Source organism: Salinimicrobium gaetbulicola, from assembly GCF_042676025.1.
Classification (GTDB): Bacteria; Bacteroidota; Bacteroidia; order Flavobacteriales; family Flavobacteriaceae; genus Salinimicrobium; species Salinimicrobium gaetbulicola.
Map to the genome: position 1 here is coordinate 57,943 of NZ_JBHTJP010000034.1, position 115,343 is coordinate 173,285.

Annotated in this window: 106 protein-coding genes (2 of these 106 only partly in view); 56 read left to right on the forward strand and 50 right to left on the reverse strand. The window is 39.5% G+C overall.

The window, feature by feature from the left end:
• Window positions 1-884: the 3' portion of a serine hydrolase gene (locus tag ACFQ1G_RS08545; RefSeq protein WP_380738597.1), read on the forward strand. It extends 793 nt beyond the left edge of the window; the window shows 884 of its 1,677 coding nt (coding positions 794-1,677); its start codon lies beyond the left edge, outside the window; the stop codon is at window positions 882-884.
• Window positions 885-1,135: 251 nt separating this feature from the next.
• On the opposite strand, the gene ACFQ1G_RS08550 is transcribed toward ACFQ1G_RS08545, so the two are convergent.
• Entirely contained in the window at window positions 1,136-2,095 is a 960-nt protein-coding gene (locus ACFQ1G_RS08550; RefSeq protein ID WP_380738599.1) for an NADP-dependent oxidoreductase, read from the reverse strand.
• Window positions 2,096-2,417: 322 nt separating this feature from the next.
• Between ACFQ1G_RS08550 and ACFQ1G_RS08555 the strand changes: the two genes are divergently transcribed.
• The 4 genes from ACFQ1G_RS08555 (at window position 2,418) to ACFQ1G_RS08570 (ending at window position 7,200) form a co-directional block, all read left to right on the forward strand.
• The gene (locus tag ACFQ1G_RS08555; RefSeq protein WP_380738601.1) at window positions 2,418-4,295 is read left to right on the forward strand and encodes a sensor histidine kinase; all 1,878 of its coding nucleotides are present in this window, start codon (window positions 2,418-2,420) and stop codon (window positions 4,293-4,295) included.
• On the forward strand, window positions 4,295-5,038 hold the full coding sequence (locus ACFQ1G_RS08560) for a LytR/AlgR family response regulator transcription factor (RefSeq protein ID WP_380738602.1): 744 nt from the start codon (window positions 4,295-4,297) through the stop codon (window positions 5,036-5,038). The genes ACFQ1G_RS08555 and ACFQ1G_RS08560 overlap by 1 nt, the downstream gene beginning before the upstream one ends.
• Window positions 5,039-5,154: 116 nt before the next feature.
• Entirely contained in the window at window positions 5,155-5,901 is a 747-nt protein-coding gene (locus tag ACFQ1G_RS08565) for a hypothetical protein (protein WP_380738604.1), read from the forward strand.
• 618 nt (window positions 5,902-6,519) lie between these two features.
• Window positions 6,520-7,200, forward strand: a complete 681-nt coding sequence (locus ACFQ1G_RS08570; RefSeq protein WP_380738606.1) for a hypothetical protein — start codon at window positions 6,520-6,522, stop codon at window positions 7,198-7,200.
• Window positions 7,201-7,250: 50 nt separating this feature from the next.
• Here ACFQ1G_RS08570 and ACFQ1G_RS08575 read toward each other — a convergent pair whose 3' ends face one another.
• Together ACFQ1G_RS08575 and ACFQ1G_RS08580 are read right to left on the reverse strand one after the other, a co-directional pair.
• The gene (locus tag ACFQ1G_RS08575; RefSeq protein ID WP_380738608.1) at window positions 7,251-7,448 is read right to left on the reverse strand and encodes a LytTR family transcriptional regulator DNA-binding domain-containing protein; all 198 of its coding nucleotides are present in this window, start codon (window positions 7,446-7,448) and stop codon (window positions 7,251-7,253) included.
• 74 nt (window positions 7,449-7,522) lie between these two features.
• Window positions 7,523-9,355, reverse strand: coding sequence for a DNA/RNA non-specific endonuclease (locus ACFQ1G_RS08580; protein ID WP_380738610.1), 1,833 nt, complete (start codon window positions 9,353-9,355; stop codon window positions 7,523-7,525).
• Window positions 9,356-9,533: 178 nt separating this feature from the next.
• Between ACFQ1G_RS08580 and ACFQ1G_RS08585 the strand changes: the two genes are divergently transcribed.
• Window positions 9,534-10,676: a sensor histidine kinase gene (locus ACFQ1G_RS08585; RefSeq protein ID WP_380738611.1), complete on the forward strand. Its 1,143-nt coding sequence runs from the start codon at window positions 9,534-9,536 to the stop codon at window positions 10,674-10,676.
• A gap of 79 nt (window positions 10,677-10,755) precedes the next feature.
• On the opposite strand, the gene ACFQ1G_RS08590 is transcribed toward ACFQ1G_RS08585, so the two are convergent.
• On the reverse strand, window positions 10,756-11,268 hold the full coding sequence (locus ACFQ1G_RS08590; protein WP_380738613.1) for a DUF4494 domain-containing protein: 513 nt from the start codon (window positions 11,266-11,268) through the stop codon (window positions 10,756-10,758).
• A gap of 207 nt (window positions 11,269-11,475) precedes the next feature.
• On the opposite strand from ACFQ1G_RS08590, the gene ACFQ1G_RS08595 reads away from it, so the two are divergent.
• On the forward strand, window positions 11,476-12,279 hold the full coding sequence (locus tag ACFQ1G_RS08595) for a formate/nitrite transporter family protein (RefSeq protein ID WP_380738615.1): 804 nt from the start codon (window positions 11,476-11,478) through the stop codon (window positions 12,277-12,279).
• Window positions 12,280-12,319: 40 nt separating this feature from the next.
• Here the strand turns inward: ACFQ1G_RS08595 and ACFQ1G_RS08600 are convergent, their stop codons facing one another.
• Window positions 12,320-12,541 (reverse strand): CDGSH iron-sulfur domain-containing protein, encoded by a 222-nt coding sequence (locus tag ACFQ1G_RS08600; RefSeq protein WP_380738617.1) that lies wholly within the window; start codon window positions 12,539-12,541, stop codon window positions 12,320-12,322.
• A gap of 161 nt (window positions 12,542-12,702) precedes the next feature.
• Between ACFQ1G_RS08600 and ACFQ1G_RS08605 the strand changes: the two genes are divergently transcribed.
• Window positions 12,703-13,386: a site-2 protease family protein gene (locus ACFQ1G_RS08605; protein WP_380738618.1), complete on the forward strand. Its 684-nt coding sequence runs from the start codon at window positions 12,703-12,705 to the stop codon at window positions 13,384-13,386.
• A 3-nt stretch (window positions 13,387-13,389) separates the two neighbouring features.
• Here ACFQ1G_RS08605 and ACFQ1G_RS08610 read toward each other — a convergent pair whose 3' ends face one another.
• The 5 genes from ACFQ1G_RS08610 to ACFQ1G_RS08630 form a co-directional block, all read right to left on the reverse strand.
• Complete coding sequence (locus ACFQ1G_RS08610) at window positions 13,390-13,971, reverse strand: hypothetical protein (RefSeq protein WP_380738620.1); 582 nt, start codon at window positions 13,969-13,971, stop codon at window positions 13,390-13,392.
• 83 nt (window positions 13,972-14,054) lie between these two features.
• Window positions 14,055-16,061: a tetratricopeptide repeat-containing sensor histidine kinase gene (locus ACFQ1G_RS08615; protein ID WP_380738622.1), complete on the reverse strand. Its 2,007-nt coding sequence runs from the start codon at window positions 16,059-16,061 to the stop codon at window positions 14,055-14,057.
• 123 nt (window positions 16,062-16,184) lie between these two features.
• A complete protein-coding gene (locus tag ACFQ1G_RS08620) occupies window positions 16,185-17,042 on the reverse strand; it encodes a universal stress protein (RefSeq protein WP_380738624.1) in 858 nt (285 codons plus the stop codon).
• On the reverse strand, window positions 17,039-18,679 hold the full coding sequence (locus ACFQ1G_RS08625; RefSeq protein ID WP_380738626.1) for a BCCT family transporter: 1,641 nt from the start codon (window positions 18,677-18,679) through the stop codon (window positions 17,039-17,041). Before ACFQ1G_RS08625 ends, ACFQ1G_RS08620 begins: the two co-directional genes overlap by 4 nt.
• A 24-nt stretch (window positions 18,680-18,703) precedes the next feature.
• On the reverse strand, window positions 18,704-19,849 hold the full coding sequence (locus ACFQ1G_RS08630; RefSeq protein WP_380738628.1) for a hypothetical protein: 1,146 nt from the start codon (window positions 19,847-19,849) through the stop codon (window positions 18,704-18,706).
• Between the two features lie 258 nt (window positions 19,850-20,107).
• Between ACFQ1G_RS08630 and ACFQ1G_RS08635 the strand changes: the two genes are divergently transcribed.
• The 4 genes from ACFQ1G_RS08635 to ACFQ1G_RS08650 all read left to right on the forward strand — a co-directional run bounded on the left by ACFQ1G_RS08635 (window position 20,108) and on the right by ACFQ1G_RS08650 (window position 25,065).
• Window positions 20,108-20,746 (forward strand): fasciclin domain-containing protein, encoded by a 639-nt coding sequence (locus tag ACFQ1G_RS08635; RefSeq protein ID WP_380738630.1) that lies wholly within the window; start codon window positions 20,108-20,110, stop codon window positions 20,744-20,746.
• 111 nt (window positions 20,747-20,857) lie between these two features.
• Window positions 20,858-21,973 (forward strand): endonuclease/exonuclease/phosphatase family protein, encoded by a 1,116-nt coding sequence (locus ACFQ1G_RS08640; protein ID WP_380738632.1) that lies wholly within the window; start codon window positions 20,858-20,860, stop codon window positions 21,971-21,973.
• A gap of 124 nt (window positions 21,974-22,097) precedes the next feature.
• Window positions 22,098-22,550, forward strand: a complete 453-nt coding sequence (locus ACFQ1G_RS08645) for a hypothetical protein (protein ID WP_380738634.1) — start codon at window positions 22,098-22,100, stop codon at window positions 22,548-22,550.
• A gap of 232 nt (window positions 22,551-22,782) precedes the next feature.
• Complete coding sequence (locus tag ACFQ1G_RS08650; RefSeq protein ID WP_380738636.1) at window positions 22,783-25,065, forward strand: ATP-binding protein; 2,283 nt, start codon at window positions 22,783-22,785, stop codon at window positions 25,063-25,065.
• 341 nt (window positions 25,066-25,406) lie between these two features.
• Here the strand turns inward: ACFQ1G_RS08650 and ACFQ1G_RS08655 are convergent, their stop codons facing one another.
• Window positions 25,407-26,891, reverse strand: coding sequence for a flavin monoamine oxidase family protein (locus ACFQ1G_RS08655; RefSeq protein WP_380738638.1), 1,485 nt, complete (start codon window positions 26,889-26,891; stop codon window positions 25,407-25,409).
• 268 nt (window positions 26,892-27,159) lie between these two features.
• Here ACFQ1G_RS08655 and ACFQ1G_RS08660 point away from each other — a divergent pair, with 268 nt between their 5' ends.
• A complete protein-coding gene (locus ACFQ1G_RS08660) occupies window positions 27,160-27,621 on the forward strand; it encodes a hypothetical protein (RefSeq protein WP_380738640.1) in 462 nt (153 codons plus the stop codon).
• Window positions 27,622-27,650: 29 nt separating this feature from the next.
• Here ACFQ1G_RS08660 and ACFQ1G_RS08665 read toward each other — a convergent pair whose 3' ends face one another.
• Window positions 27,651-28,001, reverse strand: a complete 351-nt coding sequence (locus ACFQ1G_RS08665; protein ID WP_380738642.1) for a hypothetical protein — start codon at window positions 27,999-28,001, stop codon at window positions 27,651-27,653.
• 157 nt (window positions 28,002-28,158) lie between these two features.
• Between ACFQ1G_RS08665 and ACFQ1G_RS08670 the strand changes: the two genes are divergently transcribed.
• Complete coding sequence (locus tag ACFQ1G_RS08670) at window positions 28,159-28,305, forward strand: hypothetical protein (RefSeq protein WP_380738644.1); 147 nt, start codon at window positions 28,159-28,161, stop codon at window positions 28,303-28,305.
• A 3-nt stretch (window positions 28,306-28,308) separates the two neighbouring features.
• On the opposite strand, the gene ACFQ1G_RS08675 is transcribed toward ACFQ1G_RS08670, so the two are convergent.
• From ACFQ1G_RS08675 to ACFQ1G_RS08685, 3 genes are all read right to left on the reverse strand, one after another.
• Window positions 28,309-30,105, reverse strand: a complete 1,797-nt coding sequence (locus ACFQ1G_RS08675) for an adenylate/guanylate cyclase domain-containing protein (protein WP_380738645.1) — start codon at window positions 30,103-30,105, stop codon at window positions 28,309-28,311.
• A 6-nt stretch (window positions 30,106-30,111) separates the two neighbouring features.
• Complete coding sequence (locus ACFQ1G_RS08680; RefSeq protein ID WP_380738647.1) at window positions 30,112-30,522, reverse strand: hypothetical protein; 411 nt, start codon at window positions 30,520-30,522, stop codon at window positions 30,112-30,114.
• Between the two features lie 232 nt (window positions 30,523-30,754).
• Window positions 30,755-30,889 (reverse strand): hypothetical protein, encoded by a 135-nt coding sequence (locus ACFQ1G_RS08685; RefSeq protein WP_380738649.1) that lies wholly within the window; start codon window positions 30,887-30,889, stop codon window positions 30,755-30,757.
• 24 nt (window positions 30,890-30,913) lie between these two features.
• On the opposite strand from ACFQ1G_RS08685, the gene ACFQ1G_RS08690 reads away from it, so the two are divergent.
• Both ACFQ1G_RS08690 and ACFQ1G_RS08695 read left to right on the forward strand, forming a co-directional pair.
• Window positions 30,914-31,855: a YitT family protein gene (locus ACFQ1G_RS08690; RefSeq protein WP_380738651.1), complete on the forward strand. Its 942-nt coding sequence runs from the start codon at window positions 30,914-30,916 to the stop codon at window positions 31,853-31,855.
• Complete coding sequence (locus ACFQ1G_RS08695; RefSeq protein WP_380738653.1) at window positions 31,791-32,390, forward strand: HD domain-containing protein; 600 nt, start codon at window positions 31,791-31,793, stop codon at window positions 32,388-32,390. Before ACFQ1G_RS08690 ends, ACFQ1G_RS08695 begins: the two co-directional genes overlap by 65 nt.
• A gap of 4 nt (window positions 32,391-32,394) precedes the next feature.
• On the opposite strand, the gene ACFQ1G_RS08700 is transcribed toward ACFQ1G_RS08695, so the two are convergent.
• Complete coding sequence (locus ACFQ1G_RS08700) at window positions 32,395-34,881, reverse strand: glycogen/starch/alpha-glucan phosphorylase (protein ID WP_380738655.1); 2,487 nt, start codon at window positions 34,879-34,881, stop codon at window positions 32,395-32,397.
• A 217-nt stretch (window positions 34,882-35,098) separates the two neighbouring features.
• On the opposite strand from ACFQ1G_RS08700, the gene ACFQ1G_RS08705 reads away from it, so the two are divergent.
• Together ACFQ1G_RS08705 and ACFQ1G_RS08710 are read left to right on the forward strand one after the other, a co-directional pair.
• Window positions 35,099-35,584 (forward strand): glutathione peroxidase, encoded by a 486-nt coding sequence (locus ACFQ1G_RS08705; RefSeq protein ID WP_380738658.1) that lies wholly within the window; start codon window positions 35,099-35,101, stop codon window positions 35,582-35,584.
• A 249-nt stretch (window positions 35,585-35,833) separates the two neighbouring features.
• On the forward strand, window positions 35,834-38,416 hold the full coding sequence (locus ACFQ1G_RS08710; protein WP_380738661.1) for a TonB-dependent receptor: 2,583 nt from the start codon (window positions 35,834-35,836) through the stop codon (window positions 38,414-38,416).
• Window positions 38,417-38,467: 51 nt separating this feature from the next.
• On the opposite strand, the gene ACFQ1G_RS08715 is transcribed toward ACFQ1G_RS08710, so the two are convergent.
• Complete coding sequence (locus tag ACFQ1G_RS08715; protein WP_380738663.1) at window positions 38,468-40,024, reverse strand: glycogen synthase; 1,557 nt, start codon at window positions 40,022-40,024, stop codon at window positions 38,468-38,470.
• A 217-nt stretch (window positions 40,025-40,241) separates the two neighbouring features.
• On the opposite strand from ACFQ1G_RS08715, the gene xseA reads away from it, so the two are divergent.
• A complete protein-coding gene (gene xseA, locus ACFQ1G_RS08720) occupies window positions 40,242-41,573 on the forward strand; it encodes an exodeoxyribonuclease VII large subunit (RefSeq protein WP_380738665.1) in 1,332 nt (443 codons plus the stop codon).
• Window positions 41,563-41,772: an exodeoxyribonuclease VII small subunit gene (gene xseB / locus ACFQ1G_RS08725; protein WP_380738667.1), complete on the forward strand. Its 210-nt coding sequence runs from the start codon at window positions 41,563-41,565 to the stop codon at window positions 41,770-41,772. The genes xseA and xseB overlap by 11 nt, the downstream gene beginning before the upstream one ends.
• A gap of 9 nt (window positions 41,773-41,781) precedes the next feature.
• Here the strand turns inward: xseB and ACFQ1G_RS08730 are convergent, their stop codons facing one another.
• The 9 genes from ACFQ1G_RS08730 to ACFQ1G_RS08770 all read right to left on the reverse strand — a co-directional run bounded on the left by ACFQ1G_RS08730 (window position 41,782) and on the right by ACFQ1G_RS08770 (window position 52,707).
• Complete coding sequence (locus ACFQ1G_RS08730) at window positions 41,782-43,185, reverse strand: TolC family protein (protein WP_380738669.1); 1,404 nt, start codon at window positions 43,183-43,185, stop codon at window positions 41,782-41,784.
• Window positions 43,182-44,540: an HlyD family secretion protein gene (locus tag ACFQ1G_RS08735; protein ID WP_380738671.1), complete on the reverse strand. Its 1,359-nt coding sequence runs from the start codon at window positions 44,538-44,540 to the stop codon at window positions 43,182-43,184. The genes ACFQ1G_RS08730 and ACFQ1G_RS08735 overlap by 4 nt, the downstream gene beginning before the upstream one ends.
• Window positions 44,533-46,215, reverse strand: a complete 1,683-nt coding sequence (locus tag ACFQ1G_RS08740) for a peptidase domain-containing ABC transporter (protein ID WP_380738673.1) — start codon at window positions 46,213-46,215, stop codon at window positions 44,533-44,535. Before ACFQ1G_RS08740 ends, ACFQ1G_RS08735 begins: the two co-directional genes overlap by 8 nt.
• A complete protein-coding gene (locus tag ACFQ1G_RS08745) occupies window positions 46,208-46,894 on the reverse strand; it encodes a TetR/AcrR family transcriptional regulator (RefSeq protein ID WP_380738674.1) in 687 nt (228 codons plus the stop codon). Before ACFQ1G_RS08745 ends, ACFQ1G_RS08740 begins: the two co-directional genes overlap by 8 nt.
• 182 nt (window positions 46,895-47,076) lie before the next feature.
• Window positions 47,077-48,618: a SulP family inorganic anion transporter gene (locus ACFQ1G_RS08750; RefSeq protein ID WP_380738676.1), complete on the reverse strand. Its 1,542-nt coding sequence runs from the start codon at window positions 48,616-48,618 to the stop codon at window positions 47,077-47,079.
• Between the two features lie 137 nt (window positions 48,619-48,755).
• On the reverse strand, window positions 48,756-49,187 hold the full coding sequence (locus ACFQ1G_RS08755) for a response regulator (RefSeq protein ID WP_380738678.1): 432 nt from the start codon (window positions 49,185-49,187) through the stop codon (window positions 48,756-48,758).
• Window positions 49,174-51,051, reverse strand: a complete 1,878-nt coding sequence (locus tag ACFQ1G_RS08760; RefSeq protein ID WP_380738680.1) for a PAS domain-containing protein — start codon at window positions 51,049-51,051, stop codon at window positions 49,174-49,176. The genes ACFQ1G_RS08755 and ACFQ1G_RS08760 overlap by 14 nt, the downstream gene beginning before the upstream one ends.
• A gap of 181 nt (window positions 51,052-51,232) precedes the next feature.
• Window positions 51,233-51,463 carry a ferredoxin gene (locus ACFQ1G_RS08765; RefSeq protein WP_380738682.1) on the reverse strand — a complete coding sequence of 77 codons (231 nt, stop codon included), beginning with the start codon at window positions 51,461-51,463 and terminating at the stop codon, window positions 51,233-51,235.
• Window positions 51,463-52,707: a peptidase U32 family protein gene (locus tag ACFQ1G_RS08770; protein WP_380738684.1), complete on the reverse strand. Its 1,245-nt coding sequence runs from the start codon at window positions 52,705-52,707 to the stop codon at window positions 51,463-51,465. The genes ACFQ1G_RS08765 and ACFQ1G_RS08770 overlap by 1 nt, the downstream gene beginning before the upstream one ends.
• Before the next feature lie 222 nt (window positions 52,708-52,929).
• Here ACFQ1G_RS08770 and ACFQ1G_RS08775 point away from each other — a divergent pair, with 222 nt between their 5' ends.
• From ACFQ1G_RS08775 to ACFQ1G_RS08800, 6 genes are all read left to right on the forward strand, one after another.
• Window positions 52,930-53,895, forward strand: a complete 966-nt coding sequence (locus tag ACFQ1G_RS08775) for a DUF438 domain-containing protein (RefSeq protein ID WP_380738686.1) — start codon at window positions 52,930-52,932, stop codon at window positions 53,893-53,895.
• 101 nt (window positions 53,896-53,996) lie between these two features.
• Window positions 53,997-54,134, forward strand: coding sequence for a hypothetical protein (locus ACFQ1G_RS08780; protein ID WP_380738688.1), 138 nt, complete (start codon window positions 53,997-53,999; stop codon window positions 54,132-54,134).
• Between the two features lie 322 nt (window positions 54,135-54,456).
• Window positions 54,457-55,047: a hypothetical protein gene (locus ACFQ1G_RS08785; protein WP_380738690.1), complete on the forward strand. Its 591-nt coding sequence runs from the start codon at window positions 54,457-54,459 to the stop codon at window positions 55,045-55,047.
• A gap of 56 nt (window positions 55,048-55,103) precedes the next feature.
• Window positions 55,104-55,235 (forward strand): hypothetical protein, encoded by a 132-nt coding sequence (locus tag ACFQ1G_RS08790; RefSeq protein WP_380738692.1) that lies wholly within the window; start codon window positions 55,104-55,106, stop codon window positions 55,233-55,235.
• Window positions 55,236-55,420: 185 nt separating this feature from the next.
• The gene (locus ACFQ1G_RS08795) at window positions 55,421-55,786 is read left to right on the forward strand and encodes a SpoIIAA family protein (RefSeq protein WP_380738694.1); all 366 of its coding nucleotides are present in this window, start codon (window positions 55,421-55,423) and stop codon (window positions 55,784-55,786) included.
• Window positions 55,776-56,405, forward strand: a complete 630-nt coding sequence (locus ACFQ1G_RS08800) for a class I SAM-dependent methyltransferase (RefSeq protein WP_380738696.1) — start codon at window positions 55,776-55,778, stop codon at window positions 56,403-56,405. The genes ACFQ1G_RS08795 and ACFQ1G_RS08800 overlap by 11 nt, the downstream gene beginning before the upstream one ends.
• Here the strand turns inward: ACFQ1G_RS08800 and ACFQ1G_RS08805 are convergent.
• The 4 genes from ACFQ1G_RS08805 to ACFQ1G_RS08820 are packed head-to-tail and all read right to left on the reverse strand — an operon-like array spanning window position 56,402 to window position 63,402.
• On the reverse strand, window positions 56,402-56,956 hold the full coding sequence (locus ACFQ1G_RS08805; protein WP_380738698.1) for a biliverdin-producing heme oxygenase: 555 nt from the start codon (window positions 56,954-56,956) through the stop codon (window positions 56,402-56,404). The two genes, ACFQ1G_RS08800 and ACFQ1G_RS08805, sit on opposite strands and share 4 nt — an antisense overlap.
• Window positions 56,934-57,500, reverse strand: coding sequence for a response regulator (locus tag ACFQ1G_RS08810; protein ID WP_380738699.1), 567 nt, complete (start codon window positions 57,498-57,500; stop codon window positions 56,934-56,936). The genes ACFQ1G_RS08805 and ACFQ1G_RS08810 overlap by 23 nt, the downstream gene beginning before the upstream one ends.
• 12 nt (window positions 57,501-57,512) lie before the next feature.
• Window positions 57,513-59,744 (reverse strand): ATP-binding protein, encoded by a 2,232-nt coding sequence (locus ACFQ1G_RS08815; protein ID WP_380738701.1) that lies wholly within the window; start codon window positions 59,742-59,744, stop codon window positions 57,513-57,515.
• Window positions 59,745-59,751: 7 nt separating this feature from the next.
• The gene (locus ACFQ1G_RS08820; protein ID WP_380738703.1) at window positions 59,752-63,402 is read right to left on the reverse strand and encodes a chemotaxis protein CheB; all 3,651 of its coding nucleotides are present in this window, start codon (window positions 63,400-63,402) and stop codon (window positions 59,752-59,754) included.
• Window positions 63,403-63,829: 427 nt separating this feature from the next.
• Between ACFQ1G_RS08820 and ACFQ1G_RS08825 the strand changes: the two genes are divergently transcribed.
• The 9 genes from ACFQ1G_RS08825 to ACFQ1G_RS08865 all read left to right on the forward strand — a co-directional run bounded on the left by ACFQ1G_RS08825 (window position 63,830) and on the right by ACFQ1G_RS08865 (window position 74,749).
• Window positions 63,830-65,092: a carboxypeptidase-like regulatory domain-containing protein gene (locus ACFQ1G_RS08825; RefSeq protein ID WP_380738705.1), complete on the forward strand. Its 1,263-nt coding sequence runs from the start codon at window positions 63,830-63,832 to the stop codon at window positions 65,090-65,092.
• A gap of 159 nt (window positions 65,093-65,251) precedes the next feature.
• Window positions 65,252-66,469 (forward strand): exonuclease subunit SbcD, encoded by a 1,218-nt coding sequence (gene sbcD, locus ACFQ1G_RS08830; protein ID WP_380738707.1) that lies wholly within the window; start codon window positions 65,252-65,254, stop codon window positions 66,467-66,469.
• Between the two features lie 12 nt (window positions 66,470-66,481).
• Window positions 66,482-69,505: an AAA family ATPase gene (locus tag ACFQ1G_RS08835; RefSeq protein ID WP_380738709.1), complete on the forward strand. Its 3,024-nt coding sequence runs from the start codon at window positions 66,482-66,484 to the stop codon at window positions 69,503-69,505.
• Window positions 69,506-69,591: 86 nt separating this feature from the next.
• The gene (locus ACFQ1G_RS08840) at window positions 69,592-70,275 is read left to right on the forward strand and encodes a type 1 glutamine amidotransferase domain-containing protein (RefSeq protein WP_380738711.1); all 684 of its coding nucleotides are present in this window, start codon (window positions 69,592-69,594) and stop codon (window positions 70,273-70,275) included.
• A 101-nt stretch (window positions 70,276-70,376) separates the two neighbouring features.
• Window positions 70,377-71,033: a response regulator transcription factor gene (locus tag ACFQ1G_RS08845; protein WP_380738713.1), complete on the forward strand. Its 657-nt coding sequence runs from the start codon at window positions 70,377-70,379 to the stop codon at window positions 71,031-71,033.
• A 109-nt stretch (window positions 71,034-71,142) separates the two neighbouring features.
• Window positions 71,143-71,814 carry a response regulator transcription factor gene (locus ACFQ1G_RS08850; protein ID WP_380738715.1) on the forward strand — a complete coding sequence of 224 codons (672 nt, stop codon included), beginning with the start codon at window positions 71,143-71,145 and terminating at the stop codon, window positions 71,812-71,814.
• Window positions 71,815-72,079: 265 nt separating this feature from the next.
• Entirely contained in the window at window positions 72,080-72,652 is a 573-nt protein-coding gene (locus tag ACFQ1G_RS08855; protein ID WP_380738716.1) for a pseudouridine synthase, read from the forward strand.
• Between the two features lie 79 nt (window positions 72,653-72,731).
• A complete protein-coding gene (locus tag ACFQ1G_RS08860) occupies window positions 72,732-73,604 on the forward strand; it encodes a universal stress protein (RefSeq protein ID WP_380738718.1) in 873 nt (290 codons plus the stop codon).
• Window positions 73,605-73,633: 29 nt separating this feature from the next.
• A complete protein-coding gene (locus ACFQ1G_RS08865; protein WP_380738720.1) occupies window positions 73,634-74,749 on the forward strand; it encodes a DUF6920 family protein in 1,116 nt (371 codons plus the stop codon).
• Here the strand turns inward: ACFQ1G_RS08865 and ACFQ1G_RS08870 are convergent.
• Genes ACFQ1G_RS08870 through ACFQ1G_RS08880 form a run of 3 tightly spaced genes read right to left on the reverse strand, consistent with a single transcriptional unit; the run spans window position 74,719 to window position 77,787 of the window.
• Window positions 74,719-75,390: an ABC transporter ATP-binding protein gene (locus ACFQ1G_RS08870; protein WP_380738722.1), complete on the reverse strand. Its 672-nt coding sequence runs from the start codon at window positions 75,388-75,390 to the stop codon at window positions 74,719-74,721. The two genes, ACFQ1G_RS08865 and ACFQ1G_RS08870, sit on opposite strands and share 31 nt — an antisense overlap.
• A 1-nt stretch (window position 75,391) precedes the next feature.
• On the reverse strand, window positions 75,392-76,651 hold the full coding sequence (locus tag ACFQ1G_RS08875; protein WP_380738724.1) for an ABC transporter permease: 1,260 nt from the start codon (window positions 76,649-76,651) through the stop codon (window positions 75,392-75,394).
• On the reverse strand, window positions 76,651-77,787 hold the full coding sequence (locus ACFQ1G_RS08880; protein WP_380738725.1) for an efflux RND transporter periplasmic adaptor subunit: 1,137 nt from the start codon (window positions 77,785-77,787) through the stop codon (window positions 76,651-76,653). The genes ACFQ1G_RS08875 and ACFQ1G_RS08880 overlap by 1 nt, the downstream gene beginning before the upstream one ends.
• A 61-nt stretch (window positions 77,788-77,848) precedes the next feature.
• On the opposite strand from ACFQ1G_RS08880, the gene ACFQ1G_RS08885 reads away from it, so the two are divergent.
• Together ACFQ1G_RS08885 and ppsA are read left to right on the forward strand one after the other, a co-directional pair.
• Complete coding sequence (locus ACFQ1G_RS08885) at window positions 77,849-78,235, forward strand: hypothetical protein (protein ID WP_380738727.1); 387 nt, start codon at window positions 77,849-77,851, stop codon at window positions 78,233-78,235.
• Between the two features lie 18 nt (window positions 78,236-78,253).
• Window positions 78,254-80,620: a phosphoenolpyruvate synthase gene (gene ppsA, locus ACFQ1G_RS08890; RefSeq protein ID WP_380738729.1), complete on the forward strand. Its 2,367-nt coding sequence runs from the start codon at window positions 78,254-78,256 to the stop codon at window positions 80,618-80,620.
• Here ppsA and ypfJ read toward each other — a convergent pair whose 3' ends face one another.
• The 5 genes from ypfJ to ACFQ1G_RS08915 form a co-directional block, all read right to left on the reverse strand.
• Entirely contained in the window at window positions 80,621-81,463 is an 843-nt protein-coding gene (gene ypfJ / locus ACFQ1G_RS08895; protein ID WP_380738731.1) for a KPN_02809 family neutral zinc metallopeptidase, read from the reverse strand.
• Between the two features lie 85 nt (window positions 81,464-81,548).
• A complete protein-coding gene (locus tag ACFQ1G_RS08900; RefSeq protein WP_380738733.1) occupies window positions 81,549-83,954 on the reverse strand; it encodes a glycoside hydrolase family 65 protein in 2,406 nt (801 codons plus the stop codon).
• 10 nt (window positions 83,955-83,964) lie between these two features.
• The gene (gene otsB / locus ACFQ1G_RS08905) at window positions 83,965-85,485 is read right to left on the reverse strand and encodes a trehalose-phosphatase (protein ID WP_380738735.1); all 1,521 of its coding nucleotides are present in this window, start codon (window positions 85,483-85,485) and stop codon (window positions 83,965-83,967) included.
• Window positions 85,486-85,507: 22 nt separating this feature from the next.
• Window positions 85,508-88,243, reverse strand: a complete 2,736-nt coding sequence (locus ACFQ1G_RS08910; RefSeq protein WP_380738737.1) for a cation-translocating P-type ATPase — start codon at window positions 88,241-88,243, stop codon at window positions 85,508-85,510.
• A 12-nt stretch (window positions 88,244-88,255) separates the two neighbouring features.
• A complete protein-coding gene (locus ACFQ1G_RS08915) occupies window positions 88,256-89,200 on the reverse strand; it encodes a 1-phosphofructokinase family hexose kinase (protein WP_380738739.1) in 945 nt (314 codons plus the stop codon).
• Between the two features lie 159 nt (window positions 89,201-89,359).
• Here ACFQ1G_RS08915 and ACFQ1G_RS08920 point away from each other — a divergent pair, with 159 nt between their 5' ends.
• A complete protein-coding gene (locus ACFQ1G_RS08920) occupies window positions 89,360-92,008 on the forward strand; it encodes a cation-translocating P-type ATPase (RefSeq protein ID WP_380738741.1) in 2,649 nt (882 codons plus the stop codon).
• Here the strand turns inward: ACFQ1G_RS08920 and ACFQ1G_RS08925 are convergent.
• Window positions 92,005-92,766: an SDR family NAD(P)-dependent oxidoreductase gene (locus ACFQ1G_RS08925; protein WP_380738743.1), complete on the reverse strand. Its 762-nt coding sequence runs from the start codon at window positions 92,764-92,766 to the stop codon at window positions 92,005-92,007. The genes ACFQ1G_RS08920 and ACFQ1G_RS08925 overlap by 4 nt on opposite strands.
• A gap of 188 nt (window positions 92,767-92,954) precedes the next feature.
• Between ACFQ1G_RS08925 and ACFQ1G_RS08930 the strand changes: the two genes are divergently transcribed.
• Entirely contained in the window at window positions 92,955-93,461 is a 507-nt protein-coding gene (locus ACFQ1G_RS08930; protein WP_380738745.1) for a nicotinate-nucleotide adenylyltransferase, read from the forward strand.
• Between the two features lie 52 nt (window positions 93,462-93,513).
• On the opposite strand, the gene ACFQ1G_RS08935 is transcribed toward ACFQ1G_RS08930, so the two are convergent.
• Both ACFQ1G_RS08935 and ACFQ1G_RS08940 read right to left on the reverse strand, forming a co-directional pair.
• Window positions 93,514-94,146, reverse strand: coding sequence for a phosphoribosyltransferase (locus ACFQ1G_RS08935; protein WP_380738747.1), 633 nt, complete (start codon window positions 94,144-94,146; stop codon window positions 93,514-93,516).
• A 3-nt stretch (window positions 94,147-94,149) separates the two neighbouring features.
• Window positions 94,150-94,782, reverse strand: coding sequence for a dienelactone hydrolase family protein (locus tag ACFQ1G_RS08940; RefSeq protein WP_380738749.1), 633 nt, complete (start codon window positions 94,780-94,782; stop codon window positions 94,150-94,152).
• Between the two features lie 173 nt (window positions 94,783-94,955).
• Between ACFQ1G_RS08940 and ACFQ1G_RS08945 the strand changes: the two genes are divergently transcribed.
• From ACFQ1G_RS08945 to ACFQ1G_RS08965, 5 genes are all read left to right on the forward strand, one after another.
• Window positions 94,956-95,390 carry a hypothetical protein gene (locus ACFQ1G_RS08945; RefSeq protein WP_380738751.1) on the forward strand — a complete coding sequence of 145 codons (435 nt, stop codon included), beginning with the start codon at window positions 94,956-94,958 and terminating at the stop codon, window positions 95,388-95,390.
• Between the two features lie 86 nt (window positions 95,391-95,476).
• Window positions 95,477-96,256, forward strand: coding sequence for an MlaE family ABC transporter permease (locus ACFQ1G_RS08950; RefSeq protein WP_380738753.1), 780 nt, complete (start codon window positions 95,477-95,479; stop codon window positions 96,254-96,256).
• Window position 96,257: 1 nt separating this feature from the next.
• A complete protein-coding gene (locus ACFQ1G_RS08955) occupies window positions 96,258-97,031 on the forward strand; it encodes an ABC transporter ATP-binding protein (protein ID WP_380738755.1) in 774 nt (257 codons plus the stop codon).
• Window positions 97,032-97,037: 6 nt separating this feature from the next.
• Window positions 97,038-98,027: an MlaD family protein gene (locus ACFQ1G_RS08960; RefSeq protein WP_380738757.1), complete on the forward strand. Its 990-nt coding sequence runs from the start codon at window positions 97,038-97,040 to the stop codon at window positions 98,025-98,027.
• A gap of 64 nt (window positions 98,028-98,091) precedes the next feature.
• Entirely contained in the window at window positions 98,092-98,910 is an 819-nt protein-coding gene (locus tag ACFQ1G_RS08965) for a universal stress protein (protein ID WP_380738759.1), read from the forward strand.
• Window positions 98,911-98,998: 88 nt separating this feature from the next.
• Here ACFQ1G_RS08965 and azu read toward each other — a convergent pair whose 3' ends face one another.
• From azu to ACFQ1G_RS08980, 3 genes are read right to left on the reverse strand one after another with little or no spacing between them, the layout of a single operon-like run.
• The gene (azu, locus tag ACFQ1G_RS08970; RefSeq protein ID WP_380738761.1) at window positions 98,999-99,562 is read right to left on the reverse strand and encodes an azurin; all 564 of its coding nucleotides are present in this window, start codon (window positions 99,560-99,562) and stop codon (window positions 98,999-99,001) included.
• A gap of 39 nt (window positions 99,563-99,601) precedes the next feature.
• Window positions 99,602-99,868, reverse strand: a complete 267-nt coding sequence (locus ACFQ1G_RS08975; protein ID WP_380738763.1) for a zinc ribbon domain-containing protein — start codon at window positions 99,866-99,868, stop codon at window positions 99,602-99,604.
• Between the two features lies 1 nt (window position 99,869).
• On the reverse strand, window positions 99,870-100,337 hold the full coding sequence (locus ACFQ1G_RS08980; RefSeq protein WP_380738765.1) for a hypothetical protein: 468 nt from the start codon (window positions 100,335-100,337) through the stop codon (window positions 99,870-99,872).
• 151 nt (window positions 100,338-100,488) lie between these two features.
• Here ACFQ1G_RS08980 and ACFQ1G_RS08985 point away from each other — a divergent pair, with 151 nt between their 5' ends.
• The 7 genes from ACFQ1G_RS08985 (at window position 100,489) to ACFQ1G_RS09015 (ending at window position 107,490) form a co-directional block, all read left to right on the forward strand.
• Window positions 100,489-101,535: a response regulator gene (locus ACFQ1G_RS08985; protein WP_380738767.1), complete on the forward strand. Its 1,047-nt coding sequence runs from the start codon at window positions 100,489-100,491 to the stop codon at window positions 101,533-101,535.
• A gap of 520 nt (window positions 101,536-102,055) precedes the next feature.
• A complete protein-coding gene (locus ACFQ1G_RS08990) occupies window positions 102,056-102,532 on the forward strand; it encodes an Hsp20/alpha crystallin family protein (protein WP_380738769.1) in 477 nt (158 codons plus the stop codon).
• A gap of 151 nt (window positions 102,533-102,683) precedes the next feature.
• Entirely contained in the window at window positions 102,684-103,532 is an 849-nt protein-coding gene (locus tag ACFQ1G_RS08995; protein ID WP_380738771.1) for a universal stress protein, read from the forward strand.
• A gap of 10 nt (window positions 103,533-103,542) precedes the next feature.
• Entirely contained in the window at window positions 103,543-104,394 is an 852-nt protein-coding gene (locus ACFQ1G_RS09000; RefSeq protein ID WP_380738773.1) for a universal stress protein, read from the forward strand.
• Window positions 104,391-105,239: a universal stress protein gene (locus tag ACFQ1G_RS09005; RefSeq protein WP_380738775.1), complete on the forward strand. Its 849-nt coding sequence runs from the start codon at window positions 104,391-104,393 to the stop codon at window positions 105,237-105,239. Before ACFQ1G_RS09000 ends, ACFQ1G_RS09005 begins: the two co-directional genes overlap by 4 nt.
• A gap of 20 nt (window positions 105,240-105,259) precedes the next feature.
• Window positions 105,260-106,105, forward strand: a complete 846-nt coding sequence (locus tag ACFQ1G_RS09010) for a restriction endonuclease (protein ID WP_380738777.1) — start codon at window positions 105,260-105,262, stop codon at window positions 106,103-106,105.
• 2 nt (window positions 106,106-106,107) lie between these two features.
• Window positions 106,108-107,490 carry an MBL fold metallo-hydrolase RNA specificity domain-containing protein gene (locus ACFQ1G_RS09015; protein ID WP_380738779.1) on the forward strand — a complete coding sequence of 461 codons (1,383 nt, stop codon included), beginning with the start codon at window positions 106,108-106,110 and terminating at the stop codon, window positions 107,488-107,490.
• A gap of 73 nt (window positions 107,491-107,563) precedes the next feature.
• Here ACFQ1G_RS09015 and ACFQ1G_RS09020 read toward each other — a convergent pair whose 3' ends face one another.
• Window positions 107,564-107,776 (reverse strand): hypothetical protein, encoded by a 213-nt coding sequence (locus tag ACFQ1G_RS09020; RefSeq protein ID WP_380738781.1) that lies wholly within the window; start codon window positions 107,774-107,776, stop codon window positions 107,564-107,566.
• 217 nt (window positions 107,777-107,993) lie between these two features.
• Here ACFQ1G_RS09020 and ACFQ1G_RS09025 point away from each other — a divergent pair, with 217 nt between their 5' ends.
• From ACFQ1G_RS09025 to ACFQ1G_RS09045, 5 genes are all read left to right on the forward strand, one after another.
• Window positions 107,994-108,425, forward strand: coding sequence for a hypothetical protein (locus tag ACFQ1G_RS09025; RefSeq protein ID WP_380738783.1), 432 nt, complete (start codon window positions 107,994-107,996; stop codon window positions 108,423-108,425).
• Window positions 108,426-108,438: 13 nt separating this feature from the next.
• Window positions 108,439-108,882, forward strand: a complete 444-nt coding sequence (locus ACFQ1G_RS09030) for a hypothetical protein (RefSeq protein WP_380738785.1) — start codon at window positions 108,439-108,441, stop codon at window positions 108,880-108,882.
• A 160-nt stretch (window positions 108,883-109,042) separates the two neighbouring features.
• Window positions 109,043-109,375 (forward strand): ArsR/SmtB family transcription factor, encoded by a 333-nt coding sequence (locus ACFQ1G_RS09035; protein ID WP_380738787.1) that lies wholly within the window; start codon window positions 109,043-109,045, stop codon window positions 109,373-109,375.
• 18 nt (window positions 109,376-109,393) lie between these two features.
• Window positions 109,394-110,278, forward strand: coding sequence for an arsenite methyltransferase (locus ACFQ1G_RS09040; RefSeq protein WP_380738789.1), 885 nt, complete (start codon window positions 109,394-109,396; stop codon window positions 110,276-110,278).
• A 51-nt stretch (window positions 110,279-110,329) separates the two neighbouring features.
• Window positions 110,330-110,947, forward strand: a complete 618-nt coding sequence (locus tag ACFQ1G_RS09045) for an SOS response-associated peptidase (RefSeq protein ID WP_380738790.1) — start codon at window positions 110,330-110,332, stop codon at window positions 110,945-110,947.
• A 54-nt stretch (window positions 110,948-111,001) separates the two neighbouring features.
• Here the strand turns inward: ACFQ1G_RS09045 and ACFQ1G_RS09050 are convergent, their stop codons facing one another.
• The 5 genes from ACFQ1G_RS09050 to ACFQ1G_RS09070 all read right to left on the reverse strand — a co-directional run.
• Window positions 111,002-111,571 carry a YceI family protein gene (locus ACFQ1G_RS09050; protein WP_380738792.1) on the reverse strand — a complete coding sequence of 190 codons (570 nt, stop codon included), beginning with the start codon at window positions 111,569-111,571 and terminating at the stop codon, window positions 111,002-111,004.
• Window positions 111,572-111,660: 89 nt separating this feature from the next.
• Entirely contained in the window at window positions 111,661-112,107 is a 447-nt protein-coding gene (locus ACFQ1G_RS09055; RefSeq protein WP_380738794.1) for a MarR family winged helix-turn-helix transcriptional regulator, read from the reverse strand.
• 148 nt (window positions 112,108-112,255) lie between these two features.
• Complete coding sequence (locus ACFQ1G_RS09060; protein ID WP_380738796.1) at window positions 112,256-113,515, reverse strand: aminotransferase class I/II-fold pyridoxal phosphate-dependent enzyme; 1,260 nt, start codon at window positions 113,513-113,515, stop codon at window positions 112,256-112,258.
• A 217-nt stretch (window positions 113,516-113,732) separates the two neighbouring features.
• Window positions 113,733-114,773 (reverse strand): PLP-dependent cysteine synthase family protein, encoded by a 1,041-nt coding sequence (locus ACFQ1G_RS09065; protein ID WP_380738798.1) that lies wholly within the window; start codon window positions 114,771-114,773, stop codon window positions 113,733-113,735.
• Between the two features lie 87 nt (window positions 114,774-114,860).
• Window positions 114,861-115,343: the 3' end of a S9 family peptidase gene (locus ACFQ1G_RS09070; protein ID WP_380738800.1), read on the reverse strand. The gene runs 1,587 nt beyond the window's last position; 483 of the gene's 2,070 nt are visible here — the last part of the coding sequence; the start codon falls outside the window, past its right edge; its stop codon occupies window positions 114,861-114,863.

The following is a 115,343-nucleotide window of genomic DNA, read 5'->3' on the forward strand; positions in this document are numbered from 1 at the left end:
TCCTGCAGAAAAATTCAAGGTATGAGCAACAGCTCACTAAAATGATGACCCCTTCCTTTGTGTTATCCACGGGAGATACGCTTTCCTATTCTTTCGGATTAAACGTTAAGGATTATAAAGGGGTTCAAAGAGTTTACCACAGCGGTGGCACCCAGGGATTCGCTTCGTATATGTTATTATTCCCTGAGCACGAACTGGGAATAACAGTATTGACCAACAATGAAAAAATAAATGTTGCGAAAACAATTTACCAGTTGACAGAGGAGATACTTACAGAATTTTTAATTGAGGAAAAACCGCTAGAACGGATAGCCATTAGCCTTCCTGAAGAAACCCTGCATAAATGGACAGGAAGCTACCGAATGAAAGATGGTATGCTCCTGAAGATAATCTCTGAAAATGAAAAATTATTCCTTGTAATATCCGATGAGCAGCGATTTCAATTACATCCTGAATCGGAAACCAATTTCTTCATAGAGGAATTTGATGCCCAAATCACCTTTTTGGAAACCGGGAAGGGAAAGCCCTCTCACTTGAATCTCATTCAGGGTAAGAGTAAACAAACAGGAGATTATGTAGCACCACAGGAACTTTCGAAAGCTTCACCTGCTCACCATGATCTTGTTGGTTCATATCACCAGAAGGCATTGGCCGTGACCTACTCCTTAATCGAAAAAGACGGAAAACTTTTCTTGCAGCTTCCCGGTACTTTTAAGAAATATCTGGATTTTGATGTTACGATTCTTAATCCGGTTGCCGGTTATATTTTTAATACCGACAGGCTTGGAATCATTGAGTTCCTGCGTAATGAAAGGAACGAAATATCAGGATTCAGATTCAATGATGTGGGAAGATTGCGAAATATTGAATTCAATAAAATTTAAACTTCTGCACCCAATAGAAGGTTTAGGGGAAATTAAAGGTGAATTTATATTATAATTTTCACTCCAAATTTGCAGTCAATTCCCCTGTCATTTTTTGTGCCTTTTTGTACCGTTGAATCTCACACCACATGCATTGGGAAAAGTCAAATAATGTATTGGCAGAAGGAACCAGCGGTAAAGAATTTTAAACAGTAAAGCCCTTTAAAGATTAAAGGGCTTTACAAATTTTAATACTTTAATTAGTTAGTGGTTCATGGAGCTATCACAATTTTTCCTGTTGTATGCAGCGATTCGATCTGTTCCAAAGCTTCCACAGCTTCTTCGAGCCTGTAAGTTTTACCTACCTTCACTTTTACCTTTCCATCCTCTACCAGCTCCCGTAGATGGTCCAGGTTATTGGAATTGGGCTCAACAAATACAAAATGAAAATCGATCTTTGGATCCAGGTCACCTCCCTGATTTAAAATAGAGACGAGTTTACCTGAATCTTTGAGACACTTAAGACTTTGTTGCAGACTCTCTCCACTGGTGCAGTCAAAAATAAGATCGACCCCCTGAGGAAAGATCTCTTTTACGGTCTCCCCTATATCCCGGTCGTGATAATCTATAGTGTGATCGGCTCCTAAAGACTTCATATAATCGTGATTTTTACTGCTGGCCACGCCAATGACCTCTGCCCCTTTTGCTTTTGCCAATTGAATTGCGAAACTTCCCACTCCGCCAGAGGAACCCAGAATAAGGAGCTTTTGACCTTCAGATATCTTACCGACAGTATACAGGCTTTGATAAGCAGTAAGCCCCGCTAGTGGAATGGCAGCAGCTTCCTCAAAAGATACGTTTGCGGGACGTTTTGCCACGTAACTTTCAGAAATGACAATATACTCAGCAAAGGTGCCCCACTTTACTTCCGGTCTTCGCGCATAAGCATATACTTCATCTCCAATTTCAAAGCGCCGGGCAGCGTGGCCCCGCTCTTCTATTACCCCTGCGAAGTCCCAGCCAGGTATGACCGGAAAGGTATGCGGCATCATATCTTTGTAATATCCCTTAGTAAGAACTGTATCCACCGGGTTCACCCCTGCGGCCTTAATCCTTACCAGGATTTCTCCTTCTTGTAACTCCGGCACCTCCAATTCTGCAACCTCTACACCATTAGGTCCCTTGAAGTCATCATATTTCACGGCTTTCATTTTTTTCTTCTCTTGCTCCATAATTACAGTTTTTACAAAAGTTCGATAATAAGCCTTAGAGGTCCAAAAATAACCTGCTAAAGCTTTACTAATGTTAGAGCACAAACAAGGACATCATTTTAAAAATACATTTCTGCGGAAACTGGAAAAATGATCCGGAGATCTCTCTTCTAAATCACCAGGTCCAAAGACTCTCGATCTAATACTCCCCGGCGGCATAAACCCTATTAAATCGATCATATCATTTGTATTTCAAGTACTTATAATTAATACAGGTAAATTAATTCCGGGGTTTGTCGTATCTTCTCCTCTAATATTTTCTCCCTCCGATTTATTTATATGGATGAAAAAAAAGATCTGCATATTTCTATTTCTGTTATTGTGGACCGGCTTCAGCTTTGCACAGGTAAAGGTTCCCGGCGCAAATGCGTCTGTAGATGCCACTCTTGTCTGGATGCTCGCCAATGAAACTTCCGCAGAAAACGTAGATCAATTCCACGACATTGCCCTCAGGACCCTGAAACGCGGTCTTGAAACAGCGCCTGACAGTACAGTTGCGCATATCCATGAATCTTTAGCCCGGTGGCATGCCTATAACGGCAAGTTTCCGACGGACTCTGTGGTGTATCACGCAGAAAAAGCGCTGGGTTATTACTTAGAATCTAATGACAAACAGAAAATCGCCGATTCCTACCGGTCTCTTTCCATTGATTACCTGAATCTTGGAGAATTAGAGAAAGCGCAGGAGGTACTTTTTAAGGCCATTAAGCTTTACGAAGAGCTTGGCGACGAGGCGGGCCTTGGTAGTGCCTACCGCACCTTAGGAGTGAAATACAGGGTGACAGAAGACTACGAAAAATCCATAGACTATACGAATCTGGCGATCCCATTTTTGGAGGAAGCGGAAGATCACAGTTCAATAGCCATTGCCCAATTCAATTTGATCATTGGCTACGGAGAACTGGGAGAATTTGAAAAGGCCTATGAAGCCACGGAAAGATGCCTGGAGATAGTAAGAACAAAAGCCCCCGAACAAGTCTTTGTGGCTGTGAGAGCCTACTCTTACCGGGGAGATGTGTATATCAAAGCCGGGGATCTTGAAAATGCACTTAAGGACTATATGACGGCATGGGAAATGTGCAAGCAGCAAATAGGTGAAGAACGCTGCGCCACCTATCGCACTGAGATAGGACACATATTTCTTTTGCAGGAGAATTACGCGCAGGCTTTAGAACATCTGCTGGCGGGTGTGGACTCTTATGATGACAAAGGCCAGGCAGGGCTTATTCAGCCCTATCTTGATCTTGCAGAAGCATATAGAAATCTGGGAGATTTCAGGAATGCCTTGATCTTTAAAGAAAGGGCCCACGCCAATTCAGAAAAGATGCTTCAGGACAGGATCAACAGTATAGAATCTGAAATGGCCATTAAATATGAGACTGAAAAGAAGGATGAGGCTCTTGCCACTCAAGCTGCACTACTTCTACAGAAGAACAAGACGCAGACCCTCATGATCATCATCGCTTCCCTGTTATTACTGTTTCTGCTTTCCCTTCTTTATTTCTACTACAAGAATAAAAAAACCACCAGGATCATACGTGCTAAAAATGCTGAAAAAGAACTTTTGCTCAAGGAGATCCACCACCGGGTGAAAAACAACCTGGAGATGGTAAAAAGCCTTATCGCCCTTCAGGCGGCTCAAATTGAAGATCCCACCACCAAAGATGCCATGATCGCCAGTCAGAACAGGGTGCAGTCGATGGGGATCATCCATCAGAAGTTATATCAGGGCAATAACCTTGGAAGCATCGAAATGAAAGATTACTTCCTCAATCTTAGCGAAGGTATTCTGGATTCCTTTAATGCCGAAGAGCGGGTAAAAATAGAATGCGCCATGGATGACCTGGAGCTGGATGTGGATACCGCCGTTCCCATAGGTTTAATTGTTAACGAGCTGCTTACAAATGCGCTGAAATATGCATTTCCCCAGGATCAAAAGGGAGTCATCAATATCCGCCTGGAAAAGGAAAGGGAGCATCATCTAAAGCTGGAAGTGAGAGATAACGGAATTGGAAAAACTGCAGGAGTTGCTCCTAAGGGTACAGGTTTCGGCTCCCAATTGATAGAACTTCTCACTCTGCAACTTAATGGGAAGATGAGGGAACGCAGTGATACCGGAACTCACGTGGAATTTGATTTTGCCATTCAGAAAAGTGCATGATGGATGAAAAGATAAAGCTATTGATCGTGGAAGATGAGATGGTCATCGCAGCGAATATATCTCTCCAACTCTCCGAGCTAGGCTATGAGGTCACAGGCATTGTACCCCGGGGTGAGGAAGCGTTGATGCATGTGAGGGATAACCCTCCGGATATCATTTTGCTCGACATAAATCTTAAAGGCGAGCTGGATGGGATCGAAACTGCACGGGAAATGCAGAAGATGCAGAATATCCCGGTGATCTATCTCACCGCGAACGTAGACGACGCACACTTCAACAGGGCCAAAGATACCCACCCATTTGGATTTATAGCCAAACCTTTTAAAAAGCTCGATCTGCAACGGGCCATTGAATTAACCGTGAGTCAAATAAACTGCGGGGACGGTGGGAGTAACAGTGCAGATCAACAAAAGGACGACACCTTCATACTAAGCGACTGTATCTTTGTCAGGCATTTGAATTCAATGGTAAAGGTGAACATTAAGGACATCCTGTACATTGAAGCCGAACGCAACTACTGCCGTATCTTTTCCAACAACAAGGAGTATTTGGTGGTGATGACCCTCAAGGAAATGGATAATAAACTTCCTTCAAAACACTTTTTAAGAGTTCACCGTTCCTATATTATAAATATCTCTCAGGTAAAAGAAGTAGCCACCAGCCATTTAGTTATTGGGAGGAAAGCAATACCCATAAGTAAATCCCAGAAGGAAGAGCTGCTCAAGCGACTACAGACCATTTAATTCCTTCGTTAACAAAATCCTCTTCTTTGGACAATATTTCCATGCTTTGGTCCTACCTCGCTTTTATTAACTCCTGTTTATCGGTTACTTAGATGTGTATCCTAAAAAATGATGTTATGAGAACGATGAGAATTTTTATTACCACCCTGGTGGTAGCGATTTTTGGAACAGGAGTGCTTTCAGCACAAAATGGAGCAAGTGCAGGTGAGATCTTGACAACTACTGAAATTACTGTCAAACAAGGACATAATTCCCAGTTTATAGAAGGTGTGAAGAAATGGAAAGAATGTTACCTCAAACATAATGGAGAGGAGAAATGGAGTATGTGGAGCAGGCAACAGGGAGAAGGCCAGGTGTATATCATGGCCGGCACCATTTCCACCTGGGGCGAAATGGAAAACAAAGGCGATGTAGATAATGAATGTTATATAGCGCTATTGAATCATATCCTGCCTCACATTGAAAAAGTCAATTCCAGGGTAGCCAGCACTATGCCGGAAGTAAGCAGAAGTACGCCCGAAGATACTAAGTACATTTGGGTGACCTACTTCAACGTACGTAATGAATATACCTTTAAAGAAGTAATTCGGGAAGTTACCAATGCTATTAAGAAAAAGGAGGGATCACCTCGCGGCCTCTGGTATAACTTTCGTCTTGGCGCGCCCGATACTCCCAACTTCATGGTGGTAGAACCCTATAAGGGATATGCCGACATTGACATTAAAAGAGATAGTCCGGCAAAGATATACACAGATGCCGTGGGAGAAGAAAAAGCGCAGGAACTGTGGGATGTTTGGTTTGACACGCTGGAGGAGAGATGGGCTTATATATATAAACTGAATCCCGAAATGAGCAGTTACTAAAGCCGGAGAGATCCTCATTTTTGTGTGCATAGAAGCAGGGCTCCGGGCGTTCCAGTTAAGAATCCCTAAAAACAGGAGACCGGAGCATGCTTTTTGTATTCACACAGATGTTTCCCATCTTAAATTAACGAGTACGAACCAGGTTACTTTTATATTGAAGGATTCACCAGTTCGAGAATAAAAAAGAAAAGCCAGGCTATTTCCGGCAGGAACATGGGAATCTCCAATTGTTCCTCCAGCTTGTAGAACAATCTATATTTTCTCCTTCGGTTGTCCCTGCTTTACAAAAGTTACTATTTTCAACTGTAGGAGGTGTTAAAAGATTTGTCAATAAGGAGACTACCATTGATCAAACGCCAACAGAACTGCCTTATCCGGAATTATTTTAGGATTTAGGTTCAATTGCCTTTTAGAACCTTGGTACTCCCGTAGCCCCACAATGACACTTAAAAAAGCGGTGTTAAAAATGCTATCTCCCGAACTTATTTTTAAGCCGTCATAGTCTTACCATTTAGTTTATTGAGAGTGCTTTACCCTGCAATTCATCAAAACCCGGAAAATTTTATAAAATACCTGACTAAAATCTTATCTTGGATACGAATTTAGAAAACCCCCATTATGAAAATTAATTCTGATTTCATGTGGTCCATTTATTTAATTGGAGTTGCCGCACTCTTTTTTTATTTCGGGAATTTGCTGGCCGTTTCAGCAACTGAAGAGAAATTTTCAAGGAAAATGGGAGAAATTGAGGAGGAACTACAGGTATTAAAAAAGCAGAATCAACAGTTATCTGAAGAACTAACTTCCAGGGGTATATATAGTTATCCCCAGGCAAATATTGTCACTACCAAAAATGATTCCCTGACCTCTGTCCTTATAACCCTGAACGGGCAATCGCCCTTAAAGGATCTGATGTTAAAGAGAAATCATATCTACAATTATTCCGGCATTGAAGCGGAAGAATCAGATAAAAAGATCCAGTTAAAAAAAACATCCTATCTGGGAACTTTAAAAACCCATAACCCCGCCGGATTTGAAATTACAATGAAGGAAAAGGAAGCAGCTGTTAAGCTGGAGTATAAATCAGACAATGACCAGTGGACACAACATATCAGGGTCAGGAAAACTTCAGATAACAAACCCACCACTTTCTGGGTCATTACCAATAAAAATGATGAGGTAATAGATAAACATGTTGATAAAGGCTTTCCGACGGAAGAAGACGGAAGTATTCTACTTTGGAAGGATAAAAAGATCTGGTATTCAAAAATAGAGATGAATTCCACCTTTCGGCTTTAATTAAGATAAAGGGATGGATCACCTTTTTTAAATACCCAATTCCATATTGTTTAGAACTCCCATCTGCGGAAGGTTCCTTTATATTTCCGACCAATAGGGATTTCCACCTTTCCCAGCTCAACGTGATAGTTGCTATAAGCCGTGATCTTTCTTAGCGAAACAATGAAAGACCGGTGAATTCTCGCAAACATATCTTTAGACAACATGAGTTCAACAGAGTTCAGATAAAATGAAAATTCAGCATCCAAAGGGATGCTGCACTACAAAAAAAACACGCCCTTTCGAGCGTGTTTTTCCTTTATCAATATTTGTTTTTTTTAGATTATATGCTACTGGTAGCAGCCTCGATCACATCTTCAATATTATCGGGTACCAGGTCAAAGAAATCATAACCTGTGGCGGCCTCGATCTGGTCCACACTGGTTTGATACAAAGTCCAGTCTGAAGAAACACTCTGACTGTTAGGCATGTCAACCGCAATAATTTGTGTGGAAGTCGTTACCCTGTTCACGTCATCATCTCCATCAGGAAGGATCATGATCACTTTCCAGGTATTGGAGGGCACCTGCACCATTCCGTTAGCGATATAGTCTGCAGCACCGGCAGAGCCATCCCCTCCTATTCCGTAACCGCCTGAAATTATATAGATCTCGTACCCCCCGCTCAGCATTGAACGGCAGTAACTCTCTAAACTGGCCCATCCGATCCTGTTATTATTTGGAGCCTGCGGGATCATGTTGGTCATGAAAAACGTATTGCTATTGTCATCAACAGAAAGAGTTCTGTCGGCTGAAGGACACATATGCCCACGATCAAATCCGCTGTATTGGTAGTCGGTTGCGCTTACCTGGTACCATCCGGAAGGCAGGCTGCTGTCGGCCCTGAAGTCGTCCTGTCTTGGAGCACTTCCCAGCCAGGCTTCGTCCAAATGCCAGCTCACCCAATTCGCGGTCCCTTTATCACGGCTATAAGACATCACATATTCTTCTCTCTCCAGAAGATAGTTATTAGGAAAACCGGTATCTGTAACAGCCCCGGAAGGATTGCCCATTGTAAAATGCACGTCTCCTGATAATCCTGTGCCACCACCGCTGCCGGAACCTCCACCTCCGGAGGTATCTGCAGTTCCGAAGATTGTAAAATCGTCAATGTTGATTCGGTCACCGTTTCCTGAAAGTTTTACGATTCTGAAACGTACATTTCCTGAATAATTAACGCTGTAACTCACGTTTTCAAGGTTGGTGGAAGTGGAGTTCTGAATTGCTCCAACCCTGGCCCAGGTAGCCCCTGAATCTTCAGAAGCCTGTAACTCCCAGCTACTGGAAGCATCAGTTCCATAGACCGCATGGTTGAAACTTACAGAAGCAGCCCCAATTACATCATAATTCATTTGAAGAACACCAAGGTCGCGGATTCTTACCGATTTGGTTCCCGTTTTACGGTCATTGTCAAGAGAGCCGATAAGAGCTTCTTCCAGATACCAGGTTCCTGAAGGCAATTCTACCAGCCCGGCAGAATAGCTTCCTTTGGAGCCGGTCTCGTAATCTTCAGTAATATCAACTAACGGTCCCGGTACTACCCCGCTATATGGTTCTACAAGAATATCGTCAATATTCAGTCGTTCTGAAGAACCGTCAGTTTTTCTTATCTCAAAACGAATGTTACCCCCGGTATTAATGGGAAATATTTCGCTTTGTAAATTTTTATTCTTTACAGTGATCTCACTGCCACTCTGTATCCAGGTCACCCCCGCATCGGTGGAGTAAAAAAGACTAAAGCTTGTGGTCCGGTCTCTGCCAAATTTGGCATAACTCAAACTCACATTATCGGCACCATCGGGAAGGTCAAAATTCATAGTGATCTTTCCGGCACCTCGCATCCGCACAGACTGGGAACCATTTTTAGCATCAGATGAAAGAAACCCTAACAGGGCGTCCTCAAAATACCAGGTTCCGTCAGAAAAGACTACTTCCTCACCTGTGTAGGAGTTTTTGAAGGCATTTTCGAAATTTTCAAAATAATTTCCGGAGACATCTATCGTGAAGTTTAAACTGTAAATTTCCTCAGAAGCCAGATCATCACCAGGCGAGCAGGAATGGAATAAAAAGAATACCTGCAACAGGAACAGGCTTTTGAAAATGTAGAGGTTTTTCATGTTGTTGTTTTTAGATTAGAAATAGTTTCTCCAAAACTATTCTAAAACCTAATATGTTGAAATTTCCTACAATACAAGTTATTAAATGTTTATTAACTGAAAATAAGTCAACGCTGACAGTAAATAGTTCTCCCAATTACTCGTAGATATTTCTTAACTTTAAATAAATTCCGGAAAAATGAAAAATGCAGCTCAATACATCAGGGATCATAATGAGGAGATCATTGAAGAATGGGAAAATACGGTTAAAAAGGAAATCGAGGCCTCCAGGGAAACGAACAGCCTGGCCCTGCGTAATCAACTACCCCATGTTTTAAGTGATATCGCTGAGATCATGGAGCGGTACAATGACTTTGAGGAGGTCAAAAACAATGAGAAGTTCGAGGAGATCATTAACAATAGTATCGATCATGGTAGGCATCGCGCCAGCTCATCTGCATACGATGTTGGTCAGATCCTCCAGGAATTAATAGTTTTCCACAGGGTTATAACTGAAAACTTAAGGCAGCATAATCATTATAATATCGAAGTAGGTATCCTTCTCAAATACACCCTCGAAACTGCCATGTTCAACACCGCGAAATCCTTTAGTAATTCCCTTCAGGCCATGCGTGAGAAACTTACCGGAACCCTTGCACATGATATAAAGAACCCCATCTCGGCCGCCTATCTCGGTATAAACTCTTTATCTTATGAAGATGGCCCCGAGAGATTTGAAAAAATAAAAAAGCTGACTTTAAGAAGCTTAAAACATTCGATGGAATTAATTGAAGGACTGTTAGATTCTATCAGTCTGAAAGCCGGAGACGGCATCACCTTCAATTTTGAAGATACTGACCTAATGACTGATGTTACCTGGGTTTTCAACGAAGCTTCAGAAATATACAGTAATGACATTACTCTTGAGACCACACAGAAAGTGATCAGGGGTGTATTTGACGGGACAGCCATAAGAAGGGTCCTCGAGAATTTAGTGACCAACGCCATTAAACATGGTGCTAAAAATACCCCGGTAAAAATAAAGGTAGACCAGGCTGGAGACCTGGTGAACATTCGCGTTTACAATGAAGGTAAACCTATCCCGGAAGAACGGCAGAAGGACATTTTTAAATTCCTGAATTCAGCAGACCAGGAGAAAGGGGAACTAAAAAGTTGGGGAATGGGTTTAAGCCTGGTTAAGATCGTGGCCGAGGCTCATGGTGGAAATGTTTCCGTGGAAAGTAACGACGAAGGCACTTCTTTTATCATTATTTTGAACAAGGCCAGTAATCATCCCGGGAAAAAAAAATCCAAACTCAGTTACGAGGAACAGGCCAACTGACTTTCGCGTCTTTAAACTAAAAAAGCACTTCCTGAGGAAGTGCTTTTTATTGTTGTCTTAATTTTAAGGTAATCAGGGTTTAAATTTCTCCTTCAACGTTCATTTCTTCTGAAGCTTCAGCATTCTCTACCACCCCAAACTTCTCCAACTGCTCTTCTTCCCCGGTAAAATAAGGAAAAACATCCAGGATAGGGGATTCAGTAATTGCCGGAATCGAATAATCACCCATTGTACTCTCCATAGCTTTGGTAGTATTTTCGAAAGCCTCTTTCACATCATTGGCCTGCACCAATAGATAAATATTGGTCTTTCTTTCTTTTCCGCTTTCCTCATCAAGGGCTACCAAAGAAACCTTTGATTTGAACCAGCGATCTGAATTTTCAAAAGGATGTACTTCAGAAAAATTCGCGACCTTAATGTTCATAATTCTGAAATCTTCATTGGTGTAAGCCTTCATCTCTTCGGTGATCCTGGATTCAGCTTCTGTATAGGATACGGCATCTAACAAATAAGTATCTGTAGTCACCTTTTGCTCTCCTGTTTCATGTGTTTTTCTGTATTTCACCTTACACTCATACCATATTACGCTCATAACTATATTTTTTTTGGGGTGCCAAATATAGATCCATTCCGCAGGATACCTAAATAATTAGGCTAAGAGATATTCACAAATTTTTCCATTTTTAGCTAAGGTTCTGATCTTAATGATGCTCGGAACACAATATGCACTTTAACTATAGTTTTGTTAAAAGTTTTTCCCGCTAAATTGACTGCACTACCTTAAAACAAAACCTTTGGTATGCCGGAAGGAGAAGATTTTTTTACAGAGACCGAAAGACGGCAGGCGCCCTCGGCGACGGTTGTGCACGATACTATTTTTAAGGAAGCAGAATCGGAACTGAAGAGACCTTCTACTGCCCTTTTCTGGTCAGGCTTCGCAGCAGGCTTAACTATGGGCCTTTCTATGATCACAGAAGGAATTCTTCATGCCTATTTGCCCGAAGCCGGTTGGGAACCTTTAGTGTCCAATTTTGGATACAGCATAGGTTTTCTGGCCATCATCCTGGCCCGGCAACAACTTTTCACAGAAAACACCCTTACTCCTGTTCTACCCTTATTGCATCGGAAGGATCTAAAGACATTAAAGAATGTCTTACGACTTTGGGGGGTTGTACTAATAGCGAATCTACTGGGAGTCTTTGTTATTGCGCTGATCTCATCAGAAACCAATGCTTTTCAGCCCGAAGTGAGAGAAGCTTTTAAAGAGCTGGGAAAAAAGGCCATAGCACCAGACTTCTTTACTATACTGCTCCGCGGAATCCTGGCAGGATGGCTCATTGCTCTAATGGTATGGTTACTCCCTTTTGCGGAAACGGCAAGGGTTTGGGTGATCATAATTATTACCTGGATCGTAGGGATCGGAGAATTCAGTCATGTGATAGCAGGATCTGCAGAAACATTTGTACTGGCCTTTTCCGGAACTACCTCCTGGGCAAATGTTTTGGGTGGATACTTAGTCCCTGCTCTGATTGGAAATGTGCTGGGAGGTGTGATCCTGGTTGCCGTTTTAAATCACGCCCAGGTATCAAGTAATGATGATTAAAGATCATTAATGAAACCTCCCTGCAACTGTATAAAATATATTACTTCTTAGGAGGCAAAGCAAACGCAACGGCTTCGTGTTCAAAATGATTTCGGTGAGAACCGTCACAGAAAGGCTTATTTTTGGAAAGCCCGCAGCGGCATAGAGTCACTTTGTCTCTCCCTCCTAAATCATAAGTATTTCCATTTTTATCAACTATCTCAAAATCTCCGTCAATAATTAGAGATCCATTATTGTTTACTGTAATTTTTGTTGCTGCCATAATATAATTTTTAGGGTACGAAACTAATGCTTTTTAAAATATGAAAATTATAATAAAGAATTAAACACTTAAGAATTGATGTAGAGATTGTGTTAAAACATTTTCAAAACAGGAGAGCCTATAGTAATTTCAGGGAAGAAACACATTGAAAAACACATTAAATGTTTGGTCTTCAGGATATTCCAAAATTCTTACTCGCCTTCTTTCTGGTCCTCCCCATTATTTCAATTCTACATGAAGCCGGACATATCTTCTTTGCCTGGTTGATGGGAGGAAAGAACATAAGAGTAATTATAGGAAGTGGAAAATCGATTTTTACAGCAGGAATTATTGAAGTGCGTCAATATTACTTCTGGTATGGCTTCTGTACTTTCGAAAACATCAAACGAAAGGAAAAAATAGCCAATATTTTGATCTTTTCAGGAGGTATACTTTTCAATCTACTTAGTACAATAGCAGTTATTTTGATGGTTGAAAGTGAGTTAGTAAGATCAGGAATAGTCACCTATCAATTTACCTATTTCTCTCTATACTATATATTTTTTTCTGTTTTACCAATGCCCTATCCTGACGGTAATTTTAGCGACGGAAAGATCATTCTTGATTTAATAAAAGGAAAAGAAGAGGTCATCCATGAGCGGACGTATCGTATTAAATTTGAAAAAAATGAAGACAAATGGCAGATTTTAGATTATCAGGATAACATTCTGGATATTTTTGAAAAGGAGGAAGACGCTACCAGCGGGGCCCGAAAAATCGCCAGGCAACATCGTCCCAGCCGTATTATTTTAATAAAGGAAGAAAAGGAACAGGAAATTCAGAACTATCCTCGTATCCCGCTGTAAAGATTAATTACCAGACATTTGGATTTTAGGATCAATTACAAAGGTTTGGGTAGACTCTCCGTTTATACGAATCACGATATTGTAGTATTCCAAACCGCTCACTTTTTTATTCTTGATCTTTCCAATTATGATCCCATCTTTATTTGGATCACGAAATACCGCTTCCAGGATCTCAGCACCACCGTCGGCTTTTCTTCGTATCTCAACGATATCTACGCTTACGTTTGCAGAAGGATCTTTAGGTTCCCCTCGCCAATAAATCTTTTGATTCTTATCAACTAATGCTATATGTTCACCGGGTTTTTCACTATTCTGGGAAGGGTCACTTCGGTCATCGGTTATAAAAACATTTTCATTCTTTGTTTCTTCGGAAATATTTTCGGTATCGACTGTTACTAAAACATGAGTATCTTCTCTAACTTCGAAAAAGGTTTCATTTCCAACTACTGAATTTTGGCTATCTACCTTCTCCACCTTGAAGGCGGTATCCCGGACTTCACTATCTTGTTTACACGAAATAAAAACAAATGGAAGGAATAAAAATATAAGGAGATAATGACTGGCATTGAGAAAAGATATTTTCATAAGGATAAGAATTTGATACGTTAATATATGATTTTCAAATCCTTACAAAATAATTTTGAGCGATATTTAACATTATATAAAATCTAAATCCTCATGTCAATACTCGCCTTAAACCCTTTACCCGGCTCAGTATCATAAGAAATTTCACCATTAACCTTGTTCAAGCGGTATTGAATGTTCATAAACCCATTTCCATAACGGGTCTCTTCCTGCACCATTCCTTTTCCGTTATCTGAGTAATTTATGTAAAGGTGATTCCCGGTTAGGTTAAAAGCAATGGCAACAAATGAAGCATCACTATGCTTTTTCATATTCACCAATAATTCCTGTAAAACCCTGTAGATCACGATCTTTTTTTCTTCGGAAACTTTTCCCCAGTCCACGGCATTTTCCCCCCGCAGGATTAACTTAGCCTCTCCGGCATTTGAACTTAAATTAGAGATCAAAGCTTTGTCAAAATTCTCACCTGTATCTATTTGAGAGATCTCCCGGGAAATATCCCTGGTTTTCCGATAAATCAGATCCAGCGTATGAACGGTTTCTGCATCTCCTTTAGCCTCAAACTTACTCATCAGGTTGTAGACCTCGTTGGCCAGTTCATCATGGATCCTTTTTGACATCCGGCTTTCGGTCAAATAGATCTCCTTCAGTCTTTTTCGTTTATTCCTTTGGATGGTCGAGTATAGCAACAGCCCGGCCACTAATAAGACTACCAAAATACTCAACAGGTAGATGATGTTCCGGCTTTGAAGTCTTTCCGCTTCCAGGGCCTGATTAAAATTCTTCACTTCTAAATGAAAGATCTCTTCCTCCTTCTGTTCTTCATCATATCTAACTTTCGCAAAATGATATTTTGCTTTTGAGGAAGCCTTGTCCAGGCTATCATCCAGGTAAACATATCTTTCTATATAGGCTGATTTTTCATTTTCATCTACCAGCGGAATCAATTTTTTTAAGGCCTTTAATTCTGCTGAATAGGCAGTAGCAGCTGCAGCGGTCTCATAACTTTTCCTCGCATAGTCCAAGGCTCTTTTCTCATCCTTTTCCTGAAAATAATCTGCAAGGTGGTCATAACTGGAATGAAGCCCTTCCAGGTCATTGAGTTGCTTTCTCATCTCCAGGGCCTCAAAAAGCAGGGAGTCAATTTGAGCGGAAGGATCTTTGGTCCAGTAAGCAAAAGCAAGGTTATCTATATAGCGGCTTTTGGAAATACTATCAGGGTAATCTGATTTCACGATCTCTTCCAGGATCTCAATGGCCTCATCATATTTCCCCTGGTTTTTAAGAGCGATAGCTATATTATGCCGAAAGGTAAGACTGTCTTTTGTGCGGACAGCATATTCCAGGGCATTGTTGTATTCCTTAATAGCCTCCTGGTAAAACCCCTGGTCCAGATATGCCAACCCTATCAGGTTATAAGTGGCACTCATAAAAATGGAGTCGAACTCCGGGTTTAAATATTTAAGGGCCTCTGTAGCCGAAACCTGGCTCCCGGTATTATCGCCCATTTCAATTTGGGCATTAAACTTCGGGTTTAAATATTTAAGGGCCTCTGTAGCCGAAACCTGGCTCCCGGTATAATCGCCCATTTCAATTTGAGCATTAGCCATATCAAAGCTTCTTCTGGCGGCCAATGCAGTGTCGCCTGCTCTAAGGTTCAACCTTCGTGCCTTAAAAGCATATTCAAACGAAAGATCTGGTTGATTAAGATACCTGAATACTAAACTTTTACGATACAATCCCTTAGATAGAAAAAAAGTGTCTTTCTGGATCTCCGCGGCAATCAGGAGACTGTCAATGACTTTTGAAGCAGAATCTATATTTCTCTTTTTAAAAAAGGCGTAGGCTTTGCCTTCCAAGAGAGATACCAGCATCGTATCCTCGATCCCTTTGACCACCTTCAACCCTTCATTGTAAAAATGAAGTTTTTCATCAGGATCTCTGGTATCCAGACCTTTATTATAGTAGTCTAAAGCTGAATGCGGTTCAACTTCATTATTTTGCTGCGGTACTGCTTCTTCTTTCTCACAACTTCCCAGGATAAAAAAGAACAGGATTAAAGTGCCGCAGTATGATTTTAAGATATTCATAACACGAATTTAACAAAAATTCGAGGAAATCAGAATCTAACCATGATTACATAATGATAAAAAATTTAATAATTTTTGATAAAAATCAATTTATTGAAAAATTTATTAAGAATTTCAACTCCTTTATTTAACGACCCATAATGGAATTTCGAGATTGGCGTTAAAAAGTTCTTCAGTAACACTACCTACGGCAAAGGGAGAAAAGGTATTCCCTCCTTTATCAGAAACCACAAGTAAATCTACTTTTGACGGATCGATATTGTTTAAGATCTTTCTTGCAGCCCCAGATTCTCTCCCTAAAAAGCTCAAAGGCTCAATAGGCTCTGAATAATTGAGTTTTTTCAGGAATTTATCAAACTTCTCTCCCACGTGTTTCTCTACTTTAGGTGCCATAGAATCTGCTGATACGTAGGGTGAAAATTGTACAGGAACGCTGTAAACGTGAACCATTTTCAACTGAGTATCATGTCCTTCCTGAAGATCTTTTGTTACTCTAAACACTTTTCGGGAATCATGTGAAAAATCGGTTCCCGCCCAGATGGTTTCGATTTGTACCTTAGCATTTCTGGGTACCGTAAGAATATCACAGCGCAACAGTCTCAATAATTTACTACTAACTACCCCTGTGCCTTTTTCGTGTTTCTTATTCCCAACAATAGCCAGATTGATAGCGTATTTATCTGCAATATATTTAATAAGGGATTCACTATATGGGTCTTCTGATATTAAAACCTCCCAATTCGCATTTGCCTTGAAATGCTCTTCCACCTTTTCATTTAATTCCTCGCCAATAATTTCATCGAGGTTTACATCTTTAAGATGTTCCGAAAAAAGCTCAGAGATTTCATATTTCTTAATATTATGAACAAAATAGACATTTTCAGCTTTCAGGCGATCAGCAATAAAGGAGGCATACTTTATTAATGTTTCATCTATTTCTGAAAGGTCTAAAGCAACTAGTATATTTTTAATCTTTTTCATGACTCAGAATTTTTTGAGCTGTCTTTTATGTTTTTTTCAGATCTTTTCTTGATTATTTCAGAGATCACACCTTCATAACTTTCAAGTTCCTTTTGAGCTTTTCGTTCCTCAAGCTTCAGATATTCATCTCTAAGGCCGGTATAAAGGGAATAACACATGAAAAGCAGAATGAGGGCAAACGGCAGACCTGTGACGATGGAAGCTGTTTGGAGCGCCTGTAATCCTCCCCCAACAAGAAGAACTGCCGCGACAGCTCCTTCGGTTACGGCCCAAAAGATTCTTTGACCAACGGGAGCATCAATTTTTCCTCCCGAAGTAAGACTATCCACTACTAATGATCCTGAATCTGAAGAAGTAACAAAAAATCCGGCAATTAGAATAACCCCAATGACATTCAAAATAACCGCAAAAGGATAATCCTCGAGAAAAACAAACAAGGCGGTAGCTACATTATCATCTATCGCCTGAATGATATTTTGGTCCCCTGTCAGAGCTTGTTGGATCGAAGTACTTCCGAAGGCAGAGATCCAAAAGAAAGTGATCAACGACGGAACGATCAATACACCAAGAATAAATTCACGTATTGTTCGTCCTTTAGAAATTCGGGCAATGAACATTCCTACAAAAGGTGACCAGGCAATCCACCATCCCCAATAAAAAACTGTCCAGGCATTTTGCCAGTTATTACCGGTATAGCTTTCTGTCCAGGTAGATATTTCAAGGAAACTATACAAATAGCTTCCGGTATTCTGCACGAAAGATTGAAAAATGAAGATCGTGGGTCCCAAAAGAACAACTAATACTAATAGCAATATTGCTACCCTCATGTTCCATTCACTCAAAAATTTAACTCCTTTATCTACCCCCAGGACAACCGATGCCGTAGCAATTCCAGTAATTCCGGCAATAAGCAGAATTTGGGTAGTAATTCCGCTACTTACACCAAACACATGTTCCAGTCCGGCAGCGATCTGCTGAACCCCTAATCCCAGTGAAGTCGCCAATCCGAATAAGGTCGCCAGTACAGCGAAAATATCTATGATATCTCCTCCAATTCCGTAGATCTTATCCCCGAGAATGGGATAAAAAACTGATCGAATCGTAAGAGGAAGACCATGTGAATAGGTAAAATAAGCTAGCGACAGGCCTACGAGCGTGTAGATGCCCCAGGCATGAAAACCCCAATGGAGAAAAGTGAAATCCATAGCTTCTTTTGCTGCCATAGCGGTGCCACCTTCTGTTAAGGGCGGATTCATGAAGTGCGTAACGGGCTCGGCAATACTCCAGAAAAGAAGCCCTATCCCCATTCCTGCGCTGAATAACATGGCGAACCAGGAAAGGGTTTTAAACTCCGGTTTAGCGTCCTTCCCTCCCAGCCTAAGTTCCCCAAATTTACTGAAGGCCAGATAAACAACAAATATCAGAAAAATGTTTACGCATAAAACGAAGAACCAGCCGGCGCTATTTGCTACAAAGGTCTGAATGGAATCAAAAGCACTTTCTGCCTCCTTTTTAAAAATAAGGGTTAGAGCAATACTTATAATAATAAAAATAGAAGAAGTAAAAAAAACTGGGCCATTCACATCCAATCCCATTACCGGCTTGCGTTCATCACTTCTTACAATTTTCTTAGCCATAATATTCTTTTTTAAAATTCTTAATTAGAAATAATATCCAATATTAATATTAAATCTCGCCTCCCATTTGGCGTCTGGATTCCCTCTCGAGAAATCATCAATAAAATTACCTCCTAACCAGGAGTGATTATATCCTGCCGCATAATCTATATAGGTATAAATATTTCCGGAGGTAACCAAAATCCCTGTAACATTCATGAAGGAATCCTCGAAAGACGATTCTGCCTTTTGCATGTACCCAAAATCATTATATACCTTAAGGTTAGATACAGGCCCCCAAGACACTGGGATGTCCCTAGAGATATTGAAAGTGTAAAGGTTAAAATCTGCAGCCACTTCATAAGGTGCTCCGTATGCTGCCATGGTAATTATTTCTGAAGATGTACCGGGAGTATTTTCAGGGTTATGAGCTACGATCATAAATTCGCTCATCAAATTCCATTTAGAAAAACCGAGTTCATAATGTGCTGCCAGCCCCCAGTGATTCCCTGTTTTCTTTTTGTCTAGATTGTACAACCCACCGTACTGTGCGGAAAATCCTAATTGTGACTGAAAGAGCTCACCCCATTTATAGACCGCTTTAATGTTCCCCTGGTTAATTTCTTTGTTGGCACCTGCAACATCATAGGAATACCGGCTAAAGGAAACAGCCGAATTATTTCCGAAATTCAATTCTTCCGCATTCTTAAAAAAGGCAATATGGTATTCAAATTTTTCTCCGGTATGAATGAACTTTACCCCCATATCATGATCGTCTTCCAACCCCATGTAATAACCAAGGTTAAAAAACCAGTTATTGGAATTATACTGTTGTAGTCCGAAGGGAACCTGGGTAAGACCTAATTGAAGTTCGTTTAACTCGCCAAATTTATATCCAAACCAACCTTGCTTGAGCATGCCACCTCCAAAAGTTTGGGAATAAAGTCTGTATTCGGCATTCAGGCTAACCCCTTTATATGATCCGGTGGCGTTGATACGAAAAACATCATAACCAAAATCGCCGCCGCGCTGTTTTTGTTCGGGTTTCCAGGATGATAAATTATAATTGAACCTAAGAGCTCCGCCAACATCTACTTCAGGTTCATCCTGGGCTTGAACAGGAGAAATAACGCACACTAAGAAAAGAGAGGAGAGTAGCCATGAATAAGTATTTAGAAGGGTAATTTTCATATTCAAGGTTGGATTTACTTCTAAGATAAAATTATTGATTGGCAATTAGGTTTTCCGGGGTCTAAATTATTGTTAATATTCCCTACAACCAAATGCTCGTAGCTAAATACTTGGTTTATAAACTGCAAATTAAATTAAACAGATACACTCCTTCAGTCGCATGAACACATAAAAATGTTTAAATTTTAGTTAATTAATTTAAACAATGGCCTTATTTAACTAAATTAGACTCGTTAATTAATTTAAAATCAAAATGTTATGAAAACTTATGTAGCAAAATTACACGGAGTGCAAACTATGATTCACCTGTTATTAGTAGGCTTTTTAAGTCTTCTTTTAATTTCCTGTGAAGAAGAAAATGTGAATTCTGACCAAGAATCTGATTTTTTAGCCTTAAAAGCTGAAAAACCAGATAAAAGCAATGCTGCCCCCGCCCCCGGCGATTATACTATCACAGAATTGGCCTTAGGTGATGACCGATTTTCAGAACTAGTGAGTGCTTTACTCTATGTTGATCAAGAACTCGATGCCGGTTTAGTAGACTTGTTTAATTCTGAAGATGATGATTTCACGGTATTCGCCCCGAATAATGAAGCATTTGGACGTTTGTATGAAACATTGGGAGTAGATGATATTACCGACCTTGACCCTCAATTGGTTGCCAACGTTCTATATTACCACGTTACCAACGGACGAAGAGCTGCAAATAGCGTTGTTCCTCCCAATTCCAACAACACTAAATCTATTCAAACTTTGTTAGGAGAAAAGTTTATGGTTAACAGTGACGGTCAGATTATAGCTATTGGGAATACCGCAGGAATTCTTGATGCAAACATTTCAGCTTCTAATGGAATTATACATGAGATAAGTGAGGTTCTTCTTCCTATAACCCTATAGATAGGATTTAAATATGAAGAATGTCAGGGGCTGCATCATGAATGTAGCCCCATTTATTTTGGCTGTTTTGAAAAATTTTAATGTCCATTTAACTTATTGACTTCTCAATCAATGGCAGAAGTTAGAATTGAATGGTATATTTATACCTCCAAAGCCCGAATTAGTTTTATGACCATATCTGAATTATTAGCCGTTTTCATTTGTATTGTAGCTTTATTTCCAACCCTGGCTTCTCTTACCAAATTTGACCAATGGTGGGTACGAGCTTTTGATTTTCCCAGATTACAGATCAGCACGATCATCATATTTGCAGTGATCTATGTAAGTATTATTTTCTCTTTCACAAAATACTGGCATTATATACTTATTTTTCTCCTGATATGGAGTTTCCTTTACCAGGCTAAAAAAATATATCCTTATACCATTTTTGCCCGCAAACAAGTATATCGTTTTACAGGGAAGAATAAGAATACCCGCATTTCAATTCTAGTTAGCAACGTATTGACACCCAACAAACAGTACGACAAGCTGATTGACCTTATCAACAAATGGGATCCTGATATAATCCTTACCCTCGAATCTGACAAGACCTGGCAGGAACATTTGGATCAGGTCGAGTATAAGTATCCTTACTCTGTTAAAATTCCTCAAGATAACCTCTACGGAATGCATTTATATTCCAAGTTAGCTTTTGAGGATATGCACGTGAAATATCTAATTTCTGATGAGATTCCCTCTATACACGGAAAAGTTATTTTAAGAGACGGACAAAAGATCAATATACACTGTTTACATCCCAAGCCCCCGAGTCCTACTGAGGATGAAACATCTACAAACCGGGATGCTGAACTTCTACTGGTTGGGAAAGAAGTTGACCATGCAGACGCCACTCTTGTTTTTGGTGACCTGAATGATGTAGCATGGTCCAGGACAACCAGGCTATTTCAGAAATTAAGCGGGCTGGCCGATCCACGCATAGGGCGAGGCTTTTTCAATACTTATAATGCGAATATCCCTGTTTTTAGATGGCCCCTGGACCATGTGTTCCACAGCCTGGATTTTTCCCTTGTCAAAATAAAAAGACTGCCTTCTATAGGCTCTGACCATTTTCCTTTTTTCATAGATCTTAATTACAAGACCGGTGCAGATCAACTCAATGATGAGCCTGAAGAACCTTTGGATGAAGAAGAAGAATGGGCTGAAGAAAAGATCGAAAAAGGAAGATGAAATAGGTCGAACATGCAGGCTGTTTTTATTTGAATTATGTAATTCAGAATAAATCTAAAGGTTTTATTTAGTATCTTAAATAGCTTCCCTCTTTTAAATGTACTACTTCCTAAACATTCTTATTATGAAGACCTTAACCCATCAAATCACACTGACTGTATTTGGCCTTTTAAGCCTGTTACTTTTTTCTGCCTGTGACGATGAAAGAATTGATCTGAAAGAAGATACCGACCAGAAAAATGAAGTATTCAACCAGATCCTCAATGACGAAGAATTATTTGCACAATTTATGGATGCAATGAGAGGAAATGAAAATACCATGGAGTGGATGAGAAACCACAGAGGTATGATGCGTAATTTCTACGGAAGGAAACAGGTTACCCATATGATGAGGAACAAACCTGAAGTAATGGATTCTGTAATGCAGGGAATGATCATGTTTTATGATCGCGACTCTACAATGAAAGGAAGTCCGGAATGGAGAAAAAAAATGAGACAACATATGATTTTAATGATGGAAAGGGACACCCTTATGTATGAGCAAATGCAACAACACATGCAACAGAAAGGTAAATAACCTTTTTCCTTCGAGAATTATAGGCTGGGATATCCCCGGCCTTTTTTATTTACAAAAATTCATAACCTATTTCAAAAACTTCATGTTTTCCGGGAGGTAAATTAAGCGTCTTTCAACATTTAACTTAATATTAGACTTTAAGATTGTAAATTGAGCTGCCCTTTTAAAGTTTTAATTAAAATCTATCAAAAGCTTTCTTTTTTAAAAAAGGTTCACATAAGCAACTCAGAACATGACATCAGAACTACCTACTATTGATGAGCAGATTGTTAGAAATAAACAGCTACTGATCCTATCTGATCAAACAACCTCAAAAATCCAATTTTCTAATAGTTCTGGAAAGTATTATTGTGGCATTACCGCAGAAAATAAGAACTTAGAAAACATATTATTCCTTAAGGACCTGGTGCATCCAGATGATCAGGAAGATTTTCTTTCCCTGCTTAAGGGGCTTAAACCGGGAAACACTAGAAATATCGATATAAGGATCAGAAATTCTGAGGGTAAGTGGACGAAATTCCATTTTACCAACCGCATTTATCAACCTTTAGAGAATGAATCTGTAGTATTAAGCCTGGGGCATCCCGTTTTTGAACCGGGAAATGAGATCCAAACGATCGACCCAAATTATGCTTCTTTAAAATATGAATATGATAACCTCATCAGCTCGCTTGATGAAGGATTTTGCATGGTAGATATGATCTACAATTTGGAAGGAGAGCCAATAGATTATTTATATGCAAAGACCAATGAATCTTTTATCAATCATATCAAATACCACAACATAGAAGGTCGCACCATGCGGGAAGTGGTTCCCTATCCTCAATCTAAGTTGATAGCAGCATTTTCAAAAGTTGCAAAAACAGGCAAACCGGTTCGGTTCGATCTTACTACAGAAAATTTAGGAGGAGACTGGCTGGATATGTACGTGTTTAAGATGGGAGAAAAAGAAAGTGGCCGAGTGGGTTTGCTCTTTCGGAATATAACTTCTAAAAAGATTGAGGAAGAAACACTAAAAAAAGAACTCAGTAAACATCACAAAAACCTTAAAGAATCTAATCTCCTACTGCAATCAGTATTCGACACCACTTATCTTGGTATAGCGGTATTAAAGGCGCTGTATGATGATAAAGGAAAAGTTCATGATTTTAGGTTTGTAAGAACCAATAAAGTTCTGAATGAAATGTTCCTAAAAGAAGACATTATAGGCCAGACTTATCAGGAAGCCTCTAAATATGGTGTTGAGATGGGTATTTTCGATGCCTATAAAAAAGTTATGAAGACAGGGAAGCCTTTTGATGAAGAGTACTTTTTCGATAAAGAAGGTTTCAGCAACTGGTTTAGGGTCACTGCACGAGCACAGGGTGATCTTTTAATTACCACAGTTGAAGATATTACCGAAAGAAAAGAAAAAGCCCAGGAACTTGCCGAAACCTTGCATTTCAAACATGAGCTGGTTACAGCTACTCATGATATCATTATGATCATAAACCTTAACACCTATACGGTAAGGTATATTAATAAAGATCTGGTGAAGGAATCCGGGCTAACACGTAAAAATATTACCGGTAAAAAACTCCAGGATGTCATGCCTTACATACATCCTCGGGATAGAGAACAAGTAATCGAACTTCACAAGAGCCTTTTGAAGTCTTCTACAGAAAAGGTGTTTAATATAGAAGTGAGGCTAAAGCTTCAAGCCGTAAGTTGGGAGTGGTTCAATGTAAGAGCTAAGGTATTCCAGAGGAAAGATAAGGACTGGGTAGATGAATACGTTCTTTTGATCAGAAATATCACCAATCAGAAAAATACCCAAAAGGCACTTATTAAGGCAGAAAAACTTTCCATTCAGGGGGAAATAGCACGTACTTTTGCCCATGAACTTCGCAATCCTTTAGCAAGTATTGGAATGGTGAATGAAGTCTTAAAACAAAAGGTCAAGGCCGAAGGTTTCCAGGATATGGACAATTACTTTGAAATATTAAAAAGGAGTACTAAAACCCTGAATGACCTGGTCACTAATCTTCTTAATTCCTCCAATTATACACCAGCCGTTCTCAAGCCTGAAGATCTTGGTGAAATCATCGAAAGTACGCTTCATAAGGCTGCTGACAGGATTTACCTTTCAGGAATAAAGGTGATCAAGAAATATGATGGAAAATTCCCTATTCTGGCCGACAAGGAAAAACTTGAGATCGCCCTTCTCAATATTATTGTTAATGCCAGTGAGGCAATAGTTCCCGGAAAAGGTATTATCAAGATTGAAGTTTCTGAACACAAATCAGATTTCAAACTTAAGATCGCAGATAATGGACAGGGCATGGAAGAGGACCAGATAGATCATTTATTTGAGGCTTTTTACACCAAAAAAGACAAAGGAATGGGAATTGGAATGAATTCAGTCAAAAATATCCTGGAAGAACACGACGCAAGAATCGATGTAGAAAGTCAGATCGACAAGGGCTCCACGTTTTGTATTTACTTTCATAATGAAAACCTCTTAAATTCTCATTAATTAACTACGTAATTTTAAAAATGGGAATTAATTCCCCAATTCTATTATTTTGTTGAGGAAAATTTCCGCACGCAGAAACACTTAAATAATTCCTGTTTTCAGGATGTTACCCACCACACGAAGACTATCATTCCTATAAATACAATAACAGAAAATACGAGATGGCATTTAAAGTATAACCAGTCCCATGGTAGTTTATACTCATTATTTAACAGCCTTTGAAGTAAAGATTCCTGATGTTTTTTAATTGGTCCCATAATGAAAGATTTCTCAGATGTGATTGTGATATATCTTCCAAAACTGAACCAATTCTTAAAGTTTCCTTAAAGAATTGATTTTTATTAATCTTCCCCCATTTCTATTTCATTAGCCGCCCTCACTCCAGATCGTAAAGCCCCTTCCATGGTACTGCGCAAGATACTGGTATGTTCTCCTGCAAAATGAACATTGCCATGAGCAGTTTGCAAATCTTTCAAATAATTGGTGACGTCACCTGGTGCTGGCCAACTTGGCCCTCCAAGAGCATAAGGATCTGCACTCCATGCTTTAACATATCCTTCGGTAAAGTGATCATTGATTTGAGGGTATAGTTTGTACATCTGTTTTTTTATTTCGCCAATTACCTCATCATTCTTTAATTCTCCCAGATTTTTGGCATCCTCTCCCGCAACAAAACTTTCCAATATGGCCGGGCCGTTTTCCGCATCCATGAAGTTATGATAAGCATTCACTTGTCCCAATAATTGATCTGTATAAGCCATACCTGATAGTCCGTCCTGCTTCCAAAAGGGTTTATCAACCTCTAAAAAAGTACGAGTGATATTAAGAACCGGCACACTGTTAATAGCCTCCCTTTTTTGAGAAGATAAAACAGGCTCAAAAGTTATTTTATCTAACACTTTCAAAGGAACGGCCACGATCACCTTATCGGCAGAAAACACTTCATCGGAATTTGTTTTTATAAGGACCTTGTCTCCCTGGTCTAAAATCCCTTTAACCTCCACATCATACCTGATCGTTTCTCCTAAGCTCTTTGCCAATTCTTTAGGAAGAAGATCATTACCTCCTTTTATAATAAATGGGGAGCCGCCCATAAACAGCCCAAAGTCTGAAACCGCCATAGACAATCCGGAGGTTTCTCCCGGCACAGCTGCAAACCACATGGTATTCTTGACCAATTTTATTGCACCTTCACTTGCACCCTGTTCCCGCATATAATCTGCAAGGGATGAATGATCCATTTGTATTAATGGAGGCTGATCCCATTTTTCCGGATCGGTAATTTCCGGGGGAAGTGTGTCAATAAAATATTTTTTGACCAAACCCATAGGGCCCAGATCCTTTTCTTCAGTGGTTAGTTCATATGGCCATTCTACTTTCTCCTCATTTCCTACCTTAATTAATTTCCCGTCCATATAATACAGCACAGGTTCATTCGGCATAGCCCAGGGAATTTTTTCAAGTGCGAATTCATCAATATATTTCAAAGCATGGGTATAAGTGGAGGAAAAAGCGGCTGCTCCTTCTTCGACATATAATCCTTCTTTAAAAGGTTTTCTAAGGGTGGATACTCTTCCTCCTGGCCTATTCCTCGCCTCCAATAGTGTAACATCATGCCCTGCATCCTTAAGCGCCCGGGCAGCAGAAAGACCAGAAAGCCCACCACCGATAATCAGAATCTTTTTTGGACTGGTGGTTTTAGACAAGTTAAGTCCTGCGGCAGAAAGAGTTTCAGAAAAAAACATTCCGGAGCTAAGAGCGGTGATTCCAAGTCCTATTTGTTGTAAAAAGAGCTTTCTGGAAATTAAATCAGTATTCGTTTTCATATTCTTTGAAGAGATTAAAAGTTTATTGGGGGAGTTGAAAAAGAAATCAGTCTATCTAATATATTAATTTTAGCACAAAAATTAATTAATAATCAGACACTTATAAAGTTTTCATTAAAATACTGCATAACATCAGGAAAAAAAGTCATTTTATCGAAAAGGATCTATTCTACTGAAAATGAACGTCAAAAAAGAATTAAATTAATTAGGATTTAAGCCTCCCACCCACACTGTTAATCTAATTTCAACCATAAAACCTATTACTATTATGAAAATGCTTAAATCAACTGCAGCCATATTAACCTTACTGTTCTGCTTTAATATCACTTCGGCCCAGGAAGAAGAAATGACTCCAAAAAAATATGAGAACCCTGAATATTATATGGTTTCCTATGTAAAATTTCATCCTGGAAAATCTGGGGAGGCTAAAAAGATTATTGACGAATACTTTATACCCACTTCCCAACAGGCAGGAACTGACGGACCTGTAATGCATCTTAACATGATAACCGGGGAATGGGATATGATGATTGTATGGCACATGAAAGAAGGTTTGGAAAGTTTGAACTGGGAAATGAGCCCCGATGATATTAAATGGGAAAAAGCGTTCATGGCTATGGCCGGAGGAAAAGAAAAAGGAATGGATATCTCAAAACAATGGGAATCTTACATCAAGGGATCAAAATCCCACCTGGGCCGAAAACATAAACCTAAGCCAGAAAAACAATAAAAAGAAAAGCAGCCATATGGCTGCTTTTTTTATTTACGAATATCCAGTTCTTCAGTAGGGCCCGGGAAATGATCACTTAAAACTTCAGTTTGGATCTTTATAGTTCGGGCATCGATATCGAACTTATTATGAGATTTCCAAGGATTAAAACCTTCAAAACATTTTTGAGCGTATAGAAAGGTTCTATTAAAATTATCGGCTTCATGAGGTGTGAACCACGCCAGCTTGGCAAACTGCACAGGCCACTTCCATACAGGTCCAAGCCTGGTTTCTTTTGTATCCCAGATCCTATCTGGGTGAAGAAAAATCTCGGGGTATTTTTTAGGCCTGCCAATTATTCCCATCTTTTCGTCAAACATCCATATTCCAAACTGCACCATCACTATATTTTTTTGTAGGGTTTAAATAAATGTACCTTAAAATCAATCTATTACAATCCAACCTCATATTAAAATTATCCTATAATTATCATAAAATGTTTAAGGAGTCGCCCTTAAAAAAATGAACCCTAAAACAAATAATTACTAAATTTAATTTATGAAAGAATTGAACTATGGGTGTCCAATGGGTTTTGCAGTGATCACAGGTATTGTTCTTATAATTGTGATCATTTATACCATCATCATGTTGAGAAGACAGGTTTCAAAAAAGGAAGATTCCCCAAATAAGAATAAAAAAACCTAACAACTAACACCATTTCACGAAATACATTTTCATCATCCCTTTACTTTTCACCGGCACCTCTCCCCTGTATTCACATTCGAATTTATCCTTTACCAGCTCGTAAGTGTTTTCGGAAATATTTATTTTACCTTCTTCGGACGATGACTCCATTCTGGAAGCTATATTTACAGTATCTCCCCAAATGTCATAGGCGAATTTCTTGGTACCTACCACCCCTGCAATGACCGGCCCTGAATTAATTCCAATTCTCATCTCGAAACGTGTTTCTTTTTCAGACTTCAACTTTTTTGCTTCATCAACGAATTCAATCATCTCGCAGGCTGCTGAAACTACTTTAATGGCATGGTCTTTTGAGGGAAAAGGAACTCCTGCAGCACACATATAGGCATCTCCGACGGTTTTAATCTTCTCCAAACCATATTTTTCCATGATTCTGTCGAATTCGGAAAAATAAAAATCCACACTATCCACCAGTTCTTCCGGAGATAGGTTTTCAGCATAATGAGTGAAGTTTTTAAAATCGGTAAATAAAATAGAGACAGCATCAAATTTTTTTGGCTGGACCTTACCCTTTTCCTTCAATTCATTCGCTGTTTCCTGAGGCAGGATATTCAGAAGTAAGATCTCTGACCTGTTCTTTTCTCGCTCTATAATCTTTTTGGTACGTCCAATGAATTTATTTCTTCTGTATAGACCAAAAGCCAGAAGCAAGATCAATAGTAATGCAACTAAAGTGGCAATAACAATTGTTTTTTGATTTTTTTTCTGCTCATTAAGAAGGTCTACTTCGGTTTGTTTACGTGCAATTTCAAAGTTGGTTCTAAGGTTGGCCATATTCTCTATGGACTGGATATTTTTAATACTGTCTTTATAAAGCACATATTTCTTATAGTGATTATAAGCCTCATCCAGATCACCTGCTTTTTCATATATTTTTGAAAGTTTAAGGTGAATATTTTCTAAATCTCCTTTCAGTTTATATCTATCAGCGGCTTCCAGGCTTCGTTTTCCATATTCGATCGCAGATCCAATATCATTTCGGTCCAGGTAAATATCTGACATGACTGCAAGAAAATCTGTAATGGCATTATAGTCATTGAACTTTTCCAAAATCTTGATAGCCTCGTTAAGGTAAAGTTCAGCTCTTATTACATTTCCTTTTTTTGCATAGATACGCCCCAGGTTTCCCAGGCTATAAGCCTCATACTTCTTTTTATTATAGTCCCGAAATATTTTCCTTGCCCTTTCGGTATATACTAATGCAGAATCGATTTCATTTTCTAGAATAAGATCATCTCCAATATTATACATGGTTTGACCAATCACTAATGTCTGATCGGCTTCCTTTAATATTTTCAATCCCCGATCATAATATTCAAAAGCAAGGGAAGAGTTTCTATTTTCTGAATAAGTATTTCCAATTTCAACATTGGTCATGGCCAATTTGACTTTCTCATCAAGTACTTCTGCCATCTCAGCGGCCTTAAATAAATAATCAACAGATTTGTGGTACTCTCCTTTTAACCGCCACGCAACACCCTGTGAATGATATGCATCATATAAAAATATTCTGTTATTTGCAGCCAAAGAGGAATTTAATAAGATGCGGGAATATTTAAGCATGCTGTCTGGTTCTTGGGATTTAACCAGAATATTTTTAATAAGCTCAAGGTTATTCTTTTCAGAAGGTCTGGAAGCTAAACGCCTTTTAAGACTATCTATCTCAAATTCATCCTGAGCAAAAACATTACCCGAAATTAAGAACAGAAATAAAAAAGTGAATTTTAAAAAGTGATACATACATTATCATTCAGTACTCATTCTTAGCTTAGGATCTACCGGATAGGAAGTATTACTATTATTTATTGTAAAAGTTAATTTATAGGCTTCTTCGCCAGACTCATACTTGTCTTTTATTTTAGCTTCTACTATACCATTAGTTGAAGAAATATGAGAATCCTTGAGAATTTTTGGATCATCATTACCTTTGAGGTCAATATTAGTGATTTGAACACTATCAGTTCCATTTTCTGAAACACCTTCCCAAATAGCTTTCATATTTTTATCCACAGTAGAAACATAATTTTCAGGATCCCCCGGCTGTTGAGATGGGTCATCCCTATTATCAGTAAATACTACACATTGGTTGATGTTGCTTAGGTTGATCTTTTCAGTATCAACTGTCACCGTAATCACGGTATCTTTTTTTTCTTCCATCACTTTAAAATTTTGGTTAATTAGCTGAATATTAAGTTACTAATTTAATTTTCGAATTAAGATGTTTTTCGGTGAAAGAGTTAAAACAAACTGCCAAATACAGTTTTTAAGGGATTTTCTTTCATTTTTAAAATAATCCAAACCGTAATCACTTGTCTATCAGTAATTAAAGAGTCGATTATATTCTTAAAACTTTGTTAAGTAAAGTATAGTCCTAATAAATATCGTTAATTTAAACGTCAGGTTTACCAGGATCCTGGTTTCCTAACCGGCCAAACCCTTCAGAATCAAATTTTAAATATGCTTCTGCCGGCATAATGATGATGGTAAAACCTGGAAATAACAGGTTTGATCCACCAATCTTCATGTTTTTAATTGAATAGAAATTATCATGATACACGGAAACAGTATAAATTGGCGAGCATTATTTTCGGCATCATCTGTTATCTATTCTATTCTTGGAGTTATTTCTGCAATGATCGCCCTGGAAGCTTTTCTTTTACCGAATCACTTTTTAGATGGCGGCGTTACCGGGATTTCTATTTTGGCTGAAGAAATACTGAATGTCCCATTTACAGCTTTATTGGTGATCTTCAACATTCCATTTCTTTATTTAGGTTATAAAAAGATCGGAAAAACTTTCGCCTTACGGGCATTACTGTCCATAATCCTGTTGACAGTGTTAATGCATTACATACAAATACCTGCGGTAACGGAAGATAAGGTACTTATTGCCGTTTTTGGAGGATTCTTTATAGGACTGGGAATTGGCTTGGTTATTAAGGGTGGTGCAGTCCTTGACGGACTGGAGATCATTGCGTTCTACACTACCAGAAATTCCGGTTTCACTACCGGCGAGATCATACTGGCCTTTAATGGCCTTATATATTTAGGAGCAGCATATGTTTTTGATATTGAAACTGCCATGTATTCTTTTTTGGTCTATTTTTCTGCAATGAAGACATCAGATTATGTCGTGGATGGTTTTGAAGAATTTACCGCCTTAACCATAATTTCTAAGGATTGTGAAGAGGTAAAATCTCTTATTGTGAACGACTTCCAAAAAGCAATTACCGTATATAAAGGGGAACGCGGCTATCTGCCTCACTCATTTGAAATTAAATACGATTGCGATATTGTAATGACCATTGTAACCCGACTTGAGATACATAGGATCAAGGAGGCTACTCTGGCCATAGACCCCAACGCCTTCTTCTTTGTCCAAAGAATTAAGGAAGTAAAAGGCGGTATAGGAAAACACACTATTAATGACCCTTTTAAAGATCATGTTCGAGAAAGTATACCAAAAGATAATGTCCCAACTGGAGAATAGTCTCCCTTCCTGGCTTCATTACCACAGTCCGGAACATACCAGATATGTACTTGATAAAGCTATATTGATTGCTGGTAAAGAAAATGTCTCAGATGAAGACCTCCTCTTGCTTAAAATAGCTGCGGTTTATCATGATTCTGGATTCCTGATAAGCCCCAAAAATCATGAAAAATTAGGTTGCCAGATTGCAGGAAATGAGCTGCAAGAGTTCGATCTAGATGCTCTTCAAATCAAAAAGATCTGCGGCATGATCATGGCCACAAGAATTCCGCAGAAACCAAAAACCTTTTTGGAGAAAATTCTTGCAGATGCCGATCTGGAATATCTGGGCACGAAAAAATTCGAAGAATTCGGAAACCTGCTCTATCAGGAAAGATTGCATTTTCATCCAGAAATGAGTCTTGAAGAATGGAATGAGATACAAATTGACTTCATGTCAAATCATAGGTATCACACCAATTTTTGTAAAGAGCATAGACAGCCTAAAAAAATGGCCAACCTGGAAAAAATTAAAAGAGCAGTTGATAGCGAATAGGCCTCTAAACCTTCATTACCTCCAGTTCCCAGATATTGTCACTGTAATCTTTTATAGAACGATCTGATGAAAACTTCCCTATATGCGCTACATTTAAAATTGACATTTTTACCCACCGTTCAGGATCTCTCCATGCTGTATGGATCTTATTTTGACAATCAATATAAGATTGAAAATCCTTCAAGACCAAATAGGGGTCCTGGTGTATCAAATTGTCATAGATAGGCCTGAAAAGTTCCTTGTCTCCCTTAGCCAGCTTTCCTGAAACCAGGAAGTCCAGAATTTCCTTCAAATGATCATTTTCCTCGTAATAATTATAAGGTCTATAGCCTTGCTTTTTTGCTTCCTGGACCCCATCTGTAGTTAGCCCGAAAAGAAAAAAATTCTCCTCTCCTACCTCTTCTCTAATTTCAACATTCGCTCCGTCCAAAGTTCCAACGGTCAATGCCCCGTTAAGAGCAAATTTCATGTTCCCTGTACCCGAAGCTTCTTTCCCGGCCATGGATATTTGTTCAGAAAGATCAGCAGCGGGATAAACCTTTTGAGCCTGTTTGACACTAAAATTAGGAAGAAATGCAACTTTTAGCTTTCCGTTGACCTGGGGGTCATTGTTCACAAGATCACCAACAGATGTGATCAACTTAATGATTCGTTTTGCCATAAAATAGCCCGGCGCAGCCTTTCCTCCAAAAATAAAGGCCGTAGGTGAGATTCCATCACCTTTACCTGCTTGTATCCGCAGGTATAAGCTAAGAATATGAAGGACTTTTAAATGTTGTCTTTTATATTCATGGATCCTCTTTACATGAATATCAAAGAGCATGCTTGGTTCTATTTCAATACCGGTTCGCTCCTTTATATGATTAGCCAGGTGTTTTTTATTCTGAAGTTTAACCGCAATCCATTCTTTTTGAAAATCAGGATCTAAGGCCAGGTTTTCAAGTTCTTTGATCCCATTCAGGTTTTGCAGCCATTGGTTTCCGATCTTTTTAGTGATTAGATCGGCCAAGGCAGGATTACTTACTGCCAAAAATCTACGGTAGGAAACCCCATTGGTCACGTTAGTAAATTTTTCAGGCCAGAGTTGGGCAAAGTCATGCAACACTTGTTTTTGCAATAACCTGGAATGCAATTCCGAAACTCCGTTTACCTTATAGCTCCCCACGGTGGCTAGGTGGGCCATTCGAATCGCCGGCTCTCCCCAATCCTCGATCAGGGACATTCTGGCTATTTGTTCCCCATTATACTTCAGATTTCTTAGATCATCCAAAAATCTTCTGTTGATCTCATAAATGATCTCAAGATGTCTTGGTAAGATTTTCCCCAGTAAACTTACAGACCATTTTTCCAGCGCCTCGGGCAATAAGGTATGATTGGTATAAGCGAAAGTATTTCTAGTTTTTTCCCATGCCTCGTCCCATTCCATTGCATGCTCATCTACCAGTAACCGCATTAATTCGGGAACGGCAATTGAAGGATGTGTATCGTTAAGCTGAAGCGTGAACTTTTCATGGAGATCTTCCAATTTTCTACCCTGTAAAAGATGTAACCGAATGATATCCTGAAGAGAGCAGCTCACAAAGAAATATTGCTGCTTAAGACGTAGTTCTTTTCCGGAAAGATTTTCGTCATTAGGATACAACACCTTCGTAAGATTTTCTGAGCGCATCTTTTTCTCAACAGCTTTATAATAATCGCCCACATTATAAACCGAAAAATCAAAAGATTCGACAGCTTCAGCACTCCAGAGACGCATTATGATGGCGTTGCTCTGGTATCCTAAAATAGCTGTGTCATATGCAACTCCCTTCACCTCTGTATTGGGAATCCATTTTACATGTAGTTTATCATTTTCATAGGAATGTTCTGTGTGACCTCCAAACTTAACCTCAAAAGCGATCTCTGGTCTCACTACTTCCCACGGATTTCCGAAATGAAGCCATTTATCGGTAGCTTCAGCTTGCCAACCATCCTTGATGCTCTGGTTAAATATCCCGAATTCATATCTGATTCCATATCCTATGGAGGGAACTCCCAAAGTGGCCATGGAATCGAGATAACAAGATGCTAACCTTCCTAAACCACCATTTCCCAGACCGGGCTCCACCTCCTGTTCCAGTAATTCTTTCAGATCCAGGTCTAACTCAGCCAGTGCCTCCCTGGTTTCGTCCATTATTTCCAAATTCAGCAAATTATTACCTAAATGAGGACCCGGTAGATATTCTGCTGATAGATACCCTATCGCCCTGGCATCTTTTTCAGCGAATTGTTCAAGAGACCGAACATACCTGCCAAAAACCTTATCCCGAATGGTAAGGGCAAGAGCAGTATACAGATCATTTTTTGTCGCTACTGCCGGAATTCTCCCGAGACCATAAAATAACTTTTTTAAAAAAGCATCTTTAATATCCTCTTTTGAAATATCCAGGGTGCCTTCCGCAGCCTCTCTCGAAGAAAAAAAACTCTCAATTTTCCTGTTTTGGGTATCCATAGTTCTTTTTTCTAAAAATTAGTAAATAAACATTGAACAGGAAACTATATTATACTTTATAGGGAAACTTTATGATTGATAATGAAAGGATTACTTATTTTTAATAATAGTTTGGTACAGAATTTCGCGCTTAAAATAGTTCCATAAAAAATTCTTATTGACTGAAATTCCTTTCCCTAGAATTATCCATTACTTTTAAGATCATAAAATCGAAAACATGATTGATCATTTTTATAATTATTCAGCTACCAATATTAAGGGCGAAGAAATCTCCATGGAAGAATTTAAGGGAAAGACCGTGCTGGTTGTAAATACTGCTTCTAAATGCGGTCTTACCCCACAATTGGAAGGATTAGAATCCTTATATCAAAAATATAAAGATCAGGGACTGGTGATTCTGGGATTTCCCTGTAATCAATTCGGAAACCAGGAACCGGGAGATGAGCAATCAATTGAAGAAGGCTGTATGATCAATTACGGGGTTAGTTTTCCTATGTTCTCAAAAGTCGAGGTCAATGGAAAAAATGCACATCCGGTATTTCAATATTTAAAGAAAGAAAAAAGTGGATTACTGGGAAAGCGCATTAAGTGGAATTTCACCAAATTTCTGATTGATAAAAATGGGAAAACTATAAAGCGATTTTCGCCTACCACAAAACCAGAAAAAATTGAAGATTATTTAAGTTCTTCTTTGAACGTTTAAATACAGGGGGGTTCAAAGCCTAAAATGAGACAATTTCAGAGCAATTTCTGAATGCAGCATATAGGCTCAAAAAGCGTTAAAGTTTCAAAATTTTAACATTTTTATTTTAATTTATGCCGTATTTATCGCTACGCATTGTTGAAATTTAGTTGCGCAATCCTAATAATTATTTAATCTTGGCCGGCTTAACCCCTAAAATTTCAAGTTATGTTGGTACGAGTTCAACATTTAAAATTATTAACTTTAATAATGTTCTTTCCTCTGATAAGCTGGGCTCAGACACCGGTTTCAGGGAAATTATTAAATGATTCGGGAGGTCCCATCCCATTTGCTTCAATCCAGGAAAAAGGAACAAATAATGGAGCTACAACAGATGAAAATGGAAATTTTAAATTTGAAGTTTCCGGATTACCTACAACCCTAATAGCTTCTTTTTTAGGATTCGAGAAAAAGGAAGTTCAAATCACTTCCTCAGAGAATATAATAATTACATTAAAAGAAGAGAGTTTCGGACTTGATGAGATCGTTATCACGGGTAACCGAACAAAGGCTCGAACCATCCTTGATTCACCGGTAGCTGTTGACAATTTTGGAGTGGAAGAACTTACTAAAAGTGGTAAACCCACTATAGATCGGATGTTGACATTTAAAGTTCCTTCCTTTAATGCTCAAAATCAAGCCATCTCAGATGCGACTGCTCATTACGATCCTGCCGACCTGCGTGGCCTTGGCCCTAGTAGAACCCTGGTATTGGTTAATGGAAAAAGAAAGAATCAGAGTGCCCAGGTTTACTTAAACCGAACTCCTGGAAAAGGAGAAGTAGGGGTTGATTTAAAGAGTATACCTACGGCGGCGATTGAAAATGTCGAGGTATTAAGAGATGGTGCTTCCGCACAATATGGTTCTGATGCCATTGCTGGTGTGATCAACATGGTTCTTAAAGAGGATGTCGAGTTTTCCACTTTTAATACCCGTACCGGAATCACCTCGGACGGAGACGGATTTAACTTTTCTTCAGATCTAAATACTGCTTTTAATTTTGGGCAGGATGGATTCATCAACCTGACATTAGGGTATTATAAGCAGAATTCAACGAATCGTGCAGGAACTCCTGGAGATATTGAGATAACGGATGAATCACGTCCCAATGAAATTCAATGGGTGGAAGACAATCCTGATCTTGGAATGACAGTAGGCCAGCCCGAAATGGAAAAAAAGGATCTGTTCGTTAACCTAGGGCATGCGGTAAGTGAGAATATTGATTTTTATTCCTTTCATGGCTATACCACCAGAACAGGTAAAAGTTTTGCGTATTATCGAGCTCCTTACTGGAGACAAGACGTGGCAGACGCCGGTTTTCTCACCAGACCTGAAGATTTTCTTGGCTACCAGCCAACATTTGAAACCGAAATCGATGATCATATGAATGTTCTGGGGCTTGAATACCGGATTGGCCAGAACTGGACCGCAGACCTGAGCGGAACATACGGAGCTAATTCTGTTTTCTACACGGTAAATAATTCTGTGAACCGTGACTATTTAGCTGACCACGGAACCTCACCTACTACCTTCCATCCCGGAGGTTATAGGCTTCAAAACATCATTGGTAGCCTTGATATAAATGGACTATTAACCGAAAACATTAATGTAGCTACCGGACTCGAATATAAAAAGGAATATTTCTATGCTTATGAAGGTGATAAACGTTCTTATTATAAAGGAGGTTCAGATTCATTTGCAGGGATCAAACCTGCTGAAGCCGGTAAATGGGATCGTTATAACATGGCTATTTATGCACAGGTTGATTATGACATAACAGAAGCTTTATTATTAGGCGTTGCCGGGAGATATGAAGATTTCTCCGACTTTGGAGATAATTTCTCCTGGAAGGTTAACGGTCGATTCAAATTAGGGGAAGATGGCGCTTTAAGAGGCTCTTATAGCACAGGATTTAGAGCTCCCACTTTGCATCAACGTCACCTTACCAATAGTCAGTATATTATTGTTGCCGGATCAAGTGAACCACAATTACAAGGAACATTGGCCAATAACAATCCGGCAGTTCAGGCTCTAGGAGTTCCAAATTTATTCGCTGAAACGTCACAAAACTTTTCCGCAGGATTGACCTATAAATTTTCCCGAAACTTCTATGGTTCGGTTGATTTCTACCAGATCAATGTTGATGATAGAATATTGTTCTCTTCTCAAATTGGAGAGGATGGAGATCCTGATACTACTAATCCTGTCGAACAAATTCTCCAAGACAACAACGTAAAAGCGGTTCAATTTTTTATCAATGCCGGTGACACCAAAACAAGGGGTGCTGACATAGTTTTAAATTATAACAATTTTGGTGGTTTTAAAGCGACACTTGCAGCCAACTTTAACGAGACTGAAATTGATGCAATTACAACCCCTACTGCACTTGCTCAAAATGGGTATAACATCTTCGCAAGGGAAGAAAAAGGCTTAATAATAAATTCAAGACCTAAGTCAAAAATTATTCTAGGCCTTTCATATGATACTGGAGATTGGGAGTTTGAATTGAACAATACCCGCTTTGGAACCGTAACCGTAACAGCCCCTGAATCTGGAGGAGTAGATCAGGAATTAGACGCGAAAATTGTTACGGATTTTAGTTTAGGATATGGATTTACCGACAGGTTGACCCTAACAGGGGTGATAAATAACATATTTGATGTATATCCTGATATTACTAAGGCTTCGACTAATACTGCTGGTGCCGGTGGAAGATTTTTATATTCTTCAGAAGTACAGCAAATGGGACAACTCGGTACAAACTTCAGTCTTGCTTTAAATTACAAATTCTAATCTTATTCTAATTGGATAATATTAAAACCGCCGGGATTGCCGGCGGTTTTTTTATGCTATCTGTACTTCAAGATTGTTTGAAGAATATAATAACCTGTAATATTCATCAACAGATTTCTTCCAGGTAAATCGCATATTTCGGGCGTTCAGTTGGATCTGTTTCCAAGTGGTCTTGTCATTATGAAAGAAATGCAAGGCTTCTTTAAAACTTTCAACCATATTATAAACCTTTTCATCATAAGTTTTTCCTTCAAAGGTAAAGCCGGTATGAACATGTTGTACGGTATCTTTCAAACCTCCGGTGTGGTGCACCAAACAAGGCTGACCGTGACGCATGGCCAGCATCTGACTTATTCCGCAGGGTTCAAAAAGACTAGGCATAAAATACAGGTCTGAATCCCTGTAAATGGAGTTCACCACCTTTTCACACTGAGCATTAATGAAAATGAAATTATCTCTTTTATAACTTATGTCTCTTAACAAAGACTCATAATCTGCCGCACCTGTTCCTAAAAGCACATATACTCCACCTACTTCAGCCAGCCTGTCCAGGATCTGAAGTAAGGATTCGGGTGTACGCTTAAAAAAATAGAATTTTTGTTCTGTTAACCGTGCCACGCTTGCACATATGAACTTTGGTTTTTTCTTAACCAGAGGCACTACCTTTTCTCCTGTATGTGCCAGAAATTCCGCTTTTGAGCGATCTGATTCATTTTGGAGCTGTCTGAATATCGTGGTCACAATATTCTGGAACAGTTGATTCTTTTTTATTTCATTTAATCCGTGGTAATTAGAACCATTAAGTATACCATGAAAACGCTTGTCTTTATCGGCTTTTCTAAGGTCCTCTTCCAGTCCTTCCCCTCCTATGAATTCCGGGGCATCACTCGGTAAGAGTACATCTTGTTTGTAAGACGGGGAAACGGTATGCACCGAATCGGCAAACCGAATTCCCATCGCCATCAGGTTAAAACAATCGGGATATCTGGGATCACGTAGATCCTCGTAGCTGAAATTCACCTCTGGAAACCAGTTTTTAAGGGATGAATAGCTATTCTCAAATGGCCTTATACCCTGAAGGGCCAGGTTATGAATACAGTAGATAAACCTTAACCTCTCCAGGGTCTTATATTCAGGATGGTAATTTTTCAAAAATAGGAGAAGACTGGAATGCCAGTCATGCAGGTGCACAATATCCAGCTTTCCAAAAACACCTCTATTGATGGCTTCCGCAACCGAAGTGCAAAAGATTATATATTTCACCACATCTGTAAAAAAAGGCTCCTCATCATGATGGTAGATCCCTCCAATATTTCCGGCTTCAATTTCAGGATGATGGATCACATAGTGAGTAATGTTTGACCGAGCTTCTTTGCCGGGAACTTCGTAAATGCATGAAACATAAGTTTCCCCTTTAAGTTCAATTTCCAGCTTCCTGACCAATTTTCCGGAAAGATGCAATCTTGAATAGGAAGGAACCACCACATGAACCTGGTCTCCCCTATCGGAAATTTGAATGGGAACATCACGAATTACGTCTCCAACTCCTCCTACTTTACAATTATTAATGGCATCATTTTCTGATGCAACAAAAAGAAAATTAGTCATGCTGCTTAATTTTAATTACCTGAATATCAGAACCAAAAATAGCGTAGGCATATCCAAATACCACTATCTCAAAAGGTTAAAGAAGTGGTAAAAAAGTAGGAAGAATTGTAAAGATCTTCCCTTTTTTCAAAAGTGAAATAATCTATTTCCAGAACCGGCTAATTTCTGAACTTAAGCCCAAAATTCGTAGTTTAGCGAGAGTTCCTAAACTCCTATTTTGGCAGAAAAAACAGTTTATTCATTATCGCAACTTACCCGCTCTATTCAGAATGTCATCCTTCAACATTCCAATAAGGTGGTGTGGATAAAAGCGGAAATAGTAAAGCTAAATTATTATTCAAAATCCGGTCACTGCTATCCGGCTCTGGTTGAAAAAAAGGATGGGAAGGTCATTGCTGAACTCCGCGGAAATATTTGGAACACCACCTTCGAAAATATTAACCGCAAATTCAGGACAGTTCTCAAGGAAGAATTAAAGGATGATATGACGGTAGTGATCCAGGGATCGGTAACTTTTCACCCGGTTCACGGCCTCGCGCTAAATATTCTTGATATTGACCCTGAGTATACCCTTGGAGAGTTGGCCCGGGCCCGGGCAGAGACCATTAAAAAACTTCAGGAAGAACATATTTATGAGGCGAATAAAGCCCGGCATCTTCCGCTCCTGCCTAAAACATTGGCCATAATATCTGTAGAAACCAGTAAAGGGTACCAGGATTTTTTAAATGTCATCAATAATAATCAATGGAATTATAAAGTACATCACCTGCTTTTTCCTGCAATTTTGCAGGGAGATCGTGCGGTAAGTACTATTAGTCACCAACTGGAGTGCATTGAAAAGTACTCTGAAGTTTTTGATGCCGTAGCCATTATTCGCGGTGGCGGGGGTGAAATTGGGTTGAGCTGTTTTGATGAGTATTCATTGGCTCAAAAAATTGCCACTTTTCCCATTCCCGTCTTAACAGGAATTGGCCATTCTACCAATGAAACAGTGAGTGAACTGGTGAGCTATCAAAGCTTTATAACCCCCACAAAGATCGCCGAATTCCTGCTTCAAAAGTTTCATGATATCGCCAATCCCCTGGAAAGGGCTTCGGAAAAACTCGAAAAAGAACTGAACTGGCTGTTTAAAGACCAGAGATCGGGATTACAGGAAACAGCAAGGCTATTCAATTCCCTAACGGTTAGAGCTATGGACAGGAATAAATCTGAACTGACCCGAATGGCTCAATCCCTGTTGACAGATTCCAAGGAACGCTTTCGAATTGAACAGGATGAACTTAAACATTGCGCAAGGCGTCTTCAGGATACTAGCATACATACCCTGAAGGATTCCCTTCAAAAAATCGCATTTTCAGAAGAAAAGCTTCGTCTGCTGTCACCTGATAATATTCTTAAGCGTGGTTACAGCATAAGCCGTCAAAATGGAAAAGCTATCAGAAAACCGGAAGAAATAGACCCCGAAGTAGTACTGGAAACTTCGGTTTACGGCGGAAAGATCTTTAGCCGAATTGAAAAAACAGAAAAAAACTCAACGCATGAACAATAAAATCACATATACCGAAGCATTTAAAGAGCTTCAGGCAATCGTCTCTGAAATGGAAAATTCAGAAATTAATATTGATGATCTGGATGTCCGCATCAAAAGAGCTTCAGAACTACTAAAGATCTGTAAGGATAAACTTTATAAAACCGAAAAGAACGTGCAGGAGATCCTGGAAGAGATCAAAAATTATTCAGTTAATTAATCTCAAAATTTACTCCCTAATCTCTGGAAAGCTTCCAAGACTCCTGTAAAATTCTGCTTTTACGATCATGAATTTCGTAAGCAGTTCGTTTTGCTTCAGCTTAGCGTCAATTAGCTTGCTTTCTCTGGAGATAATTAGAAATAGAGAACTCTCCCCAAAACTGAATTTTCGTTCTTCAGCTGCTAATAACTGCTCATAATTTTCCACCATTTCCTCACTGATCTTGATCTGCCTGATATAAGACTCCAGTTCTTGTAAAAGTCCGTCTATTTTATTCTCGATCTTCCTTCGGCTTAAATCTACTTCAAGTGAGGCGTCTTCCAATTTGTAATTTGCCAGTTTGACCTCTCCTCTTTCTTTTCTCAGAAAAAGCGGAAAACTGAATTTAAGTCCTGCCTTATAATTGGAAGTGTCATAAGTACCAATCTGGTCTCCATCAGGAGTGAGAAAATTATATTCCAGGTCTACCTTTGGTAATAGATTGTTTATTTTGAGACGACGTTGAACGCGCAAGGCTTCAATCTTGGACTCCATAGCCTGTATTTTTGGATGCTCCTCCAGGGTGTAACCTGGCAATAAAAACTCAATATCCTCACCAGGAATCTCATCTTCAAAAAGAATATAATCAGGTCTGATCTCTGTTTGGAGCTCCACAGGAACATTATTTTCAAGCCATAGAAAATTAGAAACCTCCAGTCGTTGTTTAAGCAGCTTAATTTTGGTTTGCTCCAATTGCAACAATCTGTCCTGCAAAGCGATCCCGGCCTCAACGGTATCAATTGCAGCGATCTCTCCTGTAGCCGCACTCCGGCTTATACCCTGAAATCGTCTTTGTGCATTATCCACAAAACCATTATATACTTCCGACTGTTGATGCAATCGTGCCCATTCCAGATACGCCACGGAAGCCTCATAAAGGATCTCACTTACCATTAGCTCCATTTCTGCAGCTGTTTGGTCTTTTAGAGCCTGTGCCGAACGCAAAGCAGCACGTCTTTTGTCCATGATCAAGCCCTGAGCAGCAGATAAAGTAATACCGGCGCTAAAAAGTCCTTCTGGAGGCACGGTGCGTTGTGGATTAAGATACAAACCATCATTCTGCTCAAAGCCGGCCTTAAGCTCTAGTCCATACCAGGTAGGGATCTTAAAAGTAGAATTCAAAAGTTCATAATATTCACTTCCTTTGAACTTTTTACGATCATAATCCACTTCCAGTTTCGGATCAAACGCTCCCCGGGCTCTCAGTAATTCGGCTTCGCCTTTTTCCAAATGCAGTTGGGCCTGGCGTACTACCGGATGGTATTGTTTAACATATGCCAAATATTCAGTGAAACCAAGGTTTTTCGGGACTGTATCCTGTGCTGCCAGAAATGCAACCTTTAATACCAATAATGTAGTTATAAGGAGTTTCATTTTTGGTCCTTTTTAAAATTTTCATCTGCTACTTCAGGATCATAATAATCTGGCGGAAAACCATTAAGATTTCGCCATATCTCATACCAGATAGGAACATCCTTTAATAAAGCAAGTGTCGTAGCACCCGATCCAATTCGGATACCTTTAGGCCAGGGGTGATCATCTGGATCTGGAACAAGAAGAACCCGATATTTCCCATTTTTACTTATAAAATTATCCACAGCCACTATACGGGAACCATAGGTTCCATAAGAGAGGTTCTCCCATCCTCGAAAAACGATGGAAGGCCAACCATCAAATTGCACCCTGACTTTTTCTCCTTTATGTAATAATGGAACATCAATAGGTCTCACATAAGTTTCTACGGCAAGCTCGTATTCTGCCGGCATGATTTCCACCAGTTTCTCTCCTTCTTTAAAAGATTCCCCTATCCCGGCTTTTAAAGCTTTGTTTATATAACCTTTTTGTGGAGCCAGCACATAATACATTTGGTTCCTTATGGAATAGTTGCTATAATCATTTTGTAATTTACTAACCTGAGCTGCTGCATCATACTGGCTTGATCGCGCTGTTGACAAATCACTTCGCGCTTTAGAAATCTTATCATTGTATTCTGCCCCAACCCTGTTAATCTCGAGTTCTGCATTAATCAATTCATTTCTGCTGGCCAGTAATTTATTTTCCTGTGAAATTAACTTTGCCCGCGCATCCTGCACCTTCTGGCGTTTCTCTTCCAAATCGGGCAGCGCTTTAAGGCCTTCCTGCTGGAGTTGTTCAGTACGCTTTAATTGTGTTTGTGCGATTTCAAAATTTGCCCTGGCAGCTTCTAAGTCAATACTGTCACTTTCTACCTTAAGTCCTGCCTGCATCAATTTATTTCTTGCCTGTTGAGCTTTGAGGGCTCTTTCTTCTCCTAAAGCCTGGATCTGGTTTGAAAGCGCTGTGATCTTATCACTATAGGAATCAACAGAGCCCGACTTAGCCTGTAACTGTTCACCGGTACGCTCTAATAATAAAGGATCAAAATATTCTCCTTTTACTTCGGAAATATGAAGTATGGTATCTCCCTTCTGAACAAGTTGCCCTTCCTGTACAAACCATTTTTCTATCCTTCCAGGAATAGGTGACTGTATGGTTTGAGGCCTGTGCTCAGGCATTAATGTGGTCACATATCCACTTCCACTTACGTTCTGTGTCCATGGCAGGAAAAGTATTATCAGTAAAAACAAGCTGATGCCCAGAAGAAATCGATTAAAATATTTATAATGTCGTTTATGGAACGCTTTTTTACCGGAATCAAAATCTTCCAGATTTACCCTGTCTTCCACTGAATATTTAGAAATATTAAGCATCTCTTTTGTCTATTGTATTTTTAATAAAACCATTCTCTAAAACGATCTTTCTTGAACATGCTTCCTCCCATAACTCATTACGGCTGCTCACAACAAGTGACCATCCATGTCTCGTATCTGTAAGAAAATTTACCAATTGACGTGCGTCTTCCCTATCAAATAGCTCTAAAGGTTCCTTGAGAATAAGAAGATCTGGTTTCTTGAGTATAGCTCTGGCCAGGATAATCTTTTTACGCTCAAGATTAGATATGAATTTACCTTCGGGATAAATCACACTTTTTAAACCACTAGCTTGTTGCCTAAAAAAATCAGAAAGACCAACTACCTTTATTGCCTCCATGATTTCCTTTTCTGAAACAGAAGGATCTCCAAACGTAAGATTTTCCATGAGGGTACCTTCAAAAGGAACTTCTTCAGGAAAAACCACCCCTATGCGACTGCGATATTCATTAGTTCTAATACTCTTCAACGAAAGATCATTCACATAGACATTCCCCGAAGAAGCCTCAGTCACCCCGGCAATCAATTTTAATAAGCTACTTTTCCCGCTTCCATTAGGACCATCAATATAAATTCTATCGCCGGGTTCGATCTTTAAGTCTATTTCTTTTAAGATGATTTTCGCATTATCTTCTGAAACATAATCTACATTAGAAAATTCTATGGAAAGAGGCTGCCCTTCAGGAAGCGTGTTTTCTCCATCCAGCTTTTCCAGTTTCATATCTAAAACCTCCCCCAGTTTTTCAAGAGAGGTAAGCAGATCATATACTGAATCTAAGCCTTTGGTAACTTTTTCTACAGATCCCATGATCAAAAGAATAATGATTTCGGCTGCCACAAATTGCCCAATATTCATTTCCTGATTGAGAACAAGTAACCCTCCAACTGAAAGTAATCCGCCAGTTACAAGCACCTTAAAAACGATCATTTTTACATACTGAATTTTGAGAATATTAAAATGGCCTTCTCTCGCATTCAAATATTTACTTGTATACAAATCGTTTCTTTTTAAAGAAAGACTGGTTCTTCCCGAAAGTTTAAAACTAAGAAGTGATCTTGCAATTTCCTGAAGCCAGTGAGCCACCTTATATTTACTTTTAGATTCATCCAGACTGGTCTCCATTCCGCGCCTCGCAGTAAACTTAAAAACCAGAAATATCAACCCTAAAAGCAGTAGTCCAAAAATGATAAATGTTGGATGGTAAAGAGAAAGCAGAATAAGACCAAACAAGATTTGTATAAGAGCCGCCGGAAAATCAAGTAACAGCTTAGCCACCCCCTTTTGAACGGTAAGTACATCAAAAAACCTGTTAGCCTGTTCAGGTGGATAAGAATTTCCGAAGTCATTCATTCTTATTTTCGGGAAACGATATGCGAATTCAAAGGACGCCCTGGTAAATATCCTTTGCTGAATATTCTCCACTACTCTTATTTGCATGAGCTCAAGGATACCCATAAATCCAACGGCAAGGGTAACCAGTACCACCAGGACTATCCAAGAGGTACTTACTCTTCCACCCTGTATAAGGTTTACAATTGCCTGTATCCCCAAGGGAACTGACAAACTTAGAAGACCAGCGAAGATTGCGTAATAAAAAGTCTGGAATATGTCCTTACGATCCAACTTAAGCAAACTGTAAAGGCGCCGAAGAGGAGAGGCTGAATTTTTAGCCATTATCTTTAAGTTTTAAAATATTTAATACCATATGATTGAAAAATTCTGATGGCGAGATATTCTCGTCGCACTCTGTAAGCTCCGAAAAATGCTCCTTTAGAAAATACTGATGAAGTGAACCTTCCAGAATCGTACTTGCCAGGGAAGCCGGATAGGGATATTTTTTATCAACCTCCAGGATCATTTCCTTCAACCTGAAGGCTAGCCGCTTATAAACCTCAAAAAAACCCTCTTTATGCTCCTTATCCACCTGCTTGTTAAGATAAGCTTTTGAAAATTCATTGATAACTACTCGATTCAGCACAACTTCATCAATATGAGATATGAAAGAATCTTTTTCAACCTTCCTGGTAAGTACTTCTATTGCGATTTGCAAACGCCTCTTTGGATCGGTAACATTCGCGGTAGCAAAGACCAGTTGATATTCTTTCCAGCCCCAATACCAGGAAGCGAGATATAATAACAACCTGTGCTTGTTCTCAAAATATCTGTAAATGGAACTTTCATTTGACCCTATTTGGTTTCCAAGCTTCTTAAATGTAAAATTTTCAAAACCAATTTCATCAATTAGGATAATACTATTCTCCACAATTTTTTTCCCCAGATCTGACGACTCAGGATCCTTTACATAAAGATTATTATTTACTTCAATCTTCAATTGAGCAAGTAGTTGCTTCATAGATATTTTATTTTAACTGCAATATAATAGTATTACTATTAATTATGCGAATATAACTATTTTTTTAACGAGTGATCTTCTCAAAAATTTAGCCAAAGTCAAAATTGCAATTCGAGTTATTTATAAAAACAAAAAGCCCTGTCATTTTCATGACAGGGCTTTTCCTTATTTAAATTAAATTCTTAGATCTTGTCAACCGCAACTTTCCATGTTGGATCTTCAAGGATATTAACCTCAATGATCTCATCAGCATTCTTAAGAAGGTTCTTACAATCACGGCTCAGGTGACGTAAATGCAATTTCTTACCTTGTTTCAGGTATCTTTCAGTCAATTTATTGACAGCTTCAATTCCGGACATATCTACGATTCGGCTTTCAGAAAAATCAATGATCACCTCATCAGGATCGTTTAAAACATCAAATTTTTCACTAAAAGCAGTAGTACTTCCGAAGAAAAGTGGCCCATAGATCTCATAATGTTTTACGCCTTTGTCATCCATAAATTTACGGGCACGTATACGTTTTGCGTTATCCCAGGCGAAGACCAACGCCGAAATGATCACTCCTACCAAAACAGCCAGGGCTAGGTTATGAAGGAAAATAGTCACTAATGTAACCAATACCATTACCAAAACATCAGATTTTGGCATCCTGCGGAAGGTGCGCAAACTTGCCCATTCAAAAGTTCCAATTGCAACCATGATCATAACTCCGGTAAGTGCCGCCATTGGTAATAATTCAATAATATCGGCAGCGAACATGATAAATACCAGTAACATTACCGCAGCAACAATACCTGATAAACGAGCTCTTGCACCTGAAGAAACGTTGATCAAACTTTGCCCGATCATTGCACAACCTCCCATTCCAGAAAACAATCCGGAAAGTACATTGGCAGTACCCTGCGCTACACATTCTTTATTTCCACGCCCACGGGTTTCTGTGATCTCATCAACGATATTCAAGGTAAGTAAACTTTCGATCAAGCCTACTCCCGCCATGATCGCGGCAAAAGGGAAGATGATGGCAAGGGTTTCCCATGTAAATGGAACCATAGGAATATGGAACGGCGGGAAACCACCCTGAATGGAAGCGATGTCCCCAACAGTTTTAGTCTCGATACCTGCAAAAACAACGATCCCGAATATCACCAGGATAGCCGCAAGAGAGGAAGGAAATGCTTTGGTTATTTTTGGAAGGCCCCAAATGATCAACATTGTGGTAAGAACAAGTCCTAACATAATAAACAGGTTAGAACCGGTCATCCATGTCAACTCACCGGCTTCATTGACGGCCTTGAAATTATCAAGCTGTGACATGAATATTATAATTGCCAGTCCATTCACAAATCCGAAGATCACAGAATGAGGCACCAACCGTATCAATTTTCCCAACTTCAGGACTCCTGCAAGTACCTGGATAATTCCGGCCAGTACTACGGACGCAAAGATATATTCGGGACCATGTGAAATAGAAAGACCTACTATCACTACAGCTACCGCCCCTGTTGCACCAGAGATCATTCCTGGTCTACCTCCTAAAATAGAAGTAACGAGCCCCATTACAAAAGCCGCATAGAGACCTGTTAACGGAGAAAGTCCGGCGATCATGGCAAAAGCTACCGCTTCAGGGATCAAAGCAAGGGCAACTGTCAGTCCTGCCAACACTTCGGTCTTGTAATTCACTTTTTGAGAAAAATCGAAAAGATTAAAAAATTGTTTCATGTCTAATGGTCTATTTTTAAAGAGACTACATTTTGTGAACACAATATTTCCGAAGGAAAACCGGAGAAAGCACAGAAAAACAGCTCTTTATAAGAGCCGGCAAAACTACGCATTTTTTTTAGATGGTAAAACCTATGTCAGGTATGAGGCAATATACTATCAGCGAAAAGATGATTGATCTGCGGAAGTTCAAAGATCTGTTTGAAGTGATCTCGAAATAAAGGCTTTACAAAATAACCTATCACCTGAGGATTATTTAAAGCTCTTTTTTGATCTTCTTGAAATATGGAGGAAGTAACGACCACCACAAATATATTTTTTGAGTAAGGTTTTGATTCTAGAATTCCCAGAAAATCCCAACCGTCAAGTACAGGCATATTGAGGTCAAGAATTAGCAAAACCGGAGTGTCAGGATCTTTTCGCTTATCAAGATATTTAATGGCTTCCTTACCATTTTTACAAATAACAGGAGTACAATGTACCGTCTTTTGCAGACTATACTGTTCCAAGCGCGCGATTATCAAATCGTCTTCGGCGATTACGACTTCAGCAGTTTTAAGCTTCGACATCTTCTGTTCTCCTTACAATTTTGGTTACTATACTATCTAACTCGTAGGTCGAGTCTTTGATAAGCTGTAATATTTCCTTTTGATCCATTTCCCGATTCAAAGGATCATCCATAAATTCAAGCAACCCCATTATACGTGCCAGGGGAGTTCGTACAATATGTGCCTGCTCCCAGGCGATTTCCTTTAGCACCTTGTTCTGAGCCTCAATAGCTTTCATCATTTCCCTGGACTCTGTAACGTCTAAGGTTGCTCCAACCATGCGAACGGCTTTCCCTTCAGCATTTCGAATGATATACGCCCGGTCTGTAACAAACCTTCTCCTGCTATTTCGAGGATAGATCTCATATTCTTCATGCCACATGGTGACTTCCGGGTTAGACAGAGCTCTATCCAAAGAGGCCTTCACCCTTTTCTGATCCTTGTGATCTACTATCTCATACCACGAATAGTCGGGCGAAGGAAGATCTTCCGAATCAGGTCCGATTATCTTCTCAAAAGCTTTGCTTCGTTCAATTTTATCTTCAATCATATCCCAATCCCAGATCATTTCCTGGGTCGCTTTCATGGCATAAGTAAAGCGTTTATTAGCAATTTTCAAAGCATTTTTTCGCTCAATTATTGAAGAAATGTCAATCGTTGCGCCCACAAGCCTTACGGCCTCTCCTTCTTTATTGCGAATTATTTGGGCTCTATCTATGATATGAGCATATGTGCCATCCTTCCTTTTGAACCTATACTGACTTCTAATCTGGTCGCGAGCGGGATCATTAAGTGTATTTTTTAAAAGTGTTTTAAGATCGTCTAATTCATCCGGATGAATATTTTCTCCCCATTGGGTGAGTTGTTGCAGATCTTTTTTCTCATATCCGAAATGTCTTTCATTGTCCCTGAAAAACCTTTCAATCGCATTGGTTTTAAGATTCCATTCATAAATAAGATCTCCACTGGCCGAAGTGGCGAGCCTGTAACGCTCATTTAGTTCTTCGATTTCATCGGTTTTATTGATAAGATCTGTGATCTCCTTCGTATTAAGGACAATACCTGCAAAAGTGGGATCATTCAGCCTATTCCTCATTTGGGATTGAAACCATTTGTAATTTCCTAGGGAATCTGCGCATCTGTAGGGGGCTATGAACGAAGTTTCCTTTGTTTTATTCTCCTCAAAAAACGCAACCACCCGCTCTTTATCTTCAGGATGTATGTATTCAAAAGCATTTTTTCCTATAAGTTCCTCAACCGGGACTCCAAGAATCTTTTCTGATGATTCACCAACAAACTTAATGGTCCCTTCCTTATCCAGCACTGCACATAAATCAAAGGATCCCTTAATAAGAGTTTTGTATTTTTCCTCTACAGGCGTTATCATTTCACTCCTATTAACCTCGGAATCTGGATCGATCTTAACCGGTTCCCTGGTTAAATCTGTACTATCAGCGGCTAAAGAGCAATTCTTTTCTTTTGCCAGAACTTCTGAGGTCTTATCAAAAATAGTGTGCAAAATAAATTTCACTTCATTTCCGCTCTCATCAGATATGGGAATATTCTCCACGCTACAGAACCTTTTCTCATTTTGACCGGTAACCGGATTATAAATGTCATACCGCGAGGCACCCATGCAGTGGGTATGACCCGTTTCCCTGGTCTTTTTTAGCAGGTCAATGAAGATTTGCGGATCATCAGTAGGCCTGCTGGGGTCCTGAAGAAATATTTCGGGAATGACACAACCAATAAGATCTTCTTTCTTTCTGCCGATTACCTCACAATATCCGGAAGTAACATCTTTGACCACGAAGCTATCTTCGACCGGTTCAAGAAGTAAACTGGGAATGGTAAGTAAATTAAATATTTGTTGATAATCGATCATATTAACTCTATAAAGAAAACCTGATGAACTGATATTTTTTGCTAATTAAAAAAAGAAAAATGACATTTTAACTGTTTTTTATGTTTTTTATCGATTCAATAACAATGAAAAGCTAATTTTTGTAGTATTTTTCTTACAATTTAATATTTGATACCTTTTTAAAAAATGGAAAATTACAACCTCATACCTCTTTAACGGTGATAATTTTCACCGGGCATGCCTTGGCGGCCGCTTCTGAGTTTTCAAGAATACTGTGATCAGGAGATTTAAGGGTATGAAAGCCCTTTTTATCAATAGCTTTTAAAAGCACCGATTTTCCATCCTTTTTGGACATCTGAAATTGTTCAGGTGCTAACTCAACACAGTAATTGCAACCTATGCATTTGTTGCGCTGTAAGGTAATTACCACCATTACGCTTCCACCAGTTTATACAGTTTATCTGAAAGCCGTATCCTGAAAGGTAACTTTATGGTACAGCTATCCCCTTTTGTAGCTTTTTCAGATAATTGATCATTTACATACATTTCCTCTAAAGAAATCTCCTTTGCCCCCGTTGTAGGCCCGGTCACCAGGATCTTATCACCTACTTTTATATCATAAGCTTCTATCTGGAACTCTGCTATTCCGGCCTTCGGAAAGTAATGCATTCCTTTTCCTACGTATACTTTCTTTTGAGTAGCCTGTGAACCCGAAGTTTTACTCCATTCCCCCATTTTCTGTCCCAGGTAGTAACCGCTCCAAAAACCACGGTTATACACGGTGCTTAACCTTTCCATCCACTCCTCTACCTTTTCTTCGGAATAGGTTCCATCATACCAGGAATCAATTGCTTCTCTGTACGCCTTTGTCACTGTAGCCACATATTCCGGTGCCCTGCCACGTCCTTCGATCTTAAGCACCTGCACCCCTGCTTCCATCACTTCATCTAAAAAGTTAATAGTACACAGGTCTTTTGGAGACATCATATACTCATTATCGATCTCTATTTCAAATCCCGATTCCTGATCGATCACCGTATATTTTTTGCGGCAATTTTGCTTACAAGCACCCCTATTGGCCGAAGAATTATGAGAATGAAGGCTCAAATAGCATTTTCCCGAAACCGCCATGCAAAGAGCACCATGTCCAAAAATCTCTATCTTCACAAGTTCTCCTGAAGGTCCTTTGATCTGCTCTTTTTCGATCTGCTCAGTGATCTTCCTCACCTGGCGCAAGCTCAATTCCCTGGAAAGCACCATAGTTTCAGCAAAAAGGCTATAAAACTTGACTGTTTCAATATTGGTAATGTTCAGCTGGGTGGAAATATGGATATCGATGCCCATACTACGTGCCGAAGCTATCACAGCCTGATCTGAAGCTATAACTGCGGTAACACCGGCCTCTTTTGCCGCCGAAAGCAAGGCTTTGATCAAAGAAAGGTCATGATCATAAATAATGGTGTTCAGTGTAAGGTAAGTTCGAACATTTTTCTCCTCGCATTTCCTGACTATTTCAGGAAGATCATCCATGGTAAAATTGATCGAAGCTCTTGCTCTCATATTCAATTGCTCCACCCCAAAATATACAGAATCTGCTCCGTTTTCCAGGGCAGCCTGCAGGGATTCAAAATTTCCAGCGGGTGCCATCAATTCCATTCTATCCATTCTTTTCGTCATAATTTTCTTTCAGTTTTGAGTACACAAAATTGCCATGGCAGCTATCTCCCATGGTTTTTTCAGCAGTACAAAGAAAATGAGTTCTCCTCCGGTAGAATATGATACATATCAGAATCTGGATATTTAGATCCTAAAAAATAAGGAGACAGATACACTTGTGATTTAGGTCATAAATAAGCCTCTCCAGGTATACGTTCTTTGTCCATATTTAGAAACTTACCCATGAACGATACATTAGATATTTCAACATTACCGGCAGGACATCCTGTAAGTATATATTTTGATGAAAAGGAATTGATTCAAAAATTGGCCAATGAATTAGTGGATACAGATCCAACCCATGAAAGTCAGAAGTACTATAATATTTTCAATCAACTTCAAAGTATTGAGCGCAGGTTTGAAAGAAAGGAAAACCAGCTCTTTCCTATGCTGGAAAAAAAAGGATGGAACGGTCCTTCCCAGGGAATGTGGTCTTTTCACGATAACCTTCGGGAACAATTCAGATTGCTCAGGAAGAAGCTGGAAGACAGGGACTTTGACCAGGTTAAAGCCGATACTACATTTTTGATAAGTGGTATTTTTCGGCTATTGCTTACAGAAGAAAGCGTTCTTTTCCCCAACTCCATGAAATTATTAACAGAAGAAGACTGGATAAATGTTAGAAAAGGTGAAGAAGAGATAGGCTGGATGCTCCCAGAAGTTCCAGAATCTTTCCCTGAAGAAAAGTATATTCATCCAAGCCAGGATCACACCAAAAGAGATCTTTCATTTTCACTGGAGAACACCTCACATTATGATGAGGGATATATGACCGTTGAACAGGTCAACCTAATGTTAAGGACCATGCCACTTGACCTTACATATGTTGATGAAAATGATAAGGTCATTTTCTACAATCGCGGAGAAGAAAGGGTTTTTCCCAGAAGTGCCGGGATCATAGGCCGCGAAGTCAGGTTCTGTCATCCTCCAAAAAGCGTGGGTACGGTATTAAGGATCCTCGAGGAATTTAAAAAGGGAACAAAGAACGAAGCCTCCTTTTGGATCAATTTTAAAGGCAGATTAATTTACATACGTTACTTCGCAGTTCGTGATGAGCATAAACAATATAAAGGAGTGATAGAGATGTCACAGGACATCACAGATATAAAAAATATTGATGGTGAAAAGCGGCTTTTAGAGTGGAATTAATTGACAGGTAAACCGCAAATCAGGCGTTATTCAGTGATATTATGGTTTTCCGTAATGGAATCAATTGTATTTATAGTAAGTTTACATTATAAGATTCTAAAATGATGACAATTTTCGGTTTGTTATTGGCAGTCACTTCCCTTGTAGTAGTAATAATCCTGCTGGTAAAACACAGAAAGCAGAACAAGATGCTCAAAAAAGAAATTGAGTTGTTCAAGGATCTCAACGAAGACCTTTAAGCAAGCTATTTTCTTAAATGCTTTCGGTTTCTTTAAAGGTAGTCCTTGCCTTTTCAGAATTTGGAAATTCTTTGACTGCGTAATTCTTACCCCAAAGCATCTTCCAATCACATATAAAAAGCTTCTGTCCGAATAGTCAGGTACAGGGATCTTTTTCGGAAGCTTAAATTCTTTTTCACTTAAGGTTGCGTCTACTTCCGTTGTAAGATCGCTTAGCTTCTTATCTTATTGTTGGTCATTAAAAGGATCATATTTTGATCTTCGTAACACGCCTTCAATACATTTTTGTTACATTTAAAGAAATCAACCAAATTCCGCACAAATGAAGAAATTCCTAAAATTCGCTTTACTGGTGTTTTTCCCGGCTGTAGTTTCAGCTCAATCGAAGATCTTACCGGCCGACGTTCAAATTAAGACTGCAGTGCTTGCCGCACCTGAGGATCAACGAGAAACAGCAACTGTTTTTGGGTACGATGCCCAGGGTAAATTTACCAAACTTAGAAAAGGATCCGGAAACCTCATTTGTATTGCTGATGATCCTGATAAGGACGGAGTAAGAGTTTCCTGCTATTCGAAAAAACTCGAACCTTTTATTGCCCGCGGAAGAGAACTATCTGCTGAAGGTAAATCGGAGATGGAGAAACGTGAAATTCGTCAGAACGAAGTGGAATCAGGAAAACTACAAATGCCTGATGCTCCCAGTATGATGTATCTCTTGAGCGGTTCTGCTGAAAATTACGATGTTACTACCGGGGAGCTTAAAGACGGAAACTTCAGGTATGTGATCTATATTCCTTACGCTACGGCAGAATCAACAGGATTACCTGAAAAACCTTTTGCTCCTGGCATGCCGTGGATCATGGATCCGGGTACGCACAGGGCTCATATTATGGTCACACCTCCTACAAAATAGCGGCACTGTAAAAAATTCAAAGAAAATTCCGTATCTTAAATGTTCAATTTTGGACCATGAGAGAGATACAGCCAAGTGAAAATAGCGCTGACAGGAAGGCATCCTATGAAACTTCAGAAGAAGTTTTACTCGGCTTAATTAAAGCCTTTTCCGATTTTCAACGGGCTGTTGAAGATGCTCGTGAATAGTTATTTTAAAAGGAAAAATTATCAGCCTTTAAAAGGTCACTTTCACTCCGGAATCTTTCCGAAGAAATTAATCTATCCACACTCAAACGCCGTTTAAACAGCACATTAACAATAACTTAACCTCAAGAGTCTTTGCAAACTGGTGTTTTCTTCTGAAATTGTTTGATCTCCCAAGAAATGACAGGATGACCTCAATACAATCAGAGCACAATATTATCTATACTGTGGCAGAAGGAAAACTTACAAATGAGGATTACAACAGGATACTCCCCTTGTTTCAGGAAAAAATTGTAAGCTTTGATAAAGTGCGATGGTATTTTGAAATGAGGGACTTTAAAGACTGGACACTTTCTGCAATGTGGAGGGATCTTAAATTTGATATTAAGAACAAAGAGCATTTTGAAATGGTCGCGATGGTAGGCGACAAGAAATGGGAAAAAGATTTAACTCGATTAATGAAGCCTTTTACCGGTGCCGAAATTAGATTCTTTAATACGGAAGACCGGGAAAATGCGAAATTATGGATAACGATGATAAGGGATGAAGATTGACGAATCATATAATGCGTGGGCGAAGTCTTATGATACTATGGACAATAAGACCCGTGACCTGGAAGCGGAAGTTCTCAGAAAGACCTTTTTGAACCCTCATTATGGAAATATTCTGGAACTGGGTTGCGGAACAGGAAAGAATACCGGTTGGCTTACCCAAAAAGCCGATCATGTGCTGGCATTAGATTTTTCATCTGAAATGATCGCCAGAGCCCAGGCTAAAATAGAAGCAGACAACGTAACCTTCACCTATACTGACATAACAAAACAATGGCCGGTAAAACCAGGATGGTCAAACCTAATCACCTGCAGCCTGGTTTTAGAACATATTGAACACTTGGATTTTATATTCAAGGAAGCTGCACGTGTACTGAAGCGAAGAGGGAAATTTTACATCTGTGAGTTGCACCCCGGAAAACAATATGCAGGTAGCCAGGCGCGATTTGAGACCGAAGAGGGAATTCAAAAGCCACATGCGTTTATACACCATATTTCAGATTATCTGAATGCTGCAAAAGCTGAAGGCTTTACTTTACTTGACTTCAATGAATACTTTGATGATAATAACCGGGATAACGTGCCCCGACTTATTTCCCTGGTATTTGAATGTAATCTTTAGCAGGAAGGAGATTCTGATCTAAAAACCTTTCCGAAGAACCTAAAGGTTTCCATTGCTTTTTCGGTTGCAGCAGTAGCTTCTTCTTCGGAAAAATTGTGTTCTGAAAGTTGTTTTTTGAATCCTTCCCAAGATTTCAAGTTTTCCCTGTCACCACTAAAAAATACTTGTTCTTTCAAACCAGACAGCGCATCACATTTTAGGATGTTTCTGGAAATGACCATTCCTCCCAAAGCAGATCCTTCAACTACGTAGGCTGCGCCAAAAGCTTCGGCGATATTATTACAGGAAAACCCATGAGGCGTATCTTGAAGTGTGACCTCCAGGTTGTCAAGGTCACTCTCTAGTTTTAGATATTTATTTCCGGGATAACCTGCAATGAATTTGCTGATCTCCGACTCTGTTTTTTTATAGGCCATATAATTTTGAAGCAGTAATAGCTTATAGGTCTCCATATCAATACTATGGTCCATAATAAATCTGGCCGGGTTTTCTCCTTCAATCTCATTATGCAAATTTGCAGTTGCATTTTTAAATCTCTCTATCATCTTCATTATCAAGGTTGAATTTACTCAGGTTCTCTTTGATCTTGGCAATATTGTCTTTTTGTTCGCTGTTGTCACTATTCAAATTATCCAGATAGTCATAGATCTGGTTTACAGCGATCCTATTTCCTCTAATATGTTCTCTTAACCTGTCTTTTTCAGATATATTGAAAACCACTTTTTTAAGAAGGGGCCTTAATCGCTCTTCCAAATTATTCATATGCTTTTTAAGGATATAACCCCATGCGCCCGCTAATATGGTATTTGCAGCCAATTCCTCATCATTAATGGTGCCGGTGAGAAAGATAAATGGTAATGCAGGATTAATATTCTGTACCAGTTGCAAGATCTCCAGTCCATTACAGGTTGGAAGGTTGTAATCTGAAATAACCACATCTGGAGCGAAGTTGATCATTTTATCATGACACGCGGTCAAATCTTCGACAACCTCAATTTCAGGCGATTGCACTAACTTTTTGATGGTTCTTAAAATAAATAAAACATCAGCTTCACTATCCTCCACCAGTAAAATTCGTAAAGGCGTTGTAATCATAACTTACAAAATCTAAAATTCAAAATTGGGACAGGTATAGAAATAAAAAGTTGCACCCTCTCCCTTAATGCTTTCTACCCAGATATCACCTTTATGCTTTTCAATGATCTTCTTAACTATTGCAAGGCCAATTCCTGATCCTGAATAATCCTTTCCGGCAACGCGGGTAAATGTTTTAAAAATCTTTTCGAGATAATTCTCTTCAATACCTATTCCGTTATCCCTAACATAATAAACTTCTTTCCCATTTTTTTGAGCAGTTCCTATTTTGATCTCAGGTGTATCGACTTTTTCTGAATACTTTAAAGCATTATTCACGATGTTTAGCCATAACTGAAATAGCATTCTTCTGTCGCCTTTCATAGGGGAAAGATTTTCTTCAATATGAATTCTGGTACGGCGAAAATTACTTTCAGCGTTAATCAGGCTTAAAACCTCCTTAAGCAGGTTTTCAACCGGGATTTCCTGAAATTGTAAATCATTCATCCCACTAAGCCCAGAATAGGAAAGAATATCGTCAATCAATGAATTCATTTTCCCGGTCAATGCACTGGCCAGATTTAAAAGGTTTTTACCTTCTTTATTTAATTTTCCGGCATGATCTTCTTTAATTATCTGAAGATAGCCTTCCATGCCTCGAATAGGTGCTCTGAGGTCGTGAGAAAGTCCAAAACTGAATAATTCCAAATCTTTATTAGCTTCCATCAACTTTCGATTTAACCCCGTGATTTCCTTTCTTTGTTTGGATAACAAAGTATGACTTACCTTATCTCCCAGATCTCTTGCTGCACTTACGTCAAAATCCTTCCAGTCTTCAGAAATTCCCTTACGTTCATTCGACCATTTTTTAAAGGATTTACGCGGACTAAGCCTTTTCTTTTCTTCGTTATAGAAAGTTTTATCATTTGGATCCCCTCCCCAGCTTACAGTTTGTATAACTTCCTGCCGAAACCACAGTATATATTTACTTTCTGTGATTCTTAAACTCAATAATCCTGAAGCTTCCTTCTGATAATCAGATGCAGGGGTAAAAACAGTGGCAAGATTCCGGGTATGATAAATTCCGGCTTCCTGATGCAGCAGAAAATTATTCATTAGGATTTCCAGTTCCGGTGCTGAAGGTACATTACCTTGTAATTTCCATTTTCCACCGAAATATATGGCTCCACCGGTACAGGATATTAGATCTGTAAACCTTACAGGGCCTTCAGATAAAGCTTCAATGATATCCCCCTTTTGTTTAAGCTGGTCTACCAGCCCTGTCAATACCCTACCTGAAACTTCTGTCTTATTAATAAAATTATTACTCTCGTGAAGTGCAAGTTCGGTAGACAGCATTTGAGCCAAGAATCGGCAGCTCTCCCTTTGATAATAATTTAAAAACCTAGGTGTTCTGTGGTGACATGCAATCAATCCCCATAGTTTACCCTGAACAATAATGGCTGCAGATAGAGATGCTCCCACTTCCATATTAGTAAGGTACTCAATATGAATAGGGGAAACGGCTCTTAAGCCGGATTTGGAAAGATCCAAGGGTTTCCCGGTCAATGGTGAAAGTTCCGGTTCAATTCGCACCGGAGTATATTGTACGTCTGATATCATCCTGATTTGGTGTTTCAGGAACATCTCGCGAGATTGCGACGGTATATCTGTAGACGGGTAATGTAAGCCCAGCCAGCTTTCTAATTCCTCGATCTTATTTTCGGCCAAGACCTGACCATTCCATTCCTCGTCAAATTTATAGATCATAACACGGTCATAACCAAAAATTTCTCTGGTTAAAACCGCTGCTGAATTACAAAGTTCATTAATAGAATTGGAATCCTGTATTTTGTTTAATACCCTTGTTAATTGCTTTTGGAAAAAAAAGGGATCCTTGATTTCTTCAATAGGCTCAAAGTCCAGGATAAGATTGATCTCTGAAAAATGAGCCTGTAATAAAAACTTCTTTCCTTTCACTGAAACTTCTTGAGGAATTAAAGTTTCTTTCTTCCCAAGGATCGATCTTAAATTTTCAACCTGTTCTTCACCCAGCACCGTAGTTAAAGGTTGTCCTATGATTTCCTTTGGTGAAAGCGAAAAATGTTCCGGAGTATTGATCCCAGCCTGGATTACATTAAAAGAGAGCGGATCGCAAACGAGCAGCACACCAAATGACTGGGTTTTTCCAATTATATGGATTGGTTCCTTTGAACAATTTTCGAGGTCTATATTTTCAGGATAATTAGCAGGGATATTATTCATCCAGTGGTTATGCTTTTAATTTAAAATAGAAAGAACTTCCTACCCCAACCTGAGAATCAACCCACATGGTTCCTTCGTGAAGGTGTACGATTTTCTCTACATGGGCCAGCCCCACTCCAGTACCATCCTTTGCTTTATCCTTTTCAACACGGTTGAAAATTGTAAAAATGTTTGCCAGGTCATCTTTGGCGATTCCTACTCCATTGTCAACTATTGAGAATACCCAGAAATCTTTTTCTTTATAGGCAGAAATTCGCACCACCGGATCCCTGTCTACAGGAGTATATTTAATGGCATTACTAATAAGGTTTTGGAATAGTAGCCTCAACTCTACCTCATACCCCTTCAATTTTGGAAGATCTCCACAATGAATTTTTGCGTTGGTATCTTTAATGCTTTTACCCAGATCATACTTTACGACTTCCACTATTTCTCTGGTATCTACAAGCTTTTTCTTTCCGTTACGTCCTATTCTGGAGTGTTCCAGCAAGGCTTTAATTTGGTTGGAAAGTCTCGAAGAAGCATCTTCAATGTAGCTGATATAACTTTTACCCTTGGTATCGAGATTTTGAGAATAGATCTTTCCAAGAACATCACTTCCAAATTTGATCGTCGACAGGGGCTCTTGAAGGTCATGAGAACAAATAGAAACAAACTGTTCAAGGTCCTTATTTGCTCGTTCCAAATCTGCTTTTTGCTGTTGCAGTTCCCGTTCTACTTTCTTTAATTTAGAGATATCTGCAAAAGTATATCTTATACCAATCATCTCATTTTTCTCATCCCGCTCTGCCGTTGCATTTAGAATTACCGGTATACTCTTTCCATCCTTGGTAAGAATATTCTGTTCCAGATTTACCAGAACACCTTCTTTTTGAAAAGTTTTATTTGATTTGATGGCTTCGATCTGTGATGCTTCACTATAAAGATCATAGATAGGTCGCCCTATCAACTCATCTTTAGACTCATAATTTAACCCTTTAACTGCCATTTTATTACAATATATGATCAACGAGGTCTTAGGATCCACATTAATATGGATCATTGGATCTTCCTCATAGAAACTCTTATATCGTTTTTCACTGGCCTGCAGTTTTTCTTTAGATTCTCTCAGGGATTCGATGTCGATAAACGTGATCACTACCCCGTTTATCTTCTCATTAGAATCTAAATAAGGGGATATCCTTCTTAAATAATGCTTGCCATCATTGGCTAAAACCTCCTTTTCAACGGTCTTGCCTTTGTTAAGTACAGTTTTACAACGATCAAACAGATTGCTTTTACCAATATTTCCGGTGAAATGGCTTATTGGCCTTCCTACGTCAGAATTCACAAAACTGAAATGTTGTTTTATCGCCGGAGTGAACTTTCGAATTGAAAGTGTAGAATCCAAAAATATCGTGCCTATCTGGGTACTTTCCAATAGGTTATTTATATCTGAGTTTAATGCCGCGAGATCCTCCATTTTCTGAAGGTTTTCAGCATTTACGGTATTGATCTCCTCGTTTACGCTTTGCAACTCTTCATTGGTACTTTGTAACTCTTCATTCGAAGCAAGCAGTTCTTCGTTTGCCGCCTGTAATTCTTCATTACTGGTTTCGATCTCTTCTAAAGAAGTTTGCAACTCCTCCTTGGTTTTCTTTAACTCCTCTTCCAAATTTGAAACATACTCCTGTGTTCTCCTGGTAAGAGTAATATTATCAACTGTTTCAGCCTCTTCATGGTTAAGCTCCTTTTCAACAAAGGTGATCATGAAATGAGTATCCCCTTCAATGTTCTGTTGTTCAAAGGGCTTTACAATAATATCGACTCCCTTTCGCTCATTGTCATGAGTAAAGGAAGCGTCTTTATAAAAGATCTTTTTATTTAGTTTATCTGCTTTCTTAAGGGTGTTCTGAACCAGGTATTTTAGTTCTGTATCCAGCATTTCAAGTAAATTGATCGTAAAACCGTTCACCGGAAGATTGGCGTATTTTCGAAATTCCCCTATCGCCTCCAAAATATTATACTCTGAATCAATGAACACACTGGCTCCATTGAAATGCTCAAGGATCGTTTGATTAAATTCATTGCTCAGTTTTTGTTTTACCGGCCGTGCATGAGTATTGGTGTTTTTCTCCTTAGTTCCCACATTTTCTAAAAGGGAGGTCGTAGCGGCGTGAGATATTCCTGAATTTAGTCTCTTACTGGGATTTATATTTTTATAAATCTTCCATTTACGGTCAATTTCGGCAAAATTGCCTCTTTGGCTTTGAACACTTTCACTGGTACCCAATACCAATATCCCATCTTTTTTAAGTGCGTAGTGCAGTACTCCTAGCGCCTTTTTTTGGATCGCAGTCTGGAAATAGATTAACAAATTTCGGCAAGAAACCAGGTCCATATTACTAAATGGCGGATTCTTAATTACATTATGCTTTGAAAATATAACTGCCCGGCGCAATTTTTCAACTATTAAAAAAGAGTTAGGCTTATTAATAAAATATTTAGAGAGTAGGTCAGCGGGAACGTCTGCAGCAATGCTTTCAGGGTAGCGCCCTTTACTCCCTATTTCAAGATGTTTATCAGAAATATCTGTAGCAAATATTTTAACCTCAAAATTTTTGCCCTGTCTTTCCATCTCCTCAAAAATGTACATCCCAAAAGAATAAGCTTCTTCTCCCGTGCTACATGCAACGTCCCAGACCTTTAAGGTGTCATCATTTGTCTTTCTACTTACGATCTCAGGAATAACATCCTTCTTAAGAACTTCCCAAACCTTACTATCCCTAAAGAACTTTGTTACACCAATGAGGAATTCCCTGTATAGTATTTCAACTTCCCCTTCCCGAGTGATCAAATGCGAATAATATTCAGCTAAAGATCGGCATTTACAAACACTCACCCTTCTGGCAATTCTCCTTGCCAGAGTTGAGCGTTTATATTCTCTAAAATCAAGTCCTGTCTTTTCATCCACGAAATTCAGGATCTTCATGAGCTCAGATTGATCATATTCTATGTCGCCATCCTTGAAGTGAAAAACAGAAGGAGCATTAATGAAATTCTGAAGTTCAGGCCCCATATTCTTTACTGAAAGTACATAATCTACCAATCCCGTGGCAATAGCACTTTGTGGCATTCCGTCAAATTGAGCTTCGTCGGGCTCCTGTACCATGATCATCCCGTCATTCTCCTTAATAGCCCTGGCTCCACGGGTACCATCACTACCGGTTCCACTAAGAATAATGCCTATTGCTTTTTCTCTGCGCTCCTTGGCCAGAGATTCAAAAAACATGTCTATTGGAAGATTTAAGGTCTGACTTTTCGGTTTATCCTTTAAATATAATTGATCTTCTTTTAAAAGTAGGTTATTAACAGGTGGGATCAAATATATATGACCGGCTTTCACTTTCATCCCTTCAGTTACCTCCACAATAGGAAGGTCTGTACAGCGTTTTAAAAGCTCTCCCATCATACTTTTGTAATCTGGAGACAGATGTTGAATGACTACATACGCATTTCTGGATCCTTCAGGTACAGACTTGAAGAAGGCCTTTAAAGCCTCCAGGCCACCTGCACTGGCACCAATAGCCACAATACGAATTTGGTTTTGGGAAGGGGAGTTTTCGTTCACAGAAATCTCATTTAAAGGCGAAGGGGAGTTTTGGATATCTTTCCGCATAAGATGGTTTCGAAATACCGTTAAAAATTAATTTGGCAATTTACCGTAAAGGCTACACCTTGGTTGCCACTTTTGCTCAATTTTATAACAGTATTCAATATATTTGGTTATTAAGAACCCAAAAGAAGGGCAATAAAAAATCAGGACGTGAAATTATTACAATTTGAGTAGATTTCCTGTTAACAATCTGTTAAGCCCTGTTAATACTGCTAGTTTAACAGGCTTATTGCTTTGATAGTCTAATATAGGCCTCAATCCTTTTCCAAAAATCAATTTGGCCCTAACGGCCTGTACTAGTTAACTTGAAAAAAGAGTCCTGTTTTATCTGAAATCCAATATTTCACCTAAAATATTGATTCCTTTCCAGATACTTTTCAAACTATTTATTTTTCAGTAAATTAGGATATCTATCTTTAAGTCTACTGTCATGTCTAAAAACCCACACTACACCTTGCTTCTAGCTCTTAACTTGCTGCTATTATTGATCCTCCCGACTTCTATTTTCGCCGGAATTCCGGAAGAAGTAACCGAATATAAAGGAAAAGTGGTCAACACTTCCGGTTCTCCTCTTGCTTCGGCTTATCTAACCGTTAATGAAACCAACATCTCGACTGTTACTAATAACGAAGGAGTTTTTTCCCTGAAGATCCCTGACAATCTTCAAAATGTTACGGTCACAGTTTCCTATTTAGGCTATCAAAGCAGAACACTTTCGCTGGATTTTTTTAAAGCTGAAGAAGTCGTAATTGAACTCCAGGAGTCTCCGGAAGAACTTTCCGAGGTGCAGATCTTTACTTATACAGATCCTCGTTCTGTGGTTAGTAATATGCTGAAGTATCGCGGAAAGAACTATTTTGAAGATCCTACTACCATGACCGCTTTCTATAGGGAAACCATAAAAAGAGGTCGCAAAAACGTTTCTCTTTCTGAAGCTGTCGTAACCATTCATAAAGAACCATATAATTCTGCGCCAGATGATGATATTGCCCTGGTAAAAGCCAGAAAAACGGCCGATTATGACCGTTTGGATACGCTCGCTCTAAAATTAAGAGGAGGACCTTACAATCCATTAAGCCTCGACATAATGAAAAACCCGGAATATATGTTTGGAGATGAGGGTCTTTCAAATTTTAAATTTTCTTTCGACTCACCAACCCGAATCAATGACCGCTACCTTTATGTGGTCAACTTCGAAGAGCTGGATAAGTCATTGCCATGGTATTACGGAAAACTATTTGTTGATGCTGAAAACTTCGTGCTGGTAAAAGCCTCTTTCAACCTAAATGTTGATAACCGGTCGGCTGCATCAGATCTTTTTGTCAAAAAGAAACCAGGCGGAACTAAAGTATATCCTGTAGATGTACACTATGATGTTCAATACAGGGAACGAAACGGCCGCTGGTATTTTGGGTATGGAATCACTAAACTAGAATTTGTAGTGAACTGGAAGCGCCGCCTTTTCAATTCCCGTTATAAAGTAGATAGTGAACTGGCCGTTACCAACTGGAAGATCAATACTGATGGGAAAGTAAAAAAAGACAAAACCTTTCTTAATGAACGGGTAGTAATGGCAGATGATATTTCAGGGTTTGCTGATCCTCAATTTTGGGGAGAGAACAATATTATAGAGCCCGATAAATCTATTGAAAACGCCATTGAAAAGATCCGGAAGAATCTTCAGGAAGATTAAATTTTCGGGAAAATAAATTCTGAATTCATCATTTTCGGGAGTATTCTAAATTTGTAAAGCAAAATGCACTGGCGGCATCTTTTGACGTAATTACTTTTACCTTTGTAACTCAAATTCTTTCTTCTTTTTCAGCAAAGAACTTAGTAAAATCAATTTTATATGAAGATCCTCCATACGGCCGACTGGCACATTGGTAAAAAACTACATAAAAACGAACTTTCCGAAGATTTTGACCTTTTCATTGACTGGCTCTGTCAGCTCGTTGAAAAAGAGAAAATTGATCTATTACTGGTTTCGGGAGATGTCTTTGACCTTGCAAATCCTTCTTCGGAAGCAAGGCGGCAATACTACCGGGCTCTCATGAAGCTGAAGAAATATGAGTGCAAGATCATTCTCACCGGTGGAAACCATGATTCCCCTGCGATGTTGGACGCTCCAAAAGAAGTTTTGCGGGAACTGGACATTGATATTATTGGAGGACTTCCCGAATCAGTCGAAGAAACCATTATTGCGGTAACGGGAAAATCAGGAGTTCCTGAAGTTGTCATTGCCGCTTTACCCTTTCTTCGTGATTCAGATCTTAGAAGCGCTGCCGATGGGATAACATATGACGACCGGCTGGAAGCTACCAGAAAAGGTATAAAAAACACCTTTTTTGAGGCTTCAGAAATATGCAGGCTTAAATACCCAAATACCCCGGCCCTGGCTATGGGGCATCTTTTCGCGGCGGGTATGGAAACATCAGAAAGTGAACGCGAGATCCAAATCGGAAATCAGGCGGCATTTGAAGCATCTCATTTCGGGGATTATTTCAAATATATTGCGCTGGGACATATTCATAAGCCTCAACGCGTAACGGCTGCGGTTCCCACATTCTACAGCGGCTCTCCCCTTCCGCTTTCCTTCAGCGAACGCAAAGATGAAAAAAGGATCCTCTTAATAGATACTGATAACGGCTGGGAGCCTGAAAGCATTAGAATTCCGGTTTTCAGAAATTTATTGAAGATATCAGGTACTTTAAATGAATTACAGGAAAAACTCGAATCCCTTTCCGAAAAGCAAAAATTAGAAAGCCTCATTGAAGTTGAATTGTTGGAAGAACAATATGACGCCATGAAGCTTTTTAATCTGGACGAGTTAGTATCTAACTTTAATAAACCCGGTTACCGTATTGTAAAACACCGGGCCACCTTTTTAAAACAGTTGAAGGGAGCTTCAGATGTCTATGAAGCGGGTATCAAACTGGAAGACCTCAAGCCGAAGGATGTATTCCTGGAACTTATTGGTAATCATGAATATGACGAGGACACCAAAAAGGAGATCATAAGTGCCTTTGACGAGCTCCTGCATGAAGTTAATTCCGAAGAAACCCTCTAATCTGTTCAGAAAATGAAGATCCTAAAAATAGAATTTCAAAATATCAATTCCCTGAAAGGTGCTCATGAGATCGATTTTACGGGTTCCCCTTTCACTGCGAGTTCTTTATTTGCGATAACCGGCCCAACGGGGAGTGGAAAAAGCACAATTTTGGATGTGATCTCCCTGGCACTGTTCAATCAGGTACCACGCCTTGGAAAGATCACAAAAAACGAGATCCTGAATAAAGGTGCCATTCTAACCCGTAATCAGAAAGAAGCCTGGGCTCGAATTACCTATGAAAGTAAGACCGGAATTTTTGCTTCACACTGGAGTATATCTACAAATAGAAATAATAAGCTTCGGGACTATGAAATGCAGCTTTTTGACCTGGCTTCGGAAAAGGCGCTGGATCTGAAAAAGTCAGATGTTCCCGCTAAAAATGAGGAGCTCATCGGGTTGAATTACGATCAGTTTATTAAATCTGTTTTATTAGCCCAGGGAGAATTCGCACAATTCCTTAGAGCAAAAAAAGACGAGCGCGGAGAATTACTTGAGAAAATAACAGGTACCGGTATTTACCGGCAGTTGGGAATTAAAGCTTTTCAGAAGAAAAAGGAAGTTAGCAGCGAAATTGAAAAAGAACAGCAGGAAATTGAAGTGCATCAAAAAAACCTGCTGCAGGAGGAGGATCTTAATACCTTTTCTAAAGAGCTTTCAGAAAAAACAAAAAATTGCGAACCCCTCGAAGCTGAAGTAAAAAAACTCGAACAAAATATCCGGCTTAAAAATGACATTAAGGAGCGGAATCTGGATCTTCAAAAAGTTCTTCGACAAAAAGAAGAAGCGAAAAAATCTTTAGCAGAGTTCGAAGATCAACACGGCCAGGCCCTCAAAAAACATGAAAAGATCCAATTGTTTGGAGAAGAACTTCGAACCTGGCAGAACCTGAACAGGGAAATTAAAGGTTTACAAGACGATATAGCAATTATAGTCAACGGCGAAAAAAGAACTGAAGAGCAAATGACCGATTGTCTTGGGCAGATCAGGAAATTTGTTCAAAAGAATGTAGCGGCAGCAGATATTGAAGCTGAAATTCATACTTTTTCAAGCAGCGTCAGAGAACTTCAGCAGCAACGGGACGCAAAACGCAGTTCCTATGGAAGTCTTCAAAGAGAATTTGATACCGAAGTCAGAGAAATCCCTTTTCAGTTGAATGGGGATATTGAGCAGTCTGAATTGAAACTGCTCGAACTACAAAAAATGATCCAGCTGGAAGTTGACAACCTGAGTCCGCGGCTTTCAGAAATCAACTTAGCAGATCCTATTTCTGAAAAGAACCGCCTTCGGAGAGACCTTGAACAAGCAAGGAAAGCGGAAAGGCAATCTGAAAAAATCAGCCAGGCTTCCGGGGAATTAAAAAAACTGCAGGCTGAAAAAGCAGAAATCCAACCATTTCTTGAAAAGCTTCCGAAGGAATTGGAATTAGAGCAATCTAATGCGGACACTTTAAAAGAAAGACTGGAAAAACTTCAGCTCAAAAAAGAGAATGAGAACCTGCGGAAGACTTTAGAGGAACACCGAACGCATCTACAAAAGGGAGATCCATGCCCGTTATGCGGCGCATTAGAACATCCTTTTGCCGAAGATCTACCCGAACGGGAAGATGGCCTCCAAGAAGAAATTCAGGAAACGAGCAGACTGCTATCAGCCAAACAACAGGAAATCGCAGGAACCAAAACCAGTCTGAATCATTATGAGAGGCGATTTGAATCTGTGCATAAGAGCGAAAAAGAAAAAATTTCTGAACTGGAATCTCTAAAAGGGCATTTTGAGGAAGAATTTGGAGACTTGAAAATTGCCTATGAAACTGATTGGTCCAGGATAGTGGCAAAATTTGACGGCAAAATTTCGGCCCTTGAGAAATATGAAGCTGAAAACCGCAAATTAAAGGCGATTGCCGCAGGCTTACCCCTTTTAGCAGATCTTAAAAAAGTTCTGCAAGAAGGAAAAGAGATCAAAAAACATTTGGATCAACTTTATACCGGGAAGAATATTGACGCTGATTGCCGGGATCTTCAAAATAAATGGACAGGTTTTCTACATCAAAAAACCTCGTTACAAAAGCAACAGAAAGACCTGGAACAAAAACAGGGCCTAAAAAAAAGTCAGCTCAAAGATCTGGAAATCAAACTTCAATCTAAAATTGAAAAAGAAGGTTACAGAGAAATTCAACAAGCGCTAGCAGGTTTATTACCCGAACAACGCGCTGCCGAATTAAGAAAGAAGAAAGAAACTCTGAACAACGAAACTTCAAGGATCGAATCGGTAGAAAAGACCCTTATTTCTCAACTTCAAAAACTTCAGGAAAATGAACCACAAAGCTCATTGGAGGATTTGATAAAAGAAATAGAAGAGAAGAAAAATACCCTTTCTGGCTGGAATAAGGAATGTGAAGAATTAAGAAGAATCCTCTTCAATGACCAAAATACCAAGCGAAAGATCAACGAGATCGAGACCGGACTAAAAGAAAAAAAGCAGAAAATAAGACGTTGGGAATTATTGAATCAGTTGATCGGTGATTCCACCGGGAAGAAATTCAATGATTTCGCACAGGACCTTAGCCTTTCCCAACTTCTTCAGCTAGCCAATGTTAGATTGAAAGACCTGAGTGATCGTTACAGAATTGGCAAGCCTGAAGGGGACGAAGATGACAGCCTGGTAGCGATCGACGATCATATGGGTGGGCAACGCCGATCTGTAAAAACACTTTCGGGAGGGGAAACTTTCATTTTAAGTTTATCCATGGCGCTAGCCTTATCTGATCTGGCTTCAAAAAATGTGGAAATAGACAGTCTTTTTATAGACGAAGGCTTCGGGACCTTAGACCCCGAAACATTGGATCAGACTCTGGATACTTTAGAGAAGCTTCAGGCAGAATCATCAAAGACCATCGGGATCATAAGCCATGTAGATTCTTTAAAAGAAAGGATCACAACCCAGGTGAAGTTGAAAAGAAATGGTCAGGGCTACAGTTCACTCGAAGTTTCAGGATAAATATTAAGGAAATAATAAAATAGTAAGGGGTTATCGGCAATTATCGCTAAAGTTCTTATCTTCAGTATCTAACCAAATTTTAAGAGATGAAAAAGATACTAATGGTGCTTACTTCGCACAGTGAACTGGTTGATACCGACTCTAAAACCGGGGTGTGGCTGGGAGAGTTTACCGATCCCTATTATGAATTCATCGATAAAGGTTATGAGGTCACCCTGGCAAGCCCAAAAGGCGGAACCCCGCCTGTGGATCCCAGAAGCGAACTAACCGAAAATATAACCTCATCAAACCGCAGGTATAAAAAAGATGAAAAGGCGCAGAAAGCCTTTGAGTTCACCATAAAATTAGAGGATATAAACCCGGATGATTTTGACGCGGTATTTTATCCGGGGGGACATGGGCCTATGGGAGACCTGGCCACTGATGAGATCAATGCCAACCTGATAATAGATTTCTACCGCCATCAAAAACCTATTGGCGCGATATGTCACGGCCCTGCTGCGCTGTTGACCGCTGCCATTGAAGAACCCGAATTACTCATTGACAAGGAAGTAACGGCCTTTTCAAATACCGAGGAAAAAATGGTGGGTTTACGAGATAATATTCCCTTTAGTCTGGAAGATAGATTAAAGACTTTGGGTGCAAAATATTCTTCTGCCACCTTGCCTTTTACTCCAAAAGTAAAGGTATCCGGAAAGTTAGTGACCGGACAAAATCCGGCTTCCGCAGAAAAAGCAGCCAAAGAATTAATTAAACTTCTTGAAAATTAAACAACTAAAGACCTAAAGAACGAAATATTTCTACCTAAAAACCCAAAGACACCGAACAAAAATTAATGTTTTAATAAAATTTTCTGTTATTTGCGCGAGCTATGAATATTCAGAAAAAGATTAATGACTTTGCACCTGTTGCAGAATTGATGCCGGGCGTGGTGGTAATACATGAGCTTAAGGGATTCCGTCCTCTTTATATGTCGTCTAAGGGTTTGAAACTTTTAGGCATGAGTCTGAATGATCTAGTCTCATTAGGAACCGATTATAAACGCATCATTCTTAATGATAAATTTATGGTCGATTTTCTAGAGTCTCTTGAAGAGATGCTCAATGAGGAAAAGGAATGGGGAACCTATTCAATCTTTCATCAAGTGCAGCTGAGTAATGAGAAGAATTATTCCTGGTATGTTTCATCTGTTAAAGCATTTCATAAAGATGCGGCAGGCAATACTACCCATACAATTACTATCGCTTTCCCTTTGGGGCATTTCCAACACATTCCTCGAAAAGCCGAAAAACTTCTTAATGAAAGCATTTTTTCAAAAACCCATTTAAAAAAGTTTCTTTCCTTAAGTCCCAGGGCAATTGAAGTTTTAAAACTAGTTGCATTAGGCAATAGTACGAATCAAATCTCTGAAACTCTGAATATTTCTCCCCACACGGTAAATTCTCACCGAAAGCTCATTAAACAGAAATTAAATATTTCAACTTCTTACGACTTTACCAAGTATGCAAGATCTTATGACTTAATTTAATATATACATAAATTTTTATTTAATTTTAAATGTAACATTTTCAGTTTTTTTAGGACATATAAAGTGCAAAATCCTAAAAAATTAATATTTATTCATTAAACTCTATTCTGTGAAATCACTTAATGAAAAAATAGAAAAGTTCGCTTCATGTGCTGAATCTATGCCTGGGGTCGTCGTCATCCATGAACTAGGCGAGGATATTTCAGATTTCAGATCTATTTTCATGACCTCTAATGGCTTGCAGCAATTAGGTATAAGTTTAAATGAGCTTATGCAAATTGGGCCGAAGTACCATGAACGATTTTTTAATAATGAAGACATGGAAGGTTTCATGGTAAAACTACACAAACTGTTAGAAAGTAGAGATCCAGACGAGACTTTTACCTTCTTCCAACAAGTGAAGTTCAGAGATCGTGATGAATGGGTTTGGCACATTAGCTCCATTCGAATCTTCCATCAAGCTCCTGACGGCAGACCTACTCACCTGGTCACTGTTGCCTTTCCAGTAGATCAAATGAAACATATACCCAATAAAGCGGAAAGGTTATTAGCTGAGAATCAGTTCTTCAGAGAGAATCTTCAGAAATTCATTTCACTTGGGTCCAGGGCCAAAGAGGTGCTGCGCTTAGTTGCTCTAGGAAAAAGTTCTGCTGAAATTGCTGAAGAATTGCACATTACGGTTGATACCGTCAATACACATCGAAAAAATATCAAGAAGAAACTGGAAATTAATACGACGTACGAGTTTACAGAATATGCTCACGCCTTCGATTTAATATAAAAAAAAAATCGGGGCCCCTACACCCCCGATTTTTTATTCCATCAGTTAGATTGTTCATCTGACTAATTTCATGTTGTAAAAATACTACAAGCTTTGCCGCAATACAATACCCACTTTTGGTGATTTTTGAGGATTTTAATTACATAATTCACCGATTTTCACACAATTGTTAAAATTAAACTCTTGATTTATAGATTTATACTGTAAAATAATCAATTTTAAATAATTCCTCATTTTAGTATTTTCGCCTTCAAAGCCAGTTTCAATGGAATACCATTTCAAAATTTACAAGCCTTACGGTTTTTTAAGTCAATTTATTACTCAACAAAAAACTAGGCGTAATAAAAAATTACTAGGCGAATTGAGTGATTTTCCAGAGGGAACAATGGCTATTGGAAGACTTGATGAAGATTCGGAAGGATTGCTGCTGCTAACCACAGATGGAAAAGTAAGTGCTGAAATAACCGGGAACAAGGTCGAGAAAGAATATTATGTGCAAGTAGACGGCCTCATTACTCAAGATGCGATCACTAAAATGCAGCAGGGGGTTGAAATCGGGATCCAGGGTAAAAAATACATCACCAGCCCTTGTAAAACTTCAATTCTCACTTCACCTCCCTCCTTCCCGGAAAGGGCCAAAAAGATAAGAGATGACAGACACGGACCTACCAGTTGGATCTCTATAACTTTACGAGAAGGGAAATTCAGGCAGGTAAAGAAAATGACCGCTGCTGTTGGTTTTCCAACTCTCAGACTAGTGAGAGTTCGCATTGGGAATGAATTTTTAGAGGGAATGGATGCGGGTGAGACTAGGAAGGTTGAAAAGTTTGATTATTGATGTGCTCCTAAAAATGATATTCATCATTGGTTTTATTGCCATTTAAGCCTTAAATTAAAGATGTCTAAAGCAATGAGCCATGAAAAACATCCTACTGCCTACCGACTTTTCTCCGGCCTCAAAAAATGCAATTCAATATGCCTTAAGACTTTTCCATGGCACCAGTTGCACTTTCCATCTTTTAAGCGTCTATAAAGCCTGGAAATATACCAGCGGAGACCTTATGAAAGCTTCCGCAGACAAATCTGTTTATGACATCTTAATTACAGAAAGTAAGACCAAACTGGAACAATTGATCGCTAAAATGGAAAATTCCTGCGCAGGAGAGGATTACACCTATAAAGCGATTTCAGATTATGATGTCTTCACAGATTCTATCAATAAGTTAATTGAGGCGGAATTGATTGATTTGATCATTATGGGAACCGACGGAGCCTCAGGTACCCAGGAAAAACTTTTTGGAAGTCACACCCTTAGGGTCATTAGAAATGTAAATTCCCCACTTCTGGTAATTCCCGTAGAGGCTAAATTCCATACTCTTAGAAGGATCCTCTTAAGTTTGGATTACTCCATAGACTTAAAGCAAACTACTATACAACCGCTGCTGGATTTAATAGGTAACCACTCTTTCTCTCTGGAGATCCTTGATAATATTGATCCTGAAATATCTGAAGACGAGATACAACAAACAGAAATTGAGCTAAAACAGGCCTTTGAGATATATAACCCTTCTTTTCATAAAGTTACAGAAGTGCCTTTTCCTGAAGCCATAAGTACGTTTGTTCAGTCTATGAAGATTGACATGAATATATTACCTGTAAGAAAAGAGGAGTTTCTGGAAAGGATTTTTGGTTCGCAACTTGCCAAGATCATCTATGCTACTGATATTCCATTATTCATTCTTCATGCTCCTGAAGACCAAAATGACGGGGACGAAGACTCACCTTCTTAAAGTGATCTCTATAACTTAACCCGATATAAATGAAATTTCTTTTCGCCCTTCTGTTACTACTTCACAGCCTAATTCATCTGCTCGGATTTGTAAAAGCGTTTAAACCTGAATATATTTCTCAGATTTCGAAAAATATATCGAAGCCTGAAGGCGGAATTTGGGCACTAGCTTGCGTTTTACTGCTTGCAGGTTTTGTATTGTACCTTCAGAAAAATGATTTATGGCCGGCTATTGTTATTGGCGGCGTGATTCTGTCACAAGTCTTAATTAACCTACACTGGGACGATGCTCGTTTTGGAACTTTGGCAAACTTAATTATTCTTGGGGTTGCTCTCAGTGCTCAAGGTTCCTTTAGTTTCAAACAAAAAACTTTCAATGAAATTTCTACAGTAATCCATCAGCGGGAAAGGTTTGAAAAAATAAAGGATCCGGCCTCCCTTCCTCCTCCGGTCCAAAAGTGGTTGACAGTATCGGGAGCTATTAACAGAACGAATATTCCCATCGTTCATCTAACTCAAAAAGGGGAACTGAGAATTAAGCCTAAAGGTAAATGGATGCCTTTCCAGGCAGAACAGTATTTTAATACCGTCAACCCAGCATTTCTTTGGTCCTCACGGGTAACAGCCTTACCATTCATCTATCTGGATGGCCGTGACAAATTACTTGACGGAAAAGGTGAAATGAAAATAAAGTTAGAGTCTCTGTTGAATATTGTAAATGAAAAGGAAAATCATAAAATTGATTCCGGAAGTAAAATTCGCTTTTTGGGAGAACTTTGCTGGTTTCCTTTTGCAGCCCGCGAACCTTACATCAAATGGATACCTATTAATAATTCTAGTGTAAAAGCCATTTTTCACCAGGCCGAGTCCCCGTTAGAAGGGCTTTTTGAGTTTTCGGCTGATGGTTCCCTGCGATCCTTTGAAGCACAAAGATTTTATGGCGGTGAAAAAGAGTCTCAAAAACATACCTGGCGAATTGATGTGCTGGAATCGGCGACTTTCGATGGCTTAACCGTTCCCTCAAAATGTAAAGTAATCTGGAAGCTTCCGGAAGGGGACTTTCATTGGTTGACCTTGCACGTGACGGGAATAGATTACAATCCTGATCTTAATTCTCATTTCAAAATACGACCGTCTTCCATTTGAATGATCCTGTCTGTCCTTTTGGCGAAATCTTCATCGTGAGTAACAATGAGAAGTGAAAGCTCATGATCATCACTTAAATGCCTGAAGATATTAAATACATTTTCTGAGTTATGTGTATCCAGGTTTCCGGTTGGCTCATCTCCCATTATTATAGCGGGATCGTTGATCAAGGCCCTGGCGATCGCTACACGTTGCTTTTCACCTCCCGAAATTCGGGAGGCTTTCTTCAAAGCAAGATTTTCAATATCAAGCATTCTTAATTTTTCTAGAGCATTATGTTCGATCTCTTCTGAAGTCTTTTCAGCCAACTTACGTGCCGGTAACATTACATTTTCAAGAACCGTGAATTCTGAGAGTAAATAATGAAACTGAAAAACGAATCCGATGTGTTTATTGCGAAGCTTAGAGAGATAATTAGGGGAACGACCGGTTATCAATTCTTGATTCAGGAATAATTCTCCCGAATAATCTGTATCCATAGTCGATAAAACATATAATAAAGTAGATTTCCCACATCCCGATTTACCCATAACCGAAACAAATTCTCCCTTGTTAACGGAGAAATTTATATCCTTTAAAACATGGAATAAAACAGGTTTTTTAAAATGCTTGTCAATATGTTTTGCCTCCAGTATTTTCATCCTAAAGCCGGTTGATTATTCTTACAGGATCTATATTTTTTGCCCTTTTAGAAGGCCAGTACCCCGCCAAGAATGTAGAAACGATCGCAAAGCTGATCCCAATTACATAGAACCACGGATCAAAATTCACGGGATATGTCGTGATCGTTGGTAAGGCCTCGGTATTAAAAGGCGTATGATCTATCATCACTGAAAGTATATAACCAATCAACAGGCCAAGCATACCTCCTATTACCCCAATGATCAACGCCTGGCTCATAAAGATCAGTTGCACATCCCTTCCGGAAAACCCTGTTGCCTTTAAAATGGCTATATCATTCATCTTTTCATAAATCAGCATGTTCAGAATATTATAAATTCCGAAGCCGGCAACGATTAACAAGGTAAAAGAAACAGCGTATGTAATAAGATTTCTAATGGTAGTTCCCGTTTCAAACTGCGCATTGGCTGTTTTTATATCAATAGCCGTTAGTCCAAATTGATCTTCGATTTCTTTAGACATGGGACCAGCCTCCTCTATGTCAAATAATTTCACATTGACATCAGTGATGTAATTTTCAGGTTCTCCCAGGAGGCGCTGGACGGTTTTGAGATTCGTAAAACTCTGAATATTGTCGATCTCTGTGATCCCGCTCTGATAAATTCCTACCACTTTCAGAGGAAAAGTTTCTCCCTTCACGGTATTTACCTGGACCCGCTCCCCTACTTCCAAAGACAACTTTTCGGCCACACCAACTCCCAGGATAATTCCGTTGGTAGTATTATGTAGATCAACAGGTTTACCTTCGATTATATAATCTTTTAAACTGAAAAGTTCAGCTTCCTGCAGAATATCGACACCGGTAAGGTTTCCGCCAAAATCAATAGATCCGGCTATATAAAATATTTGGGTCTTGATTTGTGGCACCGCGCCTCTCACCCGGATATCATTATTTAGGTGCTCTATAATGGGCTGGGCATTATGGATCTTTTTCTGGGTTTGTTTGGGTTTAATAGAATGCACCACATTGAACGAGTCCTTGAAACTGTCATATAGTGAAACAGGCTGCTCTTTGGAAGGTTCAATCTCATTGAAAATGTGAATATGGGGAGTTTGATTGAGAATAAGATCGTCGAGCATGTGATTGAGCCCGGTCATAAAGCTTACCAGGGTAATATAGGAACCAATACCAAAGGTCACTCCAAGAGCAGCAATAACCGTCTGCTTGAACTTGCTAAGCATATGTGTTTTAGCAATGCTTAAAATGACCGATCTCTTCATTATTCCTCGGGCTTAAAAATTGCTGTTTCTGAAGTTATTCCGTTCTTAATTTCAACGGAATCCAGGCTCGACAAGCCAGTGTTCACTTTAACGAACCCTTCTTCGGTTAAAACGCTGTCATTCTCTTTAAGGTAATTGCGAGGAATGACCAGGGCATCTTTCTTCTGAGAGATTATAATATTTGCTTCCCCAGAAAGCCCGGGATAAAGAACTTTTGGCTCAATTTCAAAAATTGCTTCTACCAGAAAGGTTTGATTTCGTTCATCTTTTTTTGGATAGATCTTGCTTACCTCAGCTTGAAATACCTCCCCGGGATAGGAATCAAGTGTCAACAGTACCGATTGGCCTTTTTGGATCTTTACAATATCAACCTCATCTACCAACATCTCAATAACAAAATTATCTGCACAGCCCACCGAAGCTATAGGTTGACTGGTGGTAACGATCTCACCTTCTTTTTTATGAAGGGCATAGACCTTCCCGTTGATCTTACTTTTTACAGTAAAATCGGTTGTATTAATTTGAGAGAGTCTGTAATTATTCTCTGCCTGTTGTAATAAAGTCCTTAATTCGTTCCTGGTACGTTTATATTTATTTTGAAGTCTATCGAGGTTGGAAAATGAGATCTCATATGCCAGTTGCCTTGATTCAAATGCAGATTTGGAACCTATACCCTGGGCCCAGAGTTTTTTCTGGCGGTTATAATTTATAGAGTCATTAATGAACTGAAGTTCCGCTGCCTTGAGCTCATCTTCTATACCACTGAGAACAGTGGCATCCCCGCTATAATTTTTTCTTGCCAGCTCAAGTGTCATTCGAGCATTTTCAGCATTCAGTTTTGGGGTGTTATTAATGATCTGTGCGATGGGATCCCCTTTCTTCACAGGATCTCCTTCTTCGACCAGGTTCTCATCCAAAATGCCGTTTACAATAGCGAAAGCCTGGTAAAGGCTGTCTGGTTGGATGGTCACTGAAGAATAAACCGATTCGGTAATCATGGTTTTTTTAGGATAGATTTTATCCTCTTTCCCCGAACAGGAAATAAGGGTCATACATAAGAGTAATATGGAAATTTGCCGAAACATAAGGAGAGTTTGATCAAATTTAGCCGAAAAACGGGCCTTTGTGAATGACATATATCATATTTTAAACCCTTTAGAGATAGTAACTTGAAGAGTCTAATAAAAACCCGGGAAAATGGACATCTCCATATTTTTAGCGAAATTCTGGGGTTGGTATCTGTTGATCTTCTTCTTTATTCTAAGTTTTAATCCCGACAGGATCAGGCAGATCAACGCAGACCTTAGGGATGAGAAATTCCAGATCCTCATTGCATTCATCGCGATCATCATGGGGCTTTTAAGTGTGCTTTTCCACAATGTATGGGAACCCAACTGGAAATTTATTATCACCCTTCTTGGCTGGACTGCCCTGTTTACGGGACTTGGATTATTCATTTTCCCAACTCACACCAGTAAAAAAATAGCGATCATAAATATCAAGCTCATTCAGGTCATCTATTTCCTGCTGTTTTTGCTGGGTATTTTCCTTTTGAATATCGGGTATCAGGTCGTATTGTATTAGCATTAAAAATCGTTCAAAATGGGAGAGCTGATCAAAAGATTCTCAGAAATAACTATCGAAGACGTACCCCTGGTAGGTGGAAAGAACGCTTCCCTCGGGGAAATGTTCAATGAGCTTTCTTCAGAAGGTGTAAAGGTACCAGATGGTTTCGCTACTACTTCGGAAGCATTCCGGCTCTTTCTGAAAGAGAACCAACTGGAAGAAAAATTGAACCAGCTAATGAGAGATCTCGATAGAGATCAATTCGCTAATCTCCATGACCAGGGAAAGGCAGCCAGGGAGCTGATTCTAAAAGGGGAATTATCAGCTACTTTTTCCAACGCGATCGACGAAGCTTATTCTGCTCTTGGAAAGAACAACGACGAGCAGGTAGCCGTTCGAAGCAGTGCAACGGCAGAAGACCTTCCACAGGCTAGTTTTGCCGGTCAACATGATACTTTTCTGAACATAACAGGGACTGAGCACCTCAAAGAAGCGATCAAGAAATGTTTCGCCTCTCTTTACACAGACCGGGCAATAAAATATAGGGAAGATCAGGGGTTTGAACATCGTGAAGTCGCACTCTCGGTGGGCGTTCAAAAAATGGTCAGGTCAGATAAAGGTTGCTCGGGAGTTGGTTTTACCATTGAACCCGAATCAGGTTTTACAAACCTGGTCTTGCTTTCGGGAGTTTGGGGACTGGGCGAGAATATCGTTCAGGGCACTGTGAACCCAGATGAATTTTATGTATTTAAGCCCACCTTAAAAGCGGGAAAAAATGCCATTATTCAGAAAAAACTCGGTCGAAAGGAGAAGACAATGGTCTATGCCTCCTCCAATAGTCATTCCTCCATTGTAAATATCGAGACCAAAGCCAGCTTACAGGATACCTTTGTCCTGCCGGACGAAGAAGTCCTAACCCTGGCGAAATGGGCTGTCGCAATTGAGGAGCATTATAAGAAACCTATGGACATTGAGTGGGCCAAAGATGGGATTTCAGAAGAACTTTTTATCACCCAGGCCCGTCCAGAGACAGTTCATCGCGCTGGCCACGAAGAAAAACAATACGAATTTCACCTTAAAGAAAAGGGAGAAGTCCTGGTTAAAGGTAATGCGGTAGGTTCAAAAATTTCCGTCGGCACAGCCAGATTGCTGGATTCTCCCAGGGACGCAGATAAATTGAAAGAAGGTGACATCCTTATCACCGAAACTACCAGTCCCGATTGGGATCCTATCTTAAAAAGGGTCTCCGGTATCATCACAGACCGGGGAGGTCGCACGAGCCATGCAGCCATCGTGGCGCGCGAATTGGGAGTGCCGGCTATTGTTGGCTCTTATTTCGCAACCCAAAATATTAAGGATGGTGACCTCATTACTGTTTCCTGTGCAGAAGGAAAAACAGGTTTTGTCTATAAAGGCAGTCTGCAATTTGAAAAAGAAGAATTAGATCTAAGTGAGATAAAACTTCCGAAAACAGAGGTCAAATTCATCCTATCAGACCCAGAAAGAGCATTTGAACTATCATTTTATCCTAATAACGGGGTCGGCCTTTTAAGAATGGAGTTCATCATCACCCATATGGTGAAGGTTCATCCTATGGCATTGTTGAAGTTCGATGAGCTTCAGGACAGGGATGCGAAAAAAATGATCGAGGATCTCACAGAAAACTACGCGAAAAAGGAGTATTATTTTATCGACCAGCTGGCCCAGGGAATCGCGACCATGGCGGCGGCATTTTATCCCAATGAAGTGATCGTTAGGATGAGTGATTTTAAAACCAACGAATATGCAAACCTCGTGGGAGGCGCTCAATTTGAGCCAAAAGAGGAAAATCCCATGCTTGGCTTTAGAGGGGCGTCACGTTATTATCACGAACTTTACAAAGATGGTTTCAGCCTTGAATGCAAGGCTATAAAAAAGGTACGGGAAGTAATGGGATTGGAGAACCTGAAGGTCATGATCCCATTTTGCAGGACCGTGGAAGAAGGTAAAAAGGTCCTGGAAATCATGGCCGAAAATGGGTTGAAAAAAGGTGATCAGAATCTCGAGGTCTATATGATGGTAGAGATACCCAGCAATGTAATATTGCTGGAAGAATTCGCTCAATACTTTGACGGATTTTCAATAGGCTCAAATGACCTCACGCAACTCACTTTAGGAATTGACCGAGATTCCCAGTTAATGGCTTCACTTTTCGACGAAAATAATTCAGCGGCAAAAAAAATGATCGCCCTGGCAATTGAAAAAGCCAAAAAAGCCGGCAGGAAGATCGGGTTATGCGGACAGGCACCCAGCGATTTTCCCGAATTCGCTTCTTTTCTGGTCCAGCAAGGCATTGACAGTATATCGTTTAACCCCGATGCTTTATTGAAAGGCATCCAGAATATCAATGACGCCGAATCCTGATCAATTTAAAACAGCCTGAAAAGTATCTCCTTGCTGGACATCCCCGGTTCTATAACCCTTTGTGAACCATTTCATACGCTGTTCTGAAGTTCCATGAGTGAAAGAATCGGGTACTACCCTGCCCTGGGTTTTACGCTGAATGGCATCATCTCCAACCGCACTTGCCGCACTCAAAGCTTCCTGAATATCACCTTCCTCCAGGTATTGCTGGTTATGTTTTGTCCAGATCCCTGCGTAAAAATCGGCTTGTAACTCCAAGGCTACAGAGAGTTCATTGGCTTCAGCCTGGCTCACACCCTGTTGCAATTGCCGCACTTTTGAAGAGGTTCCTAAAAGGGTTTGAACATGGTGCCCTACCTCATGTGCGATCACGTAGGCTATGGCAAAATCACCACCCTCAGCACCAAATCTGGTTTTTAACTCCTCAAAAAAGCGAAGGTCCATGTATATTTTTTGATCGGCAGGACAATAAAAAGGCCCTGAGGCCGCAGAAGCGCCACCGCAGGCAGTTTGTACCGCATCAGTAAACAGTACCATCCCGGGCTCGGCATAATCGGAACCGTTCTGTTCAAAAATTGTATTCCATACATCTTCCGTATCTGCGAGGACGGTAGCCGCAAAATCCCCCAGTTCTTTCTCTTCCGCAGTAAGTTCCCGGGATTCGGTAACTGTATCCTGGGTTTGGATCTGATTAATGACTTCAGTGGCATCACCTCCTGAAAACAACTGGATCGCCAAAAAGATCAAACCTATGATCCCTCCACCTATAGCAATTTTCCCACCGGTTGATTTCCCCCTTCTGTCTTCAACATTTGAACTCTGTCGTCTGCCTTTCCATTTCATCTTTTTGATTTTCCAGACAAATTAGGAATATAATCCTCTCCAAAATGTTGGCTAATTCCTAAAATTGAAGTTTTAAAAAAGAAACCTACTTGTTGTAGGCGATGATACGTTCTTCTCCTTTGATCATTTTAAACTCCTCTTCATTTACAATTACCCGGATCACATCCTGCCAGCCACCGTGGCTTTTAAGACATAGATTTTCCGGAGTGAGATCTACTTCCAACCAGTGTTTACGATAACGACACCTGAATTTTATTCTCTTTACATTATCAGGCAACCGGGGATTGAAGTAAAGACACTCCTTTTTGAATTCCAGTCCGGTATAACAGCGGTGAATAAGATCTACTGTACCGGCCATAGCCCCAAGGTGGATTCCTTCGGGGGTCGTTCCGCCCTGAATATCATTAAAATCGCTAATAAGGGCTTTTTTAAAGTCATGCCAGGAACGCTCCCGGTGGGAACGGGCAAATACCCATGAATGAACGACCTTACTTAAAGTTGAACCGTGAGAGGTGATCTCCTGGTAATATGAAATATTGAGTGGTATTTGTTCTTTAGTATCAAAATCATAGCCTAAACGCCCAAATATTTCTGAAAGCTCTTCCGCAGAAAAAAGATAGAACAACATAAGAACGTCGGGTTGCTTGACAGCCTTATAATTTCCGACATTATCATCTTCACTTTCCAGAACCCGGTCTAAGCGAATATTTTCACCATATTGTTGCCTGTATTTTTCCCAGTCAAGATCTTCCAGTTCCTCAAAGCCTTCAAATTGTTCAATAATCTTTCCTTGCTGAATGAACGGAATAAACATATTCCGGCTAATAGTATCCCATCGAACCAGGTCTTCTTCAGAAATATTTAAAAAATCCTTTAATTCTTCTGCACGCCGGGTATTCAGTCTTTCAAGGGCTTCTTTAGCGTGAATAAGACACCATACTGCCATAAAATTGGTATACGCGTTATTATTTAATCCGGGCTTTTCCGCTCCGGGATAGGAAGTATGATATTCATCTGGTCCCACCACATTATGGATCTCATATTTCTGATTCTCCTTATTATATTTGACCTTACTTGCCCAGAACCGTGCAATCTCCAGCATTAATTCGGCACCATAAAAAGACAGGAACTGGAGGTCGCCCGTGGCCTGAAAATATTGCCAAACGTTATAGGCGATCGCTGAATTCACGTGTCTTTGGAGGTAGGTGTTATCAGGAAGCCACCGGCCAGATTCAGGATTCAAGTGTATCACCTGACTTTCCTCCCTGCCATCACTACCACTTTGCCACGGGAACATAGCCCCTTCAAATCCATTCTTCTCAGCGGCATAACGGGCTTCGGGAAGCCTGCGAAACCTGTACATCAAGAGCGCCCTGGTTAGCTCAGGAATACTGATATTGTAAAATGGGAAAATATATAGTTCATCCCAGAAAATATGCCCCCTGTAGGCCTCTCCATGCCAACCGCGGGCAGGTATTCCGGAATCCAGGTCTATAGTATTTAGAGTAAAGGTCTGGAACAGGTGAAAAATATGGAACCTCAGCAGCAATTGGTCTTCCCCATCATCGGCTTCGAGGCAAATATCACATTGCCCCCAGAGTTCCCTCCAGGCCTGGCAATGGTATCTTTCAAGTTCGGCAAAAGAAGTGGTTCTTTTTACAGTTTTCCTGGCTTCGGTCAATGGGTCTGAAATAGCTTTATCACGAGACGTGTACAGGGCAAGGATCTTTTCTATTTTTACTTTTTTTAATTCCCTGACTTCAAAAGTTAACTCCTGAGCGACATATGTTTCATTGATAAAAGTTTCTCTTTCTATGAAGGAGTCATAAAGCTCAAAAAATACCGAAGTCCTGGCAGCCTGGGCCATCACGATCTCCGACTGATTACTGTTCACTTTTAAAAAAATGGAATCTTCCTCATAATTTCCTTTATCCTGAAGTTTCAAATGTTTGCTGTTCAAAGCACGATACCTGGCAACTCCGTTATTTTCCACTCCTCCATCCAAAGCCGAGTGTACAGTTACCTTTCCCGACCAGTTCTGCGGAATAATTTGCCATTCTATAGCTCCCAGATGCATATTATGCATGCTTACTATACGCCGGCTGATTAGCATGGTTTCCCGTTCCTCCTTATCACGATATAGGATCTTCCGTTCCAGATAACCTTCCTTAAGATCCAATTCCTGTTCAAATAAGATTAGATCGACACTTTCAATATCGAACCACTCTCCGTTCTCAGGTTTGAATTTCAAAATAGTCCAGTCTGGCCACCTAACCAGGTCTTCGTTTTCGATAACCTTCCCCTGTATCTCTGTTTCCAGGCGATTGTAACCTCCGGCCAAATATGTGGCAGGGTAATGTAGATCTGAATTTATACTTCCTTCTATGGATCCACGGGTTGCAAAATATCCATTTCCCAATGTGCACAGGGCTTCCCGAAGTTTTTCATCTTCCGGTTTATAGTCTGAATATTTTATTTTCCACTTTTCCATGATGTTACGATCATTCCAACATTTTTCTTAAGAATTGTTCCACCTGGTGAATATTTTCAAGATGATAATCGGCATAGGTATCCTGCCCGTGTTCCCCTACTAGTATCCCTATACCATGACTCACAAACTTGAAGGCATCTTCGTCTGTGACATCGTCTCCCACATAAACCGACAGCGGATCTTTATCATTGCTCAACTGCTGCTTGAGGAATTCAACAGCCTTTCCTTTGTGCCAGTCTATATCAGGTCGAATCTCGATCACCTTTTTCCCTCCTGCCGGAAGCACTTTTGGATGATCTTTAAGAACCTCAGAAACGATCTTATGCACCTTTGGTTCCTGCTCAGCCGAGACCTGCCTGTAATGGATGGCAAGTGTAAATTTCTTCCGCTCAAAATCAACTCCCGAGATATCTCTTAGACGGTCCTTCAAAATTGGCTCGATCTCATCGAACACAGGCATTACCTTCACGGCTTCCTCGTGATCTTTCGAGAAACCATTAGGACCTGAAATTTCATAACCGTGGCTACCGGCATAATAAATTTCAGGAAGGGCTACTTTTTCCCTAACATCTGCCAGCCCGCGTCCGCTTACCACCGCCACCTTATATTTTTTCGATAATTCAAATACCAGTTCTCTCATTTCTTCTGAAATTCGAGCGTCCTTGTGATGCTCCACAATTGGTGAAAGGGTACCGTCAAAATCAAGGAACAACATGGGCTGCTCTTTTTTAAATATGTCTGAAAGCTCTCCAAAGCACTTTAAAGCAGATGGTAAGGAATTCGTCTTTTTCGGATTTTTGAATTCCAAATCCAACTCCTGAAGGTCATTTACCGCGATGTCTGCACCTGCTTTTAAAAGTTCCTGTTCACCTGAAGCATTGATGATACCAATCACCAGTCTGAAATTCCCCTTTTTACCGGCCTCAACTCCGGCTTGGGCATCTTCTACAATCAAGGTTTCCCCCGGTTTCACTCCCAATTCTTCCGCAGCCTTTAAAAAGATATCCGGCGCGGGCTTTCCCGGAATATTCATTTCTTCGGAAACCACACCATCAACTCTTACCTCAAAAAGGTCTTCTAAACCGGCCTTTTCAAGGATCATTTTACAATTCTTACTGGAGGAGATAACCGCCGTTCTAATTCCCTTTTCTTTCCAGGCCTTGATCACCTCTACATTTCTTTCAAGCACTGTAACCCCTTCCTTTTTGATCAGTTCCTGGAACAATTCATTCTTTTGATTTCCCAATCCATAAACGGTCTCGTCATTTTCGTTATCTCCGGGAGTACCCTCGGGAAGCTCAAGATCCCTGGACTTCAAAAAGTTTCTAACCCCATCAAATCGAGGTATCCCGTCTATATATTTTGGGTAATCCACCCTGGGGTCATATGACTCAAAACTTTCTTTTCCCTCTTGTATTCTTCGGCCGTTATATTTCTCAAAGGCCATTCCCCAGGCTTTTGAATGCAGGTTGGCGGTTTTAGTTACAACTCCGTCAAGGTCAAATATTGCTGCTTGTAGCGCGTATTTCATGTTTATTTCTTGAATTTGCTAATTAAAAATCCTTTCTGAATAATTTGATTATCTGAATAAGAACAGTTGGCAGTATGCTGGCTACAGCGATCAGGATCCATTCCTTCCTTCCCATAGACACGAATGACAACACATCTGCCAGAAACGGGATATTATAGGCCACCAATAGGACTGTCACACAAAAAATCACTGCCAGCCAAACGAATTTGTTGCGGGTCACCTGATTGTTGAACACATTTTCCTTGGCCTCCCGCATGTTCAGCACATGAATGAACTGTGCAAAAGCAAGGCTGAAAAAGGCGATATTGTTGTTTATCTCTTTTGAGCCTTCCCATACGAAATGCCCATAAAAGTATGCCCCTGAAACCGATACACCAATGATCAACCCGTATACTCCAATCTGTAACCAGTTCTTTTTAGTGATAATCGGTTCTTTCGGATCCTTGGGAGGCATTTTCATTACTTGCTCGGTTCCTTCCCCTACTCCCAGTGCCAGTGCCGGAAAAACATCAGATAGTAAGTTAAGAAAGAGCAACTGTAATGGCAAGATGGGCAGAATGAATAATGTAAAACTGACAAGAGCGATCAAAAGGATCTCCCCAAGGTGATAGGAAAGCTGGTACATGACGAACCGCCTGATATTCCCGAAAATGATACGCCCCTGTTTGATAGCCACCACAATAGAATCAAAAGAATCATCTTTGAGCACCACATCTGAGACTTCCTGCGCAACCTGCGTTCCGCGTTTTCCCATTGCGATCCCTATATCGGCTTTTTTCAGTGCAGGGGCATCGTTCACCCCATCTCCTGTCATTCCGACAATCTCCCCCTGTTCCTGGAAGTGTTTAATAAGTATCAACTTCTGCTCAGGATCAACCCTTGAGAAAACCAGAGTATCCAATAGTTTCTCATGATTGTTGTTATCCATTTCCTTCTGCAGTTGCTTACCGTGCATTACTGCTGTTTCATCATCTTCTTCTTCAGAAAAAAGGTGTACCTGTTTACCTACATTTTTGGCGGTTCCAGGATGGTCTCCTGTTACCATCACTACTTTAATACCCGCTTCTTTGCAAACTTCCATGGAATCTGCCACTTCCTTACGGGGAGGATCCAGAAAACCGATAAGTCCCACAAAAACAAGCTCATGAAGAAAGTCTTCGGCTTCCTCCCCTTCGGGCAGGATATCGGTATTTTTGTAGGCGAAAGCCAATACCCGGAGGCCGTCTTCAGAAAGTTGATTGTTCCTCTTCTTCCATTTTTCTTTTTCTTCTTTTGAAAAATCCCGGTTTTCTCCGTCTTTCAGGATCATTTTACAGCGATCTAAAATAGCATCTGGAGAACCCTTCCCGGCCACATAATAAGCATCATTCTCGGCATAGACGGTACCCATTACCATGGAATCTGAATCAAAAGGATCATGAAGCTCCCTTTCAAGCCCTTGTAATTCCTGAAAAAGTCCGGAATCTAATTTATTTACCAGATCCAACAGGGCTATCTCCAGTGGATCGCCTTTGGCTGCAGATTTGTCACTTTCTTCATCCTCATTCCTGCCCGTCTCCTCATCTTCTTCGGAAAGGGAAGCATCGTTGGCCAAAACTGCGATCCTAAGGATCTGTCTATAATTTTCATCCTCCTCCCTATCTCCTCCCTCAACCTCGGGTTTTTCTTTTGAATGCCAATCCACTTTAAGTAATTGATCATTTGGCAGGCATAAAGTATCTACCGTAAGCTGGTTCTTTGTAAGGGTGCCCGTCTTGTCTGTAAAGATCACGGTCGTCTCGCCAAGGGTCTCAACGGCGCTCAACTTCTTAATAAGAACGTTCTTTTTTGACAACCTGAACATTCCCCGAGCCAGCGCAATACTGGCCACAATAGGTAATCCCTCGGGTATGGCTGCAATGGCCCAGGCGATAGACGTTTGAACCAGTTGATACATTTCCTTCCCTGCAAGCCATCCTATGAGGAAAAAAGCAGCAGCCATAGCCAGGATAACCCATATAAGGTTTGTGGTAAGTTTATTCAGTTTTTTGGTGAGAGGGGTCTCATCTTTCTCCTGTTCCTCAACCAGCGAAGAAATATTTCCAACTTCGGTATCCATTCCCGTTCCAAATACCAGGGCACTGCCTTTCCCTGCTGTAACAGCGGTTCCTTTGTAGACAATATTCGTTCTGTCTGCCACCTGTTTATCCTCATTTAATACCTCAGAAGTTTTATCAACAGGAACGGATTCCCCCGTAAGTGGAGATTCATCCAGCTTAAGCTCGGTCGCCTCTACGATACGGGCATCGGCAGGAACCAGATCACCAGCTTCAAAAAGCAACAGGTCTCCCGGCACCACTTCTTCAGCATCGATCTGGTCGTGGTGCCCGCCCCGAATGACCTTCGCTTCTATTCTATCCATCTTTCGAATGGCTTCCATAGATTTTTGCGCCTGGAATTCCATCCAGAAACCAATGATGGTGTTAACCAGAAGTACGACAAGAATTGCAATGCCTTCGGGCAGATCTCCGAAACTGAAAGCGAGGATCGCTGCTGCCGTCAGAAGATAGATAACCGGATTATTCACCTGGGAAATTATCAGATCCCAAATACTTCGCTTCTTACTCTCATTCAATTTATTACGCCCGAACTTCTTCAACCTTTTATGAGCTTCTTCCTTAGACAGCCCATTTTCAGGATCAGCAGCGAGCTGTTCCGCTACTTGCGAAAACTCTTTTTTATAGGCATCTTGAACCTTCAATTTCTTTTTGGAAGCCACAACAACTCTTTTTTAGGTAAGATCATTTAATTGCACCTCATTCAGGAGCTTATTAAAGAGCGGTTCAACATCCTCCTGTTTCAAAAGCTCGGTGCCCGGAGATTTAATGGTAGCGCTGCCGCAGGCAAGACCGTAAAGAATAGCTTTCTCAAGTTCATCTCCACGTGAAAGGCTGAATACCATTCCTGCAACCATGCTGTCACCCGCTCCTATTGAGCTGATCGGCACTACTGCCGGAGCAGGAAAATGTCGCACCTTTCCTTTTGTCGCCAGCAAGGCCCCTTTCGAGCCTAATGACAAAACAATTACCTCTATTGGATATTTTTCCAGCACCTGTAACAACAGTTCCTTTTGTTGCTGTTCATCTTCTGCTTTTTCACCTACAAGGTCTTCCAGTTCATTCATATTAGGTTTGAGCAGGTATGCCCCTTCTCTTAAAATACCTGAATATGCTTTTCCTGAAGTGTCAAGAACAAGTTTCACATCATCTTTCCTGGCCTTTTCCGCCACCCGGGCATAGAAATCTTCGGGTACACCCGGCGGAAGGCTCCCACTAGCCACCCAAAAATCTGCTTTTTTGTATAAGTTTAATTTGGTAAGTACATCCTGATATTCAATTTCAGTCAGGGAAGGCCCCGGAAATCCGAACCTGTACAATTCTCCTGTTGATGTTTCTGTCACGGCAATATTCTGCCGAATGGAACCTGCGATCTCCACAGTATCCTGTTTCACCTCCTCCTTTTCCAGGAGATCTTTAAATATCTCTCCCGTATAGCCTCCGCGGGTATAGAGAGCAGTGGTTTCCCCTCCAAGACGATGGATCACTCGTGATACATTGACACCACCACCACCGGGATCGATCTTTGCTTTTTCACATCTTAGTTTTTCTCCCGGAAATACTTTTTCTACACGGGAATAAAGATCAAGGGCGGGATTTATGGTTAGGGTCAGGATCATGCTCGAATATTAAGGTTCCATTTGTAATTACCTGAAATGTCAGGATTTATACCTAATTTAAGAATAAGTTTTTCAACAGAAAAGCCCATTGATAAATATCATTGAAGAGAAACAACCCTGTTTGTAAATTAGAATATTCCCGTAGTTAAACGACTATCCATGATCAAAAAGGCCCACAGCTTAACCGCAGAAGATGTAATCTCAAGGCTACAGGTTGATCCCGGGGTCGGACTCACCTCTGCTGAAGCTGACAAAAGGCTGCTTGAGTACGGAAAAAACCGATTATTACAGACCCGCCCGAAAAGGACCTGGATCATTTTCCTGGAACAATTCCTGGACCCGGTGATCTATGTGCTCTCCGGGGCTACCTTACTTGCTTTTCTATTCAATGAGATCCTGGAAGGATTTGCGGTACTGATTGTGATCCTCATCACAGCTTCTATAGGATTTTTTATGGAATGGCAGGCAATCCGTTCTGTAGAGGCGCTCCAAAAACTTGTCGAAACTTTTGCCAATGTCCTTAGAGACGGGCAGGAAAAACATCTGAATCTGCAATTTTTGGTGCCTGGGGATATCATTATACTGAATGCGGGCGATGTAGTGCCTGCAGATGCCCGCTTACTTGGCGAGCAAAGCCTTGCGGTCAAAGAAGCAGCCTTAACTGGAGAAAGTAATCAGGTGGAGAAAGATATTGCACCCTTGGCTGAGAACACAGTGTTGGCAGATCGATCCAATATGCTGTTTAAAGGTACCATTATTTCCAGGGGAAGTGGGAAAGCAGTTGTCACGGCCACCGGTGATGCGACAGTAATTGGAGAAATAAGTCGTCTTACTCGTGAAGCCACCAAAGTTAGGACACCTCTTGAACGCAAACTTTCCAAATTAAGCCACAAGCTCATATGGCTTACCATTTTGTTAACCGTGATCATTGCCGTTACAGGATACTTAAAGGGAGAAGACCTGTTCTTAATGATAGAAACCGGAATTGCCCTTGCCGTTGCTGCCATTCCTGAAGGGCTACCAATTGTGGCCACAATCGCCCTTGCCCGTGGTATGTTGAAACTCAGCCACCGGAAGGTTGTGATCAAAAAGCTGGAAGCGGTAGAAACTTTGGGAGCTACCGGAATTATTTGCACAGACAAGACCGGGACTCTTACAGAAAATAAGATGGCTGTGCACAGAGTCCTCATCATGGGAAATGAACTGGGCCCAAAAGAATGGAGTGATAAACATACCGCTGAACATATTCTGAAAAAAGAAAATTTCCGCGAATTATTGAAGGTGGCGGTTTTGTGCAATAATGGCAAAAAAAATGAAGGGAAAATATTTGGTGATCCTGTTGAAGTCGGATTATTGAACTTTTCAGAAGAAATAGGATTTGACCGGCAAGAGATTAAAGACCAATTCGTGAGAATTAAAGAGATCCCGTTTGATGCCGACATTAAAAAAATGGCTACGATCCATACGAATAACGGAGAATGTTTTATAGCTGTAAAAGGTGCCTTGGAAAGTATAATAGATTCTTGCGACAACATTCTACAAGAGGACGGAAGTATTATAGCATTTTCAGATAAAGAAAAATGGATACAAAAGGCTAATTCATTGGCAGCATCTGGAATGCGGATCTTAGCCTTCGCTTCAAGAAAGACAAAAGAACCACCCGGCAAAAACGCCGTTTTTGAAGACCTGGTCTTTATTGGTATTACCGCTTTTCTGGATCCTCCTAGAAACGATATTCGCCAGGCTATCACCACCTATAAAAATGCAGGTATAAAAGTAGTAATGATCACCGGGGACCATCCCGATACAGCACGAAAAATAGGAGAAGAAATAGGCCTTTTCGATCTTCAAGAGGGAATGCAGGAAGTAATTCACGGTGGCGACCTTCCGGAATACGACAAGATGTCTGCAGGGATGGAAAAAAAGGTATTACAAGCCACCATTTTTGCTCGCATGGCTCCCAAACAAAAACTCGATCTTATAAATCTCTATCAAAAGAATAATAAAGTGGTGGGAATGCTCGGCGACGGCGTGAATGATGCTCCTGCCCTCAAAAAGGCTGATATTGGGATCGCAATGGGGATTCGTGGTACCGAGGCAGCCAAAGAAGTTGCCGATGTGATCCTCATGGATGATAAATTCACCTCAACCGAACTTGCCATAAGGCAAGGCCGCACCATCTTTGAAAATATAAGGCAATTTGTGGTGTACCTGCTATCATGTAATCTTGCCGAGATCATCACGGTAGCAGTCGCCTCTTTGGGAAACCTCCCCTTACCTTTACTGCCATTACAGATCCTGTTCTTAAATCTAGTAACCGATGTTTTTCCAGCCCTGGCCCTTGGAGTAGGAAGAGGTGACAAAAAAGTGATGGAGCAGCCACCGCGGAATCCCAGCGAATCCCTGCTTACCAAAAAACATTGGATCTCCACTATTATCTACGGGCTAACCATCACCGCAACTGTAATTGCAGTGACCATCTATTCCTGGCATTTTAAGGAGAGTTCTAAGGAAGTGGTTAATAATATGGCATTTTACACTCTAATCCTTGCCCAATTATTAAACGTATTTAATTTACCAAAACGGCATAGATCATTCTTTAAGAATGAGGTCACTTCCAACAAATGGGTATGGGCTGCATTGCTATTCTCCTTGGGAATAGTAATACTGGTCTATTTAATCCCTATCACTCAGGAAGTTCTTTCACTGGTTCCTCTATCATTAGAACAATTAACGATAATAGTAATTTTCGCCCTGGTTGGGCTGGGATTGACCCAGCTCCTTAAACGAGCTGGAGCAACCAATTAAACAATGCTCATTCCGCCATCGATAACCTGGGTGGTACCTGTGAGATATGCGCTTTCATCTGAAGCCAGGAAAAGTGCAAGGTTTGCAATTTCTTTATTTTCAGCATACCGTTTAAAAGGAATAATTGATTCAAAACTTTTTTCAGCTTCATCTGGGTCATTAGGAGAGATCTGTTTTTCAATAGATCGCATCATCCTGTTATTGACCGGTCCCGGATGAATAGAATTTACACGAATCCTACGTTCGGCGAACTCAAGGGCGATGGTACGCATGACCCCGGTAACAGCATGTTTACTAGCTACATAAGGGCTTAAATTTATAAATCCTTTAAGTCCTGCGACGGAAGAGGTCAGGATCACGCTACTGCCATCTGTCATTTTAGGAATAACGATCTTACAGCCTAACCAAACACCCTTCAGGTTTACCGCGATGACCCGATCAAAGACTTCTTCAGGATATTCTGATATTGGGGAGAATACTCCTTCTATCCCCGCATTATTGAAAAAGATATCGATCTTTCCGAAGTAATTAATACAAGCTTCAGTATATTTTTTCACATCTGCTGCATGCGAAACATCGCCTGCAAAATAAATGACATTATCATTTTTCAGAGCAGCTGCCCGTTCTTTTAATTCATGCTCATTTAGGTCCACTAACATTACTTTTGCCCCTTCCTGAAGAAAAGTTTCTGCAGTGGCCAGACCAATTCCCCCGGCACCTCCGGTAATGACCGCAACTTTGTCTTTTAAACGTTCCATTCCTAAAGTCTTAAATTATATGAGGGGGGGCAATTAAATTTAATTAAACGGGAAGGATTTCAGCATGACATTTATCAATTCCAAAATTAACATCAGCGCACCTTTATATTGACAAATATCATTGTATCAGACGGTTATAATCAATATCTTCATTCTTTAATCTAAAAAATAACTAAAAAAATGAAGTCATGAAAAAACTGTTATTAATGTTATTCCTTTTCGGAATAATCAATCCGTTAATCTCTCAGATCACTGAACCTGAAGAGTTGAAAGAAGTTGAATTAGTTGCCGTAAACTATAAGTATTTAGATGCAACAACTAATGATGAGGTGGCCGTACCTGTTAAGTTACTTCAGGAAAAAGTAGCAAAATATGACATAAAAACCTCTGATATTTATCAAGATGACTATGATCTATATGAGGTAAATTTCTTTATCCCTCAAGGTACTGTTCTTGCTGCTTATGATAAGGATGGTAAACTATTGAAAACTGTAGAGCGATATAAAGATGTAGGACTACCTTCTGCAGTAAGAAATGCGCTAGATCAAAAATATCCTGACTGGACAGTGTCAAAAGACGTTTATTTAGTGAATTATCATGATGAAAAAGGTATTGAAAAACGTTACAAATTAAAATTGGAAAACGGGGATCAACGCATGAGAGTTAAAATAGACGAAAAAGGAAATTTCCTGTAGGATTTTGATAAAGAGGCCATAAAGGCCTCTTTTTACATTTTATTTGAACAACTTATTTTTCAGAGGCATTGGCTTTCTCCAGCAACCTAATTGCCTCCTTATCTTGTACTGCTGAAAAATCTTCATAAAATTGCCCTACCCCGCTGAAATAGATCGGAGCCTCTAGATAAATGACTTCATCAATAAGAGGTGAGCTCTTGAGCATTTCAATAGTTCGGGGTGGGGCAACCGGTGTGGCCACGACAATCCCTTTGGGATTGGCTTTTCCAACCAATTGTACTGTAGCCATCATAGTGCTTCCTGTCGCGATCCCGTCATCTACAATGATCACCCATTTACCGGTAAGGTCATGGGGTTTAGTAATTGAATAATATTCCTGGTTTCTCGCTTTCACCACCTCCCTCACCCGCTCAATTTCCTGCTCAAGATATTCCTTTGAAACGTGAGCTTCCGGGTTTATAAAATAGCCCTGAGAGCTAAGAGCCCCCACAGCATATTCCGGATTATTTGGATGGCCTAATTTTTTAGTGATAGCAACATCTAACGGTGCTTTAAGCGATTTGGCAATGATAAAACCCAAAGGCAGTCCGCCACGAGGAATTGCCAGGACTACAACCTCTTTATCCTTATAACTTTCGAGTTTAAGGGCAAGTTCTTCTCCTGCCTGATCCCTGTCTAAAAACATCTTTTATAAATAAGTTTTGAACCAATCTGCTGTCAAATCTGCTACTTTGTCTAATGCTCCTTCCTCCTCAAACAAATGTGTAGCCCCAGGTATTATTTCCATTTCTTTAGTTCCAGATATTTGTTCAATTGCGGTTTGGTTTAACTGTAAGACCACCTCATCTTTTTCACCCACTATAAATAAAGTAGGTGCCTCAAGCATCTGAAGGCTTTCCTGTGCCATATCGACCCTACCTCCCCTGGAAACGACCGCTTTAATTTCTTCATGAAGATTTGCTGCTGCCCTTAAGGCTGAGGCCGCTCCTGTACTGGCACCAAAAATTCCAAAATTTAAATTGCCTGTGTTGGTTTGCTTTTTTAGCTGAAGGGTAACCTCAATAAGCCTTTGGGTCAATAGATCTATATTGAAGCGGTTTTCATAAATGAGATCTTCTTTTTCGGTAAGCAGGTCAAAAAGTAGTGTTCCTAGATTATTTCGGTTCAAAACTGAAGCAACGTAATTATTGCGTGAGCTTAACCTACTGCTTCCGCTGCCATGAGAAAATATTACAAGACCCGAAGCATTTTCAGGAATGACCAGGATACCTGGAAGCGATAGGTCCTTCAACTTGATCCATATTTCATCCTGATGTTTCATATGAAATGTTCAGTAAAAATTATTTTTTAAAAAATATTCTATGAAAAATTCCCTTCTTATCTTAAATTTATTGAATATCAATATTTTACAAAATGACATCGGTCAGGAATAGTGACCAATGTCATTTTATGAGGTCAATGAATAAACTAATTTTAAAGAAACTCAGAATAGCAATGGACACTTATAATACAGAATTCAATAAGGATGATCCCCATCCCGGCAACTGGGAAAAAATGTACGTTTTGGTGCGTTACTGGAGGTCTGATCTAGAGTTTTATTTAGAAGACCTCAACTTTCTAACCAAGTTGGTAAAAAAGTATTCTATCTGGGTAAAACGGACTGATAATTCTGAAGAAGTTGAAAAAATGTCTGCAGAACTTCAGGATATTATTCGTCACGGTAAAGCTTTAAAAGCAAAATTAGAAGAACATCAAAGTAAGCTTGCCGGGTTAATAGATCATAAGTCAAACAATTCTGAAGTCACTGAAATAGAACACGAGGCTCTGGAAAACGAGATTTCTGAATTCGTTAAGAACTTCAGGGCAAACAGGAGAAATGTCTTTAAAGTATCAGAAAAAGTACTGGATTCAGAGAATCTATCTATTTAAGGAGCAACAACAATTCAATTTGCTCATGATACTTTCATGATCTGCCGGTTTGCAATTTTTAAATTAAAAAATCTACCCCGGCTACAATGAATACTAAATCTACTTTTTTAAAAAACATTTCTGGCTTCTTCATTGAAATAGGAGCTTTAGGGCGTTTTGCCGGAAGGTTTTTTAAAGAATTATTCTCCCGCCCATTTGAGTTCAGGGAATTCCTAAAACAAAGCTATGAAATGGGGAATAAATCCCTGCTTTTGGTAGGGGTTACAGGATTTATTCTTGGCCTGGTTTTCACGCTACAGTCAAGACCCACATTAATGGAATTTGGGGCAGTCTCCTGGATGCCTTCTATGATAAGTATCTCAATTGTGAGAGAAATAGGCCCGGTGATTATTGCACTTATCTGTGCGGGGCGTATAGGATCGAGTATAGGTGCAGAGCTAGGCTCCATGCGTGTTACAGAACAGATCGATGCCATGGAGGTTTCGGGTACCAACCCCTTTAAATTTTTAGTTGTTACAAGGATCCTTGCAGCAACTTTGATGTTGCCTTTATTGATCCTTATTGGAGATCTTATCGCATTGGTAGGTTCTGCCATGGTTGAAAATGTAAAAGGAGGCGTTTCATTTATGCTTTATTTCAATGAAGTTTTTGAGGCGCTCAAATACAGCGACCTGCTTCCGGCAACTATCAAGTCTTTTTTCTTTGGATTTGCTATAGGTCTGGTAGGTTGTTTTAAAGGATATAACAGTAGTAAGGGAACCGAAGGTGTTGGAAAAGCTTCTAACTCAGCGGTTGTTTTTACCTCCCTACTACTCTTTATAATTGATTTCATAGCAGTTTTTGTTTCAGACATTATTTACGGGTAAGATGGAAACCAATACCGAACATACTAATACTACCAGCATTTCGAAAAAAGAACCGGTTATCCGAATCAAAAATCTGTGCAAAAGATTCGGTGACCAGGTGGTATTGGATAATTTCAATATGGAGTTGTATGAAGGAGAAAACTTAGTGTTAATGGGTAAATCAGGTTCCGGAAAATCAGTTATGATCAAGTGTATGGTAGGCCTCATGGAACCTGACAGTGGTGAAATTGAGGTTTTAGGCAAGAATATCCTGGAATTGCATCATCAGGAAATGGATATGCTTAGAGCAGAGATCGGATTCCTGTTTCAGGGAAGCGCCTTATATGATTCCATGACAGTTCAGGAGAACCTTGAGTTTCCGTTAAGACATCATAAAAAGAAATTTTCAGGAATCAATACAGACGCATTAGTCCAGGAGGCTTTGGAAAATGTTCATTTGGAAAAAACCAAAGAATTTATGCCCGCTGAACTTTCCGGAGGAATGCAACGCAGGATAGCGCTGGCAAGGGCACTGATCTTAAAACCAAAGATCATACTTTATGATGAACCTACTACAGGATTGGATCCTATTACGGCTAAAGAGATCATTCTTCTTATGATGGAAATTCAGAAAAAATTCAAAACCTCCTCCCTCATCATAACGCATGATGTTGACTGTGCAAGGGTTATTTCTAACCGAATGATCCTGTTGCTGGAACAAACAAATTATGCCGAAGGCACTTTTCAGGAATTATCAAGCTCCTCAGATCCTAAGGTCCAGGCCTTCTTTAAATAACATATTATGAGAAACAGAAATCCACAAAATCTAAAACTCGGAATATTTATACTATTAGGTATAAGCATTTTTGTTCTTGCTGTTTATTTTATTGGCAACCGTCAGAATCTTTTTGGCAGCAATACTCGCGTCTATTCTGTTTTTAAGAATGTGAATGGTCTGCAGAATGGAAATAATGTACGTTTTGCCGGGGTCACCGTGGGTACGGTCAAGGGTATTGATATAGTTAATGACACCAGCATTGTTGTTTCCATGATGATCTCGGAAAAAACAATCCACCTAATTAAAAAGAACACCCAGGCTACAATAAGTTCAGATGGTTTGGTTGGGAGTATGGTGGTAAATCTTATTCCCGGGGATTCTTCAGGTTATCCTCGTATAAAACCCGGTGATACCATTGAATCCATCAGTAAAATCGCGACCGCCGACATGTTGACAACTCTTAATACTACTAATGAAAATGCTGCTTTGCTAACGGCTGACCTATTAAAGATCACCAATGCGATTAATAAAGGGGAAGGAACATTGGGAGCCCTTATTAAAGATGAAGAAATGTCTTCTGACGTGAAAGAAAGTATAAAAAGTTTAAAAACTCTAACCGCTCAAGCTTCAAGCAGTATAAGAAAATTCAACGGTATCCTTTCATCCATTAACTTAGACGAAAGTGTCGCTGGCGTACTGTTAAATGATACGGTCGCAGGACAAAATGTATCACAAATGATCCAGGATCTTAATAAATCTGTAGAAGAAATAAACTTAATGACCTCAAACCTAAGAGAATTTTCCGAAGACCTTAAAACAGGGGAAGGTGCATTAAACTACCTGGTCAATGATACTACTTTCGTGAAGAATCTTGACGCTACTCTTGAAAATGCCGAAAGTGCCAGTAAGAAACTTGAACAAAACATGGATGCTTTAAAACACAATTTCCTGTTTAGAGGTTATTTCAAGAAACTGGAACGAAAAATGGCCAGGGAAGAAAAAAAAGACAGGTAGTATGATGACGGTCATAACCTGAAAGTTAGATCCTTATTACTTTTAGGTTGTTAAATATGAAGTCATGAAAAAAATCATCTACGCCACCGATTATTCTTCCGGCTCTGTGGCAGCCTTAAAGTATGCCGTTTCATTAGGCGAATTAATCAGAGAAGATGTAATTGTACTTCATATATATGATCCTGAAGAAGAACATTCGGCTGAGGGAAAGCAAGCTGCTAGAAAAAAACACCAGGAAAATTTAGCCTCATTTTGCAAAGAGAACCTTGGAGAAATTTACCATTCTTCAGACCTTTCATACGCCGCTATAAAGGGGTCTAATGTTTCTGAAGCCATCCTGGAATTTGTGAGAGACATCAATATTCATATGATCGTGATGGGTGCTTGCGGAACCAGTACTATTAAAGAAATGTTCCTGGGAAGTACCACCAAACATATGAGTGATATTTCTCCTTTCCCGGTACTTGCCGTTCCTCCTTCATTCGAACTGGGTAAACTGGAATCTGTGATGTTCTCCAGCTTGTTTCGAAAAGAAGATGTTGGACATCTAGAAGACCTCATTCATATTTTAAATCCTGCCAAACCTGAGATAAATATTGTTCACATCACCCACAAAGATGAGCCCGTGGCCAGTACTGCTATGGAAGGATTTAAGGATCTGGTGGAACGAAAAATCGATTATTCTGAACTTAAATTCCATTCCATACATTCAGATCATGTGTATCAATCCCTGGAAAATGCCATAGAAGATATGGTTCCAGATCTGGTTGTAATGCCAAATCTTAAGGAAAAAAATGAAGTAGATAAAGTGATCATTAGAGATAAGATAAAGAAGATGCAGTCCTGTACCAAAATCCCGATCCTCACTTTTTCATCTAATTAAGCGGTTAAGAGCTGTCCTGATTAATATGTACACCGTCCTGTAATGAAATGAGAGGAGGTGTCAATAAAATTTCCCGGCAGCTCTTTTTTTATTGGACAATGAACTTGCCTTGCATTTGAACGTAATGTCCCGGGAAGCTGCAAATGAAGTCATAGGTGCCAGTGGCCGGGGCGTTAAACTCTATTGAAGTTTCCTCTCCTCCTCCAATCATTTCGGTATGAGCGATCACTTTATCGGTAGCTTCTGGAATATATTCGTTTTCTTTTGCAGAACTGGCTTTCTGGGCAAACTCGGGTATATTAGTACCTTGCTTCAATAAGACAAAATTATGCCCCATAACATTTTCCTCCAGTTGGCCTACATGCCTGAGAGTCAGTTTTACCCTTTGCCCGGCTTTTACCCTGATCTCTTTTAAATTAAATTTCATTTGATCATCTCCGGTAATAATAACCTCGACCATTCCATTGCTTTGCAAAGAGTCATTTGCTGTAGTAGAGGTGTCAGCCTCATATAACTGCTCATCATTTTCGATCGCTTCAATACTGCTATTGTCATCGCCTATTTTTATTCTTTCCTCTTCCTTTTTTTCATCCGCGCAACTTGCAAAAACCACAAGAATCAGTAAGGCCAGTAATCTTTTTACATTTTTCATATTTCAATTTTAAAATTAGTCAGTGAATTTATTTACTACCTAGAAAATGTTAGTCATCTTCCATCTCTTGAGATCAGGAAGGGATCTGATGATCTGCTGGGCTTCCTCCAGGCTTATTTCATTGTGTTCTTTTGCCATTTCCAGCAATCTTCGTTCCTGTTCATGAAGTGTAAGATGATGATCTGTATATTCGCCGTTTTTATAACAGTCTAAGCAATAATCATTGTTCTTACTTCCATCACGATTCGTCCCCCTTCTTTCCGCGGAAAAAGGGAAACCACAACTCTGGCATATAAGTGGTTTCATGTTAATGATTAAATAAGGTTTGTAATTTGGCAAGCATAATAAGTTCTGATTTATTCTTATCCCTGAAAGCCGACGCGATCTCATTTGAAGTGACCATCAGGTCTTCCTTGGTGGAGTCCGGAAAAAGCTCCTTATGATCCTTATAAAAATCTGCAAACCTTTCGAAAGAATCTTCTGCTTCAGGTTTGTTTGCATCTAACCAGTCAAACACAATTTCAATTTGTAAGGCAGAATCAGTTCCATAAACGTCTTTTGAACGATCTCTTTTCATCCATTCTTTCTCCACCACCTCTTTTAATGCCTCTACTTCTTCTTTTCTTATTACGTGGTCTGCCGCGGCAACAGCATAGAAAAGCCTTCCCAAATTTTGGTAAAACTCTTCAGGTTGCGGAGATCGACTCATATTCATCATAATCATTCTTTGCTGTTTGCCTATTGAAAGGTACTTTTCCAGAGAGGAAATTTTCATGACAAATATCATTTTTAACAGGTGAAAATCTTTATTATCCACAGGATACTGCGTATATTTATAGAAAGTTTCCTGTTCATAAGAGCTTCAGGAACTCCATTTTTTCAGCCGCCCCAAATAAGTTTTTTTAAGCTTACCATAAGATGCTGTTATGAAAAAAAAGGTACTTCTCATAGAAGATGATAAAACTCTCCTCGAAAATACCCGGGACCTCCTTGAATTTGCCCATTATGATGTTCTGACAGCCCAAAATGGAAAAATTGGAGTACAGATGGCTCGTGAAAAACTTCCAGATATCATCGTATCAGATATTATGATGCCTGAGCTGAACGGTTACCAGGTCTTTGAAGCTTTAAAAGAAGATCCTGCGACAGAAAGAATCCCATTTATTTTCATTTCAGTAAAAAGAGATCAGACAGATATCCGCAAGGGAATGAATTTAGGTGCAGATGATTACATCACTAAACCTTTTAAGGAAGATGACCTTCTAACCTCCATAGAAAGCAGGTTGGCAAAATCTCAAATCCTCAGGGAAAGAAACGGAAACAAGGTTAATCATAGTGAGAAATCAATTTTAAATCTTGATCAATTACGTTCTTATTTTAGAAACTACGGCGAATATATTGAAGTAGAGAAAAATGAGGAAATCTACAGGGAAGGCCGGCATGCATCATACATCTACCTTGTAGAAGAAGGACTTATAAAGATCTTCAGACTGGATGAATACGGGAAAGAGCTGATAACCTGGTTGTCTAAAAAAGACGATATTTTAGGATTCTATAGTTTTAAGATCCCAACCCAATATCCTGAAACGGCCGAAGCACTTGAAACCACAAAGTTATTTAGAATTTCTTCTGAAGAGTTTATTCATACCTTGTTAAAGAGTCAGGAATTAACGGTGGAATTTGCACAACTAATTTCTGAAAATCTATCCATTTTAAAAACTCACCTTTTAGAAATGGCTTATGGGTCGGTATTGAAAAAGACTACCAATACAATTCTTGAATTTGCTGAAAAAATACAAAGTGATCCGGAAGAATTTATAAGGATCTCCCGAAGTGATCTTGCCAGTGTAGCAGGTATCTCAACAGAAAGTTTTATACGAAGTTTATCCTGTCTTAAAAAAGAAGGTTTGATAGATATTATAGGGAGGGATATCAAGATCCTGAACCTTCAAAAACTTCATAGCATTCGATAAATCTCCACTCCAAATTTTAAATTTTAGTTAAATAAATGATTCATGATTTTTGTCATGAAAATAAGACGTAATTCATTGTACTTTAGCGAAGTAAACAATTCTAACTAAGAATCGATTTACAAAATATCTGGTCTTTAGTACTTTATTGGGTTGAAGATCCAGGTTAAGAAGATAAAAAGGTAGTTATAGCCTGATATGCAAATTATACATAGGTATAATCCCTGATGTCACTTGAGTGTTATACTGCACTTATATCTTCTAGGGGAACAGGAAAGTCGTATTTCCTGTTCCTTTTTTTTTTACCCTAAAATTATCCGAAGTAGCCTTTAAAGAACAGCCTTTTAAAAGATAAAAAGGAATTATCTGCATTATTTGAAATTCGGATGATAAAACAATTAATTACCTGATTTTATGCAAGATACAAAGAGGGTGATAATGACAAAAATCATGGAAATCAGTGTGGTAATTCCGTAAATTAAAGTCGTTAAAAAGGAACTATTAACAATAAAAAATAAATGTTATGTCACTCGTTAAAACAAACAAACGGCGCAATGCTTTATTAAGCAATCCGTTTAGAAATGACCCTTTTTTCGCTGATATGATGGATACTCGAAGAATCTGGGATCGCTTCATTAACAATGAGGGTAATCAGGGTGAAATGGAAATCATACCTGCTATGAACATCAAGGAAAATGAAAAGAATATCAAGGTGGAAATGGCAGCTCCTGGTTTAACTAAAGATGATTTTAATATTACTTTAGACGAAGGTATCCTTTCTGTTTCAGCAGAAAAAGAAGAAAAAGAGGAAGAAAAAAAAGAAGGGTTCGTGAGAAGAGAATTCAGCTATAATACTTTCTCAAGATCTGTAAGTCTTCCCGAAAATGTTGATGAAGACAAGGAGGTGGAAGCTACTTACAAAGATGGTGTTCTAAAAATGACAATCCATAAAAAGGAAAATCAAACACCTAAAAAACCTAAATCAATTAAGGTTAACTAAGATTATAAGGGGAAATTTAATTTCCCCTTATTTTGTTTTAAACTTCCAGGCCAGCATTTTATTTTTTTCTCAAAGGAAGCTTTAAATTAATGATAACAATCATTGTTTCCCGAAAGATTTTCGGTTAAATTTAAAGATTAAACTCCTTATAATGAGAAAAATAGTAATTCCTTCAGATTTTTCAGAAAATGCCTTTAATGCTCTAAAATTTGCTGTTGAACTCTTCAAGCACGACCGCTGTGAATTCTACATACTTCATGCTTATGCAGATGAGGTGTACAATAAAGAAGGAGTTCTTACCCAGGAGTTTCTAGACGAATTTAAAGAAACCACTAAACAGAATTCTGATAAAGAACTAGAAAAGATCTGTGAGAGAATTACACAGGATTTTCACAACCCAAGGCATCGCTTTCATACCATTTCTGCTTTTGGGTTATTGATCGATGAAGTCAATGACCTGGCAGAACGCGAAAATGCCGATATCATAGTTACTTCAACCCGGGGAAAATCTAATGACCGTAAGCTCACTTTTGGAAGCAACACCCTTCAAATTATTAAGTATGTTCAATGTCCCGTTTTAAGTATTCCCGAATCCTTTGAGTTTTCAGAACTCAAAAAGATCCTTTTCCCTACCAATTATATAATGCCATATCAAAAAAGGGAACTCAAATTGGTGGGAGAATTGGCAAGATCATTCGCTACACAGGTTCATATGTTATACGTTTCAAAATTCCCTATTGACAGTTTTAGGCAAAAGGATAATCAACAGGCTATTCAAGAACAGTTCTATGACGTAAAAATGGAATATCACCAGGTAGCTGATAAGGAGAAAACAGAAGCGATCCTGGAAACCATAGAGGAACTTAAAATTGATCTTTTGATCCTGGTCAATTCAAGACACAGTTACCTTGAAAATGTTCTATATAAATCGACCCTCGACAAAATAGGCCTCCATCCAAAAATACCATTTCTGGTCCTTCAAAATTTCCATCGCACCTAAGTAAACAGCCATGAAAAAGATCCTTTTACCCACAGATTTTTCTGAGAACTCGTATAACGCCATTCGATACGCTGTTGAGTTATTCAATCATGAAAAATGTGCCTTTTACCTGCTGAACACTTACACTCCCATCTTGTATGATAATGAATACCTGGTGTACAGTGCAACCCAACCCACCCTTACCGAAATTTACAGGAATAATTCAGCAAAAGGTTTGAATCGTATTTTAAAAAAGATCAAAAAGAATTTTCCGAATGATGAGCATGAGTTTCACAAGATCTCCTCTTTTAATATCCTCACAGATGAGATCAAGGAACAAGTGAAGGAAAAAGAGATCGATCTCATTGTCATGGGAACAAAGGGTGCCACGGGAGCAGATGAGATTCTCTTTGGATCAAATACGGTACAAGCAATTAAGAAAGCCAAATGTCCGCTGTTGGCGATACCTTCCCATTTTGATTTTGCAGAACCAAAAAGGATCCTGCTTCCAACAGATTTTGAAACAGATCTTCCGCCACTCCTGGAAATTTTAAAAGATATTACTGATCATTTTTCTTCCAAAATTAATATCCTCCATGTCTATTTTGGAGCAGAACTTTCCGAAGACCAGGAGAAAAGAAAAAAAGCGCTGGGTACGGCTTTTAAAGACCAGGAGCACCATTTTTACAGCATTGCCGATAAAAGTGTGCCTCAGGCTATTTATGATTTCCAGGAGGACAATGAAGTTGATATGCTGGTAATGGTGAATAACAAACATTCCTTTTTTGAAAATCTGTTATTCAGGCCTGTGATCAATGAAATAGGTTTTCATGTTAAAGTTCCATTTTTGGTTATTCCTTCACAAAAAAAACGGAGTTCATGAAAAATATTCTCCTTCCTACAGATTTTTCTCATAATGCGGCTAATGCCATAACCTACATCATGGAAATGTATAAGGATGATGAGTGTACCTTTACTTTTTTACATGCCTATAAGGTCAATGATTTTGAGGAAGGAAGCCTGTTAACACCCATTCCAAGGCCAGGCCTTTTAGAGGCTGCTCAAAGGGAAAAGTCGGCCATGCTTCAAAATTTAGTTGATGATGTAAATGGAAAGAATTCAAACCTTAAACACTCTTTTGAATTTATTTCTGCAAATAAATCACTTGTAAATACCGTAAAGGAACAGATCAATAAAAAGGAGATAGACCTTGTAGTGATAGGAACTCAGGGACATACCGGGGCAGACGAGGTGGTATACGGAAGTAATACCGTGAACTTAATGGAAGAGATCCAAAACTGCCCGATTATGGCAATTCCTTCAAATGTGACCTTTAAAGGGTTATCTGAAATAGTCCTGGCTAATAGCTTTAAAGCGGAGCTGAATCCCAGGGACCTCCATTTTTTAGCCGAATTATCTGAAGAATTCAGGGCACCTGTTAGAGTCCTCCATATTTCAGAAGAAGGCGGCCTTACAGAAAAGCAGGTCATACATAAAAAGATCTTACGGGAACGCCTTGAAAAGGAAAATGTGAACTTCTCTTTTCATTCACTTGATTTTCTGAGCATTCCTCTGGGTATATATTCCTTTACGGAAAGTCGGGGAAGTGAACTCATCGCATTCATAAATAAAAAACATGGGTTTTTTGAAAACCTACTTTTTGACCCTTTATACAAGAACCTGGCTCATTATTCAAAAATCCCGGTTTTGGTATTGCATCAACCTTAAATTGCCTCAAAATTGGTTAAATGGATACTTCAGAACTAAAGATCACTACTGCCTCAGGTGAAAAACATCATTTTTCGGCAAAAAAAGTAGCACACTCCTTACGAAAATCGGGGGCCGATCAAAGTGTGATCGCTGGTATCCTTCAAAAGATCGAATCTGAACTATATGAAGGTATTACCACAAAAGAGATCTATAACCGGGCCTATAAACTTCTTCGGAAGAAGGATTCCCTTTTTGCATCCAGATATAAGCTCAAAAATGCCATTTTTGAATTAGGTCCCACCGGTTACCCTTTTGAGAAGTTTGTGGCCGCCGTGCTTCAAAATTCCGGTTATAAAGTTGAAGTAGGCAAAGTAGTTCAGGGATCATGCGTAACACATGAGATTGATGTCATTGCCCGAAAAGATAATATAAAATTATTCATTGAATGCAAATTCCACAGCGAACATGGGAATAATTGTAACGTGAAGGTTCCTTTGTACATACATTCTCGCTTCCAGGATATTCAGAAGTTCTTTCAGAAAAAACATGACCCCGAGGAATTTTTCAATGAAGGTTGGGTGGTCACCAATACCAGGTTCACAAAAGATGCTTTAGACTACGGCAAGTGTGTTGACTTGCATTTGCTTAGTTGGGATACTCCTAAAGGCAGCAGCTTAAAAGAACGAATTGATGAATCTGGGCTTTATCCTATTACCGTGTCAGAATTGCTTTCTCAAAGGGAAAAACAATTTTTGTTAAGCAGGGATGTGGTGTTATGCCGGGATCTTATTCACGATCGTTTTTTTCTGGATCACCTGGGGGTTTCAGAAACCAGAAAGAAAAAGATCTTAAAGGAAATGCAGCAACTTTGTAAAATGCAATAACCATGGAACACAAGGTTAAAATTCATTTTTTGGGAGCTTCAGGAACAGTTACCGGATCAAAATTCCTGTTGGAAACACCGGAAAAAAATATCCTAATCGACTGCGGACTATTTCAGGGTTTGAAAGAACTCAGGGAATTGAATTGGCAGCGTCTTCCCTTTCCTGCAGAAAAAATAGATGTGATCCTTCTCACCCACGGCCATCTGGATCACACCGGATATCTTCCTAAATTGGTAGCTGAAGGTTTTATGGGAATCATTCGCGGCACACCTCCTACTCTGGCGATCGCTGAGATCATCATGACAGACAGCGCCAAGATTCAGGAGGAGGATGCCGAACGGGCGAATGCAGAGGATTATACGGTACATTCCCCCGCCCTGCCGTTATACACCTTAAAAGATGTGGAGAAAACTCTGAAATTGTTCAAATCGGATAATTTGGAGGAGTGGTACGAGATTACAGAAAATATTAAATTCAGATTTAAAAAGAATGGACATATTCTGGGTGCAACATTTATCGAGCTTGACATCTTCGGAAAGATCTTCGTGTTCTCCGGGGATATAGGTCGGGAAGAAGACCTCTTGCTCGCACCCCCTGACCGACCTAAATGGGCAGATTACTTATTCCTGGAAAGCACCTATGGAGATCGTCTTCACCCTGAAGAAGACGCAGATGAACTTTTAACTAGAACTATAAAAAGATCTCTTGACAATAATGGGACTTTGATCATTCCCAGTTTCGCGGTAGAACGGTTGCAAACTTTAATGTACCGGCTCTGGAAATTACATGACCAAAATAAAATTCCCGCCATTCCTGTCTTTATTGACAGCCCTATGGGAAATGCGGTATACCAGGTCTTTGAAAGATTCCATGGCTGGCACAAACTTTCTCCTGCCGAGTTGAAGGCAATGAAGAACTACTTTAATATCATAACTTCCTATAAAGACACCTGGAAAACGGTTGATGATCACCGGTCAAAAGTGGTGATCGCAGGAAGCGGTATGGTTACCGGTGGTAGAGTTCTTACCTATTTGCGGTATTATCTTGAAAAAAAGGAAACAACCGTACTTTTAGTAGGGTTTCAAGCTGAAGGAACAAGAGGGAGACAACTTCAGGAAGGAACTCATGAGATCAAGATTTTTGGGAAATATTGCCCTGTGAATGCCACTTTAGAGCAGATCAATAGCCTTTCAGCCCATGCAGATCAAAAAGGCCTTATAAACTGGATTAGTGATATCAAGAATATTCCAGAAACAGTTTTTCTTATCCATGGCGAAAACACAGCAAGAAATACATTAAGGGTAAAGATCAAAGATGTTTACGGCTGGAATACACATCTTCCGCAAATACGCGAAACTGTGGAACTTCATTTCGGTAATAAGTAAAAAAAAGATCTGTGGTAAAAACCACAGATCTTAACTTTACAGGTTCATCACCTGCCACTGTAAGAACAATAAATTATTCTACAGAAGTAGTATTGGAATTGTCTTCTACTACAGTTCCACCAACGTTGGTAGTGTCAACTACTTCTTCAACAGGAGTTTCAACAGCTTCAACAGTAGTTTCAGCAGGAGTTTCCATTACTTCAACTGAAGTTTCTTCAGTAGATTCAGCTGGAGTTTCTTTACAAGAAGTAAAACTTAATACCATCGCGATAGCAGCAAAAGTCAAAAATCATTTTTTCATTTAAATCAATTATTAATTGTTTGAGGCAGCAAATGTATCTTATTTTCCAATTCAAAATACAAACCCTAAAAAATATTTTTTTATCAAAATTCGAGGTTAATATTTTAAAAATATTATTTGATTTCCCCTAAACCTTTTGACATTAATCATTTCTTTTTGGGTATGAAATTTAGTAACTTATAGTTCTCAAATTGAAAAGGTTATGGCAAGGTCAACTACAAAGCATTTCTCAGGTAATGAAAAGGAGATTGCCGAGCTAATAAAGGAGAACCTGGTATGGAAAGAGGATCTTTCCTATGCCGGTGAAGAAATTAATTTCCTTTCAAAATTTCTGGAAGCAGATGTTTTTCAGAAGAACATACTCAACTTATATGAGAAGATCCAAATCTTCTGTTCCCAACTAGATTCTTTTCGGACTCAAAACCTGGATCTGTCAATGGAAGTACATAATAATAAATATGACATTCAAGGCATGCTGGAATGTGAAGATATAAGTTGTGAGATCTTTTACCATGACGAGCATCTTAAACTGGGAATGCGGATCATGGAATTCATAAAGAACTTTAAAGAATTTAAGCTAGAGGTTTTCTCATATACCTCAGGGCTTCTAAAAAAGAGCAGTAAAGAGATGTAAAAACTTAAAGGCGATGAGAACGAAAACACCAAAATTCAGGTACATCGATTGGAAAACTCCCGATGAGATGCATTTTTCTTCATTACAGTGGCAGTCTGAATTAAACTTTTACAAGGACGAGCAACGATTTTTTGAAGATATGCTGAAAGAATATACAATGCCAATCATTGAATCGAATCTTTTTTCCAGGATTCAGGATCTAATAACCGAACTGTCGGCTTCAGAAAAAGAATTGAAACAATTACATGAGCAGGTAAATGACCACACTAACCGCCTGGAAAGATTGGTAGAAAATGTGGATGAACCCAGCGAAGGAAGAACTTACAGGCAGCAGCACAAAAATATCTTACAATTAATAAATGACTTTACTAAAAGGTATAAACAACTCAAAAAAGATATTTTTGGTTCTGTTACCGAAGCCTTGAAGCACCAAAAACAGAAGCGCCTTCTTTCCTAAAAAAACGAAAAACTAGGATTCTTCATAGCACACAAAGAGTTTTAGAAAAACCTGCATTTTCAATGGGAATGCAGGTCTTTTTTGGATTCGAAAATTTAAGTTCTTTTTTTAAATAAAATTCAATTAATCGTTATATTGCAATATAATTTTAAAACACGCAATGGGACTTACGAAAAAAGAACTGTTTTCCAAAGATCAGAATAGCCTTGCAGATATCGCAAAAGTCTTTGCGCATCCCGCCAGAATTGCCATTCTTGAATATCTTTTGAAAAGTAACACCTGTATAAATGGAGACCTTGTCCAGGAACTTGGACTGGCCCAGCCTACCATTAGTCAGCACCTAAGAGAACTTAGGGACCTTGGAATTATCAAAGGAAATATTGAAGGTGTTTCGGTCTGCTATTGTATAGACCGGGAAAAATGGAATGAAATAAGAATAACTTTTAATCAGCTTTTCCAAAGGTTAGATCAACCTAAAGAAGACTGTTGTTAAACTAAATTACCAAGAATTATGGAAAACTCCGAAAAACTCAAAGAGATCGTAAAAGAAAAATATAGTGAGATCGCTAAACAGGACAAAGCCTCAAATCAGGCTTCCTGTTGTGGCTCAGGTAGTGTATCTACTGAAGTCTATAATATCATGACCGATGATTATACTGAAATGCAAGGTTATAATCAAGATGCCGATCTTGGATTGGGATGTGGTTTACCTACCCAGTTTGCACAGATAAAGACAGGTGATACAGTTATTGATCTCGGCTCTGGCGCTGGAAATGACTGTTTTATAGCCCGTCACGAAGCAGGTGAAACCGGTAAGGTCATTGGTATTGATTTCACGCCAGAAATGATCAAAAAAGCACGTCTAAATGCTGAAAAACTCAGATTTAATAATGTTGAGTTCCGGGAAGGAGATATAGAGAACATGCCGGTTTCTGATGATGTAGCAGATGTGGTTGTAAGTAACTGCGTACTGAACCTGGTTCCTGAAAAACAGAATGTAATAAAAGAGATTTTCAGGGTTCTCAAGCCCGGAGGCCACTTTAGTATTTCAGATATCGTCCTGTCTGGGGAACTTCCCAAGAAGCTGCAGGAAGATGCTGAAATGTATGCTGGATGTGTATCCGGAGCTATTCAGAAAGATGATTATATGGAGATGATCGTTAAGACCGGTTTTGAAAATATTTCAATTCAGAAGGAAAAACCGATCGAACTTCCGGAAGATATCCTATCCAAATACCTGAATGAGGATGAAGTCAGAGCTTTTAAGTTGGGCGAAACCGGAATTTTCAGTGTGACCGTGTTCGCGCAGAAACCGGGTGGAACTTCCAAAAAGATAAAAGTTTCCCTTAAAGATTTACAAGAAAACGCTTGTCTGCCGGGTTCGGGTTGCTGTTAGGAATTTAAATACTTCCGAAGGAAACTAAATTCAAGTAAATTTTAGAAGAATATGTGCTACCGTACGAAGTTAAACGCTAAAATTTCAAAAATAGAAAAGACCTTTGAAGCTCAATTCACCGAGCCCGAAATGTATTTTCCGCAGGAGGAGATCAACGGATTTGATTTTTCACCTACTCCAGTGATTGCAGACAGTTCACCGGGGGAAATCCTTTTTTTCAACTGGGGACTCATTCCTCATTGGGCGAAAAATGACCAGATCAAGAAAAGTACACTAAATGCCAAAATAGAAACCGTTGAAGAAAAACCGGCTTTTCGGGATGCAATAGGAAACAGGTGTTTGGTGATCGCTAATGGTTATTATGAATGGCAGTGGCTGGATGCCAAAGGGAAACAAAAACAGAAATACCTCATCACTTCTGCCGAAGAAGAGATTTTCGCGTTCGCCGGCTTCTATTCTGTTTGGCAGGATCCGGAAACAAAAGAAATCACCAATTCATACAGCATATTAACTACTGAAGCCAATGAATTGATGAGCGAGATCCATAATAATAAAAAACGGATGCCAGTCATGTTACGCCAAAATGATCACAGGGCGTGGCTTGAAGGAAAGGCTCCAGAAAATTTCGCTTTTCCTTACCAAAATAATCTTCAGGCAAAACAGATATAATATAAAAAGAGGCTGAAAAAATTCAGCCTCTTTCTAATTAAAACACACTCTGATCTAGAATTGCAGGTTTACATCTAAAGTAAAGTTATCGTTGATGGTCTTGTCTCCCAGGTTGTCGAAGAAACTTCCTGAACCATATCTAATTCCATATTTAGTTCTGTCAATAACCACTTTAGCAGTTGCAGAATTGTCTTTAACCTCCATATCAAAAGTTACAGGTTCTGTTTTACCCTTGATCGTTAGATCTCCTGTAACTGTATACATATTACCTTTTTGTGAAGTCACGTCAGTTATTACCAATTTTGAAGTCGCATAATTTTCTACTCCGAAGAAATCATCAGAATTCAAATGCCCTTCAAGCTTTGTTTTGTATTCACCTGTAAGGTCTGTAACCACGATAGAGTTCATATCCATTTCAAACTCCCCTCCTATCAATTCTCCTTCTTCTGTTAGGTTCACGAATCCATCTTTTAATTGGATGGTACCTGTATGAGCTCCGGTAACCTTTTTACCTGTCCACTCTACTGTACTGGCTTTCACATCTACATTCTTTTTAATTGTAGTGAAGGAAACCATTGAAAAAATAAGTACCGGTGCTGCTGCTGTAAATAATCTGTTTTTCATTGCTTCTGATTTTAAATTAAACATTATAATTTTTATTTATTTATTTGTAATCACATCATTTGTATATACAAATGTTTTTGTAAATTTTTTTAACTCTTAATTTTAGATAAAATTTGCTGTAATTGTACTAATTCGGCTTTATCAAGATTAGACATAAGGTTGGTTTCAGCATCTTCTAAAATGCCATCTATCTTCTGTAAAACCTTCAATCCGTCTTCAGTAATGGTAATTTCAACCTTCCTTCTATTTTCAGGACAGATGATCCTGTCAACTAATCCCTTCTCCAGGAGCTTATCCACTAGCCTGGTGGTATTACTCATCTTGTGGATCATCTTATCACTTATACAGCTAAGAGAGGCTGGTTTCCCTTTTTGACCTCTTAAGATACGTAACACATTAAATTGTGGGTTAGAAAGCTTGAATGGTTTTAGAACTTCCGATATTTGATCCTGCACCCAATTCCCGGTGCTGATCACTTCAAGAACCGACATATGGGCTGCTTTTATAAATTCCTTATCGTTCGTTTTACTCTCCATTATTTGTTCTAACAACTATTGTAGGTACAAATGTATAATAAAATTATCATTTTTCAAAATAATTTTCAAGGTACTTATATTTCGGGAAAATAATACCAAAAAAAAATCCCCTTAAAAAGGGGATTTTTAAATGATCTTAAGATCTAAATTATTCTTCCATTGCAGCGGTAACCGCAGCAGAAAGTCTTTTATATGTTCCGTTTTCAAGACGCTCTCTAATAGCTGAGAAAGCAGTTAACGTCTCTTCAACATCTTCTAAGGTATGTGTCGCTGTCGGGATCAACCTCAACAGGATAAGTCCTTTTGGAATAACCGGATAAACTACGATCGAACAGAAAATTCCGTGATTCTCTCTCAGGTCTTTTACCAGGGCCATAGCTTCAGGAATACTTCCTTTAAGATAAACCGGGGTCACACAACTTTGAGTAGTACCAATATCAAATCCGCGTTCTTTAAGACCATTTTGAAGAGCATTTACATTCTCCCAAAGTTTAGCCTTTAATTCAGGCATGGTCTTCAACATTTCAAGACGTTTCAATGCACCAACTACCAACTGCATTTGCAGGGATTTGGCGAACATCTGTGAACGCAGGTTATATTTTAAGTAATCGATGATCTCCTGATCGGCTGCAATGAATGCACCAGTACTGGCAAGTGACTTCGCGAAAGTAGCAAAATAAACATCTATTCCGTCCTGAACTCCCTGCTCTTCCCCAGCTCCGGCTCCGGTAGCTCCAAGAGTACCAAATCCGTGTGCATCATCAACAAACAATCTGAAGTTATATTTCTCTTTAAGGGCAACGATCTCTTTAAGTTTTCCCTGCTCCCCACGCATTCCAAAAACCCCTTCAGAGATCAAAAGGATCCCTCCTCCTGTTTGCTCTACTATCTTCTCAGCTCGCTGCAGGTTTTTCTCGATACTTTCCATATCGTTATGCTTGTAGGTAAAGCGTTGACCAAGGTGAAGACGAACTCCATCAATGATACAAGCATGCGCATCTACATCATAAACAATAACGTCATTTTTAGAGACCAATGCATCTACGGTAGACACCATTCCCTGGTAACCGAAATTCAATAGGTATGCAGCTTCTTTATTAACAAAAGCAGCCAGTTCGTCCTGTAATTTCTCATGCAGATCTGTATGTCCACTCATCATTCTGGCTCCCATTGGATACGCCGATCCATATTCAGCAGCAGCTTCAGCATCTACTTTTCTAACTTCAGGATGGTTAGCAAGTCCAAGGTAATCATTGATACTCCAGGTAATTACCTCTTTCCCTTTAAACTTCATTCGGTTGGAGATTGGCCCTTCCAGTTTAGGAAATACGAAGTATCCTTCAGCCTGCTCAGCCCATTTTCCTAATGGTCCTTTATCCTTGTATATCTTGTCAAATAAATCTGCCATTTTATAGTTTTTTTAACTTAACGCAAAAGTAATAAATTAATAGCAACCGCATAATTTTCTTTCTTACCAGAACGCTGAAAAACATAGAAATCTTGCATATTTAACACTTCCGGAAAAAAGAAAACCACGCGGTCATAATGATCTGAATAGGAATATTTTAAGATTTAAACCTTTTCAGAAAGACTTTTAAAAATTATTGTGGATGGATTGTTCTGAATTATTTGATGAACTCGATCCTATTGGTAGACTTTTCGTGCTTACTGTCAAAGAAGCCTTGTTCATTCATCCAGTCGTCACTGTAGACTTTGCTCATGTAGCGTGATCCGTGATCTGGAAAAATAACAACTACCTTACTGTTCTCATCAAACTCGCCTTCTTCGGCAAGCTGCTTGACACCCTGTACGGCAGCACCACTAGTATACCCAACGAATAATCCTTCGGTTTTAGCGAGTTCACGTGCGGTATGTGCACTTTCCTCGTCGCTAACCTTTACAAACTTATCGATGCTTTCAAAATCGGTAGCCGTTGGGATGAGATTCTTTCCGAGGCCTTCAATGCGATAAGGATAGATCTCAGTACTGTCAAACTCCCCGGTTTCGTGGTATTTCTTCAAGACAGAACCGTAAGCATCAATACCAATAATACGGATGTTAGGATTTTGTTCTTTAAGGAATTTAGCGGTTCCTGAGATTGTACCACCGGTACCGCTGCAAGCGACAAGATGTGTGATCTTGCCTTCGGTTTGTTTCCAAATTTCGGGACCGGTAGATTTATAATGCGCCTCAATGTTAAGTTCATTGAAGTACTGGTTGATATAAACTGAACCTTTTATCTCGTCATGCATTCTTTTGGCTACCTGGTAATAAGATCTTGGATCATCTGCCGAAACGTGGGCAGGACAAACATAAACCTTAGCTCCCATTGACCTTAGCATGTCAATTTTATCTTTTGAGGATTTAGAGCTTACAGCCAGAATACATTCATATCCTTTAATGATACTGACCATCGCTATACTAAATCCTGTGTTTCCTGAGGTAGTTTCGATAATGGTGTCACCCGGCTTTAAAATGCCCTTTTTCTCAGCTTCTTCAATTATATGGAGCGCAATTCTATCTTTTGTAGAATGCCCCGGATTGAAAGCTTCTACCTTCGCAAAAAAGTCTCCTTCAAAATCTTGTGTAATCCTGTTAAGGTGGATAAGGGGGGTATTGCCTATTAGTTGCAATACATTATCGAAAACCTGTAAATCTTCTCTCATAAATTGAAGTTATCTACAATAATCGAGTTTTTCAGAAAGTGAAAATACCCGATTACAAACGGAGCAAATTTAAGTCAAATATTTTAATTAATGGTCAATTCCTTCCAAATCCAACAGAAAAGCGTACTCCTCGGCTACTTCCCTTAAGGCTTCAAAACGCCCCGAAGCGCCTCCATGTCCTGCTTCCATATTGGTATGAAAAAGGAGCTTATTTTTATCGGTTTTAAGTTCCCTGAGTTTGGCCACCCATTTTGCAGGTTCCCAGTATTGCACCTGAGAATCATGCAATCCGGTTGTCACTAAAATATTCGGGTAATCCTGTGACACCACATTATCATATGGCGAATAGGACTTCATATAGTGGTAATACTCCGGAAAATTAGGGTTCCCCCACTCATCATACTCACCGGTAGTTAATGGAATGCTCTCATCAAGCATGGTGGTCACCACATCTACAAAAGGAACCGAAGCAATAATGCCATTATAGAGCTGTGGAGCAATATTTGCCACAACCCCCATTAGCAACCCTCCGGCCGATCCGCCGCTGGCATACAAATGTTCCGGAGAGGT

Coding starts and splice junctions, on each gene's coding strand:
- ACFQ1G_RS08975 (WP_380738763.1), bottom strand. CDS start 99,868: ATGAAACCACTTATATGCCAGAGTTGTGGTTTCCCTTTTTCCGCGGAA.
- ACFQ1G_RS09005 (WP_380738775.1), top strand. CDS start 104,391: ATGAAAAATATTCTCCTTCCTACAGATTTTTCTCATAATGCGGCTAAT.
- ACFQ1G_RS08750 (WP_380738676.1), bottom strand. CDS start 48,618: ATGAAACAATTTTTTAATCTTTTCGATTTTTCTCAAAAAGTGAATTAC.
- ACFQ1G_RS08755 (WP_380738678.1), bottom strand. CDS start 49,187: ATGTCGAAGCTTAAAACTGCTGAAGTCGTAATCGCCGAAGACGATTTG.
- ACFQ1G_RS08565 (WP_380738604.1), top strand. CDS start 5,155: ATGAGAACGATGAGAATTTTTATTACCACCCTGGTGGTAGCGATTTTT.
- ACFQ1G_RS08710 (WP_380738661.1), top strand. CDS start 35,834: ATGTTCTTTCCTCTGATAAGCTGGGCTCAGACACCGGTTTCAGGGAAA.
- ypfJ (WP_380738731.1), bottom strand. CDS start 81,463: ATGAAATGGAAAGGCAGACGACAGAGTTCAAATGTTGAAGACAGAAGG.
- ACFQ1G_RS08740 (WP_380738673.1), bottom strand. CDS start 46,215: ATGGCTAAAAATTCAGCCTCTCCTCTTCGGCGCCTTTACAGTTTGCTT.
- ACFQ1G_RS08915 (WP_380738739.1), bottom strand. CDS start 89,200: ATGATCCTGACCCTAACCATAAATCCCGCCCTTGATCTTTATTCCCGT.
- ACFQ1G_RS09035 (WP_380738787.1), top strand. CDS start 109,043: ATGGGACTTACGAAAAAAGAACTGTTTTCCAAAGATCAGAATAGCCTT.
- ACFQ1G_RS08620 (WP_380738624.1), bottom strand. CDS start 17,042: ATGAAAAAGATTAAAAATATACTAGTTGCTTTAGACCTTTCAGAAATA.
- ACFQ1G_RS08810 (WP_380738699.1), bottom strand. CDS start 57,500: ATGATTACAACGCCTTTACGAATTTTACTGGTGGAGGATAGTGAAGCT.
- ACFQ1G_RS08785 (WP_380738690.1), top strand. CDS start 54,457: ATGAAGAAATTCCTAAAATTCGCTTTACTGGTGTTTTTCCCGGCTGTA.
- ACFQ1G_RS08660 (WP_380738640.1), top strand. CDS start 27,160: ATGAAAATGCTTAAATCAACTGCAGCCATATTAACCTTACTGTTCTGC.
- ACFQ1G_RS08730 (WP_380738669.1), bottom strand. CDS start 43,185: ATGAAACTCCTTATAACTACATTATTGGTATTAAAGGTTGCATTTCTG.
- ACFQ1G_RS08610 (WP_380738620.1), bottom strand. CDS start 13,971: ATGAAAATATCTTTTCTCAATGCCAGTCATTATCTCCTTATATTTTTA.
- ACFQ1G_RS08685 (WP_380738649.1), bottom strand. CDS start 30,889: ATGAAGATTGGTGGATCAAACCTGTTATTTCCAGGTTTTACCATCATC.
- ACFQ1G_RS08840 (WP_380738711.1), top strand. CDS start 69,592: ATGAAAAAGATACTAATGGTGCTTACTTCGCACAGTGAACTGGTTGAT.
- ACFQ1G_RS08590 (WP_380738613.1), bottom strand. CDS start 11,268: ATGAGCGTAATATGGTATGAGTGTAAGGTGAAATACAGAAAAACACAT.
- ACFQ1G_RS08985 (WP_380738767.1), top strand. CDS start 100,489: ATGAAAAAAAAGGTACTTCTCATAGAAGATGATAAAACTCTCCTCGAA.
- ACFQ1G_RS08875 (WP_380738724.1), bottom strand. CDS start 76,651: ATGAAGAGATCGGTCATTTTAAGCATTGCTAAAACACATATGCTTAGC.
- ACFQ1G_RS08960 (WP_380738757.1), top strand. CDS start 97,038: ATGAGAAACAGAAATCCACAAAATCTAAAACTCGGAATATTTATACTA.
- ACFQ1G_RS08820 (WP_380738703.1), bottom strand. CDS start 63,402: ATGCGGAAAGATATCCAAAACTCCCCTTCGCCTTTAAATGAGATTTCT.
- ACFQ1G_RS08555 (WP_380738601.1), top strand. CDS start 2,418: ATGAAAAAAAAGATCTGCATATTTCTATTTCTGTTATTGTGGACCGGC.
- ACFQ1G_RS08980 (WP_380738765.1), bottom strand. CDS start 100,337: ATGAAAATTTCCTCTCTGGAAAAGTACCTTTCAATAGGCAAACAGCAA.
- ACFQ1G_RS08990 (WP_380738769.1), top strand. CDS start 102,056: ATGTCACTCGTTAAAACAAACAAACGGCGCAATGCTTTATTAAGCAAT.
- xseB (WP_380738667.1), top strand. CDS start 41,563: ATGAACAATAAAATCACATATACCGAAGCATTTAAAGAGCTTCAGGCA.
- ACFQ1G_RS08625 (WP_380738626.1), bottom strand. CDS start 18,679: ATGGCTAAGAAAATTGTAAGAAGTGATGAACGCAAGCCGGTAATGGGA.
- ACFQ1G_RS08705 (WP_380738658.1), top strand. CDS start 35,099: ATGATTGATCATTTTTATAATTATTCAGCTACCAATATTAAGGGCGAA.
- ACFQ1G_RS08640 (WP_380738632.1), top strand. CDS start 20,858: ATGGCAGAAGTTAGAATTGAATGGTATATTTATACCTCCAAAGCCCGA.
- ACFQ1G_RS08800 (WP_380738696.1), top strand. CDS start 55,776: ATGAAGATTGACGAATCATATAATGCGTGGGCGAAGTCTTATGATACT.
- ACFQ1G_RS08945 (WP_380738751.1), top strand. CDS start 94,956: ATGGACACTTATAATACAGAATTCAATAAGGATGATCCCCATCCCGGC.
- ACFQ1G_RS08950 (WP_380738753.1), top strand. CDS start 95,477: ATGAATACTAAATCTACTTTTTTAAAAAACATTTCTGGCTTCTTCATT.
- sbcD (WP_380738707.1), top strand. CDS start 65,252: ATGAAGATCCTCCATACGGCCGACTGGCACATTGGTAAAAAACTACAT.
- ACFQ1G_RS08865 (WP_380738720.1), top strand. CDS start 73,634: ATGAAATTTCTTTTCGCCCTTCTGTTACTACTTCACAGCCTAATTCAT.
- ACFQ1G_RS08600 (WP_380738617.1), bottom strand. CDS start 12,541: ATGGCAGCAACAAAAATTACAGTAAACAATAATGGATCTCTAATTATT.
- ACFQ1G_RS08585 (WP_380738611.1), top strand. CDS start 9,534: ATGAAAAATGCAGCTCAATACATCAGGGATCATAATGAGGAGATCATT.
- ACFQ1G_RS08805 (WP_380738698.1), bottom strand. CDS start 56,956: ATGAAGATGATAGAGAGATTTAAAAATGCAACTGCAAATTTGCATAAT.
- ACFQ1G_RS09010 (WP_380738777.1), top strand. CDS start 105,260: ATGGATACTTCAGAACTAAAGATCACTACTGCCTCAGGTGAAAAACAT.
- ACFQ1G_RS08870 (WP_380738722.1), bottom strand. CDS start 75,390: ATGAAAATACTGGAGGCAAAACATATTGACAAGCATTTTAAAAAACCT.
- ACFQ1G_RS08595 (WP_380738615.1), top strand. CDS start 11,476: ATGCCGGAAGGAGAAGATTTTTTTACAGAGACCGAAAGACGGCAGGCG.
- ACFQ1G_RS08855 (WP_380738716.1), top strand. CDS start 72,080: ATGGAATACCATTTCAAAATTTACAAGCCTTACGGTTTTTTAAGTCAA.
- ppsA (WP_380738729.1), top strand. CDS start 78,254: ATGGGAGAGCTGATCAAAAGATTCTCAGAAATAACTATCGAAGACGTA.
- ACFQ1G_RS08605 (WP_380738618.1), top strand. CDS start 12,703: ATGTTTGGTCTTCAGGATATTCCAAAATTCTTACTCGCCTTCTTTCTG.
- ACFQ1G_RS08670 (WP_380738644.1), top strand. CDS start 28,159: ATGAAAGAATTGAACTATGGGTGTCCAATGGGTTTTGCAGTGATCACA.
- ACFQ1G_RS08775 (WP_380738686.1), top strand. CDS start 52,930: ATGAACGATACATTAGATATTTCAACATTACCGGCAGGACATCCTGTA.
- ACFQ1G_RS08815 (WP_380738701.1), bottom strand. CDS start 59,744: ATGAATAATATCCCTGCTAATTATCCTGAAAATATAGACCTCGAAAAT.
- otsB (WP_380738735.1), bottom strand. CDS start 85,485: ATGAAATACGCGCTACAAGCAGCAATATTTGACCTTGACGGAGTTGTA.
- ACFQ1G_RS08655 (WP_380738638.1), bottom strand. CDS start 26,891: ATGAAAACGAATACTGATTTAATTTCCAGAAAGCTCTTTTTACAACAA.
- ACFQ1G_RS08715 (WP_380738663.1), bottom strand. CDS start 40,024: ATGACTAATTTTCTTTTTGTTGCATCAGAAAATGATGCCATTAATAAT.
- ACFQ1G_RS08935 (WP_380738747.1), bottom strand. CDS start 94,146: ATGTTTTTAGACAGGGATCAGGCAGGAGAAGAACTTGCCCTTAAACTC.
- ACFQ1G_RS09065 (WP_380738798.1), bottom strand. CDS start 114,773: ATGAGAGAAGATTTACAGGTTTTCGATAATGTATTGCAACTAATAGGC.
- ACFQ1G_RS08900 (WP_380738733.1), bottom strand. CDS start 83,954: ATGGAAAAGTGGAAAATAAAATATTCAGACTATAAACCGGAAGATGAA.
- ACFQ1G_RS08790 (WP_380738692.1), top strand. CDS start 55,104: ATGAGAGAGATACAGCCAAGTGAAAATAGCGCTGACAGGAAGGCATCC.
- ACFQ1G_RS08825 (WP_380738705.1), top strand. CDS start 63,830: ATGTCTAAAAACCCACACTACACCTTGCTTCTAGCTCTTAACTTGCTG.
- ACFQ1G_RS08650 (WP_380738636.1), top strand. CDS start 22,783: ATGACATCAGAACTACCTACTATTGATGAGCAGATTGTTAGAAATAAA.
- ACFQ1G_RS08645 (WP_380738634.1), top strand. CDS start 22,098: ATGAAGACCTTAACCCATCAAATCACACTGACTGTATTTGGCCTTTTA.
- ACFQ1G_RS08995 (WP_380738771.1), top strand. CDS start 102,684: ATGAGAAAAATAGTAATTCCTTCAGATTTTTCAGAAAATGCCTTTAAT.
- ACFQ1G_RS09060 (WP_380738796.1), bottom strand. CDS start 113,515: ATGGCAGATTTATTTGACAAGATATACAAGGATAAAGGACCATTAGGA.
- ACFQ1G_RS08760 (WP_380738680.1), bottom strand. CDS start 51,051: ATGATCGATTATCAACAAATATTTAATTTACTTACCATTCCCAGTTTA.
- ACFQ1G_RS09030 (WP_380738785.1), top strand. CDS start 108,439: ATGAGAACGAAAACACCAAAATTCAGGTACATCGATTGGAAAACTCCC.
- ACFQ1G_RS08570 (WP_380738606.1), top strand. CDS start 6,520: ATGAAAATTAATTCTGATTTCATGTGGTCCATTTATTTAATTGGAGTT.
- ACFQ1G_RS08885 (WP_380738727.1), top strand. CDS start 77,849: ATGGACATCTCCATATTTTTAGCGAAATTCTGGGGTTGGTATCTGTTG.
- ACFQ1G_RS08965 (WP_380738759.1), top strand. CDS start 98,092: ATGAAAAAAATCATCTACGCCACCGATTATTCTTCCGGCTCTGTGGCA.
- ACFQ1G_RS08940 (WP_380738749.1), bottom strand. CDS start 94,782: ATGAAACATCAGGATGAAATATGGATCAAGTTGAAGGACCTATCGCTT.
- ACFQ1G_RS08665 (WP_380738642.1), bottom strand. CDS start 28,001: ATGGTGCAGTTTGGAATATGGATGTTTGACGAAAAGATGGGAATAATT.
- ACFQ1G_RS08630 (WP_380738628.1), bottom strand. CDS start 19,849: ATGAAAATTACCCTTCTAAATACTTATTCATGGCTACTCTCCTCTCTT.
- ACFQ1G_RS08780 (WP_380738688.1), top strand. CDS start 53,997: ATGATGACAATTTTCGGTTTGTTATTGGCAGTCACTTCCCTTGTAGTA.
- ACFQ1G_RS08695 (WP_380738653.1), top strand. CDS start 31,791: ATGACCCTTTTAAAGATCATGTTCGAGAAAGTATACCAAAAGATAATG.
- ACFQ1G_RS08550 (WP_380738599.1), bottom strand. CDS start 2,095: ATGGAGCAAGAGAAGAAAAAAATGAAAGCCGTGAAATATGATGACTTC.
- ACFQ1G_RS08920 (WP_380738741.1), top strand. CDS start 89,360: ATGATCAAAAAGGCCCACAGCTTAACCGCAGAAGATGTAATCTCAAGG.
- ACFQ1G_RS08845 (WP_380738713.1), top strand. CDS start 70,377: ATGAATATTCAGAAAAAGATTAATGACTTTGCACCTGTTGCAGAATTG.
- ACFQ1G_RS08765 (WP_380738682.1), bottom strand. CDS start 51,463: ATGGTGGTAATTACCTTACAGCGCAACAAATGCATAGGTTGCAATTAC.
- ACFQ1G_RS08795 (WP_380738694.1), top strand. CDS start 55,421: ATGACCTCAATACAATCAGAGCACAATATTATCTATACTGTGGCAGAA.
- ACFQ1G_RS08690 (WP_380738651.1), top strand. CDS start 30,914: ATGATACACGGAAACAGTATAAATTGGCGAGCATTATTTTCGGCATCA.
- ACFQ1G_RS08930 (WP_380738745.1), top strand. CDS start 92,955: ATGAAAAAACTGTTATTAATGTTATTCCTTTTCGGAATAATCAATCCG.
- ACFQ1G_RS09000 (WP_380738773.1), top strand. CDS start 103,543: ATGAAAAAGATCCTTTTACCCACAGATTTTTCTGAGAACTCGTATAAC.
- ACFQ1G_RS08860 (WP_380738718.1), top strand. CDS start 72,732: ATGAAAAACATCCTACTGCCTACCGACTTTTCTCCGGCCTCAAAAAAT.
- ACFQ1G_RS08615 (WP_380738622.1), bottom strand. CDS start 16,061: ATGAATATCTTAAAATCATACTGCGGCACTTTAATCCTGTTCTTTTTT.
- ACFQ1G_RS09055 (WP_380738794.1), bottom strand. CDS start 112,107: ATGGAGAGTAAAACGAACGATAAGGAATTTATAAAAGCAGCCCATATG.
- ACFQ1G_RS08745 (WP_380738674.1), bottom strand. CDS start 46,894: ATGAAGCAACTACTTGCTCAATTGAAGATTGAAGTAAATAATAATCTT.
- ACFQ1G_RS08635 (WP_380738630.1), top strand. CDS start 20,108: ATGAAAACTTATGTAGCAAAATTACACGGAGTGCAAACTATGATTCAC.
- ACFQ1G_RS09045 (WP_380738790.1), top strand. CDS start 110,330: ATGTGCTACCGTACGAAGTTAAACGCTAAAATTTCAAAAATAGAAAAG.
- ACFQ1G_RS08675 (WP_380738645.1), bottom strand. CDS start 30,105: ATGTATCACTTTTTAAAATTCACTTTTTTATTTCTGTTCTTAATTTCG.
- ACFQ1G_RS08560 (WP_380738602.1), top strand. CDS start 4,295: ATGGATGAAAAGATAAAGCTATTGATCGTGGAAGATGAGATGGTCATC.
- ACFQ1G_RS08700 (WP_380738655.1), bottom strand. CDS start 34,881: ATGGATACCCAAAACAGGAAAATTGAGAGTTTTTTTTCTTCGAGAGAG.
- ACFQ1G_RS08770 (WP_380738684.1), bottom strand. CDS start 52,707: ATGACGAAAAGAATGGATAGAATGGAATTGATGGCACCCGCTGGAAAT.
- ACFQ1G_RS08955 (WP_380738755.1), top strand. CDS start 96,258: ATGGAAACCAATACCGAACATACTAATACTACCAGCATTTCGAAAAAA.
- ACFQ1G_RS08835 (WP_380738709.1), top strand. CDS start 66,482: ATGAAGATCCTAAAAATAGAATTTCAAAATATCAATTCCCTGAAAGGT.
- azu (WP_380738761.1), bottom strand. CDS start 99,562: ATGAAAAATGTAAAAAGATTACTGGCCTTACTGATTCTTGTGGTTTTT.
- ACFQ1G_RS08925 (WP_380738743.1), bottom strand. CDS start 92,766: ATGGAACGTTTAAAAGACAAAGTTGCGGTCATTACCGGAGGTGCCGGG.
- ACFQ1G_RS09050 (WP_380738792.1), bottom strand. CDS start 111,571: ATGAAAAACAGATTATTTACAGCAGCAGCACCGGTACTTATTTTTTCA.
- ACFQ1G_RS08680 (WP_380738647.1), bottom strand. CDS start 30,522: ATGGAAGAAAAAAAAGATACCGTGATTACGGTGACAGTTGATACTGAA.
- ACFQ1G_RS08580 (WP_380738610.1), bottom strand. CDS start 9,355: ATGAAAAACCTCTACATTTTCAAAAGCCTGTTCCTGTTGCAGGTATTC.
- ACFQ1G_RS08880 (WP_380738725.1), bottom strand. CDS start 77,787: ATGTCATTCACAAAGGCCCGTTTTTCGGCTAAATTTGATCAAACTCTC.
- ACFQ1G_RS08735 (WP_380738671.1), bottom strand. CDS start 44,540: ATGCTTAATATTTCTAAATATTCAGTGGAAGACAGGGTAAATCTGGAA.
- ACFQ1G_RS09040 (WP_380738789.1), top strand. CDS start 109,394: ATGGAAAACTCCGAAAAACTCAAAGAGATCGTAAAAGAAAAATATAGT.
- ACFQ1G_RS09025 (WP_380738783.1), top strand. CDS start 107,994: ATGGCAAGGTCAACTACAAAGCATTTCTCAGGTAATGAAAAGGAGATT.
- ACFQ1G_RS09015 (WP_380738779.1), top strand. CDS start 106,108: ATGGAACACAAGGTTAAAATTCATTTTTTGGGAGCTTCAGGAACAGTT.